General features: G+C 48.9%; 95 protein-coding genes and 4 pseudogenes (2 of these 99 running past the window's edge). 33 read left to right on the top strand and 66 right to left on the bottom strand.

Annotated elements, in window-relative coordinates:
- From EDM55_RS11405 to EDM55_RS11305, 21 genes and pseudogenes are all read left to right on the top strand, one after another.
- Positions 1–804 carry the 3' portion of a Gfo/Idh/MocA family protein gene (locus EDM55_RS11405; RefSeq protein WP_092276615.1) on the top strand. The gene continues 255 nt to the left of window position 1, outside the view, so the window shows 804 of its 1,059 coding nt (coding positions 256–1,059); the start codon falls outside the window, past its left edge; the stop codon is at positions 802–804.
- A gap of 75 nt (positions 805–879) precedes the next feature.
- Positions 880–2,475, top strand: a complete 1,596-nt coding sequence (locus EDM55_RS11400; protein WP_122960391.1) for a glutathione ABC transporter substrate-binding protein — start codon at positions 880–882, stop codon at positions 2,473–2,475.
- A 77-nt stretch (positions 2,476–2,552) separates the two neighbouring features.
- The gene (locus EDM55_RS11395; RefSeq protein WP_122960390.1) at positions 2,553–3,476 is read left to right on the top strand and encodes an ABC transporter permease subunit; all 924 of its coding nucleotides are present in this window, start codon (positions 2,553–2,555) and stop codon (positions 3,474–3,476) included.
- Positions 3,477–3,497: 21 nt separating this feature from the next.
- Positions 3,498–4,391, top strand: coding sequence for an ABC transporter permease subunit (locus EDM55_RS11390; RefSeq protein WP_092276628.1), 894 nt, complete (start codon positions 3,498–3,500; stop codon positions 4,389–4,391).
- Positions 4,392–4,409: 18 nt separating this feature from the next.
- Positions 4,410–5,402 (top strand): ABC transporter ATP-binding protein, encoded by a 993-nt coding sequence (locus EDM55_RS11385; protein WP_122960389.1) that lies wholly within the window; start codon positions 4,410–4,412, stop codon positions 5,400–5,402.
- Positions 5,395–6,357 carry an ABC transporter ATP-binding protein gene (locus EDM55_RS11380; protein ID WP_122960388.1) on the top strand — a complete coding sequence of 321 codons (963 nt, stop codon included), beginning with the start codon at positions 5,395–5,397 and terminating at the stop codon, positions 6,355–6,357. The genes EDM55_RS11385 and EDM55_RS11380 overlap by 8 nt, the downstream gene beginning before the upstream one ends.
- Positions 6,358–6,390: 33 nt before the next feature.
- Positions 6,391–7,593 carry an ROK family transcriptional regulator gene (locus tag EDM55_RS11375; protein ID WP_092276638.1) on the top strand — a complete coding sequence of 401 codons (1,203 nt, stop codon included), beginning with the start codon at positions 6,391–6,393 and terminating at the stop codon, positions 7,591–7,593.
- Between the two features lie 30 nt (positions 7,594–7,623).
- Positions 7,624–8,556 carry a Gfo/Idh/MocA family protein gene (locus EDM55_RS11370; protein ID WP_122960387.1) on the top strand — a complete coding sequence of 311 codons (933 nt, stop codon included), beginning with the start codon at positions 7,624–7,626 and terminating at the stop codon, positions 8,554–8,556.
- The gene (locus EDM55_RS11365) at positions 8,553–9,548 is read left to right on the top strand and encodes a Gfo/Idh/MocA family protein (RefSeq protein ID WP_122960386.1); all 996 of its coding nucleotides are present in this window, start codon (positions 8,553–8,555) and stop codon (positions 9,546–9,548) included. Before EDM55_RS11370 ends, EDM55_RS11365 begins: the two co-directional genes overlap by 4 nt.
- A 106-nt stretch (positions 9,549–9,654) precedes the next feature.
- Positions 9,655–10,527: a sugar phosphate isomerase/epimerase family protein gene (locus tag EDM55_RS11360; protein WP_092276647.1), complete on the top strand. Its 873-nt coding sequence runs from the start codon at positions 9,655–9,657 to the stop codon at positions 10,525–10,527.
- Between the two features lie 101 nt (positions 10,528–10,628).
- A pseudogene (locus tag EDM55_RS11355) lies at positions 10,629–11,666 on the top strand (MFS transporter).
- A gap of 123 nt (positions 11,667–11,789) precedes the next feature.
- A complete protein-coding gene (locus EDM55_RS11350; protein ID WP_122960385.1) occupies positions 11,790–12,974 on the top strand; it encodes an ROK family transcriptional regulator in 1,185 nt (394 codons plus the stop codon).
- A gap of 276 nt (positions 12,975–13,250) precedes the next feature.
- Positions 13,251–14,000, top strand: a complete 750-nt coding sequence (locus EDM55_RS11345; RefSeq protein ID WP_092276653.1) for a DeoR/GlpR family DNA-binding transcription regulator — start codon at positions 13,251–13,253, stop codon at positions 13,998–14,000.
- A gap of 54 nt (positions 14,001–14,054) precedes the next feature.
- The gene (locus EDM55_RS11340) at positions 14,055–15,584 is read left to right on the top strand and encodes an FGGY-family carbohydrate kinase (RefSeq protein ID WP_170184296.1); all 1,530 of its coding nucleotides are present in this window, start codon (positions 14,055–14,057) and stop codon (positions 15,582–15,584) included.
- A gap of 23 nt (positions 15,585–15,607) precedes the next feature.
- Positions 15,608–16,708 carry a M42 family metallopeptidase gene (locus EDM55_RS11335; RefSeq protein ID WP_122960383.1) on the top strand — a complete coding sequence of 367 codons (1,101 nt, stop codon included), beginning with the start codon at positions 15,608–15,610 and terminating at the stop codon, positions 16,706–16,708.
- A 32-nt stretch (positions 16,709–16,740) separates the two neighbouring features.
- Positions 16,741–17,550: a BtpA/SgcQ family protein gene (locus tag EDM55_RS11330; RefSeq protein WP_122960382.1), complete on the top strand. Its 810-nt coding sequence runs from the start codon at positions 16,741–16,743 to the stop codon at positions 17,548–17,550.
- A 60-nt stretch (positions 17,551–17,610) separates the two neighbouring features.
- Positions 17,611–18,657 carry an autoinducer 2 ABC transporter substrate-binding protein gene (locus EDM55_RS11325; RefSeq protein WP_092276664.1) on the top strand — a complete coding sequence of 349 codons (1,047 nt, stop codon included), beginning with the start codon at positions 17,611–17,613 and terminating at the stop codon, positions 18,655–18,657.
- Positions 18,658–18,691: 34 nt separating this feature from the next.
- A complete protein-coding gene (locus tag EDM55_RS11320) occupies positions 18,692–20,179 on the top strand; it encodes a sugar ABC transporter ATP-binding protein (RefSeq protein WP_122960381.1) in 1,488 nt (495 codons plus the stop codon).
- A 22-nt stretch (positions 20,180–20,201) separates the two neighbouring features.
- Positions 20,202–21,200: an ABC transporter permease gene (locus EDM55_RS11315; protein ID WP_092276671.1), complete on the top strand. Its 999-nt coding sequence runs from the start codon at positions 20,202–20,204 to the stop codon at positions 21,198–21,200.
- Between the two features lie 19 nt (positions 21,201–21,219).
- On the top strand, positions 21,220–22,272 hold the full coding sequence (locus EDM55_RS11310; RefSeq protein WP_122960380.1) for an ABC transporter permease: 1,053 nt from the start codon (positions 21,220–21,222) through the stop codon (positions 22,270–22,272).
- A gap of 532 nt (positions 22,273–22,804) precedes the next feature.
- Complete coding sequence (locus tag EDM55_RS11305; protein ID WP_122960379.1) at positions 22,805–24,562, top strand: Rieske (2Fe-2S) protein; 1,758 nt, start codon at positions 22,805–22,807, stop codon at positions 24,560–24,562.
- Between the two features lie 189 nt (positions 24,563–24,751).
- Here EDM55_RS11305 and EDM55_RS11300 read toward each other — a convergent pair whose 3' ends face one another.
- Positions 24,752–25,651 (bottom strand): LysR family transcriptional regulator, encoded by a 900-nt coding sequence (locus tag EDM55_RS11300; protein ID WP_092276694.1) that lies wholly within the window; start codon positions 25,649–25,651, stop codon positions 24,752–24,754.
- Between the two features lie 146 nt (positions 25,652–25,797).
- Here EDM55_RS11300 and EDM55_RS11295 point away from each other — a divergent pair, with 146 nt between their 5' ends.
- Positions 25,798–26,283 (top strand): DinB family protein, encoded by a 486-nt coding sequence (locus EDM55_RS11295; RefSeq protein ID WP_122960378.1) that lies wholly within the window; start codon positions 25,798–25,800, stop codon positions 26,281–26,283.
- A gap of 6 nt (positions 26,284–26,289) precedes the next feature.
- Positions 26,290–27,111 (top strand): alpha/beta fold hydrolase, encoded by an 822-nt coding sequence (locus tag EDM55_RS11290; RefSeq protein ID WP_122960377.1) that lies wholly within the window; start codon positions 26,290–26,292, stop codon positions 27,109–27,111.
- A 463-nt stretch (positions 27,112–27,574) separates the two neighbouring features.
- Here the strand turns inward: EDM55_RS11290 and EDM55_RS11280 are convergent, their stop codons facing one another.
- The 14 genes from EDM55_RS11280 to EDM55_RS11215 all read right to left on the bottom strand — a co-directional run bounded on the left by EDM55_RS11280 (position 27,575) and on the right by EDM55_RS11215 (position 43,789).
- Complete coding sequence (locus tag EDM55_RS11280) at positions 27,575–27,841, bottom strand: hypothetical protein (RefSeq protein WP_141295128.1); 267 nt, start codon at positions 27,839–27,841, stop codon at positions 27,575–27,577.
- 1,604 nt (positions 27,842–29,445) lie between these two features.
- On the bottom strand, positions 29,446–30,627 hold the full coding sequence (locus tag EDM55_RS11275) for a M24 family metallopeptidase (RefSeq protein ID WP_122960374.1): 1,182 nt from the start codon (positions 30,625–30,627) through the stop codon (positions 29,446–29,448).
- Between the two features lie 15 nt (positions 30,628–30,642).
- Positions 30,643–31,620, bottom strand: a complete 978-nt coding sequence (locus EDM55_RS11270) for an ABC transporter ATP-binding protein (protein WP_092276441.1) — start codon at positions 31,618–31,620, stop codon at positions 30,643–30,645.
- A complete protein-coding gene (locus EDM55_RS11265) occupies positions 31,610–32,611 on the bottom strand; it encodes an ABC transporter ATP-binding protein (protein WP_122960373.1) in 1,002 nt (333 codons plus the stop codon). The genes EDM55_RS11270 and EDM55_RS11265 overlap by 11 nt, the downstream gene beginning before the upstream one ends.
- 14 nt (positions 32,612–32,625) lie before the next feature.
- Positions 32,626–33,537 carry an ABC transporter permease gene (locus EDM55_RS11260; protein WP_092276435.1) on the bottom strand — a complete coding sequence of 304 codons (912 nt, stop codon included), beginning with the start codon at positions 33,535–33,537 and terminating at the stop codon, positions 32,626–32,628.
- 12 nt (positions 33,538–33,549) lie between these two features.
- Positions 33,550–34,467, bottom strand: a complete 918-nt coding sequence (locus tag EDM55_RS11255) for an ABC transporter permease (RefSeq protein ID WP_092276432.1) — start codon at positions 34,465–34,467, stop codon at positions 33,550–33,552.
- A 26-nt stretch (positions 34,468–34,493) separates the two neighbouring features.
- Positions 34,494–36,077 carry an ABC transporter substrate-binding protein gene (locus EDM55_RS11250; RefSeq protein WP_122960372.1) on the bottom strand — a complete coding sequence of 528 codons (1,584 nt, stop codon included), beginning with the start codon at positions 36,075–36,077 and terminating at the stop codon, positions 34,494–34,496.
- 214 nt (positions 36,078–36,291) lie between these two features.
- A complete protein-coding gene (locus tag EDM55_RS11245; protein ID WP_092276426.1) occupies positions 36,292–37,674 on the bottom strand; it encodes a M14 family zinc carboxypeptidase in 1,383 nt (460 codons plus the stop codon).
- Between the two features lie 26 nt (positions 37,675–37,700).
- Positions 37,701–39,299 carry an ABC transporter substrate-binding protein gene (locus EDM55_RS11240; RefSeq protein WP_092276423.1) on the bottom strand — a complete coding sequence of 533 codons (1,599 nt, stop codon included), beginning with the start codon at positions 39,297–39,299 and terminating at the stop codon, positions 37,701–37,703.
- Between the two features lie 106 nt (positions 39,300–39,405).
- A complete protein-coding gene (locus tag EDM55_RS11235; protein WP_122960371.1) occupies positions 39,406–40,401 on the bottom strand; it encodes an oligopeptide/dipeptide ABC transporter ATP-binding protein in 996 nt (331 codons plus the stop codon).
- A 5-nt stretch (positions 40,402–40,406) separates the two neighbouring features.
- Positions 40,407–41,366, bottom strand: coding sequence for an ABC transporter ATP-binding protein (locus EDM55_RS11230; RefSeq protein ID WP_122960370.1), 960 nt, complete (start codon positions 41,364–41,366; stop codon positions 40,407–40,409).
- Positions 41,367–41,389: 23 nt separating this feature from the next.
- Positions 41,390–42,253 carry an ABC transporter permease gene (locus EDM55_RS11225; RefSeq protein ID WP_218033677.1) on the bottom strand — a complete coding sequence of 288 codons (864 nt, stop codon included), beginning with the start codon at positions 42,251–42,253 and terminating at the stop codon, positions 41,390–41,392.
- 11 nt (positions 42,254–42,264) lie between these two features.
- Positions 42,265–43,239, bottom strand: coding sequence for an ABC transporter permease (locus EDM55_RS11220; protein ID WP_092276416.1), 975 nt, complete (start codon positions 43,237–43,239; stop codon positions 42,265–42,267).
- Between the two features lie 40 nt (positions 43,240–43,279).
- The gene (locus tag EDM55_RS11215; protein ID WP_139228127.1) at positions 43,280–43,789 is read right to left on the bottom strand and encodes a GbsR/MarR family transcriptional regulator; all 510 of its coding nucleotides are present in this window, start codon (positions 43,787–43,789) and stop codon (positions 43,280–43,282) included.
- Positions 43,790–44,203: 414 nt separating this feature from the next.
- Between EDM55_RS11215 and EDM55_RS11210 the strand changes: the two genes are divergently transcribed.
- The 5 genes from EDM55_RS11210 to EDM55_RS11190 all read left to right on the top strand — a co-directional run bounded on the left by EDM55_RS11210 (position 44,204) and on the right by EDM55_RS11190 (position 48,816).
- On the top strand, positions 44,204–46,078 hold the full coding sequence (locus EDM55_RS11210) for a helix-turn-helix domain-containing protein (protein ID WP_122960369.1): 1,875 nt from the start codon (positions 44,204–44,206) through the stop codon (positions 46,076–46,078).
- A gap of 326 nt (positions 46,079–46,404) precedes the next feature.
- Positions 46,405–46,608, top strand: coding sequence for a hypothetical protein (locus tag EDM55_RS11205; RefSeq protein ID WP_092276407.1), 204 nt, complete (start codon positions 46,405–46,407; stop codon positions 46,606–46,608).
- A gap of 10 nt (positions 46,609–46,618) precedes the next feature.
- Positions 46,619–46,831: a tyrosine-protein phosphatase gene (locus tag EDM55_RS11200; RefSeq protein ID WP_092276404.1), complete on the top strand. Its 213-nt coding sequence runs from the start codon at positions 46,619–46,621 to the stop codon at positions 46,829–46,831.
- Positions 46,832–47,421: 590 nt separating this feature from the next.
- Entirely contained in the window at positions 47,422–48,090 is a 669-nt protein-coding gene (locus EDM55_RS11195; protein WP_122960368.1) for an S-layer homology domain-containing protein, read from the top strand.
- Positions 48,091–48,306: 216 nt separating this feature from the next.
- The gene (locus EDM55_RS11190; protein ID WP_092276397.1) at positions 48,307–48,816 is read left to right on the top strand and encodes a tetratricopeptide repeat protein; all 510 of its coding nucleotides are present in this window, start codon (positions 48,307–48,309) and stop codon (positions 48,814–48,816) included.
- A gap of 308 nt (positions 48,817–49,124) precedes the next feature.
- Here the strand turns inward: EDM55_RS11190 and EDM55_RS11185 are convergent, their stop codons facing one another.
- Genes EDM55_RS11185 through EDM55_RS11175 form a run of 3 tightly spaced genes read right to left on the bottom strand, consistent with a single transcriptional unit; the run spans position 49,125 to position 52,952 of the window.
- A complete protein-coding gene (locus tag EDM55_RS11185; RefSeq protein ID WP_122960367.1) occupies positions 49,125–50,444 on the bottom strand; it encodes an MFS transporter in 1,320 nt (439 codons plus the stop codon).
- Positions 50,431–52,065: a PEP-utilizing enzyme gene (locus EDM55_RS31300; protein WP_122960366.1), complete on the bottom strand. Its 1,635-nt coding sequence runs from the start codon at positions 52,063–52,065 to the stop codon at positions 50,431–50,433. The genes EDM55_RS11185 and EDM55_RS31300 overlap by 14 nt, the downstream gene beginning before the upstream one ends.
- Positions 52,065–52,952, bottom strand: a complete 888-nt coding sequence (locus tag EDM55_RS11175) for a PEP/pyruvate-binding domain-containing protein (RefSeq protein ID WP_170184297.1) — start codon at positions 52,950–52,952, stop codon at positions 52,065–52,067. The genes EDM55_RS31300 and EDM55_RS11175 overlap by 1 nt, the downstream gene beginning before the upstream one ends.
- 546 nt (positions 52,953–53,498) lie before the next feature.
- On the opposite strand from EDM55_RS11175, the gene serC reads away from it, so the two are divergent.
- Entirely contained in the window at positions 53,499–54,596 is a 1,098-nt protein-coding gene (gene serC, locus EDM55_RS11170) for a 3-phosphoserine/phosphohydroxythreonine transaminase (protein ID WP_092276384.1), read from the top strand.
- Between the two features lie 69 nt (positions 54,597–54,665).
- On the opposite strand, the gene EDM55_RS11165 is transcribed toward serC, so the two are convergent.
- On the bottom strand, positions 54,666–54,908 hold the full coding sequence (locus EDM55_RS11165; RefSeq protein ID WP_139228126.1) for a hypothetical protein: 243 nt from the start codon (positions 54,906–54,908) through the stop codon (positions 54,666–54,668).
- Positions 54,895–55,080, bottom strand: a complete 186-nt coding sequence (locus tag EDM55_RS29935) for a hypothetical protein (protein ID WP_139228125.1) — start codon at positions 55,078–55,080, stop codon at positions 54,895–54,897. The genes EDM55_RS11165 and EDM55_RS29935 overlap by 14 nt, the downstream gene beginning before the upstream one ends.
- Before the next feature lie 316 nt (positions 55,081–55,396).
- On the opposite strand from EDM55_RS29935, the gene EDM55_RS11160 reads away from it, so the two are divergent.
- Positions 55,397–57,187, top strand: a complete 1,791-nt coding sequence (locus EDM55_RS11160; protein ID WP_170184298.1) for an LTA synthase family protein — start codon at positions 55,397–55,399, stop codon at positions 57,185–57,187.
- Between the two features lie 70 nt (positions 57,188–57,257).
- On the opposite strand, the pseudogene EDM55_RS31565 reads toward EDM55_RS11160, so the two are convergent.
- The 35 genes and pseudogenes from EDM55_RS31565 to EDM55_RS10990 all read right to left on the bottom strand — a co-directional run.
- A pseudogene (locus tag EDM55_RS31565) lies at positions 57,258–57,422 on the bottom strand (hypothetical protein); the annotation flags it as partial.
- Positions 57,423–57,513: 91 nt separating this feature from the next.
- Positions 57,514–58,599 (bottom strand): L-dopachrome tautomerase-related protein, encoded by a 1,086-nt coding sequence (locus EDM55_RS11155; RefSeq protein ID WP_174769248.1) that lies wholly within the window; start codon positions 58,597–58,599, stop codon positions 57,514–57,516.
- Between the two features lie 444 nt (positions 58,600–59,043).
- Positions 59,044–60,069 carry an LLM class flavin-dependent oxidoreductase gene (locus EDM55_RS11150; protein WP_092276371.1) on the bottom strand — a complete coding sequence of 342 codons (1,026 nt, stop codon included), beginning with the start codon at positions 60,067–60,069 and terminating at the stop codon, positions 59,044–59,046.
- A 47-nt stretch (positions 60,070–60,116) separates the two neighbouring features.
- Positions 60,117–61,235, bottom strand: a complete 1,119-nt coding sequence (locus tag EDM55_RS11145) for an NADH:flavin oxidoreductase (RefSeq protein ID WP_218033678.1) — start codon at positions 61,233–61,235, stop codon at positions 60,117–60,119.
- A 612-nt stretch (positions 61,236–61,847) separates the two neighbouring features.
- Positions 61,848–62,231: an integrase core domain-containing protein gene (locus EDM55_RS11140; RefSeq protein WP_170184299.1), complete on the bottom strand. Its 384-nt coding sequence runs from the start codon at positions 62,229–62,231 to the stop codon at positions 61,848–61,850.
- 92 nt (positions 62,232–62,323) lie between these two features.
- Complete coding sequence (locus EDM55_RS11135) at positions 62,324–62,983, bottom strand: hypothetical protein (RefSeq protein ID WP_122960361.1); 660 nt, start codon at positions 62,981–62,983, stop codon at positions 62,324–62,326.
- Between the two features lie 145 nt (positions 62,984–63,128).
- A complete protein-coding gene (locus tag EDM55_RS11130) occupies positions 63,129–63,593 on the bottom strand; it encodes a RidA family protein (protein ID WP_122960427.1) in 465 nt (154 codons plus the stop codon).
- A gap of 226 nt (positions 63,594–63,819) precedes the next feature.
- Entirely contained in the window at positions 63,820–64,980 is a 1,161-nt protein-coding gene (locus EDM55_RS11125) for a sulfite reductase subunit alpha (protein WP_092276359.1), read from the bottom strand.
- A gap of 447 nt (positions 64,981–65,427) precedes the next feature.
- The gene (locus EDM55_RS11120; RefSeq protein WP_122960360.1) at positions 65,428–67,191 is read right to left on the bottom strand and encodes a M28 family peptidase; all 1,764 of its coding nucleotides are present in this window, start codon (positions 67,189–67,191) and stop codon (positions 65,428–65,430) included.
- On the bottom strand, positions 67,079–67,891 hold the full coding sequence (locus tag EDM55_RS11115; protein ID WP_092276353.1) for an aspartate/glutamate racemase family protein: 813 nt from the start codon (positions 67,889–67,891) through the stop codon (positions 67,079–67,081). The genes EDM55_RS11120 and EDM55_RS11115 overlap by 113 nt, the downstream gene beginning before the upstream one ends.
- Before the next feature lie 37 nt (positions 67,892–67,928).
- Positions 67,929–68,690, bottom strand: a complete 762-nt coding sequence (locus EDM55_RS11110) for an aspartate/glutamate racemase family protein (RefSeq protein WP_092276350.1) — start codon at positions 68,688–68,690, stop codon at positions 67,929–67,931.
- Between the two features lie 20 nt (positions 68,691–68,710).
- Complete coding sequence (locus EDM55_RS11105) at positions 68,711–69,466, bottom strand: aspartate/glutamate racemase family protein (RefSeq protein ID WP_092276347.1); 756 nt, start codon at positions 69,464–69,466, stop codon at positions 68,711–68,713.
- Positions 69,463–70,494 carry an ABC transporter ATP-binding protein gene (locus EDM55_RS11100; protein WP_122960359.1) on the bottom strand — a complete coding sequence of 344 codons (1,032 nt, stop codon included), beginning with the start codon at positions 70,492–70,494 and terminating at the stop codon, positions 69,463–69,465. The genes EDM55_RS11105 and EDM55_RS11100 overlap by 4 nt, the downstream gene beginning before the upstream one ends.
- Positions 70,473–71,495, bottom strand: a complete 1,023-nt coding sequence (locus EDM55_RS11095) for an ABC transporter ATP-binding protein (protein WP_259676080.1) — start codon at positions 71,493–71,495, stop codon at positions 70,473–70,475. The genes EDM55_RS11100 and EDM55_RS11095 overlap by 22 nt, the downstream gene beginning before the upstream one ends.
- A gap of 8 nt (positions 71,496–71,503) precedes the next feature.
- The gene (locus tag EDM55_RS11090; protein WP_246070797.1) at positions 71,504–72,439 is read right to left on the bottom strand and encodes an ABC transporter permease; all 936 of its coding nucleotides are present in this window, start codon (positions 72,437–72,439) and stop codon (positions 71,504–71,506) included.
- Between the two features lie 5 nt (positions 72,440–72,444).
- Entirely contained in the window at positions 72,445–73,434 is a 990-nt protein-coding gene (locus tag EDM55_RS11085; protein ID WP_246070798.1) for an ABC transporter permease, read from the bottom strand.
- Positions 73,435–73,535: 101 nt separating this feature from the next.
- Positions 73,536–75,260, bottom strand: coding sequence for an ABC transporter substrate-binding protein (locus tag EDM55_RS11080; RefSeq protein ID WP_246070799.1), 1,725 nt, complete (start codon positions 75,258–75,260; stop codon positions 73,536–73,538).
- A gap of 24 nt (positions 75,261–75,284) precedes the next feature.
- Positions 75,285–77,039 (bottom strand): M28 family peptidase, encoded by a 1,755-nt coding sequence (locus EDM55_RS11075; protein WP_246070800.1) that lies wholly within the window; start codon positions 77,037–77,039, stop codon positions 75,285–75,287.
- A 375-nt stretch (positions 77,040–77,414) separates the two neighbouring features.
- Complete coding sequence (locus EDM55_RS11070) at positions 77,415–77,693, bottom strand: hypothetical protein (protein WP_092276336.1); 279 nt, start codon at positions 77,691–77,693, stop codon at positions 77,415–77,417.
- A 134-nt stretch (positions 77,694–77,827) separates the two neighbouring features.
- Complete coding sequence (locus tag EDM55_RS11065) at positions 77,828–79,594, bottom strand: M28 family peptidase (RefSeq protein WP_122960357.1); 1,767 nt, start codon at positions 79,592–79,594, stop codon at positions 77,828–77,830.
- Between the two features lie 41 nt (positions 79,595–79,635).
- A complete protein-coding gene (locus EDM55_RS11060) occupies positions 79,636–81,399 on the bottom strand; it encodes a M28 family peptidase (RefSeq protein WP_246070801.1) in 1,764 nt (587 codons plus the stop codon).
- 33 nt (positions 81,400–81,432) lie between these two features.
- The gene (locus EDM55_RS11055) at positions 81,433–82,863 is read right to left on the bottom strand and encodes a M20/M25/M40 family metallo-hydrolase (RefSeq protein ID WP_122960356.1); all 1,431 of its coding nucleotides are present in this window, start codon (positions 82,861–82,863) and stop codon (positions 81,433–81,435) included.
- A gap of 43 nt (positions 82,864–82,906) precedes the next feature.
- A complete protein-coding gene (locus tag EDM55_RS11050; protein WP_092276327.1) occupies positions 82,907–83,734 on the bottom strand; it encodes an alpha/beta fold hydrolase in 828 nt (275 codons plus the stop codon).
- A 10-nt stretch (positions 83,735–83,744) separates the two neighbouring features.
- Positions 83,745–84,905, bottom strand: a complete 1,161-nt coding sequence (locus EDM55_RS11045) for a M24 family metallopeptidase (protein WP_092276324.1) — start codon at positions 84,903–84,905, stop codon at positions 83,745–83,747.
- Positions 84,906–84,925: 20 nt separating this feature from the next.
- The gene (locus tag EDM55_RS11040; RefSeq protein ID WP_092276321.1) at positions 84,926–85,840 is read right to left on the bottom strand and encodes an ABC transporter permease; all 915 of its coding nucleotides are present in this window, start codon (positions 85,838–85,840) and stop codon (positions 84,926–84,928) included.
- Between the two features lie 11 nt (positions 85,841–85,851).
- The gene (locus EDM55_RS11035) at positions 85,852–86,811 is read right to left on the bottom strand and encodes an ABC transporter permease (protein WP_092276318.1); all 960 of its coding nucleotides are present in this window, start codon (positions 86,809–86,811) and stop codon (positions 85,852–85,854) included.
- A 71-nt stretch (positions 86,812–86,882) separates the two neighbouring features.
- Positions 86,883–88,586: an ABC transporter substrate-binding protein gene (locus tag EDM55_RS11030; protein WP_246070812.1), complete on the bottom strand. Its 1,704-nt coding sequence runs from the start codon at positions 88,584–88,586 to the stop codon at positions 86,883–86,885.
- Positions 88,587–88,642: 56 nt separating this feature from the next.
- Positions 88,643–89,614, bottom strand: a complete 972-nt coding sequence (locus EDM55_RS11025) for an ABC transporter ATP-binding protein (RefSeq protein WP_122960355.1) — start codon at positions 89,612–89,614, stop codon at positions 88,643–88,645.
- Positions 89,611–90,606, bottom strand: coding sequence for an ABC transporter ATP-binding protein (locus EDM55_RS11020; RefSeq protein WP_122960354.1), 996 nt, complete (start codon positions 90,604–90,606; stop codon positions 89,611–89,613). The genes EDM55_RS11025 and EDM55_RS11020 overlap by 4 nt, the downstream gene beginning before the upstream one ends.
- Before the next feature lie 267 nt (positions 90,607–90,873).
- Positions 90,874–92,616 carry a M28 family peptidase gene (locus EDM55_RS11015; RefSeq protein ID WP_122960353.1) on the bottom strand — a complete coding sequence of 581 codons (1,743 nt, stop codon included), beginning with the start codon at positions 92,614–92,616 and terminating at the stop codon, positions 90,874–90,876.
- Between the two features lie 49 nt (positions 92,617–92,665).
- Positions 92,666–93,901, bottom strand: coding sequence for a M20 family metallopeptidase (locus EDM55_RS11010; protein ID WP_092276303.1), 1,236 nt, complete (start codon positions 93,899–93,901; stop codon positions 92,666–92,668).
- A 120-nt stretch (positions 93,902–94,021) separates the two neighbouring features.
- Positions 94,022–94,600 carry a nitroreductase family protein gene (locus EDM55_RS11005; RefSeq protein WP_122960352.1) on the bottom strand — a complete coding sequence of 193 codons (579 nt, stop codon included), beginning with the start codon at positions 94,598–94,600 and terminating at the stop codon, positions 94,022–94,024.
- 14 nt (positions 94,601–94,614) lie between these two features.
- Positions 94,615–95,178: a nitroreductase family protein gene (locus EDM55_RS11000; RefSeq protein WP_092276297.1), complete on the bottom strand. Its 564-nt coding sequence runs from the start codon at positions 95,176–95,178 to the stop codon at positions 94,615–94,617.
- Positions 95,179–95,218: 40 nt separating this feature from the next.
- Entirely contained in the window at positions 95,219–97,270 is a 2,052-nt protein-coding gene (locus tag EDM55_RS10995) for a sigma 54-interacting transcriptional regulator (RefSeq protein WP_170184300.1), read from the bottom strand.
- Between the two features lie 217 nt (positions 97,271–97,487).
- Entirely contained in the window at positions 97,488–98,735 is a 1,248-nt protein-coding gene (locus EDM55_RS10990) for a dipeptidase (RefSeq protein ID WP_122960351.1), read from the bottom strand.
- Positions 98,736–99,111: 376 nt separating this feature from the next.
- Here EDM55_RS10990 and EDM55_RS10985 point away from each other — a divergent pair, with 376 nt between their 5' ends.
- Positions 99,112–99,444 (top strand): antibiotic biosynthesis monooxygenase family protein, encoded by a 333-nt coding sequence (locus EDM55_RS10985; protein WP_092276288.1) that lies wholly within the window; start codon positions 99,112–99,114, stop codon positions 99,442–99,444.
- A 99-nt stretch (positions 99,445–99,543) separates the two neighbouring features.
- Here EDM55_RS10985 and EDM55_RS10980 read toward each other — a convergent pair whose 3' ends face one another.
- The 5 genes from EDM55_RS10980 to EDM55_RS10960 form a co-directional block, all read right to left on the bottom strand.
- Positions 99,544–100,728, bottom strand: a complete 1,185-nt coding sequence (locus tag EDM55_RS10980; RefSeq protein WP_092276285.1) for an acyl-CoA dehydrogenase family protein — start codon at positions 100,726–100,728, stop codon at positions 99,544–99,546.
- Between the two features lie 181 nt (positions 100,729–100,909).
- Positions 100,910–102,118, bottom strand: coding sequence for a Ger(x)C family spore germination protein (locus EDM55_RS10975; RefSeq protein ID WP_122960350.1), 1,209 nt, complete (start codon positions 102,116–102,118; stop codon positions 100,910–100,912).
- Complete coding sequence (locus EDM55_RS10970; protein WP_092276278.1) at positions 102,118–103,713, bottom strand: spore germination protein; 1,596 nt, start codon at positions 103,711–103,713, stop codon at positions 102,118–102,120. The genes EDM55_RS10975 and EDM55_RS10970 overlap by 1 nt, the downstream gene beginning before the upstream one ends.
- On the bottom strand, positions 103,676–104,824 hold the full coding sequence (locus EDM55_RS10965) for a GerAB/ArcD/ProY family transporter (protein WP_122960349.1): 1,149 nt from the start codon (positions 104,822–104,824) through the stop codon (positions 103,676–103,678). The genes EDM55_RS10970 and EDM55_RS10965 overlap by 38 nt, the downstream gene beginning before the upstream one ends.
- A gap of 30 nt (positions 104,825–104,854) precedes the next feature.
- Complete coding sequence (locus EDM55_RS10960) at positions 104,855–105,085, bottom strand: hypothetical protein (protein ID WP_092276270.1); 231 nt, start codon at positions 105,083–105,085, stop codon at positions 104,855–104,857.
- A gap of 143 nt (positions 105,086–105,228) precedes the next feature.
- Between EDM55_RS10960 and EDM55_RS10955 the strand changes: the two are divergent.
- Positions 105,229–105,390: pseudogene (locus tag EDM55_RS10955) on the top strand (SRPBCC family protein); the annotation flags it as partial.
- Positions 105,391–105,531: 141 nt separating this feature from the next.
- Here the strand turns inward: EDM55_RS10955 and EDM55_RS10950 are convergent.
- The 3 genes and pseudogenes from EDM55_RS10950 to EDM55_RS10940 form a co-directional block, all read right to left on the bottom strand.
- Positions 105,532–106,734 carry a serine hydrolase domain-containing protein gene (locus tag EDM55_RS10950; protein WP_122960347.1) on the bottom strand — a complete coding sequence of 401 codons (1,203 nt, stop codon included), beginning with the start codon at positions 106,732–106,734 and terminating at the stop codon, positions 105,532–105,534.
- 223 nt (positions 106,735–106,957) lie between these two features.
- Positions 106,958–107,131, bottom strand: a pseudogene (locus EDM55_RS10945) (BlaI/MecI/CopY family transcriptional regulator); the annotation flags it as partial.
- Between the two features lie 45 nt (positions 107,132–107,176).
- Positions 107,177–108,181: a serine hydrolase domain-containing protein gene (locus tag EDM55_RS10940; protein WP_122960346.1), complete on the bottom strand. Its 1,005-nt coding sequence runs from the start codon at positions 108,179–108,181 to the stop codon at positions 107,177–107,179.
- A 336-nt stretch (positions 108,182–108,517) separates the two neighbouring features.
- On the opposite strand from EDM55_RS10940, the gene EDM55_RS10935 reads away from it, so the two are divergent.
- Positions 108,518–108,832 (top strand): catalase-related domain-containing protein, encoded by a 315-nt coding sequence (locus tag EDM55_RS10935; protein ID WP_122960345.1) that lies wholly within the window; start codon positions 108,518–108,520, stop codon positions 108,830–108,832.
- 146 nt (positions 108,833–108,978) lie between these two features.
- On the opposite strand, the gene EDM55_RS10930 is transcribed toward EDM55_RS10935, so the two are convergent.
- From EDM55_RS10930 to EDM55_RS10920, 3 genes are all read right to left on the bottom strand, one after another.
- Positions 108,979–113,682 (bottom strand): helix-turn-helix transcriptional regulator, encoded by a 4,704-nt coding sequence (locus tag EDM55_RS10930; protein WP_122960344.1) that lies wholly within the window; start codon positions 113,680–113,682, stop codon positions 108,979–108,981.
- An 86-nt stretch (positions 113,683–113,768) separates the two neighbouring features.
- On the bottom strand, positions 113,769–114,929 hold the full coding sequence (locus EDM55_RS10925; RefSeq protein ID WP_246070802.1) for a GNAT family N-acetyltransferase: 1,161 nt from the start codon (positions 114,927–114,929) through the stop codon (positions 113,769–113,771).
- On the bottom strand, positions 114,916–115,343 hold the 3' portion of the coding sequence (locus EDM55_RS10920; protein WP_122960343.1) for a F390 synthetase-related protein. The gene runs 904 nt beyond the window's last position; the window shows 428 of its 1,332 coding nt (coding positions 905–1,332); the start codon falls outside the window, past its right edge; the stop codon is at positions 114,916–114,918. The genes EDM55_RS10925 and EDM55_RS10920 overlap by 14 nt, the downstream gene beginning before the upstream one ends.

Genomic DNA, 115,343 nt, shown 5'->3' with positions numbered 1-115,343 from the left:
TTGAACGCAGGCAAGCACGTCCTGCTCGAAAAGCCTTTATCCACATCGGTTGAAAGCGCTCTGGAAATCGAGGAGGCAGTAAAACGCAGCGGAAAGGTCCTGCAGGTTGGGTTTGTCCGAAGATACGATACGAATGCTCAGCTCTTGAAGCAGTTCATTGATGCGGGAGACCTCGGGGATATCTACTACGCCAAAGCATCCTGCCTGCGCCGTTTGGGAAATCCGGGTGGATGGTTTGCTGACAAGGAGAGATCCGGTGGAGGGCCGCTGATCGACTTGGGCGTCCACGTGATCGATCTTTGCTGGTACTTGATGGGTTGTCCGAAAGTGAAGACCGTCAGCGGAAATACATACAACAAGCTTGGTAATCGCGCCAACGTCAAGAACCTTTCCTTTTACAAAGCAGCCGATTACGACCCCGGAAAAAACACGGTAGAGGACTTGGCCAATGCGATCATTCGCTTCGAGAATGGAGCCTCGCTCATGGTGGATGTAAGCTACACGCTCCATGCGAAAAAAGAAGAGCTGTCTGTCAAGTTATATGGCGACAAAGGCGGTGCCGAGGTAGAGCCACAGCTTTCCATCGTAACGGAAAAACACGATACGATCCTGAACGTGAGTCCGCAGATCGATAAATTATCGTTTGACTTTAAGCAAGGCTTTCAAAATGAAATTGATCACTTTATCTCCAGTGTTCTTGGTGAGAAAGAGACTCTCAGCCCTGTACAAGATGGCGTAGAGATGATGAAAATTCTTTGCGGAATCTACGAATCGGCGCAGCAAGGACGCGAAATCGAATATTGAGTCAGGCTATTGGCAGTGTACCTTGGGACATCCAGATTTCATCTATCAGATAAAAATTGTAAGGGGGAAAAGGTTATGAAAAAAGTGTCCTATTTTCGAGCAGCATCTGTCTTCCTTTTTTCAGTAGCTTTACTAATTGGGTGTTCCAGCGGTAACAGTCCTACGAGTTCAGGCAACAGCGCTGCTCCAAGCACTTCCACTGCACAAGAGACGCCATCGACAAAGAAAGATGAACTGGTGGTGGCGGTCAACGAGAACTTCATCACGATGGACCCGCAAAATACAGGTGACGCATTGTCATCAGGTGTGCAGACCTCGATGTACGAAGGGCTGATGATCTATGACAAAGATCTAAAATTGATCCCTGGACTTGCGACTGAATATTCTGCGAATCCAGAGGCTACGGAATACACGTTTAAACTGCGCCAAAACGTGAAGTTCCATGATGGTCCCCCCTTCAACGCAGAAGCGGTCAAAATCAACTTTGACCGTATGAGCAATCAGGAAAACAACCTGCGTGCGTATCGAAATTATAAGTATATCAAGAGCACGGAAGTCGTGGATGAATACACGGTAAAAGTGACACTGAACCAGCCGTTTAGTGCGATGATCAACAAATTTACTACGGGAATCATCAGTCCGCAAGCTTTGGAGAAGTACGGAAAAGACATTGCGAAGAATCCGGTAGGAACCGGGCCATACAAATTTGTAGAGTGGGTGCAGGGCGACCATCTGACGGTCGAGCTGAATCCGGATCACTGGAACAAAGGTGCAGCGAAGGTTGCCAAAATTACGTACAAACCCGTTCCTGAAAATGGCTCTCGCGTAGCGATGCTCAAAACAGGTGAGGCAGACGTCATTTATCCGCTGCCTGAACAGCAAGTAGAGACTTTGAGCGGAGCAGAAGGCGTAAAGGTGGAGCGCACACCATCGACGATTACCCGTTATGTATCGATCAATATGGTGAAAAAGCCATTTGACGACCCGCGCGTCAGACAAGCCATCAACTATGCAGTAGACAAGGATGCGTTCATTAAAGTAGTCAAAGCGGGTTATGGTGCGAAGCTGGAATCCCTCATGTCGCCTACGATCGCTCACTACGCCAAACAGGGTGAGTATGAGTACAACGTGGAAAAAGCGAAGCAGCTGCTCAAGGAAGCTGGCTACGAAAACGGCTTTTCGACAGAAATCTGGGGCAATACCAACTCGGATACGATGAAAGGTATGCAGTTCATCCAGCAGCAGCTGCAAAAGGTCGGCATCACGGTAGATGTGAAATCGATGGAAGAAGCCACCCTGTCTGACGAAATCTACAACATCAAATCTCCAGAAGAAGCAAAAATGCAGATGTGGTATGTAAGCTGGTCTTCTGCAGACCCTGACAACGCGATGCGCTCCCTGTTCAGCAGCGAGAACTTCCCGCCAGCAGGAGCCAACACCGCTTTCTACAAAAACGATCTGGTCGATAAGAGCATCAAGGAAGCTACCCAATCCTCTGACCAAGCGAAGCAAAAAGAACTGTATGGAATTGTACAAGAAAACGTATTTAAGGAAGCGCCATGGATTTTCCTCGCAGTCGATGAAATTTTGTACGGAAAACGCAGTAACGTAGACGGTGTTTACATCACGCCAAGCGGCGGCATCTACGTCAGAGAAGCGGAAATAAAATAAATCGAAAAAGTGGCGTTGGGTCACAAGCCTGTTGCCCAGCGCCGCTTTACTTTTCCCTATTTAGGAGGAACCGATATATGTTCCGTTATATCGTGAAGAGGCTTATCGGGATCATTCCGATCATTTTCATCGTGTCGCTGCTCATTTTCTTCTTCATTCACTTGGTACCAGGTGATCCTGTACGTTTAGCGGCGGGAAAAGAGGCAACGCTGGAGGAAATCACGCGGGTTCGTCAGGAATTGGGATTGGATAAACCATTGGCGGTGCAATACCTGAACTATATGAAAAACTTGTTCACAGGTAATCTGGGTCACTCGTTAAAGACAGGTCTTCCGATTAGCGATATGTTCGAAAATCGGTACGAGATATCGTTGAAATTGACATTTATGAGTCTAGGCTGGGCGCTTGTTCTGGGTTTAGTAATCGGTACGATCTCTGCTGTGTTCCGCAATAAATGGCCCGATTTTTTAGGGATGCTTACGGCGATTTCAGGCATTTCCTTACCCGGATTTTGGCTGGGACTCATTCTCATACAAGTGTTTTCCGTTCAGCTCGGTTGGTTTCCGACAGGTGGGACAGACAGCTGGAAAAGCTATGTTCTTCCTTCTATTACACTGGGAGCCGGAATCATGTCGATGCTAGCGCGCTTCACCAGATCCTCGCTGCTCGAAACCTTAAAGGAAGACTTTATTCGGACCGGTCGGGCAAAAGGCTTGAAGGAATCGGTAGTCGTACGCAAGCATGCGCTGAAAAACTCGATGTTTCCTGTCGTCACCATAGCAGGCCTGCAATTCGGATTTTTGCTGGGCGGCTCGGTTGTGGTGGAAACCGTCTTCAGCATTCCGGGAATGGGGCGGCTTCTGATTGACTCGATTGCCTTCCGCGACTACCCAGTTGTGCAAGCGGTCATTCTGCTGTTCTCGCTGGAATTCATTTTGGTGAATCTCCTGGTGGATATTTTATACAAAGCGCTCAATCCGAAAATCCGCTTTGATAGCTAACCAAAAGGGGTGAGATGTTTTATGGAAGCAGTGAAAGAAGTAAGTCAAATCTCTTTGGTTTCCGAGGAAAAGAAGCGCTCGAGGATGAGTGAGTTTTGGACAAAGTGGAAGAAACAAAAAACGGCATTTTGGGCTGGCTTTTTTATCATCTTCCTGCTCCTCGTCGCCGTATTTGGACCCATTCTTGCGCCGTACGATCCTTATGAGCCCGATTATGATGCGATCCTGCAGACACCATCTCAAGCGCACTGGGCAGGGACGGACGAATATGGCAGGGATATCTTGAGCCGGATCATCGTAGGTGCCGGCATATCACTCAGTGTCAGCTTTACCTCGGTCTTGGTGGGAGCGGTGATCGGGACGATTTTGGGATTGTGCAGCGGTTATTATGGGGGTTGGCTGGATCGCCTCATCATGAGGTCCAGCGACGTGATGTTTGCCTTTCCTGATCTTCTCCTGGCGATTGCGATTGTCGCGATTCTCGGTCCTGGCTTAACGAACGTGGTGGTTGCCGTAGCCGTATTCAGTATCCCTTCCTTTGCTCGTTTGATTCGCGGGAACACGCTTGCTGCGAAGGAAGCGGTTTTTGTAGAGGCGGCGAGATCCATGGGAGCCAGAAGCAGCCGGATCATTTTTCGCCACATCTTTCCGGAGACCGTCTCGAGCATGATCGTATTCTTTTCCTTGCGTATCGGAACATCCATCTTGGCAGCGTCGAGCCTTAGCTTCCTCGGATTGGGAGCAAAGCCTGAGAGTCCTGACTGGGGAGCGATGCTGAGCATGGGGCGCGATTATCTGGACACCGCACCGCACGTCGTGATGATCCCTGGTTTGGTCATCTTCCTGTCCGTGCTGGCGTTCAATCTGGTGGGCGATGGCTTGCGAGATATTATGGACCCGAAAACGAAGAATTAATCGAGGGAGTTGGGGCAGATGAGTGAAAACATCATCGAAGTAAAGCATCTGCAAACGCAATTTACGAGAGATAACAAAAAGACAGTCGTCTTGGACAATGTCAGCTTTCACATAAAAAAAGGCGAAGTGCTCGGCCTTGTCGGTGAATCAGGCTGTGGAAAGAGCGTTACCTCCCTTTCGATCATGCGTCTGTTTAAAGATACGACAGGAGAAATCACGAACGGAGAAATCAAGTATAAGGGAACGAACCTATTGTCCATTTCGGAGAGCAGCATGCGCGGGATTCGCGGGAAAGAAATCTCGATGATTTTCCAGGAGCCGATGACGTCACTCAATCCCGTGATGAAAATCGGTGAGCAGCTTATGGAGTCGATTCGTCTGCACCTAGGCTATTCTGACAAGCAGGCGAAAGAGCACGCGATAAGCATGCTGACCAAGGTAGGGATTCCGAGACCACAAGAGATCATCAGCGAATATCCGCACCAGCTGTCCGGGGGGATGAGGCAGCGCATTATGATTGCGATGGCCATGTCATGCCGACCGAATTTGCTGATTGCAGATGAGCCTACTACCGCGCTGGATGTGACGATCCAAGCGCAAATCCTCGATGTGATGAAGCAGCTCCAAGCCGAAGAGCATATGTCGATGCTTTTGATCACACACGACTTGGGTGTAGTCGCGGAGATGTGCAATCGCGTGGTCGTCATGTACGCAGGACGAGTGGTGGAAGAAGCATCTGTCTACGATTTATTCGATGATCCCAAGCATCCGTATACAAAAGGCTTGATCGGCTCGGTTCCAAAGCTGGGGCAAAAGCGTTCCAGGCTCGATTCCGTTCCAGGCAATGTGCCTAATCCGAATCAAATGCCAAAAGGGTGCAAATTTGCTCCGCGGTGCAAGGAAGTCATGCCCGTATGCTGGGAGGAAGAACCGACGATTACAGCCACAGGCTCAGAACGCTTTTGCCGCTGCTGGCTCTATCGCGAAGAAAGTAGGGATGCGCATGTCTAAGTCGCTGGTGGTAGTAGACGGGATCAAAAAGACATTTCCCATAGACAGTGGATTTTTGGGCAGCAAAAAAAGCGTGAAGGCAGTTAATCTTGTCTCCTTTGAAATCAAGGAAGGAGAGACCTTCAGCTTAGTTGGCGAGAGCGGATGCGGCAAGTCCACGACGGGGCGTCTGGTGACGAGGCTGCTGACTCCCGATGAGGGGAAAATCTGGATCAATCAGGAAGAAATTTCAAAAATGAATGAAAACCGGCTACGGGAAGTGCGAAAGCAAGTACAGATGGTGTTTCAGGACCCGTACGCTTCGCTCAATCCGAGAATGAAAATTCGCGAAGTCGTAGGGGAGCCTCTCGTCATCCATACCAAGCTATCTGCTGCAGAGAGAGAAAAGATCGTAGAAGAAATGCTAGATGTGGTCGGGTTGAACAGCTACCATGCTGATAAATTCGCGCACGAGTTCAGCGGCGGTCAGAGGCAGCGGATTGGCATAGCGCGTGCACTCATATTGAAGCCGAAGTTAATTGTGGCGGATGAGCCGGTTTCTGCACTGGATGTGTCCATTCAATCTCAAATTTTGAATCTGCTGAAGGATTTGCAGGAAGAGTTTCAACTGACGTACTTGTTCATATCCCATGATTTGAGCGTGGTGGAGCATATCAGCGATAAAATCGGCGTGATGTATTTGGGCTCCTTGGTCGAATCGGGACCGAAAGAATCCATTTTCGCAAATCCCCAGCATCCGTATACCAAAGCACTGCTCTCCTCTGTTCCGATTCCCGACCCGCGAGCAAAAAGGGAGCGGATTATCTTGCAGGGGGATGTGCCCAGCCCGGTAAACCCGCCATCCGGCTGTCTTTTCCATACTCGCTGTCCGTACAGCATGGATATGTGCAAATCCACTGTCCCTCGCTTGCGGGAAATAGAGGTGGGCGGTCATTTTGTAGCTTGCCACTTATAAGCAGTTATTCTACGAAGTAAAAGGAAGGGTACCATGCGCAGGACGGGTGATTTAAAGCTAATCCAAGAGTTGAATCGATCCATCGTACTCGACACGATCCGTCATTATGGACCCATTTCCCGAAGCGAAATAGCGAAACGGCACAAGCTGAGCCCTACAACCGTTACGTCGGCAGTCAGTGAACTGATTCGTGACTCGCTCGTCAGTGAAGTTGGAACAGGAACTTCAAATGGAGGACGAAAGCCGATCTTGCTGCAGTTCTCACCCGACAGCCGTTTCTTAATCGGGATCTCGATTAGTGGGTCTAAAATAACGATTGCGGAAATGAATCTGGAAGCAAAGGTCCGCAAAAAAGAAGTATTCACGATCAAGCGCTATCAAGGTGACCAGGTTATCGCGTACTTGCTGCAAATCATGGAGCAGTTCGTTTTGCCCTATGAAAGCTTGGACAACTGCGTTGGCATATCCATCGTGACGCAAGGAATCGTGGACTCGGACAATGGAGTCATCCGCTATAATCCAAAGCTGAAATTAAAAGACATTCCGGTGAAAGAGATCGTAGAAAGTCGCTTTCACAGCAAAACCTGGCTCGACAATGACACCAATGCCTATTTGCTTGCCGAAAAGAGCATCGGTGATTTCAGCCATTATCAAAACATGATCTATGTGACGATCGGGGATGGCTTGGGCTCCAGTATTCTCGTGAACGGCTCCATCTACCGCGGATTTGCTGGCGGAGCCGGGGAGTTTGGACATACCACGATTGACCGCACAGGCGTTCGCTGTGATTGTGGAAATATTGGTTGTTTGGAGAATTATGTAAGCTGGCCAGCGATCTACGCCAAGCTCTTGTCTGCGCTTGCAAAAGGGAAGCAAAGCTGTATTTTTGAGCTCGCTGGGCATGACGTCAACCACATTTCCTCAGCAGTTTTTCGACAGGCGCTATCGCAGAACGACCCGCTCGCGGAGAGCATCTTAGAAGAAACAGCTTCTTATTTGGCGTCAGGTCTGGTGAATCTCGTTCATCTCTTTAACCCGGAGGCCATTATTCTCGGCGGAGAAATTGCGTTTGAAAATGAACTGCTCGTCTCCAAGGTAACGGAATATGTCCATGAATATGCCCATGGCATTTTTACCGAGGGACTTGCGATCCGTCTCAATTCCCTTGGAGAAGATGTGGAAGTCGTAGGGGCAGCTGCAGTCGTGCTGCAGGATACGTTTCAATTTTCGTTGTAGAACTTGATTGATTTGGAGGTGGGATGTCACATGTGGAAAGTAGTCATCGCGGATACAGCAGCAGGGAGCACGCAGCAGCAGTGTGCCTGGTCCGGGGTAAACGAGATAGAGATCATAGGTGTGGCAGACAATCTAGCTGTTTTTGGAGAATGGGTAAAAGATCAAGAGGTCGATGCTGTCGACATCGCCCCGAGTGTGACGGCACCTGAAAAATGGATCGAGCTGGCAGTCGAAGCCAAAAAGCATGTGATCTGTGATGCCAATGTGCAAATCGGCATCGAAGCAATCAGCGAGCTTCAAGCAATCTGCGAGAAACAAGGCATAATGCTGCTGCTGCCAAATGCATGGCGCTTTTCCCCCGTGTATGTACAGGCTCGAGAGCACGTCTTGCAGGGAGCGATCGGCAAGCCAGGTGTGATCCGGATGCGGCGGAGTGCACTGCCGGCGACGAAAGGATGCATTTTCGACGTCTTGGGTGCCGAGGTATTCGATTGGCTGCGGTGGACTTTCGGTGATGTCTTGCGAGTCATGGCCAGGAGTGTCAAGCACATGGACGAAACAGGGCAAGCAGTCGAATATGCGCTGGTTATCGTGAAGCATGCCGATGGAACGATTGCGCATATCGAGCTGTCTTTGGCAGAGCCAGAAGAGCGGTCTTCTTTTGAATTGACAGGTGCATCGGGCATGCTTCAGTACGATAGTAACGACAGTCAGCCGATTGTTTGGGACATGAACAGGAAGCTGGTTCAACCGGATTCTGGTGCCGAGCCTTTTGCTGATAGAGCTGCTGCCGATCGTCGGAGCAGCCGTAGAGCGCATTTTGTTCGCGCTGTGTCCGGCCAAGAACCGCTCCAAATGACTCCTGAAGACGTGAGGATGGCTCGAAAAATCGCCCAGGCTGCACGACAATCGGCTGAGTCGGGGCAACCGGTTCAGCTCATGGACGGGGGTAGTGCCAAATGAAAGTAGGGATCATCAGTTTCGCGCATATGCATGCTCACAGCTATGCTACTTACTTGCAAAAGCACCCAGATGTCCAACTCACCGCTATCTGGGATCACGACGAGGAGCGGGGGAAAACAGCAGCTGCAACCTATCAGGTCGATTACTATGGCGATCTGCGGGAATTTTTGCAGACGGATTTGGAAGCGGTCATTGTCTGCTCGGAAAATGCCAGGCATAAAGAGCATGTAATCGCTGCTGCCAAATCCAAAAAGCAGATTTTATGTGAAAAGCCGATTGCGACTGAAGTGAAGGATGCCGAAGAGATGATCCGCACCTGCAAGGAAGAAGGGGTCATCTTGCAAATTGCCTATCCTGTCCGTTTTGCCTCTGTAATGGAACAGGTCAGGCAGCTGATAGAATCCAAGGCGATCGGAGAAGTTTTGGCTGTCAATGGGACGAATCACGGGCAAATGCCTGGAGGATGGTTCATTGAGAAAGAGCTTTCCGGCGGGGGAGCCGCTACCGACCACATCGTTCATGTAATGGATCTCGTTCGCTGGCTGCTAAAGGATGAAGGGAAAAGTGTGTACGCCGAGCTGGATACCCGTTTTTACGACATCGATGTGGAGGATTGCGGAATCGTTTCACTGGAAATGGAGTCTGGTGTGATCGTGACCATCGACCCGAGCTGGTCCAGACCGAAAACATTTCCGACGTGGGGAGACGTGACCATGCAAATCGTAGGGACCAAAGGCACGCTGTCGGTCGATGTGTTTAAGCAGCATGCTCTCTACTACAATGATCATGCCAACAGGGTGCAGCATCTCCCGTGGGCAAAGGATATGGACGAAGGGCTCATTGCGGATTTCATTCAATGCGTCCAAGAAGGAAGAGCGCCATCAATTTCAGGAGAGGATGGGCTGCGCACACTGGAAATCGTCAAAGCCGCTTATGAATCAAACCGCTGCAAGCAAGCTGTCATCATCGACAAGGTGACTTTTCCCGAGTGATTCTTGCATGGGAAAGGAGGGATGGAGCCAAAACCAAAATGATGTACAGAGCGGACTGGATGACACGTAAACCATTGACAATGATAAAAAAGAAGAGGTGGATCTCATGAAAATTGGATTGAGCACATATAGTTTGCTGACTGCCATCAGAGCTGGAGAAATGGATGTCCTGGATGTTGTGCAATGGATTGCGGACAACGGTGGCGTGCATATGGAAATCGTGCCCTACGGCTTCACCTTGGTCGACAACTATGAGCTGGCCGACGCCGTACGGGACAAAGCCAAGGCTGTAGGGATTGAGCTGTCCAACTATTCGATGCCGACCAACTTCATTCAGGAAACAGAAGAAGCTTTTGAGGCAGAGGTCGCACGTGTAAAAACGCATGTGGATCTCCTAAACCGAATGGGCATCAAGCATATGCGTCACGATGTATCTGCGTTTACGGTTCCTGTAGAGCAAACGACGATCGAATATTTTGAGAATAACCTCGAAATCATGGTGGAAGGCAGCCGGCAAATCGCCGACTACGCAGCCCAATTTGGCATTACAACGACCATTGAAAACCACGGCTGGCTTGTCCAAGCGAGTGATCGCGTCCAGCGTGTCTTGCAAGCGGTCAATCGCCCGAATTTCAAAACAACCCTAGATATTGGCAACTTTATGTGTGTGGATGAGCATTCTCTGGTCGGTGTGAAAAAGAATTTGCCATACGCCTCGCTTGTTCACTTCAAGGACTTTTATTTCCGTCCGTATTACCAGGAGCCAGGCGGCGGAAAGTGGTTCAAGACGGTTCATGGCAATTTCTTGCGCGGAGCCATTGTCGGCCAGGGCGATATCCCGATTCGCGAAGTCGTAAAGCTGGTGAAGGAATCTGGTTACGACGGCTATATTACAGTGGAGTTCGAAGGAATGGAAGATTGCCGGGAAGGCTCAAAAATTGGTATGGACAACTTGCGGCGTTTCTGGGAAGAAGCGTAGGAGGGAAGGGGGAGAAGCATTGCGATCTGAATCGTGATGCTTCCTTCTGTTTTCCGTTAGAAAAATGCAGCTGTTTGCAGGAAAGAAGGTTTAACAAGGCCATGTCGTTCTCCTGGAAAAGAAATCTCGTGGTTCTGTGGATCGGGGTATTTTTTTGTAGTACTGCTTACTCCCTTTCGATCCCCTTTTTGCCGCTCTTTATGTACAACACGCTTGGGGTTCGCGAGCATTTGGAGGCATGGTCGGGGGTCTCCTTCGAATGCTGGAAGGTCTTTTAGCTGGCTTTGTACTCCGCGATTGCGCTGGTCGCGACCAACACTCCCGAAGCACACGCAGGCTACGCTTTGGGAATCATGGCGACAAGTGGAGCGACGGGAGGCATAGTGGGGCCCTTGATTGGGGGCGTTGTCAGTCATTTGTGGGGCAATCGGGAAGCCTTTCTTTTTTCCTCGGGTCTCGTACTTGTGGCAGCGCTGATTGCTACCTTCTTTGTCCGGGAGGTTCACGTCACTTTGAAGCAGCGGTCAAAAGTCCGGGACGATTTGCGTGTGGCGATGCTGAACCCTCGTTTCATGATTGTTCTGGGAATCAGCATGATGGTGACCGTTTCCGTCATGCTTTTGGAGCCGCTGCTGACCGTGTACGTGCTGCAGCTTGGAGCAGCACAGCAGGATGCTTCGCTTAACTCAGGCATCATTTTTTCTTCGATGGGCGTAGCGACAGTCCTGGCAGCCCCGCACTGGGGGAAAATCGGAAGTAAAATCGGCTACACCAAGGTCTTGGTTTTCGGGCTGGTAGGCGGTGGAATCGGAAGTGTGCTGCAATACTTTTTTACCAATCTGTACGGGTTTGGTATCCTGCGATTTTTGTACGGCTTGTTTTTCGCTGCCGTTTATCCGGCGATCAATGCCCTGATTGTCAAAGTGATTGAGCCTGATTTTCGTGGAAGAGCTTTCGGGTTGAACCAGTCTGCCGTCCAATTTGCCAATATGATTGGGCCAATCCTTGGAGGTTTTCTCGGAGGTATCGTGCCGATCCGGGTCATTTTTATCATGAATGGGGCAGCACTTCTGCTGACGGCCCTCTATGTCAAATACAAAGGGCTGGATGAGACGGCCGTTCACCAATCTACTAGATAGCGGCCATCCGGGAGAGTCGGGTGGTTATTTGCTGTGCCGTTGACGAACGATAGGCGGACAGGTAGTGTAAGGATTACATATAGAGGTATAAGGGAATGTCAAAGGTAAGAGGGGGTAGTAGCTATGAAAAAAATCGTAAAACATGACCAGGACGTAACCAAACAACATAACAAGCAAATGATACTCGATATTATAAAAAAACAGCGACCTATTTCCCGAGCCGAAATAACGAAAATCACCAAGATGAGTGCGACGTCGATCGGCAGGTTTGTCAGTGAGCTTTGCGAGGAAGGCTTTATTCGCGAAACGAATCTGACGTCTTCGGGTCTGGGCAGAAAAGCCGTCATGCTGGATATTGAGCCGGGCGCGATTTACTCCATAGGTGTAGACATCGAAAAAAAGCGGATCAGCTTTGGATTAATGGATTTTAGTGAAACCGTGACGGTCTATCGCCGGGTAGACTATCAGGCCCAAAAATCTACGCCTGAGGAGACGGCTGAGCTGATCTGCTGCGAGATACGCGCGATGGTGGAGGAACAAAACCTTCCCTGCGAAAAAGTGATCGGGATCGGGATCGGGGTCCCTGGTGTTATCAATTACGAGCAGGGCATTGTCCAATTCTCCGCAACCTTAGGGTGGAAGAACGTAGCGTTCGCCAAGATGATCGAGGCAGAGCTGCAGATCAAAACGGTGATCGATAACGATCTGAAAGTAAAAATTCTCTCGGAGTATCTGTACGGTTCTGCCAAAGGCTCAAACAAAACGGCCTTGATCGGGATCGGTACTGGCATTGGATCTGCGCTCATCATCAATGGAGAGGTTTTCCGGGGTGGCTCCAATAGCGCCGGAGAGCTTGGACATACGACGCTCGATCCAAACGGCAACCTGTGTGACTGCGGAAAGCGCGGTTGCCTGCAAACCTATGTCGACGAGAATTCACTGATCATGGAAGCGCGGCGTGTAAGTGAAATTACAGATGTTCGCCAAGTATACGCAGCCGCGAGAAACAACGAGCGCTGGGCAAAGGAGATCGTCTGGCGTACCGCACTGTACATTGGCATTACCATTAACAACATCGTTTGCATGTACAATCCAGATACCGTCATTCTGAGCGGAGAGCTGATTGAGAATTATAGAGAGATCGTAGACTTGGTGGAAGAACATAGTGAGCAAGTGATTTGGGAGCCGTTTCGAGGCACATTCAAGGTCATCCCGTCCGAACTGAGGGGAGATGGCATCGTCATGGGAGCAGGTGCTTTGGCCATGCAGCATTTTGCACCGCTCGCGGGTCGCTTGTCAGAGGAGTAAGCGGAGGGAGAGCCTGCCAGTTGGCAAATGGGCAAAGCTCCATTCCTCCTAGTGGCGTAGGTACTGGAAAAGACGGTTGAATGCGTCGAGTGACGATGCATTTCAAGCGTCTTTTTCGTTTCATTATTATTCTGCTGCCGAGTATTGCAATCGCTTTCATGATCACATATGATCGAATTAATATTTTGAACTGATCAATTTCTGATTATTCATGATTTTTAATTGATCGTATATGATCATTCGTGTATCATTTCACTCAAGAGGAGATCGATAAGCATGGCGACAGATCGCGAGAAAGACATTCTGAATTTTCTGAACGAAAAATCCCCGTTGTCGGTGGAAGAACTTGCTGCTTCCCTGTACGTTTCCGAGGTTACCGTCCGCAGAGACTTGGCCGCGATGGAGAAGAAAGGGATGATCGTTCGCAAAAGAGGAGGAGCTTCTTTACCCGAGCTAGGATTTGAGCCGATGTTTAATCAACGGCAAAAGAAAAACAACGAGCTCAAGCAATCAATAGCCAAGTATGTAGCAAACACGATTCAGGAGGGAGAGGTCATCGCACTGGATGTCGGTACTACGACGGCGGAATTGGCGAGAGAGCTGACCAAGCGCTCGGGGATCACGGTATTTACCTCCTGCATCCAGGTCGCTTCGATTCTCGCCAAGAGCAATCTTCAGGTGTATATGATCGGTGGGCTGATTCGTAAAACGGAAATGTCGATGGTCGGCAGCATCGCCCAAGAGACGATTAGGAAATTCACTTTTGATCGCTTTTATCTCGGGGTAGCGGGCATCAATCTGGAAACGGGTCTCACGGATTACAGTATCGAAGAGACGGAAGTGAAACGAGCATTTATCGATCGCTCCAAAAGAGTCATCGCCCTTGTGGATAGGACGAAATTTGGACATTCTTCCTTGATCCAGGTATGTGAAGCCGAGCAGATCGATGAAATGATCACGAACAAAGGCGACTTTGGCGGGGAGCTTCCAGAAGACCATTTCAAAGGAAAAATTACTTACGTCTAGTCATGTCCAGCGCACTAGAGGCGATCTACTTGGGCTGCGAGGGGAGTGAAGAATGTGCCTTATGTGCTAGGGATAGATATCGGGACCTATGAATCAAAGGGAGCGTTGGTAAACGAGGCCGGCAAGCTCCTTTTGAGCGAGTCGGTGGCCCATCAGCTGGAAATCCCGCAACGCGGTTGGGCCGAGCATGATGCGGAGCATACGTGGTGGCACGACTTTGTGCATTTGAGCAAAGCCATCACGCAAAAGGCCGCTGCCAAATACGGGATCCGACCGGACGAGATCAAAGCCGTGGGAGTCAGCTCGATCGCCCCAGCCGTCGTCCCGGTCGATAGCGAGGGAAAGCCCCTACGTAAAGCAATCTTGTACGGAGTCGATACGCGATCGCAAACGCAGGTCCATGAATGTAACGAAAAATTAGGGGTAGAGCGGATTTTCCAAGTTGGGGCACAATCCTTATCAGCTCAATCGGCAGGACCGAAAATACTCTGGATTCGCCAAGAAGAGCCGCATGTGTATGAGCAAACGGCCAAGTTTCTCTGTGGTTCAGGGTATCTCGTCTACAAGCTTACGGATGAGCAGGTCATCGATCGTTACACGGCAGCATCTTACTCACCGCTTTTGGACATCCATCAGTTGAAATGGAGCGAGGAAATGGCGAGTGCAATCTGTGAGTTGGACAAATTGCCCAGACTCACCTGGAGCCACGAAATCGTAGGAGAAGTAACGAAGCGGGCAGCAGCACAGACTGGACTTGCCCCCGGAACGAAAGTGATTGCTGGTACAGCCGACGCGCTTTCCGAGGCGATTAGCGTAGGAGCGGTGAACAAAGGCGATTTGATGCTGATGTACGGCAGCTCTACCTTCTTTATTCTTGCTGCTCCCGATTTACCAAGGACACATACCTTATGGGCCAATTTGCACGCGGTTCCTGGCTACCACACTATTACGGGTGGCACGGCTACAGCAGGCTCACTCACCCGCTGGTTTATCGATCAATGCTTGTCGGCAGCTGGACAAAAGGAAAATGGCATGACGGTCGATGATGCCTACACGTATGCGATGAAGCTGGCAGAGCAGAGTCCACCTGGGGCAAATGGGCTGCTCACCCTTCCCTACTTTAGCGGAGAACGGACGCCTATTCATCACGCTGCGGCAAAGGGTGTGTTTTTTGGACTCACCCTCCATCACACGCAGTCTGACATGTACCGCTCGATTTTAGAGGGCATTTCCTTTTCCATTCGCCACAATATGGACGAAATCCGAAGCATGGATGTTCCGATCCATCGAGCCATTGCGGTAGGAGGTGGTGTTAAAAATCGCCTTTGGCTGCAAAGTGTGAGTGACATTTGCCAACTGACTCAGGTCATCCCGGAAATTACACTGGGTGCCTCTTACGGAAACGCCTTTTTGTGTGCGCTTGGACTCGGCTGGTATCGAGATCTTACGGATATGGCTCAATGGGTAAAAGTCAAGGAAGAGGTTGCACCGCAGAAGACGCATCTGCTTGTCTATGAGCGCTACTACGAACTCTATCACAAACTGTATCAGCGAACACGAGATTTAATGGATGAGCTCACTTAACCAAACAACGGGGGAACGAAAGCATGATTCCAGACTATCAAAAAATGAAAGAGGTTCTGCGTGATTTGACGTCTTGCCTTGCTCTGTCCGGATACGAGGATTCTGTCATCCGTTATGTAAAGGAGAGGCTGGCAGGAGCGGCGGAGCATATTCAGGTCGATGCGCTCGGGAATGTCATTGTGCGAATGAATCGGATCCAGGCGGAAAATTCGTTTCGGGTGATGGTGTTCGCTCACATGGACGAACTCGGATTGGTAGTTACCAAAGTGGAGGAAAGCGGCTTTTTGCGCTTGGAGCGGCTGGGCGGAATTCCGGAGAAGAGCTTGGCAGGTACGACTCTTTTGATCGAAGTGGAGGGAAAGCGGTGGAACGGGATTGTCGGCACGAAATCCCACCATGTCACAAAGCAAGACGAGAAATATAAGGTGCTTCCGGTAAATGAGATCTATGCGGACTTTGGCTTTCGGAGCAAGCAGGAGGCGCTGGATGCAGGAATTTCACCAGGTACACCGGTAGGCTACGCCCGGCAGTTTTTTGACAATGGCTCAATCGTATTTGGCAATACTCTCGATAACCGTGTGGGCTGCCTGACCTTGCTTGAGCTGGCAGACCGTTTGCAGCATACCGAGCTGCCCTGCGAGCTGTACATTGTCTTTTCCGTGCAGGAAGAGTTTAACCTGCGCGGGGTGCTGCCAGCCGTGCGAAAGATAAATCCGCACTTGGCAATCACGCTGGATATTACGATCGCGACAGATACACCTGATCTAAAAGGCAGCGCGGATATTCGTCTCGGTGGCGGCCCGAGCCTTGGCATGTACACCTTCCATGGAAGAGGCACTTTGGGTGGACTCATCCCCAATCCCAAGCTGGTGAAGCATGTACAAAAGATTGCAAGCGAACAGGAAATTCCGCTGCAGCAAGCAGTCTTTATGGGCATTCTGACGGATGCTTCCTTTAGCCAATTGGAAAATGACGGCATTCCAATGATCGATCTCGGCTACCCAGCCCGTTACACACATGCGCCAGTAGAAGCAGTGGATTTACAGGATGTGGAGCAGCTCATTTGCTTGCTGGAAAAGCTTTTGCTCACTTTCGACCAAAATTTGGATCTTAGCCGCGGATAACCTATTATCTATCAGAGGAGTGGAGTCAAATCATGACTTGGTTAAAAGACGTAATCGGAACGGAAAAAGCAATCATTGCCATGTGCCACCTGCTTCCTTTGCCAGGAGACCCTTCCTTTCAGAAAGAAAAAGGGATGGAATACGTCGTGGAAATGGCGCGAAAGGATTTGCGAGCGCTCCAGGACGGTGGCGTGGATGCCGTGATGTTTTCCAACGAGTTTAGTCTGCCGTATTTGACTGAGGTAAAAACGGAGACAGTAGCAGCGATGGCGAGAATCATCGGAGAACTCAAAAGCGATATTCAAATTCCTTTCGGAGTCAACGTGCTCTGGGATGCGAAAAAATCACTGGATCTGGCTGCTGCAACTGGGGCACAGTTTGTCCGTGAAATCTTTACGGGCGTTTACGCGAGCGATTTTGGCATATGGAACACCAATGTTGGCGAGACGGTACGTCATCAGTATCGGATCGGAGCAGAGAATGTAAAGCTGCTCTTCAATATCGTTCCAGAAGCCGCGAAGTACTTGGCAGATCGGGATATTGAGAATGTCGCGAAATCCACCGTATTCAACAATCGGCCGGATGCCTTGTGCGTATCAGGATTGACGGCAGGGACAGAGACCGATTCGCAAATTTTGAAGCGGGTAAAGGATGCTGTTCCCGAAACGGTCGTCCTGGCGAACACCGGAGTCCGCATGCAAAATTTGGAGCAGCAGCTATCCATTGCGGACGGAGCAGTCGTCGGAACAACGTTTAAATTAGACGGAAAATTCGAAAATCATGTAGACCAAGAGCGAGTAAGAGCGTTCATGGAAAAGGTAAAAGCGTTTCGGCAGAGGTAGTGCATGACATGTGACCATGTCATTTTCATTACAAACAGAAGATAAGGGAGGTCGACGATCATGAACAGACAGAGAAGAAGCTTGACGCTCGTGAGCCTGATGCTGGCTGTATTGCTGCTCTTACTGTCAGCATGCAGTGGCGGCGAAAGTACACAGCCACAAGACCAGACAGGACAACAGGCCAGCGGGAAAAAGTACAAGATCGCCACAGTGGTCAAATTGACGGGTGTCGCATGGTTTGATCGAATGAACGAGGGAATCAAGAGGTTCGGTGAGGAAACAGGCAACGAAACGTTTATGCAAGGGCCGCAGAAAGCAGATGCGGCGCTGCAAGTGCAAATTATCGAGGACCTGATCGCGCAAAAAGTAGACGCGATTACTGTCGTCCCGTTTTCTGCCGAAGCGTTGGAGCCCGTGCTGAAAAAGGCACGTGAAAAAGGTATTGTAGTCATTACACACGAGGCAGACGGCTTTGAAAATACAGACTTTAATATCGAAGCGTTCGACAACTTGGACTACGGTGCTTTCTTAATGGACAGTCTGGCGAAATCGATGGGCGAGCAGGGCGAATACATGACAACTGTGGGCAGCTTAACGACGAAATCGCACATGCAGTGGGAAGAAGGCGCGTACAAACGCCAACAGGAGAAGTACCCGAACATGAAAGCAGTCGCCCGCAAGCTGGAAACGAATGACGATCAGAAAACGGCGAGTGAGAAATTCCGGGAAACACTGAAGGCTTTTCCAAATCTGAAAGGCTTCCAGGGCGCGTCGGGGAACGATGCTGCTGGTGCGGCACTGGCAGTAGAAGAAATGGGGCTGCAAGGAAAAGTGAGCGTCGTGGGCACAAGCGTACCGTCCGTGAGCAAGCAATATTTGGAGAGCGGTGCGATGAGCATGATTGGCTTCTGGGATCCCGCTGACGCCGGGTACGTGATGAACAAGCTGGCTGTCATGGTGCTGGATGGTAAGAAAGCAGATATCAAGGAAGGTGCAAATCTCGGGGTGAAGGGCTACGAAAGCATCAAGGTCGTCAATGACAAATACTTGTTCGGCAGCGCTTGGGTCGGGGTCGGAAAAGATAACATGAATGATTACAACTTCTAATTCTACACACGTTTAGAGAGGGTGAACCGCAATCATGTCGCTCATACAATTGTCTGGGATCAGCAAATCATTTGCCGGTGTCCAAGCCCTGAAGGATGTCAGCATCGAACTGGATTATGGAGAAATCCACTGTTTGGCCGGAGAGAATGGTTGCGGGAAATCCACTCTGATCAAAGTCATGTCCGGTGTGCACGCACCGGATCATGGCGAAATGCGGATACATGGTCAGAAACGCAAGCTGCTGACTCCCATCGATGCGATTAATGAAGGGATTCAGGTAATTTATCAAGACTTCTCCATCTTTCCGAACCTGACCGTAGCAGAGAATATCGCTCTCAATACCGAGCTGGCCCAAAACAGAAAGCTGGTTAATTGGCGCAAGATGAAGCAGATGGCCAAGCAGGCACTGGAGAAAGTCAACATCCAGCTGGATCTCGACGCAAAAGTGGAAACGCTGTCGGTAGCCGACAAGCAGCTGATTGCCATTTCACGAGCGCTGATGCACAAAGCCAAGCTGATTATCATGGATGAACCGACGACAGCATTGACGCAAAAAGAAGTGAGCTCACTGTTCTCCATCATTAACGGCCTGAAAAGAGAAGGAATGACGATTCTATTCGTCAGCCACAAGCTGGAAGAAGTCTTTGAGATTTCCGAGAGAATCACCATATTGCGCAATGGCAAGAACGTGGTATCCGAAAGGGTCCAACAGCTCGATCGTGACAAGCTCGTCTTTTACATGACGGGAAGAAAAATTGAAGAAAGCTATTACGAGATAAAAAAAGATGCCAGCATCCCTATCCTGCAAACAGAAGATTTAGGATTGCAGGGGTGCTTTGAACATATTTCGCTGCAGGTCAAAGCAGGGGAAATCGTGGGTTTGACGGGCTTGCTCGGATCAGGTCGAACGGAGCTGGCGGAATCGCTCTTTGGCTTGAGAAGCGCTACGAGCGGCAAAATCTTTATCGAGGGCAAGGAGCAGCAGATCCATTCTGTACAGGATGCGATCGCGCAGCGAATTGCGTACGTGCCAGAGGATCGTCTGACCGAAGGCTTATTTTTGGAGCAATCCATCGAACGCAACATGGTGATCAGCGTGGTCGATCAGCTGTCCAGCCGCTTAAACATGCTGAATCAAACAAAAGTGAAAAGTACGGTTCAGGATTGGATCAAGAGCTTGGGGATTGTCGCACACTCTCCTGCATTGCCGGTCAAGACACTATCCGGTGGCAATCAGCAGCGTGTCGTTCTTGCGAAATGGCTCGCAACCCGGCCGCGGCTGCTCATATTGAATGGGCCGACCGTCGGGGTAGATATCGGCTCGAAGGAAGACATTCATCAAGTGATACGTGCACTGGCACAGGAGGGCATGGGGGTATTGATGATCTCCGATGACTTTCCTGAGCTCAAGCATAACTGCAATCGGATACTGGTCATGAAAAATGGTCGACTAGTGGGAGAAATGGCCGGTAAGGAATGGAGCCAAGAAGAATGGACGCGATTGCAAGAAACCACATCGTAGTGTGGCGGCAGGGGGAGAGCCAATGAAAAAGGTCATGCAAACCAGTGAATTTTACGTAGCCATCGTCGTCCTGGCGCTGTTTCTCGTGATCGGCAGCCAAAGCAGTGCCTTTTTTACCATCACTAATCTGTTCGATCTAATCCGAAGTGGGATCGTCCCCGGAATCTTTGTGATGTGTGCCATGCTGGTCATTATTTCGGGAGGGATTGATGTTTCTTTCCCTGCCATTGCGACCTTCAGCATGTTTTGCTCCACGAAAATTCTTCATTCCATGCACTATGACGGCCCCGTGCTCGTTGCTTTTCTTCTGTCCGGGTTGATTGGTCTGTGCCTGGGTCTGATAAATGCTGTCTTTATTTCTCTGTTCCGTTTGCCCACGCTGATCGTGACCTTGGGTACCTCCTCCATGTTCAGCGGGTTTCTCCTGACTTTTGTAGGGAGCAGCCAGATCAGCGATTTGCCGAAGCCGCTCTTAACCTTTTCCAAAGAGCAGATTTTCAAGTTTACGAATGACAGCGGAATTACTGTAGGGCTACCGGTCGCGGTCCTTGTTTCGCTCGGAGTGATTGTACTCGTAGCATTGCTGCTGCGATATACGATGATGGGCAGAGGTATCTATGCGCTCGGAGGTGATGCCGTATCTGCGCAAAGGATCGGATTTTCTCCCATTCGCATTCAGTTTTTTATTTATGGCTTTGTCGGGCTAATGGCCGGGGTCGCAGGCATGATTCATACGACAATGATGCGAAATTCCAATCCGGTTGACTTGCTGGGAACGGAGCTGCTGATTATAGCAGCGGTCGTGCTCGGGGGGACGCGAATTACTGGCGGACATGGAACGGTGCTGGGCTCCTTGCTGGGATTATTACTCGTTATCACGATCCAAAACAGCTTGATACTGTTGGGTATTCCTTCCTACTGGCAGCGATTTGTCATCGGTGCCTTGATCCTGATCGGAACGGGCGTGGCGGCATATCAAGTGAAGAGATCGATCATGAAGCGAAAATCGATCGTTTCTTAACTATGAAAGGAGGGTAGCTATGACAAACCCAAACGGGAATAGTCCTGAGCCAATTACGCCAATCAGTAGGTCGTCTTTTTCTTTGCAGCGCTATTTGCCACAAGATGCAAGCATAACCCGATTGTTCATCATCATGCTCGTCGTCTTTGTATTGATGGCAGGAATCAGTCCAAACACTTTTTTGTCGCTGGACAGCTTTACCTCGATGTCGTTTCAATTCCCCGTTTTTGGTATTTTTGCGTTTGCCATGATGCTCTCGATGATTTCCGGAGGTATCGATCTATCCATTGTCGGGATCGCCAATCTCACCTCGATCATAGCGGCTTCGGTTATGGTGCGAATGTTGCCTGCGGAAGCATCCGCGAGTGAGAGCCTTTTGTATATCCTGCTTGGCGTGGCTGCTGCACTCATGGTCGGACTCGTATGCGGTCTATTTAACGGCTTTGCGATTACAAAGATTGGGATTCCTCCCATTCTGGTGACCTTGGGCACGATGCAGCTATTTATGGGGATTGCCATTATTGTAACGAAGGGGCAAGCTATTGTCGGGTTACCTGAGCTGTATACCAAAATCGGAAACGGAAGCTTGTGGATCTTTCCTGTACCGCTGCTTATGTTTTGCTTGTGTATTCTGGGGACGTATGTGCTGTTGAACAAGCAATCGTATGGGATGAAGCTGCAAATGCTGGGAGCAAATCCAACAGCTTCCTTCTTTTCGGGCGTAAACAACACGCGTGTACTGCTTACGACCTATGCAATCAGTGGTGTGTTGGCTGCTATAGCTGGTCTGGTCATTGTCGCCCAAACCAATTCGGCAAAGGCGGACTATGGGACGTCGTACATTTTGCAGGCCATATTGGTAGCGGTGATGGGTGGAGTGGATCCAAGGGGGGGCTTTGGAAAGGTAGCGGGGATCGTAATGGCTGTCTTGACGCTGCAATTTTTATCAAGCGGCCTAAATGCCTTGCACGTGGGGAATTTCTTCAAGGATTTTATGTGGGGCATCGTTCTCTTGCTCGTCATGGTCATCAACGAATGGAGCAATCGAAGGAAGGTAAGGAGTATTAGTTAGGGAAGATTGTTTTTCCAAAAGGTGGTAGCTGCGGCTGTCATCTTTTTTGTTGGTACGAAAGAAGATTTAGCTGTCTCCTTTAGGAAAAACAATCAGTTCAAAGCAGCTTTAGGCGACAATTACGAGAAGGTAAAATCCGGAGAGATCACATGAGCGCAAGCAGCGGAACTTCTACAGAAATAGATTTATGACGGCGATCGGCATAAAGAAAGCGCAGAGAAAGATGAAGTGACCCCGAAAAGGTAGACAGGTTATTTACTTAAGCAGCTTGTAAGGTTTGAGTTCGGATTGTTGCCCTAGCACAAATCTATTGTAAGTGGCGGGCATCGGCCTAACCGCTTTCCTCAAACTAAAAGCGACAATGAAAGAAGCTGGAGAAAAACGAATTGTTTTTCCCAGCTTCTTTACTTTTTTTGAGGAGAATTAGAAAGCCAAACCTATTAACATACATTAGAAACGAAAATATTGACAAAGTTCATGAATGATGGTAGCCTTTATTTGAAAATACAGAATATTTATAGGAGGGATCAGCATGCAGCAAACGCCAACCCCGTCTTGGATCCAAGCAGGTACGCTGAAGGCGATTCAAGAGAATGGCCACAAGCTAATCCACGGCGGAATCGCAGTGTTTTATTATGAGGAACAGGTGTATGCGGTGGACAATCGCTGTCCGCACTTGGGATTTCCTTTGCATATGGGCAGCTTGTGCGATGGAATACTTACTTGCCATTGGCATCATGCGCGCTTTGACGTCTGCAGCGGCGGAACGCTGGACCCGTGGGCCGACGATGTTCCATCCTATGAGGTGAAAATTGAAAATGGGATCGTTTGGGTGAATCCGCAGCCAAAGCAGACGAGTAGTGTTGGAAGATACAAGCTACGGCTGCGGGAAGGTCTGGAGCAAAATCTAGGTCTTGTCATTGCCAAAGCTGTCGTCGGCTTGGTGGAAGCAGGGGTTCCAGCAGCGGAAATCACCCAGATCGGCATCGAGTTCGGTACCGTTTATGGGAGAGGCTGGAATTCTGGACTTACTATACTCACCGCGATGGCCAATGTGCTGCCGAAGCTAGATAAAGCGGGAACCATTCTCGCGCTTTATCAAGGGCTGCGTCATGTAGCTCGTAACAGCTCCGGTGCCCCGGCTCGGCATCTGCTTAAACCGCTGCCAGGAGACGGCGTACCGTTTGAGAGACTGACGGAATGGTACCGCAACTGTATCGAGGTCCGCGATACACAAGGCGCGGAAAGAGTCTTGCTTACGGCGATTCGCCAAGGGGCTTCCCTGGAACAGCTTTCGGAGATGATGCTGATAGCGGCGACCGACCACTTTTATTTGGATGGCGGCCATACGTTTGATTTTCACAATAAAGCCCTGGAAGCGATTGACCTTATTGGCAAAGCGGACACCAAGCAGATATTGACCGCACTGGTTCAGCTCCTCGAAAATCCTACCCGGAGCGAGGAACTTCATCAGTGGCAGTCGCCAGTGAATCTAGTTGCTCCGCTAAAGGAAGCCTTCGCGCAGCTGGATAGCTTTCCTCTTGTAGAGTCTTATGCAGATATTTCCGAAGTGGACGAGAAGAAAATTGTGGATCAACTGTTAAGCGACGAACCACTTGAAACGGTGCATCTGGTGACAAAGGTCCTGAAATCGGGAGCAAATCCCGCTCAATTGGCGCAGCTGGTTGCTTTGGCAGCAGCCGAGCGGATCGTCCGCTTCCATACCCAAAATGATTTTAGTGATTGGATTTCCGTACTGCATACCTTTACCTATTCCCATGCCGTGCATAAGCGTTTGCGCGGTTCGACCCATCCTCTGCTACTACGGGGGATCTATCACGGAGTCATCCGGATCTACTTAGATCGTTTTTTGAACATCCCTGCGGCACCCCGCCCAGATGGCTCGATAGTCCCCGCCGTGGACACTGCCAAACCGGAGCTGCTGCTGCAAATGATGGATCTTCGCCAGCAGGTAAACGAAGCGGCCCGCTGGACAGCTGGTTACCTGCACGCAAGCGGTGACCCTGATGCCATTCTAAATACATTGGGACATGCGCTTTTGCGCGAAGATGCCGAATTTCATTCCTTCCAAATGTACGAAGCGGCGGTCTCTGAATATGAGCGATGGGCTACGCGCGATGATGCCTTTGCTGCCCGCGCTGGTGAGACGATGCTTTTGGCAGCAACCCGCTATCTGGCTGCCCATGCGCCAACCCCGCGCGAACAGTCGCACACTGCCCGCATTGCCACTCGGTTGTATCGGGGCGAGCGGCTTTTCGAAGAGGCGTAAGCCGTTAGCGAAGCTTTGTTTCTCATAAACAACTGAGGCTGCCGATAGAACTCGGCAGCCTCGTGCAATGTATGATTGTATGATAGAAATGCAACCATAGTATTTTCCCCAAGAGAAGGAGATTTTCAAAGGAGAGGGAGTATGAAAGAATCCATTAAAAAATCGTATCCGAATTCAATATACAGTGCGCTAAACCCCTGTGAGCTCTTTGGCGGCTTGAATGTAGCGGGTCAGCGTATCCATAAACGCCCTTGCCGCAAAGCCTACATATTTGTCCGAGCGATACACGATACAGATATCCTGGCTGGGAGTGGGATTCACCAGTGAAACGACCGCAATCTCCTTTTTGCCGAGAGATTCCAATAGCAGCCGGGGCAGTACGCATGCGCCAATCCCTTGCTCTACGAGAGAGAGAAGAGAGGACAAGGTCGTCGTTTCGATATGGGGCTGCAAACGAAAGCCTGCCTGCAAGCAATAATGGCCAATCAGCTGCCTGACTTGATGATCAGGTGGAAACATCACCATTTTCATGTCACGAAGCTGCTCGAACGCCACCTTCCCTTTTTCCGCAAGAGGATGATCAGAACGAACAGCCAAGGCGAATTCCTCGTGAAACAGCGGGACAACCGTGAAGCGCTCATCTGGAGAAGGTGTAGTCGTGACACCGATGTCAATGGTGCCAGCAGCGACCTGTTCTATGATTTTCGTCGTTTCGATGACAGAAAGGGACAATTTGGGGTAGGTATGGTGAAATTGCACGAGCAGCGCATTGAAAAGCAGATCGGCGTCTCCTGGGAGGACACCAATCGTAATGGAGCCGCCTTGCATGTCTTTCATTTCGGCAATCGCATCACGTGCATAGGCAATATGGGAAAAAACATGACGACTCTGATCGAGCAAGACCTTTCCGGCATCTGTCAGGGCGATCCGCTTGCCCATTCGGTCAAACAGGGGAACGCCCAGTTCGTTCTCCAAGAGCTTGATCTGCTGGCTGAGATTGGACTGCGTGGTACATAGCTTTTCAGAGGCTCTGGAGAAATGCATTTCTTCGCAAACGGCCATAAAGTATTCAAGCTGTCTTAGCTCCATGGATACACACTCCCGGTGAGACATCATTACTGCTACTAATGATTATAATCGGAATTACGCGATTGTTGGATGCTTTTGTAAGGGATACACTTGGTTTGACGATAAGCGCGCGCAGTCAATCGAGGAAAAAACGGAGGAGATCCCTTATGTCCCAAAGCATGATTCGTACAGCACTTTCTGTTCGCCAACTGGTCCTGCATCAGATCCAATCGATTCCCGAGGATTTATTTGATAAGCAGCCACCACAGTTTGCTAATACAATCAGATGGAATGTCGGGCACATTGCTTTTTGCCTGAATTACTTTCTCACGCTCGGGCTTCCGTTTTCTACTAGCCTGCCAGGTACCTACGCTGCTTTCTTCCAAACCGGGACGAAGCCAGCCGATTGGACTGTGGCACCGCCAAGTAAAGAGGAGCTGGTTCAATGCTTGTCGGCTCAACTGGCCAGCCTATCCGAAATCTCTCCCCACGTCCTTGAAAATAAGTTGGAGTCGCCCATAGAAATGGGGCCGCTGCGCTTTGAAACTGTTGGAGAAGTATTCAATTTTGCCTTCATCCATGAAACCATGCACTTCTCGACCATATCCTGCCTGTTGAAGGTTCTGCAATACGAGCGCGAAGAGGGGAAGTGATCACCCATGCCATTCTTTGAAACGCGTGACGGTACACGACTGTTTTACCAGGATTGGGGAACGGGCAAGCCGGTTGTTCTAGTTTCCGCTGCCTTTATGAACTCCGAAATGTGGGAGCTGCAAATGCCGTTTCTCGTCTCCAACGGGCTCAGATGTATAGCCTACGACAGGCGTGGGCACGGACGTTCCGATTGGCCGGCAGAGGGCTACGACTACGATACGCTCGCCAGTGACCTCGCCGCATTGATCGATTGTCTCGATCTGCAAGACATCACGCTTGTCGGCTACTCGATGGGGAGTGGCGAAGTTGTTCGCTACCTGTCTCGTTACGGCACGGAGCGTATTGCACGGATCGCGATACTGGCGGGTACCGCACCGTTTTTGCAAAAGACCGATGACAACCCTGATGGGATCGACCAGAAAATGTTTGATTCCATGGTCGCGATGCGTTCCCAAGATCGGCCGAAATGGTTCGCGGACAACGCCCCGCCCTTTTTCGGCGTAGGATTGCCGGGGATTTCGGTATCAGCAGAGAGGATACAATGGGGCACGCATATGTGCATGCAGTGTTCAGCGAAAGCTACTATTGATTGCGGCGAGGCTATTTTTCACTCGGATCTCCGAGCACAGATGCGGGACATTCTCGTACCGACTTTGATCATTCACGGTGACTCGGATCAGTCGGCACCTATTCGCCTATGCGGGCGAAAATCCGCGCAGCTTGTCCAAGACAGTCAGTTCATCGTGTATGAGAATGCGGCACACGGTTTATTCATCACCCATGCGGACCGACTCAATATTGATCTGTTGAATTTCATCAACAGCTAAGTGGAAGAGCAGAGAGGACCAATCTTATAGAAGTCGGGTAAGCAAACACCTCATACCTTTCCTTCATTATTGAGAAATGACCGAGGCAAGTGTGAGGGCGAAAAAAGGAACTGATTTCCTTTTGAATACACGTACATTAAAAAAGGTTTTCAATATATATTTCGTATTTTTTGAAGAAAACTCTCTCTTGGTGAGAAAATTTACGGGGGTTATACTTTTGAGTTTGATAAGCTGCTTGCTAAAATCCGAATGATATCGAATTTGAAAAAGAGAGAAGAGCAAAAACTTTTCAAGCGATTGTCAGCTACGTACATCTTGAATCCCATCCTCCGTACCAGAAAGAAATAAAACCAATGTGTCCAGGTGGAATACTGAAAAAACACCCACTTACCAACGGAATTGCAAAAAACGAGGGAGCTCTTGGCTCCCTTTTTCCGTTTTAAGCGGTCGGTGCTTTCGTATGCTATTGTTCCCATATGGTGAGATTGTTTTCTTCCAGGATCCGTTCAAGCCGCTGGAAGTCTTGTTTGGCCTGTCCTTCCAACCTGCGGCCGCTTTCGTGTGCCAACAATTCATTAATTAAAATGAGTGGCACGCATGAGAGCAAGCTGTCGATTTCACCGGCAGAGTTTACCACGCGAGATAGACTGGTCAAAGGGTGCTGATCTTTGTTGCCAGTAGTGATGAGCATCACTGGAATCCCTAGTTTGTGGCAAAGTCCTGGATTCAACCTGATCCATCTGGAGAACAGGTGTTACAAGATGAAAGGGAGGTCCAAGTAAATGGAAAAGATCGGTAAATAATTATCGGAAAAATGTAATGGTGAATAAAAGGAAGAGTAAACGAACATACGAACATTGCTGTAAACAATAACGAATAACATTGATATCGAAAGTAAATCTAATCATCAAAATAATAGTCTTTAAAACACGTTTGATTATCAGTTCATGAAAATGCTATTTCATGAACTGATATTTTTTTATAAAAAATATAGGGCGTACCTTTGTCGACTTGTGAAGCTGGTTGTACAGCTGGTACTTAATCCTATTTATTCTAAATAACATTACATTACATCAAATCAGTCATGTTATTCCATGCAGATGAACTTTGTCACATTGATTATAAAAGATTTGAATGACCTAAACCAGCTACGATAGATTCTTATTTAAAACCACATACAGTGATCTAATCATCCAGGTATGGCGCTTACCAAAGTGCGAAAATTTCTAAAACGATTAAAGCCATAGCTATTTGTACAGGAAATCCATGCAGTTAATATCAAATATCTGGTCATTACACACATCCAGATTTCTTCTCTTTTTATAAGTTTACATAATATATATTATCGGACTCAAAACAAACAGCGGTTTTACAGCAAGGGAGTACACTCTGTTCTTATGAAACATGACGTCATTTGATTGCAAATCATCATGGTTCGCTCACCAGCACATCCGGATCTCCAACAACGTAAATCAGCATGAATAACCATTGCTGGCTATCCTTCAAATCAGTTACGAATTCTAGCAGCGTCCAAAATCTTGATCGAACCTTGGTTGTTTATGTATCGCTAGTTTAATTTCAAACAAACATATCAAATGACACGGCGTGGAGAAAAAATGCTAGCTTCATAGATTCACAGCAATCCTGGATACGCGTTCACGTGTTATTTATATTAGCAGCTGGTACGTTCGTAGGTTTCAAATTGAGCCTTTGAAACGTTCATTATCATGCTGATCAATGTTGTCGTTGGTGACCGATCCATGAGGTTTCACCTTGCAACAGCCAAGCTATAATTTAACCGAGAAAAAACTTTTTAAATAATTTTAACAAATATATTTACATTATTTGTAAATTCATTTATATTATAATTAAGATAACTATAACTAAAAATGACCGGAGGCCCACCATGACAAAAGTAAAAGCGAAACCAAATACAACAACTACTACGCAAAAGAAAAGATCCTACGAAGATACCTTGAACAACCTGGCTCACTACCTCGAAAGAAACAAGAAAAAATAAAACGAAAGGAGTGCCAAAGGGCGGCACTCTGCTTCGTCGTGTTACGGGTCCTCCGTTCTCCCGATACTCTGTATTCTTTATTCCTTTATTCCTTTATTCCGCTCTCTTCATTCCCTCTCGCCTCTCCGCTTATTCCAAGTGTCCTGCACAGCTAACCGCTCCCATAACGCACAGCTTTAGCTCACTTCATAAACTACATGTTAAGGCATTTCAGTTCGGATTGTTTCTTACAGATTGCGAAGCTTGCTGAGCTTCCATGCAAAAAGAGAGCTGTCACCATAAGCGACAACCCTCCTCTGTCCTTCTTTTGCTGCTTATACGCAGATCATCGAGCCCAAATCTCTTGGGTAGTAAGTGAGCATTTCTATCCCATTTTCTGTCACGAGGACCGTATCCGAATGACGGAATCCGCCCAGTCCGCGTACGTAAATCCCCGGCTCCACCGTCATGACCATTCCGGGCTGCATGATGGTGTGATCCCCCAGATCGAAGAAAGGCGCTTCGTGTCCCAGTAGACCGATCGCATGGCCTGTGTGATGGGAGGTCAGATGCGAAATTCCGTTTTCTTTAAAGAAGGCTTGAACCGCCTCTTCTACATAGGACATAGGTTTGCCGGGCTTGATGTGTGCAAAAGCGATATCTTGCGCTTGCACCATGAAGGAAAAGTATTTCTCCTGTTCTTCGTTTGCCTCTTGGACAAACATCGTCCGCTCCAGCTCACTATGGTATCCCCAGACATCTGCCGCGGCTCCCGTCACCAGGGTATCTCCTTTTTTCAGCACGAGGTTTTGGGTAACGGCATGCGGGAAAGCAGACATCGGCCCGACCTGACCGCGGAAAATGGCATAGGCCGTATTTCCGTGTGGCTTATAGTCTGCCCCCAAGGTTTCGATCATGGCCATGGTCGCCTCGGTAGAAGCCTTCGATGTGATTTCAATTTCGCTCAAGCCTGGCTTGGAATACTTTTGCAGCAAGCGATGAGCGAGATTTCCCCAACGGCACGATTCTTTGATCAGCTCAATTTCAGCTGCCGACTTGACGACTCGCATTTCCTCGACCCAGCCATAAATCGAGGTGAAATCTTTTGCCTCTAAAAATTGACGAACCTTTTGTCCACGATACCCCATCGAGGAGCCGTAGCCTTCTGCATCAAAGCCGACTCGTTTTCCAGAGAAATTGGCTTCGACCAATGCATCCTTCAGGTACTCCATCGGATGACGAAGCCCGGGGTACTCCGGATAGGAATGAACATGGTCTACGCTGGCGAATTCTTCTGCATGCTCATGCTCAAGAGCGGGAACAAACAGATGGGTCTTCTGCTGCGGGTCGATGAAAAAGCCGATCGGTCTTTCAGTTGGGTGAAAATGAAAGCCCGTCAGGTAAAAGATATCGACGACACTGAAGAGAATGGCGCAATCCAGCTCGTTTGCCGAGAGTTTCTCCATGAGCTTTTTCTGGCGGCCGATGAGTTCTTCCTTAGAAATGGCAAGTAGCATGTTGATCTCCTCTTTTCATCTGTTTTCAGTTGCATATAAGTGGCAAGCGACGACATGATCTCCCACTTCCACGACTGGCGGCTTTTCTGTCTTGCAAATTTGCATGCAGTCTGGGCAGCGTGGATGGAAATGGCATCCCTCTGGTGGGTTAAGCGGACTGGGAACGTCTCCCTTTAAAACGACTCTCTCTTTTTTCTCATCTGGATGTCGGATCGGTACAGCAGATAGAAGGGCTCTTGTGTAAGGATGCTTGGGGCTTCGGAATAGCTCCTCTGTCTTGGCTTGCTCGACCAGCTTTCCCAGATACATCACACCCACACGGTCAGTCATATGCCTGACTACCCCTAAATCATGGGAGATAAAAATGTAGGTGAGATGAAAATCGCGTTGCAGCTGTAAAAGCAGATTTATCACCTGTGACTGAATGGAAACATCCAGGGCGGAAACTGGCTCGTCGGCGATAATCAGCTCAGGCTGCAGGATGACGGCGCGGGCAATGCCGATACGCTGCCGCTGACCACCAGAAAATTCATGCGGATAGGAATGCAGATGATATTCAGACAGTCCCACGATCTCGAGCATTTCAATGGCCTTTTGCACGCGTTCTTCCGGCGCGTACAGCCCATGGACGCGCAAAGGCTCCGTCAAAATTTGCAGGATGGTCTTTTTCGGGTTCAAGGAAGCGTATGGGTCCTGAAATACCATTTGCATTTTTCGGCGCAGCTGCCTCATTTCTGTATAAGGAAGCCCGGAAATGTCTCTCCCCGCAAACCGAATTTCACCGGATGTGTGCTCCTGCAGTCGGAGAATGGCCCGCCCTGTAGTCGACTTTCCGCACCCGCTCTCTCCTACCAACCCAAACGTCTCGCCTTTATACACGGTGAACGTGACATCGTCGACGGCACGTACCTGCTGCATGGGCTGGAACCAACCTTTCTTGATCTCGTAGTACTTTTTCAGCTGCTTGATCTCGAGTAATGGCTCAGGTAGCATGTGTCACCTCCGAGGGCTTGCTGATGGGATGCCAGCAACGGGTCCATTGGTTCTCGTATGCTTGCAGCACAGGCCGCTCTTGCCTGCATCGGTCGGTAGCGATGGAACAGCGTGGCGCAAATGCACAGCCAGGCGGTATTTCATCTGGGCGCGGAACACTGCCTGGAATAGACGACAGCTCTCCTTTGCGCTCATTGGCGGTAGGCATGGAAGCTAACAGTCCTTGCGTGTAGGGATGCGTCGGCCGGTTGAAAATCGTACGAACGTCGGCGCTTTCCACTACCTGCCCAGCGTACATGACCATGACCCGATCGCACATTTCTGCTACGACACCCAGATCATGTGTGATTAGCATCATCGCCATATTCGTAGTGGCTTTGATCGCTTTCATCAGCTCCAGAATTTGCGCCTGGATCGTCACATCCAAAGCCGTAGTCGGTTCATCGGCAATCAACAGCTTTGGCTGGCAAAGCATGGCAAGCGAGATCATGACCCGCTGCCGCATACCCCCCGAGAGCTGGTGTGGATATTCGTCGATGATCTGCTCAGCTCTCGGGATCCCGACCGATTGCAGCATCGAGATAACGGCATTTCTTATCTCTTTTTTGTTCAGCCGTGTATGCTGCTTCAGTGGTTCGCTGAGCTGTTGGCCAATGGTAAAAACGGGATTCAGCGACGTCATCGGCTCTTGAAAAATCATGGAGATGTCATTTCCGCGCAGCTTGCGCATTTCTTTTTCAGACAGCTGCGTAAGATCTCTGCCCGCAAAGTGAATATGCCCTGACTCGATATAAGCCATCGGTTTGGGCAGCAATCCCATTACGGACAGAGAGGTCATACTCTTGCCGCAGCCTGATTCCCCGACGATCCCCACCGTCTCCCCTTCATAAATGGTGAAATCTACTCCATCTACCGCTTTCACGATTCCGTTTGCCGTCTTGATATGTGTCTTTAGCTGTCTTACTTCCAGAATGGGGGCACGCTCTCGCATGTTTTTCACCTCTTTCAATTGCCCTTCAGCTCTGGATCGAGTACATCTCGTAGCCAGTCCCCAAACAAATTGACCCCTAGCGCCGTGACGACAATCGCGATTCCCGGGAACGTGATCAGCCACCAGGCGCTGAAAATGTAGTCCTTTCCTTCGCTCAGCATATTGCCCCATGCTGGCTGTGGAGGTTGAACCCCGAATCCCAAAAAGCTGATCGATGCTTCCGCGATGATGTAGGTGGCAATCTGCAGAGACGATAGGACAATAATCGGTGTAAACAGATTCGGGACGATGTGCTTGAGGATGATTTCCCAGCGTGGTACTCCTGTAGCTACACACGAGACGATGAATTCCTTTTCCCGCAATGCCAGTACCTCACTGCGTACCACTCGTGCATAAATGACCCAGCCTGCGATTGCCAAGGACAGAATGATGTTTTTCAACCCTGTTCCGATCACCGCGTTGATGACCAGAACGAGCAAGATAAACGGGAAGCTGAGTACGACATCTACCAGCCGCATGATGATGGTATCAACCCATCCTCGAAAGTAACCGGCAATAACGCCCAAGGTCGTCCCGACAGCTCCCGCTACCACCACCGCGCAGCTCCCGATGATGAGAGACACACTTGTTCCGTGTATCAATCTGGATAAGATGTCGCGCCCGAGCTGGTCCGTTCCAAGCAAATGGCCCTCTGACATCGGGGGAAGCAGCTTTTTACTGAGCTCCGCCAGATTGGGATCATAAGGAGCGACCCAAGAGCCAAAGATGCCCAGAAACAGGACGATCAAGATAATCACAAAGCCTGCCATCCCTGACGGACTCTTTTTCAGCTGTCGAAGGTAGAAGCCCGCTTTTCCAGAGCCTGCCTTTCTCTTTTTCAGCAGTTGCGGGTTGACATTGGATTCCGTTACGGTTGTTTGGTTCATCTGGTGGCCCTCCTACTTATACCGAATTTGTGGATTCACGTAGGCATAGAGCACATCCACCACAAAGTTAATCACGGAGTAGATGAAGGCAATCAAAAACACGCCAGCCATGACCACCGGAAAATCGCGATTGAGCAAGGACTGCATGAGTAGACGTCCGAGCCCCGGCCAAGCAAAGACTACTTCCACAATAACCGCACCTCCGAGAAGCACGCCCAAATCGAGTGCGACGAGGGTAATGATCGGAATGAGCGTATTCTTCAAGGCGTAGACAGACAGGATTTTGTACATCGGAATGCCTGATGCTTTTGCCGTCCGGATATAGTCTTTTCTCAGAACATCCAGCATGGTCGAGCGGGTAAACCGTGCAAATCGTGCCACACTGTACGCCGCTAGTGTCAGGGCTGGCAAGATGAGATGAATCATCGAACCTCCTCCGCCCGTCGGCAGCCATTTGAACTGCACGGCAAAGACGTAGATGAGGATCAGCCCTAGCCAAAAACTGGGCAGCGCCTGCCCTAAAACCGTAAAAGCCACTCCCGTCTGGTCAAAGAGGGTGTTGCGCTTGTAAGCCGAGTTGATGCCGATCGGAATGGCAATCAACAAAGAAAGTCCCAGAGCTGTAAAGGCCAGCTGAAAGGTTGCAGGAATGCGGTTGAGCACTGTCTGCAAAGCATCCTCTCTCGTACGCAAGGAGTTTCCGAAGTCTCCTTGCACCGCATTTGTCATAAACTCCGTGTATTGCACGTACAGAGGGCGATCAAATCCGAGTGCTTTGCGGAATTCCTCCAACTGCTCCCGTGGCGCATCCGGTGGCAAAAACAGTGCTGTTGGATCTCCCGATAGGCGGATAATGAAAAAGACTGTCGTCAGAGCCAAGAAGAGAACGACTAGCACTTGCACCGTCCGTTTGATCAGATAGTCTAGCATAGAGTCCTCCTATTTCCTGTCGCTTCCTACTTGGCCCATTTCATTTCGAACACAGCGAATTTTTCATCCGCACGCGGAGTAAACTGCAGATTTTTGTCTACGGCATACAAATCGCCTTGCTGCCAAAGCGGGACCCATGCTGCTTCCTCTACCAGCTTGTTCTGCAGCTCGTCAAATCCTTTTTTGCGCTCTACTGGATCAAACACAGGCAGCGCTTTTTGAATCATGCCCTCTACTTCTTTATCGTAGAATCCGCTGTAAGGCGCTTTTTCGGTAAACAGATTTTCTATCGTACCTTGGGCATCAAAAGCAGGTCCCCATCCGAGGATAAACATGTCTTTCATCTCGTGCTGGCGGATTTTGGCGAGGTGATTTCCCCACTCATTGACTTGAACGTTTACCGTGATCCCGATCTTTTGCAGCTGCGATGCAATCGCTTGGGCTACATGCGTATCCATGGGGTAACGACCATTTGGCGTATCCAGCTGCAGCTTCAAGGTTTTCGGGTCGATATTGGCTTCCTTCAATAGGGCAATCGCCTTGTCCGGGTCATAGCCATAATCTTTCGTTTCCGTGTAGTCGGCGTTTACCTTGGATAATGGACCCGTCATTTTCGTTCCATTGCCGTTCAGTACCGACTTCAACAGCTCATCCACGTCAATGGCGTAGTTAATCGCTTGGCGTACCCGCTGGTCTTTGAGTGGACCATCGTAGAACGTATTTAGGGCAACGTAGTTGATCCTTGACGATCCTACCATCTCGATCTTGCCGTTTTCGCTATTTTTCACTCGGTCTACCGAGTCTACGGGAACATTTTTAAACAGATGAATTTCTCCACTCAGGAACGCAGACAAACGTGCGCTGAACTCAGGAATGATTTTAAACGTCAGCTTTTTAATCGAAGGTGCGCCCTGCCAGTATTCTTCATTGGCTACCAATTGAAGAGACTCGTCTCTTGTCCACTTCTCAAACTTGTAGGCACCAGTCCCAACCGGATCGGTCGCTGCTTTTTCCAAACCAACTTCCTGGGTATGCTTGGGTGCCATGATCAGCAAATCATCAGCAATGCGGAGCAGCAGGGTCGGGAATGGCTGAACGGTTATAATCTGCACCGTATGATCATCGATAACTTTTACTTCTTTGATATCCTTCCATCTCGAGCGATAGAACGAGTTGTTCTTTTCATCCAAAATGTAGTCGATGCTGAATTTGACAGCCTCAGCATTGAAAGGCTCGCCATTGGTAAATTTCACTCCTTCTCGCAGCTTGAACTCCCAGGTGAGCGGATCGATATTCTTCCATTCCGTAGCGAGAACCGGAATAAGCGCGCCATCTTTGTCCCGATCAATGAGTGGGTCATAGATATTGCGGATCTGAATGTCGGTCACGTAGTTCACATCGGTGTTCGCCAGCATCGTGGCTGCATCTGCTTCAAAGCCGATAACCAAATCTTGCTTGGGCGGGGATGAGGGGGCTTCGCTACTGCCTGCTTGCTGGGTAGTGGGCGGTGGGTTACTGGGAGTCGTACCCGCTGTTTCAGGTGTGCAAGCTGTAAGCAGTAATGCAACGAACAAAAACAAGTACAGCAGTGTCTGGTTCTTCCGTAACATTTCAATCCCCCTCTTATCAATTGATAATTAAATTTTCTGAATACATTAAATTTTATCAAAGAGGGCTTTTCTTTCTACGTATGTTTCTATGAATTTCGCTTACAAAACTTGTATGTTTTACACGAAAAGCTAGGTAGACCGTATCCTTCTAAATAAAAAAAGAACCCCAAAAAGCTGGAGTTCTTAAAATCTTGCTTGTACAACAAAAGGATATTTATGCTCGCAGCCTGCGCGCGGCTACGATCAAACCACTCTCGATCTGAATCTGCACCAGCTTTTGAATCGGAACGACCGTGTAGTCGAGGTCTTGCTCGAGCTTGTCGCAGCTTTCCACTAGATAGGCTGCTGCCCGGTTTCTCGCGTCTTCCAGGTCTGCCAAAGCTTGCTCTTCGGCATTTCCTTCCTTTTTCAGCCTTTCCATCTCGTACTCTGCACCGCGAGCGATCAGTCCCGCCGACAAGCTGTTGTAAAACCGTGCAATGACAGTGTTATCCAAGACCTCGGAAACCTTCGCTGGGAGCTCGAATTCCGGTGCCTCCGCCCATTTACGTTTGGCACCCTCTGCCGATTTGGTAAAGGTAATCATCTGTTCTACCAGAATCACAAATGGATTTTCTGGAACGATATACTTGCGAATACCCGATAAGAATTCGTCCATTTTCTTGCAATGCTTCTGGTTCATCTCGATGTTTTTCTCGATCGCTTCCCTCCTCGTGATCGTACTGTCGCTCATATCCTGGATCCGCGCATCAAAGAAATACGGCAGCTCCGTCAATAAAGTCACGCAGTCATTTTTCTCTAGCGCATAATCCGCGCTGGTAGTCCCGCATGTGATGAGCGACTCTGGTGCCACATCTGAATACTTTTCCAGATAATCGTACTCTTCTGTTATTCCCATCATTTTATAGATAGCTTCGGAAAGCTTCGTGCAAGAAGGAGATTCCGGCTCACCTAAATGCAGAGCCACGCCATGCTTAACCGCAGTTGCACGTAGATCCTCGTAAATGTCCTCGTACGCATGGGTAATGTACCAATAAGCGCCACCGAAGCCTGCGTTGTGCAGCGAATAGAGAAACTCTGGCTTGGTCTCATCGATGACTTTCATGATAGCCTGTGTTTCCGGCATCGGAGTGTTAAAGTGCAAGTTTCTGTAGGTAACGGGGAAGGTCCATTCTACCTGCTGGACACTGCCGGGCCGGAAGAAGTTTTTAATATAGTTGTAGATATTGTAAGGACCTTTAAACCATCCTTCGTTTAATTTCGTACCATCGGGATCGACGCACTTGATGATGTACCAGGTATAGCCCGATTCTCTGCGAAAGTCTTCATCTTCTGCCAAAGCTCGCGACATATATTCCAAAGTCATGGCCCCGATTGGCTCATTCGGATGAGGGAGAGCAAAGCAGAGTGCGTTTTTCTCCCCGTCTCCGATTTTCAATCCCAGGATAGGGTGGCCAGCTCTCGATTTCCCCGCTTCAAAAAGCGTCACAATATCTGGATAATCGCTCGCCAGCTGCCGCGTACTCGCATCGAGTTCATCAACCGTCAGAAAGACTTCGTAGTTGGGGACATTCTCGACAATCTTGCTAATATTCATTCGTCAATCCTCCTCCTGTTTATCCGTTATTTGTTGATCCAAACGTACGTAAACTCCGTAAAGCCCGTTTTCTGGATAGCTTCCGGCGAAGTTGGCGCACCCATGATGTACGCTTGATAAGGCACCACCCCTATTTGTTCCGCAATCGGCACCATCGGTTTATCCGCTACGAGAAGCTTTTGCGCTTCTTTATAGAAAGGAGCGCGTTCTTCTTCTTTTACCAGAGCAGCACCTTTCTTCAGATTTTCATCCAGCTTCGGATTGGAATACTTCATGATGTTCATCGTACCCTCAGATGCAAATCTACCATACAGGCCACCTGGGTCCGGCCCTTGGTAGCCGCTGAGGAGCGTAAATTCATAGTTTTTGTTATTCCATACCTTTTCGTCCCAAGCAGCACCTTCCATGACATTGATTTTCACGTCGATTCCGATGTCTTTTAAGTTATCCTTGAGTACCGTCGCGATATCCGGGAACGGCTCGGAATTAAAGACATCGAGTGTCGCAGTTAGGTACATCCCTTTGCTGTCCGCTTTGTAGCCGGCATCTTCCATCAGCTTCTTGGCTTTTTCGACATTGCGATCCGGATAGACATCCGTAGAATTTAACGCCCATTGATACAAAGGCGTCATGGCCGTCTTCGCACTCAGTCCTACTCCTTTTAGCGCCTTTTTGATGACTTCATCCCTGTTGATGCCATAAGCCACAGCCTCTCTCAGCTTAAGGTTGGCAAATGGTCCTTCACTGACGTTAAAAGCGACATGGAAGCGGGACGGCCAATTCTGCTTGCCTGCTTTCAACTGCGGGTCGCTCATAAATCGCTCTGCCTCGGCAAGGGGTGGCTCGATTCCCAGGAAGTCCAGCTGTCCGTTGTATAAAGCCTGCGTCGCTGTATTGGAGTCCGACATGATCGAAAAGACCACCCGATCTAAATACGGCACATCGCCCCAATATTCGTCATTTCTTTCCAACGTGATGCTGACTCCTTTTTGATGCTCGACAAACTTGAACGGCCCTGTCCCAACAGGTTTTTGGTTTGCAGGATTCGTTCCCCAATCTGTTCCTTCATACAAATGCTTGGGCATGATAAAGCATCCATACCAAGACAAGTATCCCAGAAGAGCGGAGTCATTTTGCTTGAGCTTGAAGACTACTGTATTGTCGTCCGGTGTGGTAATTTCCTGAATCGAAGACAACGAGCCGGAAATTTGCCCCTTTTCCTTGATAATCGTGTCGTACGTGAACTTTACATCTGCTGACGAAAACGGCTTTCCATCATGCCATTTCACGTTTTTATGCAAATGGAAGGTCAGTTCCTTTCCATCGGAAGAAAGCGCATAGCTCTCTGCCAGATCGGGCACGATCTCTTGCTTGTTGTTAATTTTGTACAACCGGTTAAAAATGTTTTGATAAATGGCAAATCCGTTGTCATCTCCCTTGAAATCGGGATTGTACGTCGTCGGATCGCCATTTAATCCTACGATGATCGTTCCGCCCTTTTTCGGGCCAGTCTCTGCAGTTCCGCCTGCAGGTGCGGCAGAGCTGTCATTTGGCGCCCCCCCACATCCAGCAAGCAATCCTACTGACAACAGCAGTACGCACACCATGGAAGCCAATTTTTTCATCGTTCTCCCCCCAATAGACAAAATCAGATTCTCAACTACTTTTTGACCAGACGCGTACCAACACTTTCTTTTCACCTAACCCGTTTGTAACGATTTTCAGCTGCGACTACTGTGTAAAATGACACGCTGCCCAGTGGTTGTCCTTGACTTCTACACGCTTGGGGTATTCTTTCAAGCAAATATCCTGCGCCATGTAGCACCTTGGTGCAAAGTAGCAGCCTGGCCCATGATCAATGGGGGTAGGTGGTTCGCCATCGATGGTAATAACCTCTCTTTTTTCCGTCAGATCGATCGACGCTGTGTTGGAAAGCAGTACCTTTGTATAGGGATGCTGCGGATGATGCAGGACATCGTCTGTTGCACCCGACTCGATAATTCTGCCGAGATACATAACGGAGACGTTGTCGGAGATGTAACGAGTCGTACTGATGTCATGACTGATGAAAACCAGCGCTGTGTTGTGATTTTTCACCAAGTCTTTCAGCATTTTAATGATTTCTGCCCGCACGGATACGTCCAGCATCGAAACCGGTTCATCCGCGACAAGAAAGCTCGGCTTCAAAAGCATCGCCCGAAGAATCGAGATCCGCTGGAGCTGACCGCCTGACAGTTCGAAAGGATAGCGATACAAATAGTCATCCGCTGGCTGCAATCCGACATCTTCCAAGGCTTTGGCTGCGATCTCATATCGCTCTTCGTGAGTCTCCCCGATTTTATGCAGCTTCAGTGTATCCGTTAAAATTCTTTCGATGGTTGTACGCGGATCAAACGTGTCAAAAGGGTTTTGAAACACGATCTGGACCGTCCTGCGGAATTGCAGCTGATCTTCCTTCAGCATTTGGTCAGAGGATACCCCGTGTACGGAAATATCTCCGGAGGTAGGGTTCTCCAATCGCACCAGCATTTTGCCCAAAGTGGATTTGCCGCAGCCCGATTCCCCGATGATTCCCATGATCTCTCCCGCTTTTATCTGCAGACTTACGCCATCTACGGCTTTCACAGTCTTGCTTGCGGAACGGAACCGAAATCTTTCTGACTTGACTCGCTGGCTGTACCACTTCACTACATCTGTAGCTGACAAGACGTACTCCTGTGTCTTCATGCACTTCAACTCCCCGCTATGTGGCATGCGACCATGCGTCCGTCCGCCAATGTGCGGCGAATCGGTGTTTCCGTTTCACATGTTGGCTTTCTTGACGGGCATCGATCGGCAAAAATACAGCCTGACGGGCTCTTGCTAAGGTCCGGTAGAGAACCAGCTATGCCTATCAATTCCCCACGCTCCCCCTTTAAAGCTGGGATGGACTGCAGCAAGCCCTTCGTATACGGATGCTCGGGTGCCGCAATAATGTCTTTGACCAGCCCGAACTCCAGCAGATTTCCTGCGTACATCACCGCCACTTTTTTACAGGTGGTCGCAACCACGGACATATCATGGGTGATCATGATCCGCGCGATGTTCAACCGCTCCTCCAGCTGCATGATTTCTTTTAGAATCTGGCCCTGTGTCACGACATCGAGTGCGGTAGTCGCTTCATCCAAAATCAGCAGCTTGGGATTATGCATCAGGCTGAGCGCGATGGATACCCGCTGCATCATTCCTCCTGACAGCTCATGCGGATACATCGTATATACGCGCGCAGGCAGGTTGACCATTTCCAGCAGCTCGAGTATCCGGGCTTTGGCCTGCTCCTTTGTCGCTGTCTTCGCATGAACCTTGTAAATATCCGCCATCTGATATCCAATCTTGTGAACCGGACTCAATGCGCTCATCGACTTTTGAAAGACAACGGCCATCTCTGTCCAGCGCCGTGCTTTTAATCGCTCATCATCGAGTGTCAGCAGATTTTCTCCCGCAAAAAGGACCTCGCCACTCACCTCGGCAATCCGTTCTGGCAGCAGCCTCAGCAAGGCCATTGCCAAGGTAGATTTGCCAGAGCCGGATTCGCCCACAATTCCCACGGAATCCTGCTGCTCCACGTCAAAGGAAATGTTGTTGACAGCGTGGATCTCCTTATTTTTAACGCGATATTTCACCTGCAGATTTTGAATGGATAGCAAGGGCATGTCATTCACCTTCTTCCGGGCTTCTATTTAATGTCTCGCAGCTTTGGACTAAGCACATGGTTGAGACCGTCCCCAATTAAGTAAAATGCCAAAACCGTCACGACAATGGCAAAGCCCGAGAAGGTAGAAATCCACCAGCCGTTTACCAAATAGGACTTACCATGGAACACCATCTGTCCCCAGCTGACGAGATTGGGATCACCTAAGCCCAAGAAGCTCAATCCGGCTTCCGTCAATATGGCCCCAGAAATGTTCATCGTCGTATTGGCAATGATCGGGAAGATCCCGTTTGGAATAATGTGCTTGGTTAAAATTTTGAATTTACTGACACCGATGCTCTGCAAAGATTTTACGTAGGTACGCTCCCGCAGTGACATGGCTTGCGCTCGCATTAACACCGCATTTCCCGTCCAAGTCGTAACCCCGATAACCAGCATCACATTGAGCATGCTGGACCCAAAGAGCGCCACAATCAACAGAATGAGAAAAAAGGTTGGCAGCATCAAAAAGACATTGACGAATTCGGACAGTACGCTATCCAGCTTTCCCCTGTAAAAGCCTGACAGACCTCCGATCAGCGTACCTAGTACTCCGGAAATCGCCGCCGCTACGACACCGATGAAAATGGAAGTCCGCGCGCCATACAGAAGCTCGCTGAATACATCCCTGCCCAACCCATCGGTCCCCAATAAATACTGTGAGCCCGGCGGGGCGAGCAAATCATCGTTGAGCGCAAAAGGATCGTATACGGCTAGAAACGGTGCAAATAAAGCTAAAAGAATAATAACAGCTAGTAAGCACAGCCCGATTTTCAACTGTGTGATACTGTTGATCACTTGAAGGGTGTTTGTGACTCTCGCTCTCATCCGATTTCGTTTTACGTTCACCGCTTTATCCCCTATCCTTTTTCGTTATGTCTAATTCGTGGGTCGATCATCGAATAGATCACATCCACTAGAATCATACAAACCGCAATCGACACGGATAAAATCAGATAGACTCCCATAAGCAAGGGATAATCTCGCTTCATGATGGCATCCATCAGCAGCTTGCCTGTCCCAGGCCAGGAAAATACAATTTCAATAATGGCTACACCCGCTACTACATAAGCCAGGCTGAGTCCAAAGACGGTAACAGTAGGGAGAATCGCGTTTTTAAAGACATACTTTCGGAAAATTCTGCCTTCTTTCATGCCAGTGGCACGCAAGGTGGTAATGAAATCCTCGGCCATGACCTGAATCACCGATGATCTCGCAATTCGGAAAAAGTAAGGGATCTGACTCAGGACGACGGTCAAGAGCGGCAGAATCAGGTGGAGCAAGACATCCAGCACGTAAGCAAAGCCGGTATGACTCGCTCGCAAATCTACCATTCCGGCAGTCGGCAGCCATTTTAACAGCGAAGCGAATACGAGGATCAGCATGAGGCCCAACCAGAAGCCTGGTGTGGAATCAAAGAGGTAGGAAATGCCGTTCATCACAACATCAAAAGGAGAACCTTTGTGCCGCGCCGCGTAGATGCCGAGCGCTGTTCCGATGACGACCGCCAGAATCAGTCCCGTCAGAGCGAGCAGCAACGTAGGTCCCATTTTTTCGGCAATCAGCTTGATGACCGGCTCATTATTGATCAGAGAGTAGCCCAAATCTCCTTTCAAGAGCGTCCCGATGTACTTGAAGAATTGTATGTAGATGGGATCGTTCAAGCCGTACTTTTCCGTCAATGCTGCGACCATCTCCGGGGAAGGATTGTCTTTGCCCGCGATCAGGCTGATCGGATTGCCAGGTGCCAAGTGGACGAGCATAAAATTAATAGATAGCGATACGATGATGACGAGAATGGCAGTAATGATTCGCTTGCGTAAGTAAGTGATCATAGTTTGCTCCCATCCATCCTGATAGAAAGTATCGATTGCTTCATGATTTGAATCGATCTAATTGTCTAGCATTCTTATTCACGGAATTATTCTCACTTTTACTTGCACGCAGCTCTGCTAAGTATCGCTCATACATCTCGATCAGATAATCAGTTCCTTGAATCCAGTCCTTAAATCGTTTGTCAACCGCGTCATCCTCTTTCACTGCATCATGATGCTTTTTGAATATGGCTTGTCTGGTAAATGCGGCTGTGATCATATAGATCAATTCTTGTTCAAGGTAATCCGATGGCAGGACGTAATAGTTCATGCGATCCCCAATAAGTGTCTTTTTTTCAACTAAGCCATCTCGAAGCATCAGGTTTATATTCGTAGAAACAGCACCCAGGCTAATTTGCAGGGTCGACGCGATTTGCTGAGAAGACAATGGACTGCTTGACACCATGAGAAGTCCCATAATGCGCCCCGCGACTCTAGGCAGATTTTGGCGTTCAAAGTCTAGACCGATTTCTTCGATAAATGCGAGAATTTCGGGGGTAATTTTACTCAAAATAAATGCTCCTTCCGAATAGCACGAACCATTCATCATGTAATGTCATTCCTTTTACCAGATAACAACGTGATTGCAGCGATGACTAACTCCTGGACAAACTCCCCCTCCCCCCAAAACAATAGCCATTAGATTTGCAGAGGCTTTTTCATTCTGTGTTATTAATACTAATACGTTTAGAGTTTTTAGTAAATACTGAAATTAAAGAATATAAAAAAATATCTAAAACATGTGTGGGCTCAGTGCCACATTCGTGGAATCTCAAACGTCGTTTCCTTCATAATCCCCCTCTTTTTCTCTCTGCATGTTTTCTACGAAAATCGAGAGAGGATGATCCGAGTTCTTTTATAATAGAGATGGGTGTCCCTACCAGGTAAGCCCGTTTTTCCCATCCTCTCTAGTAAAGGTGGCCACATGAAAAGTGATCTGAGTCACGGACAATTGCAGATGTTGATCCAGGTGTCCAACGCGATTAATTCCACGCTCGACCTGGACGTTGTTTTTAATACCATCATGAAAGAAACGCTCGCTGTTATTGAAGCGGCTGATGAAGGTTTCCTGTTTCTGTACGACCCCACAGATGACTACTTGGTTGCAAAAAGCGTATTTCTCCGAGACAATGACGTGCTCTCTGTCGTTCGTCTTAAGCCTGGCGAATCGATGACAGGCATTACCTTTCTTCGAAAAACGTGCACGCATTTTCCGGATCGCGAGAGTGTGCAGCGAGCGGCAAGTACCATGTCTACGTCCAATCAACAGAGACTGCGTGAGGCTGACCCGATCTTTCCCACCTCAGCAGCGAGCGCTCCCATCATGTCCAACGGTGAGTGTATCGGCGTCATCACTCTGGACTGCTTTCGACCAGATGCTTCTTTTAAACCCGAAGATATGCAGCTGTTGGAAGCCATCTCGCATCAAGCTGCGATCGCCTTGGAAAAAGCGAATTTATACCGGGACAAAGAAAAATCGGTTGAGCTGCTGGAAACGCTGAATACCCAGATGAAGAAGCAAAATCATCTACTAAATCGATCATTGGAGATACATCAAAGCTTGGCAGCCCTTGTTTTGCAAGGAGAAGGCGTGAGCGCTATCCTCGATCATGTGCATCATCTCATGGAGCAGCCGATCATCCTCCTGGATCAAATGGGAGAAATCCTGTCTTCCGCCCCTGCCTTCACAGAAATGGAATACCAGGCAAAAACCAAGCTGGAAACCATTCAGCACTCGATTCCATCCGCCTTGACGCATGGAGCGGCCTATCCTCCTTTTGGCACTAGGAAGACGCCCAATGGCTGCATGGTTTTCCCGATAGGAGCCAAGCCGAATTTTTTAGGCTATCTCGCGCTTCTCAGTGAAAAGCCACTGGACGAAGTGAACATGGCCGCTCTCGAGCACGTATGTACGGTCATCTCTTTTGAATTGGTCAAAGAGCAAGCCGTTTTTGAAACGGAGCAAAATCTGAGGGGGCAATTTATTGAACAGCTTTTTACAGGCCATATCAGCTCCCGCTTAATCGAACAAGCCAAGCATTTGCATATGGACCCTCACCGCTCCTATCAAGTACTTACAATCAACTTTGAAAATGATCGACGTGAATCCACTGACTTTTACGATCGCTTGCTTGCCGCTCGAAGGAATCTCATCCAGATCGCTACAGACTCCTTTCTACAGACGCATCCCCTTGGAATGATCGTAGCCAAGCAGGAGCAATTAGTGGTCTTGCTCTCTTTTGCGAGTCATCAATCCTGGAAGGACATTCGAAGTGCTATTGAAGACCAATGCCAAAGATTCACAGCTGCCATCTACATAAAAAATTGGGGGCTGAAGGCATCGATAGGGATTGGAGGCATCAAAAAGGGGCTTAAAGACGTCTATAAATCTTCGGAGGAGTCTATTCGCTGCGTCACCTTTTTGAAGAATTACAAAATGGAGCAGCCCTATTTGAGTTACCCGGAGCTGGGGAGCAAACGGCTGCTGCTCCAAAATGATACAGAAGATTTATTGGATTACGTCTTAGAGAACCTAGGGCCTCTGCTGCGCTATGAAAAATCAAGGAAAAGAGAGTTTTTACATACGCTCACATCCTTTCTGGATCATAGCCTGAAGATGAAAGAAACAGCAAGTGCACTCAATATCCACCTGAATACGCTGATTTATCGTGTAAAGAGAATGGAAGAGATTTTAGGGATATCCCTGACGAACCAGAAGCAGTTTCTCGATATCAGTATCGCCATTCAAATCTATCAGCTGTTGGAGACAGAGATAGAGGAACGGCTTACGCGAGAGTGACATTCCTTTTCCCCGCTCTTCTCTTCTCCGTTCGCCTTCCCGATTATCAAATCTTTCGCAGTTTTTTATACGGGATTATTTTGAATGCTCAATTATGAGAATCCTCGAGAAAGCGCGAGAGAGAATGCGAAAGAGATGAGAATTTTTACGACAGTCTTCATTTGAAGTAGATGAACGAACTGGATGTTTTGTCCCATTTTTAGTCCGATCTTATACTTTGTTAAGTACGGGTAATCCTTTGTGGCCTTTGTACTCCTTTCCGTGCTGGCATATGATTTGCAACACGATGTCCATGACTTTATTCATCTGAAAGGTGTGGACAAGACATGAGCTTTCCAATGAAGAAAGACCTCGTTTTTATCCTGCTAGCACTTCTGCTGCTGTGTACAGGTAACACAGTCATTGCGACAGAAGTTACGAAACCTGTTGTGCAGCCACAGTTTGCACAGGCAACCGTCGAGCGCCAATTAGATGGCCAATTGACTTTTAGCTGGCAGGGAATCGGTCAACAAATACAACGAGGCGTATAACTCTAAACTCATGAATGCAATCATTTCCACGTTCTCAAACGTTGATCAGGCAGATGCTGTCAGAGCCGTGCTTGTCGTGCGCCCTTCCTATTTGCAAACAGCTTTTGACGAGATCAAAAAGCAATACGGTTCCATCGATCAGTACCTGGACTCGCTGGGGCTTACTGTGAATAAGCGGAAGCATATGCAAGACATGTATTTGAACGAAAACGCTCCTTTCTAGAAAAATAAAAGGGCACCCCTCGGCAACGCAGTCGGGAACACCGTTCAGGTGAATCCACTCCGTTTGTCAGGAGTGCCTCTTTGCTTTCATTTGCAATTTCCATACACTTTTCATTGAAACGTTTATCTATAACCTATCGTCAGAATGTACGCAACATACTTACTTATCTATCAGAGGGGGAATCATATTTTAGCTTCCAATAGCTACTAGCGGTAACGTCTGAAAATCGGTCAGGAGTGTTCCTAGAACCCGGAATAAAAATAAAAAATATATCAGTAAAATTCCATGTAACACTTACGAATTATTACCGTCTAAAGAATAGTAACTAGCAACATGGAAGCTGAGGTGGGGAAACGGGCAGACTAACGAGCATCAAGAAGGTTACGGGTATTGGTAGTACTCAAGATGGCTTCAAACGGTTCAACAAATACAAGAATTTCGTGACGTGTTGCTAGAGCAGCACATCTAAGTTAAGTATTGGTAAAGTAAACGTTTTGAAAAATAAGTAGATTTGAAGTAAATGCAAGTTCATGCTCCTCTTGAAATCGTTCCAACCAATCAACTACTCATAAGAAAAGGTGGTCTCTTCCATGAAAATGAACCGTACTATTCTCGCACTTTCCACTTTCGCTCTTCTGTCTGCAGGTTTCTTGCAGCATGGCGCGTCCGCTGCTACTTTCTTCACGGATCAGAATACTACAGTGGATAAAGATACCATGCACATCATGGTTGAACAGCAAACTCAAGATGAGTTGGCAGCTGACTTTTTCCTGCCGGAAGCTACCATTACGACGGCTGAGGGGATTCAACTGATCGTTAACGCCTTTGATTTAAATTTGGACACGATTCGTTTTGTGAAGCCCCCGCTTGCCAGTGATTACTACAAAAACGCGAACAACAGCGCCTGGTATGCCAATGCGTTAATCATTGCTGCAAACAACGGCTTGGAGTTACCGGCAGATCTTGAGCCGAATAAAATGTGGACAAAAGAAGAGTTCGTCTTCCAGCTGATGCGCGCTATGGAATCCAAGAACGCTCTCCCCATGATTAACGTGGTTCCTGCTAAGCTAGCGGATGAGGCCGAGCTGAATATTGCCTATCAAGGTGCCATTCAGCGAGCACTCGCGCTTGGCTTCACGAAGCTCGATGAAAAAGGAAACTTCAATCCAAAGGGCGAGATTAGCCGTAAAGAGTCTGCCGAGCTGATCCAAAAGGCGCTAGAGTATGTGAAGGCACGTACACTCCCAGCTCAGCCATAAGGGAAACCGATTAGACATTAGACAGCACATAAAAAGGAGCGTTAGCCTACACAGCTAATGCTCCTTTTTATGTGCTCTTTTTATTTTCCAGCTATTGTTCATGGATAATAAAGTCTTAGACTGCCTCATTGAACTATCGAATCTGTTAACGTAATGAGAGTCATTTTTATGTTAAGACAGTCTCATCTAAGATTTCCGACCTTGGGATGTGAAAATATGACAAGAGACGAATTGAGCAAATTAATTGAACGGCGTGAAGAAGGAAGAGCCAAGCAAGATCAAGCAATATTAGGTGAGGTTAGAAATCACTTATTAGAACTACTTTCCTATTACCCCGATGATGCGGAGATCAATTACCAAACCGGAATAGCCCATGACAATTCCGGCCTTGGACGTGAAGCTATTCCATATTATGAGCGAGCTCTTGAATTGGGTCTTTCTGGGCCTGATCTTGAAAGATGCCTAATGGGATTGGGGAGTACATACCGCTACTGGGGACACTACCAAAGAGCCGTTGAGACGTTACGCAGAGGAATGAGTGAATTTCCAGAGAACCGGGCAATTAAAGTGTTTCTCGCTATGGCCCTGTACAATAGCCAAAGTTACAAAGAAAGCGTTGAGCTGCTGATTACAAATTTAATGGAAACTACCTCAGATGAAAAACTTCATTACTTTAAACGGGGAATATTGGCTTACAACGAAGACCTTGATGAAATAGCCGAATAAGTACAAATTAAATGCAACTATCACGGTTGCTTTTTCATTTTATCTGTTTTTAGCCTCCAGTTTCTAGGTATACTATCGATCCCTAGTATTCTGCCCGTTAGCGTAACAAAGCTGCCGGTCATCATCGCGGCAGCTTTGTCGTGGTTTGTTTTTGCGTTATCGATCCCGTTACTTCAACAACTTCTCCGTATTCGTTATACGGTTACGATTACGGTCATACCTGCAGTCAGTAAGGGTACTCGATGTAGGAATCTCAGTGGCACTCTCACGCAGATAGACAAGATACAGAGCAGCAAAGATCTATCACTTCATCCATTGCTCTCTTTTATCGATGGCTCATGCAATCCCCATGCTACGGGAATGCCTGATAATGCGAAGAAAAAAAGGGTATAGAACAGGAGATGGTAATCCATTAGCAAACTTACTAAAACGGAAGCGATCATACCGCCCACATAGCGGAAAGTGGAAAAGATACCAGAGGCAACCCCAGACATCTCCTTTGAAACAGCTTGCAGCGAAGCCGTTTGCATAGATGCTGAACCTATTCCTGCCCCTAGTCCTCCGATGACCAGGCCAATTGCGATCGTTACGAGTGAATGGTTGGAATAGAATCCTACATATACGCCCACTGCTACGGCTGAGAAAAGAAAGGAAAGCAGAACTATCATTTTCTTTCCAACACGATCTGTTAGGTACCCGCCAACCCATGAAAACAGAGACATCGACAGCGAAAATACAAAGAGCAGCACGCCAATCGTTTCCACGGAGAAGTGGAATTCATTTTGCAAAAGTATGGGCATCACCAGGATGGTACTATACATGATGGCATTGCTAAACAGAATAGAAAAATTGGCACTGGTAAACATGCGGTTTTTGAATAATTGAAATTGAATGAGCGGTTCCTCACAATTCTTTTCCTGCCGGATGAACAGAAGAATGAGCATACATAGGAGTCCCAATGTCCAAATCGTCCTATATTCATTATGCGTCACTAACAGAATGAGCGTTATGAGACTGACACCTAGAAGGACCGATCCATAGATATCCAGCGTTGCAGTCTTTTCCTTTTTGATGGCTGGTAAAAGAAAAAACGATGCACATAACGACACCAAAGCAAAGGGGACATTGATCCAGAAGATGGACGTCCAGCCCCATAAGCTGATTAAGATCGAGCCCATTAATGGGCCAAGAGCAGCGCCAATGCCCATGGAGAAACCAAACAATCCAAAGGTCTTGCCCATTTTCTCTCTGGGTGTCACATACCTGATGATGGCGCTGGCATTCGGAGCAGCCAATGCTCCACCGATAGCCTGGACTGCTCGAAAAATGATCAACCACAGCAAATTCATCGTGAACAGACATGCGATGGAGGAAAGTAGAAAAAGCAGCATGCCTAAAAGAAACATCTCCCGATTGCCATAAATATCCCCCAGTTTTCCAGCAATCGGCTGAAGCACGGTCATCACGATCAAATAGACGGTAATGATCCAAGAGGCATGAGTCAGGCTGCTATGCAAGGATTCAACAATGCTAGGCAAACCAACAGCAATCATGGTTGAATTGACAGGGACCAAAAAAGTCCCTGTCAATATGGAGAGCAGCATGAGTCCGTGCCTATTGTTTTCCAAAGTGAACCACTCCGTTGGTACCATCTACTGTGACGATATCTCCATCCCGAAGAACGCTCGTCGCTACTTTTGTACCCACTACAGAAGGCACACGGTACTCTCTGGCAACGGTTCCCGCGTGAGATAAGATCCCGCCCGCATCGGTCACGACGGCTCCCACGACTGAAAACAGAACCGTCCATGGCGGGGTCGTTGTTTTGCAAACCAGTACATCGCCTGTCTGGATTTTGGAAAAATCCTCAGGTCCTCGCACTACCTTTACAACTCCCGTGTACTGCCCCTGTGAAGCCGCATATCCGGAAAAATGTTTCTCCTGCTCATTCACGTCTGGTGTCTTTATTCCAAATACACGCTCCAAAATGGGATCGTCTGGAACTTCTTCTGGTGGTGTTCCATAAACGGGCGGCACGCTTTTCTGTTTGTTCTGCTCATGCTCCTGTTTCCGTCGCTCTATTGTTTGAGATACCAAAGCGGGTTCTGACAATACGTCGAGCAACTCATCATAGTACAGAAAGAAGATATCATTAGGAGCTTCCACTACATTCGCGTCCACAAGCATCTCCCCTACACGTAACAAGAAGAGCCTAGATTTCGCGGGGAGCATCGCATCAATATAGAAGTGGTGGTCCTCATCCAGCCCCCAGGCCTCCAACGCCCATTGATGCAATTGGATAAACGCCTGCTTTCCTTCTCCCTCTGGCATTTTGGCTAACGTTTCAAGTACCTTCTCCTCGCGCTTTTGAACGATTTGCGCATATTCCTTTTCAAAATCATACTCTTTCTGCAAGTAGGCGCTGATCATGTATAGAACCTGATTGGGATTTTCGATCCAGGTTTCATCAAGGAATTCATGGGAGTTTGGGGAACGGTACCCGTATATCTCGAGAAATGCCCGCAGGCCTGTTAAAAAAGCTCTGCCTTCTTCCTGTTGATCGAGCTGTGATACGATTTCTTCCGTGGGAAATCCGGTGAATATCCCTTCCAGTACCGCAGACTGTTTCACCTGCACAGCCAGTTTCCATAGCTCCCGATCTGTTTCCAGCGTCTTGTTCATCACACCTGACAGACATTCATAAACGGCAGTAGCATCCGACTCGTTAGTTAGTCGAGTGTACAGCTCCTCCAACGCCATCGAATGTCCGCCTCTTGGCATCACAATTTCAAAATGAAGCTGCCATGCTTTCTCGTAGAACGCAAATAGTTCCTCAACTCTTTGTTTGGCTTCATCTAATGTAGCCGTTTGGCTTCGATATGCATCCAATTGGCGATAAAAAGGGGAGAAGATATGTTCCACGGAATCCATCAGTCTTTGCTTTTGAATGGGAAACAAGGGACCTACCAGCTCTTGATGCTCTCGAATCCGTGAGGGCATATCTCCCTCATGAGGAAGTGTTGCTTGATAAAGGCGACCATCCGCCAATTTCATCATGAATTGACGGAGTGGCATTTTGAGATTTTCAAAGGCCGTTTTCGTTCCTTTTGTCATCGCCGGAATTTGAAACGACGCAAACAACGGGCTTACGGCATGGGCCAAATGAACATCATCCTGTACCCAAAAATAGTTCTGTTTGTCTTCTTCATTCAGAATGATCTCTCTTTGAAATTCTGTCAGTTGCGTCATCAATCCTGGCCTCCTCTTGTGGTAACAGGTCTCACTTGCAGGATGTAGATGTGGTCAGCCTTGATCGCAAATTCGACATCGACGGGATGCTGGTAGAATGCTTCCATTTTTTTCGTTTCTCTTACCAGTGACAATAGTTGCTCATCTGTGAGACAAAAGCACTCTTGCTCTTCACTAGTTGTCTCTACTTCTTTTACGCCCTTTTGCCCATAAACCAGTTTCATTTCTTTGCCGCCCAGATCTCTGTGAATGTAAGCAAGCTGTTTACTGAAACGAAAGCTATCTGGCGTAACCATGCCGGAAACAATTGCTTCTCCCAGCCCATAGCTCGCGTTAATCACGATCTCTTCCTTGTTTTGGGTTACCGGATTCATACTGAAAACGACACCTGAGACATCCGCTTCGATGCAACGTTGAATCAAGACCGCCATCGGAAAATTTTCAGCCGCAATCTTTTTTTGCTGGGCATATTGCTTCACCCTGTCTGAAAACAAGGAGCTCCAACACATTCTCACGCAATCCATGAGATGAGAGAAATCTTTCACGTTGAGAATGCTTTCATATTGGCCTGCAAAAGAAGCTCCTTGCAAGTCCTCTGCTGCAGAAGAAGAACGAACGGCAACAGAAAGATCCGATTCTTTCGTCTCCACTTTCAGTCGCTCATAGGCGGCTGCAATGTCAAGCTCAATCTCTGACGGTACAGTCGCCTCCCATATTTTTTCCTCTAAATGATTCTCAATCATGAAGCGAGCGAGTGCATTTGAAGTAACGATAAATCCTTGTGGTACTCGGAAGTTTTCTTGAACCAATTGAGCTAAATGAAATGCTTTTGTACCCACCCGAAGGATGTCTTCCTGACCTGCCGATTGTAGGGATACCGTGTACAACCATATGCACTCCTTTACCGTAATGTAACGAAAATTTTACGAATGATTTATAATCCTTAAACAGTATTCAAGAGTGACCCTAATATTCGAAAAAAATATTCTACTGAGTAATGATTCCTTTGTACGGTGAAGCACGCTAAATTTCCTCAACGTGAAAAAGACACGAATTGTTGGCTTCATGCCTTTCGAAGTGTTGCCTGTCGTTTCGCTTAACTCCCCCGTCTTCCCATGTTCATGGGGTATTGAAGTAATGTCACTTTGACTGCTTTCCAGGTATTCCATTTATCGTTCCGTTTTTCAGCAAATCCGAATGTGACTCGAATGTTTTATCCTCTTTCTAAAACTCGCAAAAATGCCACCCATTTTGACTATGGGTGTCAGAGTGGTTTTTTACAGATAATACACTGTTCACGAACTTTATCGGCAAAAATGTGGAAAACGAACGGAATTTTGTGTAATATTTGCTTTGAAGAAACGAAAATGTTTGGAATTGGGCGATGCCTTTGAGCCAAGCCCAGTAATGCATACCCATTAGGAGTGAGTGAAGTGAGTCAAAAAGTAAACCGCGCGTACAATTTTAATGCTGGACCATCTGCTCTCCCATTGCCAGTGCTGGAATTGGCTCAACAAGAGCTGATCGATTTCCGTGCAACAGGCATGTCCGTGATGGAGCTGAGTCATCGTAGCGCAGCATATGAAGATGTTCATAATGAAGCGATCAGTAACCTGCGTGACTTGTTGTCCATTCCTGAAAATTATGAAGTATTGTTCGTCCAAGGCGGAGGAAGTCTGCAATTCTCGATGATTCCGATGAACTTTTTGCAGGCTGGTCAAAAAGCAGGCTACATCATGACTGGGGCATGGGCAGAGAAAGCGTTCGAGGAAAGCAAACTGTTCGGTGACGTGTATGAAGTTGCTAGCACGAAAGCAGGCAACTACCGTTCCGTTCCTTCCATTGATGAATTGAAATACAATGCAACCGATGCATACGTACATTTGACTTCTAACAACACGATTTTTGGTACACAATGGAAGCAGTTCCCGAACACAGGCGACGTTCCTTTGATTGCGGACATGTCGAGTGACATTTTGTCCAAGCCAATCGACGTGAGCAATTTTGCGATGATTTATGCTGGCGCACAAAAAAATCTCGGTCCATCCGGCGTGACGGTTGTCATCATCCGCAAAGACCTGCTTGAGAAAGCGAACAAAAACATCCCTACGATGCTCAAATATGGCATCCATGCGAAAAATAACTCGCTGTACAACACGCCTCCAACATTCGGCATTTATTTGCTTGGCGAGGTTCTTAAATGGGCAAAAGGCTTGGGCGGTATCCATGCATTGGAGAAGCAAAACGAAGCGAAAGCGAAGCTCATCTATGACGCGATCGATCAAAGCAACGGGTTCTATGCTGGTCATGCAGAACCAGCCAGTCGCTCGCTGATGAACATTACGTTCACACTGAAGGATGAAGCTGCAGAAAAACGCTTCCTCGCAGAAGCGAAGCAAGCCGGTTTCGTCGGGCTGAACGGTCACCGCTCGGTTGGCGGATGCCGTGCATCGACGTACAATGCAGTACCGTATGAAACGTGCAAAGCACTGAGCGATTTCATGGTTCAGTTCCAGAAGGTAAACGGATAATTGTTCCTTCTGTTCAGTGATAATAGAGTTTTAGACCGGAACCCCTTATGGTACAGGGGTTCCGGTCTTCTAAATCACCAGGTAATTGAAAATAGTTTTAGACTGACCAACGGAGTGCTCATATTCTTTAAAGTAATAGGTTTTCAAAAATGACAATGTATGTTGAACTAACCAAACTTCCATAGACAGACCTGGGTTCCATCTTAACCTTGTGTAACCATCTCCAAAAGCAAATGCTTCCGTGGGCGTCCAAAACGCTTTGTATATTTCATCGAAGCTGTCAAATTCGTCCCAATCTTCATGTTTCTCCACTACCCCCACCCCCACCCAATAGTATATCTCCTGACTTTCCATCAAAATCGCTTTCATAACTTGCTATGTCTTCATTCAGTTTATTAATAGCGATATTTCTGTGCATATAACCAGCCACTTTTTCAAAACCAAACGGACAATGTATTACTCCTAAACATTGTTGCTGCTTCACTACCTCTGAACCTGTTCCACAATGCCATCCCCAATGCAAACTATTCGTATAATGTTGTTTTTAAATGAACATGCCATTTGTTAAATAATTCCATCAACAACCTCTGCTTTATCTCAAGCACTGTTAGAAACAGTAACTTACCGGGTGGAGATGGTTGACACCCTGTTTTCCAGTCAAAAGCGGATGCAATTTTGCATATTCAATCGCGGCTTCTAATGGCATTTGGGGGGGCATTTAACAATTAGTTGTTGCGCGTCTAAATGGGCATCCGTATGCTAAGAAGATGAGAAAAAAGAGAGAAGGTAGATACGAGAGAATGAACGGTAAGCGTAGTGCCTTCGTCCTGTTTTTTGTGCTAGCTTGGATGAAATGTGTCCTGTTTTACGGATTTCTCCTGGATGAGAGTCATGACACATCCCGATTTTTCTTGAGTTTTGTCATGATCCTTTGGCGATTTCCCTTTTACATCGGATTTTTGGGCTTGTTTCTCTGTCTGCTTTTCCTGTTTCGCGGGCGCGCAAAAGCGTGGATCGGCTGGGGACTTCTTGCGATATTATCGGCCATCGTCGTCAGTGATTTGTGGTATTTTCGTGGGTTTGAAACCTTGCCGTCTTTGCATGTGTTGCAGCAATCAGGGAACCTGCAAGACCTCGGCGGTTCCATTCGTTCCATGGCGCGCCCTTGGGACTTGTTGCTGATCTTCGATGTAATGATCATCCCGATCCACTTGTGGATGTGTCCGACTTGGTTTCAAGAGGAGGTGCGTTCATGGAGGGCGTTTTCCTGCTGGCTGATTGTTTGCCTCTTCTGCACAAGTGCGATCCCTGCGCTGAAGGCCTATACCCCGCTTCGCGATTCTTGGGCGCTGTATTCCACTATCGACTCAGAGGGTACCGCCTACAATCTCAGCCCGATCGGCTATCACATACTAGATGCGATCGAAACGGCGAAAGAAGGAGAAACGCTTGCCCTTGACGCAAGCGAGAAAGAGAAAATCAAGGACTGGTACGCACAAAAAGAAAGTAACTTGGAAGAAGCTTCGCGGGAGCCGTTCGGGCAGTTTCGTGGGTACAATTTGCTTCTTCTACAAGTAGAATCCTTGGAAGCGTTTGTGTGGGGACAGTCGGTAGAAGGACAAGCCATCACCCCCACTTTAAACGAAATGAAACAACATAGCTATTGGTTCTCTCGCTTCTACGAACAAGTGGGAGAAGGAACCACTTCGGATGCGGAATTTACGGCGAATACGGGCGTGTATCCTCTGCGAAAAAGCAGTGTATTTGTTCGCTTTCCGATGCACCGCTATCCATCACTACCGAAATGGTTTGAAGAGAGCGGCTATTCAAGTATTTCCATGCATCCTGACAAAGGAGCGTATTGGAACTGGAAAACAGCCCATCAGTCTCTTGGCTATGACACCCGTATCGATTCGCTTGATATTGGCGAGGCAGAACGGATCGGCATGGGGATTAGTGACCAGGCTTTTTTGCAAGAAGTATCCCAAACACTTGCCAAGCAGCCACAGCCGTTTGTTTCTTTTGCGGTGACCTTGTCTTCGCATGCTCCCTTTGATTTGGATGAGAAGTATCGATCGATGCGCTTGCCCGCGCAGCTAGATCAGCATCGGATGGGCGGGTATTTCCAAAGTATACATTACGTCGATGCCCAAATCGGGAAATTGCTTGCCTCGCTTCGCGAAAACAACCTGCTCGATCGCACTGTCGTCGTCGTTTATGGGGATCACGAAGGCATTCACAAATACTACGATGACGAAGTTGCAACAACTCCGCTTTCAGGGAATTGGTGGAAGGAAAATCACAAACGCGTCCCGTTTCTGATTTATCATCCTTCCCTATCCGAAAAAGAAATTTCGATTCATGGCGGACAAGTTGATATATTGCCGACTCTCGCTCATTTGTTCGGGCTTCCTGCATCACCCCTCTCGCAGGCAACCCTTGGGCGAAATTTATTTACGACCGCTGACGACTTTGCTGTTCTTCGAAAGGGCGATGTCGTTGGAAATCTGCCCAATGAGCGGGCAACTTGGGCGAAACAAGGACCGCTCTATGCCGACAGGCTGATTCGCAGCAATATGCTTCTTCCATAAACAAAGTTCTCTTCTTCGAACAAAAACAGCCAAATCGGCTGTTTTTTTCATGATAGCAATAAACAGAAAATGATTGATTTTCCCATTCTTTTGAGTTTGTTTGTAAGTCGCTCCTTAAAGAACGCAAAAATAAAATGAATTCGTCCTTTGTAGTAACTGAATTAAACTGCCTGTTAGCGCAACAAAGCTGCCGATCATCATCGCAGCAGCTTTGTCGTGGTGTGTTTTTGGTTATCGGTCCCGTTAGCTGAACAGGCTACCAAGCGGCAACCTCCAAATTCTTAATAACCATAAAGTCATAAATTGCATTGTAAAGTGAATTTTTATTAAAAGGTAGGAGCAGGTGGTTCGCCTATTTTCATACGGAGTAAACTATAAGGCTTCTGCCGCAGGTCATTTCCATAATGAAATCTTGCCTGCCGATGTAATTGGTTCACGATGAAATATAAGTATTGATCTGGACCTATAGAAAAAGTATCCGGCCATAAAATTCTCGGATCATGTGCGATGGTTTCCATTATTCCATTCGGCAATATCTTTCGAATACTATTGTTTTCATAGTCTCCAGCGTAAACGTTTCCTTTTGCATCGGTGATCATTCCATCTGAAGCACCTTTTTCTCCCCAATACTTCACGTGATGCTGTAAATTCATATCCGGTATCCTTCGGTCTCTAAGGGCTTCCGTTGAAATCGAGTACAGATGACGACTGGAGAGAGGACAGAAATACAACATCTTGCCGTCCGGGGAAATCGCTATACCATCGGATGCCAATCGGAAGGGTGAAGTAGATCCGTCTTTGTTTCGATTCATCAGGATTTTACCTTCAACTTTCGGTAAGAAAAAGAGATCGGGCGAAGTTGAATTTGCCCCGTTTAACCGTCTCCAAGCATAACCCGTTTCTAAATCAACGACAATAATGGCTCCTGGTCCTCGGGAAGACGAATCCGTTATATAAGCATAACCTACTTTACCAACACGAAAATCAAATCGCACATCATTCAGATAAGTGGTTGGCAGGACAACATCTTCCGTAAATGTATATACACTTCTTATTGTATTTGAATGTAAATCTACAGCGACTAACTTCGCCCCCCCTTTGATAGGTTCTGAGAAATTAGGAGCTCCTGTATCCAGTACCCAAAGTGTTCCATTTCCATCAGCAACGACACTTTGGACACTAATGAAGGACTTTGTGATATTCGATGGGCTTACCACATTAGCGTCTAAACTAGGATAAGGCTGTAATGTATCGTGAACGATTTCAGCTACCGTAAATTTAACGTCGTCTCCCCATTTCGGAAAGCAAATAAAAATACGTCCGGTTTCAGAAACAGTAACGCCTGTAGGCATGGCTCCGTAAAATAAAAAAACCGCCTCAAACTTACCGAAATACTTTTCACTCGGTAACATCACTTGTATAAAATCCTCCTCAATAGTTTCGAACTGCTATCACCTGTATATGACTGAATGTGGTTCAAGTGCCTGGATAATAAAATATTTTTACGGGAACCCCGCAAGTTGTGGAAGCGGCAAAACAAAAGAACGCAGCCACTACGAAAGCTACCGATTTATTGTTGGTCCGACAGACGTAATGCGGTGCACCTTCTGCCGGTTTTCTTGCTTTTTCGGTGGAAGGATATTTGGCATGCGCATCTTTAGTAGATCATCGAGTTTTAATGAATTTAGAGATCATTATTGACAAGATATTAGCTGGTTTTATTTTAACAACTTTTCCGTTCGTTATGATACGGTTCACCTTAACGGTCATAGCGGCGAAAAGTGCAAAGAGACTGCCGCGGCAGTCCCATGTTTTGGTGATTATTGTTGCATTGAAACTTCAGTCTCTCTTGCACCCTACGCTTTGACGATATCTGCAACGATTTCGTAGGAGTGCAGGCGCGCCTTGTGGTCGAACATTTGGGCGATGACCATAACTTCATCAGCCTGGGTATCGTCCAGAAAGAATTGCAGCTTTTGCTTCACAGTATCCGGACTGCCGAATATGGATGAACCGAGCTGCTGCTCCAAGGCTCGCTTTTCGTATTCGCTCCAAAGACCATCCATGGTATCCACCGGCGGCTGCAGAGGCACTTCATTGCCCCGGATCAGGTTTAAAAATTGCTGCTGCAAAGTTGTTCCCAGACGTTTCGCTTCGTCATCCGTATCCGCTGCAATGACGTTGACACCGACCATCGCATAAGGTTTCTCCAGTACTTTCGATGGCTGGAAGGAACGCCGATATAATTGTATCGCCGGCACGGTGTTGGCAGGCGAAAAGTGGCTGGCATAGGCGAATGGCAGACCTAGCTGACCAGCTAGCTGCGCGCTGAACCCGCTCGAGCCAAGCAGCCATATAGGAATAGGCAAGCCCTCTCCAGGAATAGCCCTCACATGATTAGGGACTGATGATAACGACGGGTCGAAGTAGGCCCGCAGCTCATCCAACTGATCCGGGAAATCTTCTCCGTCATTCCTACTGTCGCGGCGCAGTGCACGTGCGGTTCGCTGATCCGTACCGGGTGCTCGTCCGAGACCGAGATCAATGCGTCCCGGGAACAAGGATTCCAGCGTTCCGAACTGCTCCGCGATCACCAGGGGCGAATGATTGGGAAGCATGATACCGCCTGAACCCACTCGGATTCTTGACGTGCCGGCTGCCACATGGGAGATCACTACCGAAGTAGCGGAGCTCGCAATAAAGGGCATATTGTGGTGCTCCGCCAGCCAGTACCGGTTGTAGCTCCACTTCTCTGCATGCTGGGCAAGATCAAGCGTGTTGCGCAAAGACTCGGCTGGACTGCCGCCCGCGACAATCGGGGACAGATCGAGAACAGAGAATGGGACGTCGCTCAGACGCTTGTTTGTTTTATTTTCAGACATGTCATCTTCCTCATTTCAGTGACGATATTGAAGATTCGACTCCCGACCTAGCCGTTTATGATCAATTCTTGATCCTTTATGTTGGCTTTAGGCCCCAAAATTTCCGGGTTAAATTCCCGCAGAGGCTGCCCTGCCGCGATTCGCTTGGGCCAGTCATGATTAGCAAGCGCTCCTTTACCCAAGGTGATAAGATCAGCCTCACCGCGTATCAAGAGCTGCTCCGCTTTCTCAGGATCTTCGAGATGGCCATTCGCAATTACCGGAACTTTACTGAATTTTTTGGCCAATGCCGCCAGCGTATGGTCGGTTCCTTCAAATGCCGGTTGTGTCGCATCATATTCGGTTACATGGATATAATCCAATCCTACTCTGCTCAAGCTTGAAAAAATGATTTCAGCATCCTTTTCGGCTCCGGCCCATTTATGATGGTAATCACTGACCTTCCCTTGCGAGATACGGATTCCTACGACAAAATCGGTCCCAACCGCTTCACGCACAGCGTTAGCAACCTCGATAAGAATACGGACCCGGTTCTCTGTTGAGCCTCCGTATTCATCCGTTCTTTGATTCATATAATCCGTCAGGTACTCGTCAAGCAAGTAGCCGTTTGCACCGTGGATTTCTACTCCATCGAACCCTGCTGCTTTTGCTCGCTTGGCAGCTTCTGCAAAACTGCGAACGACCTCTTGGATGTCCGCTTTCGTCATTGGTTTTGGGTTTTTATAAGGCCCTTCCCCGACATAGAACGGAAGCTGTTCACCTTTTGCTCGTACGTGAGAGGGCGCGATGATCTCACTCTTGTAACGATTTCCTTGTGATTGGGCTCCTGCGTGCATCAATTGGACGATGATTTTGGATCCGGATTGATGTACCGCCTCAGTTATCTTTCTCCATGCAGCGATATGCTTCTCATTTGCTATTCCTGACTGATTCAAATACCCTTGGCTATACGTTTCATCGGGATAGGCACCTTCCGTGATCAAGAATCCAAAACCACCCTGTGCATAGCTTTTATAATAGTCAATCATGATTTGGGTTGCTTGGCCATCTTCAGTAGCACTTACTCTGGTCATCGGAGCTAAGCCGATACGATTTTTTAATGTCAAATGACCAATCCGAATGTCAGTGAAAAGACGCGAAAACTTTTGTTGGGTACTTGTTGTCAAGTTGATTTCTCCTTTTAACTTCTGCTGGTATTGCTATAGTTCCATGCGGGTGTATAGGCAAGCGGCAACGTTGTTTTCGGCAAGTAGAGGAACGTCTTCTTATCCTGTTCGAACAGGGCGGCGATGTGGGCAAAGAAAAGAACAGATTGCGTCTCATGATGCCGACCTTGTTCTCGACATTTCCTTTCTCGTGGACTATATACTTGCTCACTGTCTTTCATGAGATGTTCAGACGTTCAGCTATAGCCACCTGCCCCAGCCCTTGCGCCTGTAAATCTTTTATCGTTTCCACCTGACTCATCTTCAGCATCTCCAGTCTCCGTCCCCTTCACGATTGTCCTATGAAGAGGTATCGGAATATCTGGAATCGAACGTGTTACCCTAGCGATCTGTAATTTTGCACATGTATCGATTATTCCCCATGTACTCCCTCGTCATGCGGCATTATTTCAATGTACAGTGACAGTTATAATAAAACGTTGTATACTTTCCGGCAAGTACACACTTTTTTGTAAGATAGTTTCTTTATTGATACTAATGAGGGGGATAACGGATTAACCCCCTGATTTTGGACACATACTCCCTTAATCTTTGTTTTCTTCCGAATTGTACTCATAGACGAACAGCTTTTATCGAGATAAGCTGTTTTTTGTTTTTTTCGTAAAACGCATATGGAGAAAGGTCACGAATGCTAGAATGGATTCGTCGCTCATTGTAATACCGAACGTACTCTGTAACTGCCTGGTAGGCTTCTCCATACGTCTGAAACTCATATCGTGACAAACACTCATCCTGGGGAAGCCGATGAAATGACTCGATGTGAACGTTCATATTTGGCGTTTTTGGTGGAATTCGTTCATGTTCCACACCAAAGCTTTCACATGCTTGTTGAAAGGCATGGGAAACAAACTGCGGTCCATTATCAAAACGAATCACAGGCTTTTCAAGAGCTTCAAATAACTGGCGCTTCGTCAATGCACTTTGAAGCGTACGCACAACATCCTTTGCTTCGCAGCTCAGGCTGCCGGTATTAACACCAGCAGCCTCTTTTCGTGTTTACGCCACTATCGAAACCGAGAAAACACTACTTATTTAAGCGAATTTTCATAGTAATAATAAAAATCCATTCCGTTATCTACAGAAGTTCCAATGGTATCCGCATGAGAATGTCTAAAATTATACTCCTCATCATCTTCGATATCTTTAAACCTATCGGCTTGATACGCCAAGTATAACAGTATATCTCTGTTTCCTGAAACGGCCAGATACTTAGAAAAGGCTTTAGTATTAAGTAGCCTTTTCAATCTCCAATGATTCCAAGTGTCTATATAATCATTAAGCAAAGTGGATTTGGGCATTAGATTAATCTCTTTCCCCGGAAGATATGTTAGGGAGTTTATAACCCTTTTAATTTCCTTTGGCCTAATTTGTAGTATGTGATAATTAAAAAGAACGAGGTCTAAATCATATTTCCCAATGTTGTACCAGGATCTTATCTCTTTTGTTGCAAGCACAGGCGTATGATTATTTTTGTATGGTCTAGGAACAAAAAACATCACATTAGGGATTTGGTTTTCAACAGCTATCAAAAAAAGTTCAGAAAGAAAGGCAAATCCATTAGCGTCACCTAAGATAGCTCTTGAAGTTATTAATGGTTCAGCAAACCATAAATTATCTGGAACATTTTGAGGAGTTAATACGGAAATCACCTTTTTCCCAAGAGGTACTCTTTTAATGACAAATTGCACATAATCACCTTTATTTTCATCATTTAGTTTAAGAACTCGTCTTTTAAATAGGATTGTTGAGGGAATTTTCTATACACGTATTCAAGTATGCAGCCCGTTACCTTAGCTCATCTGCCAGTCTACTACTTTATTATTCAGCCTAAGACTATTCATCACCACTGAAAAGAACTCGCTTGACCAGATCTGTCGCATAATGGGCGGGTTCTTGGTGCGCTATGGCAGCCACCGCTTCAATCTCTACTAATTGGTTCGTATATCCAAGTACAGTTACTCCAGACAAGGTGCTTGGAACATCATGATCGCCAAATTGCGTACGGATTGCGCGCCAAGCTGTTACTAAATCCTCCTGGTTCTGTGACGCGACAAGCACTCTCGTGTAGACAACATCCGTCAGGGTGGCACCGCTTGCCTGCAGGGCTTCTTTCAGATTGTCCATACAAAGCTCCGATTGCTTGGCGTAATCTGTGGGGTAAGGGACGTTCCCGTCTTGATCGAGCGGGCAGGCACCAGCCAAAAAGATGACATCCATTCCCGCAGGCACAACACTCGCGTATGCATAATCGACAGCGGCCAGCTTCGCTGAACGAATCAAGGATATGTTTCTGTTCATGTGATTTCCCCATTCTTTTACTTTTGTGAATCGGCAAAAAAGACTCAAAGTGATTTTACCACAGATCTGTCCTGTTATTGGAAAAATCATCCTATTCCTCGAATCCTCGACTCCTCCCTGCAAATCTATTTCCGCTGAGAAATGAAAAAATCCCGCCAAATCGTAGAGGCGGGATTCCGGTTTCCATTCATTTGTAGGAAGATCTATTTCAGGAAGTCTGTTCTTATTAATAAACGTCCCGCTGGTAACGGCCTTGCTCTTGCATGGCGCTCAGATACGCTTCTGCGTTTTCGCGAGTCATTTTTCCTTCTTTTTCAATGACATCGATCAGCGCACTATGCACGTCTTTCGCCATATTTTGCTTGTCTCCGCAGACATAGAAATATGCGCCGTTTTCCAGCCACGCAAACAGCTCTTTACTGTTTTCAAGCATTTTATGTTGAACGTATACTTTTTGCTCAGAATCCCGAGAGAATGCCGTATCCAGACGGGTTAGTCCCCCCTCTTTCAGATAGGCTTCGAATTCGTCCTGATAAAGGAAATCAGTCGCAGAGTGCTGGTCTCCAAAGAACAGCCACGATTTGCCTGTGGCTTCCGTCACACTGCGTTCTTGGATAAAGGAACGAAATGGTGCGATACCTGTTCCTGGACCCACCATGATAATATCTTTCTCTGGAGAGTCGGGCAGATTAAAGTGCTTATTTACTTGGATAAAGACAGGGAGTGTTTCTCCTTCTGGCAAGCGTTCCGCGCATTGCACAGAGCAAACCCCTTTTCGTTCACGCCCGTGCGCCGTATAACGAACAGCGCCGATGGTCAAATGTACTTCCTCTGGGTAGGCAGTCAGGCTGCTTGCAATGGAATAGAGACGTGGTGGCATTTTTCTTAATAAAGAAACGATCTCTTGCACAGAAGCCTTCCACGGTCCAAAATCACGAAGCATGTCAAGCAAATCGCGGCCATTGATGTACTCTTTCAGTTCATTTATGTGATCTTCGGATGATAGTTGTTTCAGCTCTTCGTTGTCTGTGAATTCAGCAGCTTGCTGGATCATTTTTTTGGTCAGAAGTGTAATTTCAAAGTGAGTGGTGAGGGCGTCCCGCAATGGAAGGGTCTCTCCCTGCTTGCTGATGGTTACAGCCGTCTCTGGATCCCACTTCATCTCTTCAAGCAAGGAAGCGACCAGCTCTGGATCATTTTGAGGATAGATTCCTAGGCAATCGCCTGGGACATAGGAAAGGTCAGATCCCTTCAAGGATAACTCAATATGTCTCGTTTCTTTTTTGGAGCCTGCACCGTTTAAATTTTGATTTTTAAGTACTTTCGCTGGAAATGGATTCGTTCTAGAGAATGTAGTCGGTACCTTATTGGCTATCGTATTTTGCATAAAAATCACCTCAAGAAGTAGTATAGAGTGGCTACAAACTATTACTTGGTGTAAATGCAATATAAGTGAAACCGAAATCTCGTCTCCCATTCATCATCTTACTGTCTTATGATTGATCAGCGACTCGTTGGCGATCAAAGACCGCACTTGCAGGATATCCCAATTTTGCCAGTTTCAAACCCGGTTCATTGGGGCAGCTGCTCCCCTTTTTTACTTTATGACCCTCCTCAGTGCTTTGCCAGCCCTTGATATTTCAAAAATGTCGTTCCTGTTTGCTGTCGTACTTCGTTTTCATCATATTCTGAATCTATTACATTTGTAAATACTAATACCCCTAGAAGTATGAACTCTTCTTGAAATTCCAAGGCAAGACTGGCATGCAAAAAAACAGAGGCCCGATCAAGTTGCTCTCGGACCTCTGCTCGTTTTTCTCCATGGTTTCAGGTCTTAGCTGCGAATAATTCGTTTCGCTTCTCTCAATGCCCACGCCACGCGATTTTGGCCGCGTCGCAAATGATTGATCGTCACATTGTACAGATGGGTATCTGGTGTAAGATTTTTTAATGTCGTAGCAGGCGCTATATCCGGCAGCTTGGGAACGTCGAGAGCCGGGTCATGGCGGAACTTGCCGCGGCGCGAGAAGTTGATGGTGATCAAGTTGCGTCCGAGCTCCTGGAGCTGCTCATTCACTTTTTTGACCTGCCGGTCTGTCACTTCGCCATCCTGCAAGCCTTCGATCGCCTGATAATACGCCTCCAATTCTTCACGCAGTTGCCGGGCTTCTGTCAGTGCCGTTTCAAAGCTGAAGTGGGCTCCTGCTGCTTCTTGATACGCTTGAATCGTCTGGGCTAATTCATCCACCGTATTCCGGAAGTTGTACGGCAGCACAGACGCATTGACGACGCGCAGGATCGACGCTGTGTAGATTTTGATGTCCTTTATTAAAATGTCCAGATCCGCTACGTGCAGCAGGTCATCTTCGGTATGCCACTCGATGTTGGCTCCGCAGCCGCCCACGGGGTAATACCCTTTTTCCTTCAGCAATTCCTCTGGCATACTGGAGGACAGCATGTAGAATGAGGTAATTCCGATATTGTTAAACGAGTAGTCTCCGGCACGGGATGGTCTGCTGCCCTTTGAGCCTTGCTGGACCGTGTCCAAAATAGCTCCCTTGCACAGCTCATCTACTTCACTCATCCACTCACTGTAGTCGTAAGAAGTGGCCCAGCGGCAGCCTGGAGAGTCGCAGTTTACTTGCGCCACGCAATTGGCATCCAGATCCAGACCATACGTGTCGGCAAACCAGGTAGAGCCAGCGTAGCGTCCGGTGGAGTGACCTGGCCAAATGGCGATCCTCAGGCTGCGCTTCAGCTTGTCGCGATGCTTGTAAAACACGCGTGCCATCTCCAGCATAGCGGCGTCCCCTGTAGTATTGTCTCCGATCCCCACATGCCACGAATCCAAATGGCCATGGAGCAGGACGTATTTCTCCGGTTCCTCTGTCCCTTCGATGAAAATGTCAATCAGCGGGCAGGCAAACCAGCCTTTTTTGTGGACGGTCTGGAACTCGACCTGTACTTTCCCTTGCTTGCACAGCTCGATCAGATCGTCTCCATCCGTACGGTTGACCGCAAGTGCAGGGATTTTCGGTTCATTGTCGATCGTGTCCAGATCCGGAGCTCCCCAAATTGTCGTGCAAATCCCATCGTGGATGTTTTTCCCCGGGTTTACGAAGATCGCTCCCAGCACCCCCAGCTTGTCAAAGGAGGCTACTTTTCCTGGCATCGCGAGACCTTCGGTGATGACCACCTTTCCTTTCAGGTCGCTCGAATCCACACTGACCTGCGAATGGAAAACCTCCTGCATGTCGGCTGCATGCCCGGATGGGACGTAAACAAGCTCGCCGCTAACCCATTGATCTCCTGTAGAAACGGCGAACGCTGGCGTTTTTGCCCGAATTTCCTTCACTGCTGGGCTTGTCACTTTGACGCCAGCGTGGACAGGCACACTCAAGTACAGCTCTGGATAGTGCACCTTGTGCGGCACGCCCCATTCCTCCAAAAAGTGAGTCAGGTGACCAAATGCTATGCGCTCATCTTCACTGGAGGATTCGCGAACCAGCGTGCTGAACTTTTCCAGGATAACCTTTGAAGCATCCAAATTGATTTCGTCCAGCAGCGTTTTTTCCGTGTTTTTGTAAATGGTATTCATTTGAACACTCTCCCATCATGATTTTTGACTGCTTCAACCCGCAGCTGACCAAGGATTCTGCCAGCTTTAATGCCGCTTTTGCCGGATTGATCACGGGGATGCCGAGCTGCTTCTGCATATCTTCTGCGACTTGCAGGAAGGCCATGGACATGCAGCCTAGCACCAGAACATCTGCGCGATCCTTCTCGATGGCGTCCCTGCCTATTCGAACGAGCTTTTCCAATGTCTGCGTGCGGTTATGGGAGAGCTCCAGAACAGGGATATTGACGGCAAGGACAGATGCAACGCTACTTGCGAGTCCTGATTTTTGAATCAGCTCGTAGCTGCTCGCGATCATGCTGTCTGCTACCGTCAGCAGGGTAAACTTTCGCCCAAGCAGGGCAGCTGCGTGAAAGCCACTCATTCCTGGTCCCACGACAAGCATGTTTGTACATAGCTCCCGATAGGCGTCTATCCCCGGGTCACCTGCACAACCAACGATCGCTGCAGCAAAGCCTTCCCTTTCCAAACGAACCATGTTTTTCGCGTACTGTGGGATTGCTATGTACTCTTCATACATGGACTCGATCGAAGCAGGACCTTCTGTTGCATACGCCATTTCAATGGTTGTGCCAGAAGCGGCCCATTGCTGCAAAAGACGCCCCCGTCTTTCCACTTCTTCAGCCGATTTTGGCGCAGCTCCGACATAGGCTATCTTCATCTGCCTATCCCTCCCCTCCCAGTCGAGTACTAGACGATTACGGCGAAGTCCTTTTGTGGAGCAGGTCATCCAGCGATTTTGCTTTCCCCGAAGATAGCTTCGGCGGGTAAGCATAGCCTTTCTTGGAATGATGCAGCCCGCACATAACCAGCGCTTCCGCCGTCTTGAGTGCAGTTCTAACCGGATTCATGACTGGTATCCCCAGCCGTACCGTCATCTCCTCTGCGACGTTCAAAAAGCCCATCGACATGCAGCCGAGAACCAGGCAATCTGCGTGGTGGTGCTCGACTTCTTCTTGACCGATCTGCACCAGCTTTTCTAAAGCCGCCGATCGATTTTGTGCCAGTTCGAGGACGGGGATATTCAAGGCACGCACATGAACGAGCTTTGAGCGTAGTCCTGCAATCAGCGCAAGTTCGTGGCCTCTGGGGATTCTGCTGTCCGTAACTGTAAGCACACTAAACCGATGCCCGAGCATGGCGGCCATGTTCATGCCTGCCTCTCTGGGACCTATGACCAGCACATTTTGGGTGATTTCGCGCAGCGCATCCAACCCAGGATCACCTGCACACCCGAGTACAACCGCAGCGTAGTCTTCCTGATCCAGCCGATATATGACCTTGGCTGCCTCGGGAATGCCCAAGTATTCTTCGTACATGGATTCAACCGAAGCTGGTCCTGCTGCGACGTCTATGATCTCCACAGTGACACCGGGACTCGCCCACTTCTGCAGCAAAAGCTGTCTTCTGCTGATCTCCTCCCGTTTCATAGGTCCTGGGACAACGTATGCGATTTTCATAGCCTTTTCCATCACTGAAATTAGGAACGGCTTACTAGCAGCTCGTCGAGTGATTTCACTTTTCCACTGGCAAGCTTGGGTGGTAGGGAATAAGCCTTCTTGGAATGGACGAGCTCGATCGACACGAGGGCTTCCGTCATTTTCAAAGCAATTTTCGCCGGGTTGACGACTGGAATACCAAGTGCATCCTGCATCTCTTCCGCTACATTCAAAAAGCCCATGGACATGCAGCCGAGAACCAGTACGTCCGCGCGATCTATCTCGATGGCTTCGCGTCCGATGCGAACGAGCTTTTCCAGCGTTTCCTCCCGATTTGTCGCCAGCTCCAGGACAGGTATGTTGACAGCTCTTACCGAAGCTAGCTTGTCAGTCAGTCCAGACTTTGCGACCAGCTCATGGCTCGAACCGATCATGCTGTCTGCCACGGTGAGCAAGGTAAATTGATGGCCAAGCATGGCTGCTGCATGAAAACTGCTTGCAGCGGGACCGACGACTAGCATGCTGGTGGTAATTTCTCGAAAGGCGTCCAAGCCTGGGTCACCCGCACAACCGAGTATTGCCGCATCATAGCCTTCCTGTTCCAGCTGATACATGATCTTCGCTACAGGCGGAATCGACAGGTATTCTTCATACATCGATTCGATGGAAGCTGGACCTTCTTGCACCGTGACGATTTCCACGTTTGTCCCAGATGCTGCCCACAGCTTCAGCAGGTCACCTCTGCGGGCGGCTTCTGCCTGATCCATGGGGCCTGGCACGACATACATGATTTTCATATCACATGCTCCTCTCTTTCTGCCTTTCGATCAAAAAAGGGCGTAACCATGTGGCAAGCAACGATCTGACCGGTTTCAGCTTGCCGCAGCTCAGGCGTTTTTTCTCGGCAGATGGCCTCGGTGTAAGGACATCTGTCTTGGAAGTGGCAGCCATTGGGCATATTGATCGGGCTTGGCACATGATTTTTTATGAGAACCTCTTCCGGCTCCTCGTCGGGATCGGGAGAGGGTACTGCCGCAAGCAAGGCCTGGGTATACGGATGCTTCGGTTTCTGCAAGACGCTCATGGTATCCCCGATCTCCACGACTTTTCCCAGGTACATGATCGCCGTCTGCTCACACATGTAGGAGATGAGCGATAGATCGTGGGAGATGTAGACCGTGGTCAGCTGCAGTCGCTCCGTCAAGGTTTTCATCAGGTTGAGAACGCCCGCGCGTACCGATACATCCAGCATGGACACCGGTTCATCCGCCACCAGGAAGATCGGGTCTACGATCAATGCCCGTGCCAGTACGACCCGCTGGAGCTGCCCCCCGCTCATCTGGTGGGGATACTTTTCAAAGAAGTTTTCAGCCGGAATCAAATTCACTTGTTCAAGGGCCTGCTTGATAAAGGCGGCTCTCTCTTCCTTTGTACCGATATCGTGGACAATGAGCGGCTCCAAAAGTGAACGAAAAATGGTGAACCGAGGGTTCAGTGCCTCAAACGGATTTTGAAACATGAGCTGGGCTTGCTTGCGAAACTGTTTGAGCTCTTCTTTTGCTCTCAAATGTGTGATGTCTTTGCCGTTGAACAAAAAGGAACCAGAGGTAGGTTCATACAGCTTCAGCAGCATTTTGGCGGTCGTCGTCTTTCCGCAGCCGCTCTCGCCAGCAATTCCGAGAGAGTGACCTTTCGGAATGCGAAAGCTCACGTCGTCAACGGCTTTCAGGACGCCAGCTCCCGTGCTGCTTTTCCGGAACAAATGCTGTCTGGCCTCGAAGTGCTTGGAGAGACCGCGCACCTCTATGATGGGATTTTCCGCCATGTGTCCACCTCCTTCGCCTTTGCCTGGAGAACAGCGATTTCGTCCAAGCGATGGCATGCCGCGAAATGACGATCACCTACAGAAACGAGTGATGGCTCTTCATGCGCGCACGCCTCGATTTGAAACGGACAACGGGCAGCAAATCGACAGCCTTTGGGTGGGTCTACCAAGTCTGGCGGAGAGCCTTCGATCGAGATCAGAGTGCTCTCCGTTTTCTTCAAATTGGGGAATGCGTTTGCAAGTCCCATCGTGTATGGGTGCATGGAGTGCTTCAGCACACGCGAGACAGGCCCGAGCTCGATGATTTTCCCTGCGTACATCACCGCTACATCGTCACATGTCTCTGCCACGACAGAAATATCGTGCGTGATCATCACCAGCGTGAGACCCAATTCCTTTTTCAAATTTTTCAGAACGCGCAGGACCTGATTTTGCACAATCACATCCAGGGCGGTAACAGGTTCATCAGCAATGACGAGCTTGGGACTTAAAGCCAGAGCTAGGGCAATCATTGCCCGCTGCTTCATCCCGCCAGAAAATTCATGGGGATAGTATCGCAGCCGTTTCGTATCCAGCCCAACCATGGTAAACAGCTCTTGTGCTCTTTGGATTGCGTCTGCTCGCGAAAGCTTGCCTTTGAGCATCAAAATCTCCAAAAAGGAATCAATCACCGGATAGACCGGATTGAGAGAGTCCATGGCCGCCTGTGGGATGAGCGACAAATCCTTCCAGCGAACCTGGCGAATGTGGGATTCTGCCATTTTCGTCAAGTCATTCCCGTCAAAGTTGACTGATCCCCCTGCGATGACGCCGTTTCCTGCGAGAACGCGAATGATGCCTTTCACCAAGGTGCTTTTCCCACAGCCGCTTTCTCCCACAAGTCCGAGGCTTCTTCCTTGGTCGACCGCAAATGACACCCCATCGACTGCTTTGCTGATCCCCCGCGACGTTTTGTAGTAGATTTTCAGGTCGTTTACTTCCAATAGCGACAATGACTTCACCCCCTTGGCTATTGATTTTTCAAACGAGGATACAGGATTTCTTCCGAGCCTCTTCCGATGTAGAAGCCGGCCATGACCGTCAGCATGATAAAAATGCCCGGCGGAATAATCCACCAGTACGCCTCGCGACTCAATGCCTGGGAAGCGTAGGCGTCATTTAGCATGAAGCCCCAGCTCATCATGGCCGGATCTCCAAAGCCGAGAAAGCTGACCGCCGCCTCCGTCAAGATCGCCCAGCCCATGGCAAGCGAGCCATACAGAAACGACAAAGGAAGAATATTCGGTGCCACCTGCACGAATAGAATGCGTAAATCGGATGCTCCTGATATCTTCGCGGCTTCCACAAAGCTGCGCTCGCGGACCGTGAGTACCTGGGAGCGAATGACGCGGGCCGTATCCCGCCAGAGAAGAAGCCCCATCGCGAGGACGATATTCCAGACGCTCGGACCTAAAAAGGCAACGAGAACGATGACGAACGGCTCAAAAGGAATGCCGAATGCGATATCGGTAACGCGCATAAGCACACCGTCCACACGGCCTTTGTAGTAGCCGGCGAACAAACCAACCAACGTCCCTACGACTACAACGAAGAATGCGGCTGTCAAACCGACCATCATCGCGGGCTTAGCTCCATACACAAGCTGGGAGAAAATATCCCTGCCCATGTTTGTAGTCCCTAGCCAGTGCTCAGCAGAAGGCGGCTGGTTAAATGCCAGCTTTCCGTTGTGCTTGATCATTTCATGCGGATCATAGGGGGCGAGGAGTGGCGCAAACAGCGCGATCAAGATAAAAAACAGGTAAATCACTGCTCCTGTCATGCTGAACGGGTCGTTTTTCAAAAAACGAAAGGCTCCTGCTAGATTCTTTCCCAAGACTGCTAGAAATCCAGCTTTTCGATAGGCGACTTGTACAGGCCTCTGTTCCATTCTTACGTCCGTGTTCATTCCACTCACCTCCCTTTGCCAAATGTGACCCGCGGATCCAAAAAGCTGTACAGGATATCTGCCACAAAGTTCATGATGACCATGACAGCGGCACTCAAAATAAAGGCTCCTTGAGCCAGTGCATAGTCGCTTGCCGACACAGCATTGACAAGCAAACGTCCCAAGCCCGGCCAGCTGAAGACCATCTCAATGACCACATTGCCGCCAAGCGCATACCCGATCCCCACTGCCATCGCGGTGACTACTGGCAGCGCTGCATTTCTCGCTGCGTACTTGAGCATGATCCTTTGCTCGCTAAGTCCTCTCATTCTCGCAACTTCCACGTAGGATTCCCCCATCACGTCCAGCATGTTGGATCGCATCAGGAGCAGAGGAAGCCCCATCAAATAGATGGCTGCGGTTAAAGAGGGCAAAAACAGGTGCTTCAGAAAGGAGAGAGAAGTAAGCTTCTCCCACTCAGACGCATAGACGACTCCTGTCGCCGAAGCCCCCCCTGAGGGAAACCAGTTCAAATGAAAGGAAAAGATCACGAGGACGATCATTCCTACCCACATCTGCGGCGCTGATCTCGTAAACAGAGTGGCAATAATCCCGATGGTCTCGAACCTGGTTTTCCGTTTCCATGCGAGCAATACACCGCCCAATATCCCTACGAGGTAGGCGATGACAAAGGAAAAGAGCATGAGATACAGCGTGTTGGGCAGGACGCCCCAGATGACTTCCATGACGGGAGCCCGGAATTTAAAGGAATCTCCCAGCTCACCCTGCACCAGATTTGCCAGGTAGATCAAATATTGCATCCACAGTGGTTTATCCAGGCCAAACTGCGCCATTAAAATGTCTTGTTGCTCTTTGGTAAAGGTAGGGTCGATATAGGCAACTAGCGGATTGCCAGGCATCAGCCGAAAGATGAAAAACAGGATCGTCGCGATGATCCAAAGCGTCAGAACCATCTGAGCCAGTCGACTCCATATGAACTTGGATCGGTTCCCCAATGCGGTCGCTCCTTTCTCTGAGGAATTCCAAGGCGTGGAACGCTGGTCATTTGCCGCTCCCAGCATTCCGCGCACCTAGAGATTGAAGAGGGAGTCAGCTTTTATTTGCCGAGCTCTTCTTTTTTGCCAGCCGGATAGAGCAGCTTGCCTGCTGCATCCCACTCATAGCCGGCTTCCTGCAAAATCTTCTTCGCTTCCTCTACTCCACCCGATGGATACGGCAGGCTCGGGTTTTTCCAGATCGGCAATGCTGGCGAGATGACCGAATCACCTGGTTCGGCAAAGCCTTTGTACACGACTTGTGCCATCATATCGCGGTCAACGGCGGCTGCCAAAGCGCGGCGGAAAGCCACATCGTTGAACGGTGGACGGCGATGATTCATGGCGAAGAATTGGAAGCCCAGGTCAGTCGTTGTAACCATAGTGAGGTTGGGGCTTGCTTCTACTTTCTGCTGCAGCAGCTGTCCATCACCCGGAAATACGGCGAGGAAGTTGATTTCGCCATTTTCAATCATGCCGAGAGAAGCTTCGGTATTGGGAATCTCTCTCATGATCCACTTCTCGATTTTCGGAGGAGAAAAATGCTCTGTATTCGCACTCAAAACAACTTCTTCTTTGAATTTCCAGTTCTCGTATTTGAAGGGTCCAGAACCGATTGGGGTCTTCTCCTGGTAGCTCTCCGCATTCTCGGGCTTGTTCTTCAGATCCTCAATGATCGGTCCCCAAATATGTTTGGGAACAAGATTCAGTTTGGATAAGCTGGCCGTTTCAAACGCTGCCCACGGACGTTTCAGTGTAAACTCCAGCGTAAGCGGGTCTTTGATATCGATCTTATCGATGATTTCCACAAACGGCTTATACATCGGCACTTCTCCTGTCAGAGGGGCCTCGTAGGAGAATTTCACGTCTTCCGCAGTTACGGGCTTGCCGTCGTGCCATTTCATGTTTGCGCGCAGCTTGATTTCAATCTGGGTATCCGTTTTCCAGGTGACGGATTCGGCAGCCCAAGGCTTGGGCAGACCGTCTTTGTCGATCCGCATCAATCGGTCCCAAATCAGCTCTGTTACCCACGAATCAAAGGAGCCGCTGATATAAAAAGGATTGAGCGCCTGGACAGAGTCGTTGCTATTCAAGACCATGTTTTTTTGCTGACCGATTGGTGCGGCATTCAAGTACGTCCAAATGTTGCGGATACCCATACCCGCCATCTCTACGACGGAATTAGGGTCAAACACTTGATGGTTGTAAACGTATTTTAATTTGGGGTGGACGTTGAATAGGTAGGCGACATCGCTTGCGATCAGCTCCTGTGCCTTGAAGATCAGGTTTTTTCTCTCTTCGCGGTCTACCGTGATCCGTTGCTGCTCCGCAATCTTGTCGTATTCCGGATTGTTGTAGCCGATGAAGTTGTAACCGTCTTTCGCTGTGCTGGAATGGAACAGGTTATACACAAATTCATCCGGATCCAGCCTTTCCGGACGTGCTGCCATTTGCCAGCCCGTCATATCCCACTCGTCGCGTTTGTACCAGACAATGTCTGATTGCTGCTCGTACGGCATCGCCTTGATCTCTGCGTTGATACCCAGCTCTTTCATTGCCCCTGCAATCAGATTGGCTCGTTCGTATTCGTCAGGTGCGGACGCTTGCGGCCTGCTCAGGATCTGCAGGGTACGAATCTCTCTGCTTTTCGCGTCAGCTGGCTCCGTTTTTGGCGTATCCGTGGACTTGGGCTGTGTTTGTGTCTCGCTCGTGCAAGCAGACAGGACAGTTCCCAAGAGAACGGTTGTGGCCATCAGACCGTACTTCCACTTGGCTGCTTTTTTCACTCGGTTTCCCCCCTAAAAAATTGATTACGGCAGAACGCTGCGCTTGGCTTGGTGCAATGTCCAGACAAGACGGTTCTGTCCTCGCATCAAATGTGTCAATGTTACTCTGTACAGATGCGACCCCACTTCAAGCTTGGGCAAGGTGGTGGCTGGTGCGATATCAGGCAATGGCGGAATATCAATGGCAGGATCATGCCAAAACTTGCCGCGAAGGGTAAAGTTGATGGGCACTAGCGTTCGACTCAAGCCTCGCAGAATCTGGTTGGCATGCTTGACCTCTGGATCGTTGATATCACGCTGTTGAAGTTTCTCGCTTTGATTATAAAAATCGACGAGTGCGGCCCGAAGCTCTCTCGCCTCACCGAGGGCAAGCTCGAAGGAAAAATGCTCGCCAGCTGCATCCTGGTAGCTTTGAATCGTGCGGATAAATTCATCTACGGTGTTCACAAATTGGAAGGGATGCAGGGTAGCATTCACGATGCGGTACAGAGATGCCATATAGACCTGCACATCTCGCTGGAGGATTTCGTAATCAATGATGTGGATGAGGTCTTCTTCGGTATGCCACTCAATATTCGAGCCACAGCCGCCAACTGGGTAATAGCCTTTTTGCTGCAGCACTTCGTCCGGAATACTGGAAGAAAGCATATAAAAAGCAGTCAATCCGATGTTCTGAAAGGAATAATCACCCGCACGCGGCGGCCGTTGACCGATCGATTCCTCGCCGATTGCTTCCTTGATGGACGTTTTACAAAAGGAATCGACTTCGCTCATCCAGCTCATCTCGTGGTAGGAAGTAGCCCAGCGACATCCCGGAGAGTCACAATTCACCTGGGCGATGCAATTTTCATCCAGGTCCAAGCCAAAGGTGTCTGCGAACCAGGTCGAACCAGCATAGCGTCCCGTGGAATGTCCTGGCCAAATGGCAATGCGCAAGCTGCGTTTCAACAGATGCCGATTTTGATAGAAGACTCTTGCCATCTCGATCATAGCTGCATTGCCGGTAGCGTTATCTCCCAAGCCTTGATGCCAGGAATCCATGTGCCCATGAAGCAGCACGTACTTATCGGGTTCCTCTGTGCCCTCGATGAAGATGTCGAGTAACGGACAAGGGAACCAGCCTTGATCCAAATGCGTTTGGAACTGCACCTCCACCTTGCCTTGGGCGATTCGCTCGATCAGCCCCTGTCCATCCGGACGATTAATCATCAACACAGGCAGTTTCGGGACATTTTCATGCGTATCCAGATCAGGTGCTCCCCAGATGGGAGTGCAGATGCTCTCGTGTATGTTCTTACCGGGGTGGATAAAGATGGCGCCGATAATTCCCTGCTCGTTCAGCTCCCTGATTCTCGCCGGCCTCGGAAACCCTTCCGTCAGTACGATTTTCCCATTCAGACTGCCAGACGCCGGATCAAAGGATGTATCTTTTTGGTTGTCCCACTTCTTCTTGAAGCCAGTGGGCACATAGACTACTTCTCCGCCTCTCCATTCATCGCCGGTGATCACAGAGAAGGCCGGATTTTTTGCCCGAATTTCTTTTTCCTCCGGTACAACCAGCTTCAGCTTCGCAGCTCTAGGCACACTTAAGAATAGATTGGGGCGATGTACTTGATACGGTACCCCCCACTGATCCAACAAACTGGACAAAAACTGTGCGGCGATTCTTTCATCTTCACTGCCCGATTCTCTAACAAGGCTGCCAAAGCGCTCCAAGATTGCCTTTGGCGTCTCCATGCTGATCTCATCCAGCAGCCTTTTCATGGCTCCCACCAACACTCATCTACCCCCTTTTGTCATTCGCTTGCCTCGGTTGGTGAAATACGCAAGTCCCGTGCCAAACGAAAAAGCCGCAAACAATGCCCATCTGCCTGCTGTTTTGCGGGAATGATCTGTTTCAATTGCAAATTTAGGGTAGGAAAGCCATACCTGATGTACCCCAAAATCACCTAAGATTCTGATAACTCACCAATGCAAAAAAGCAGGACAGCCATTTACTCTACTCGAGAGCCATGACCGTCGCTGCCTTTATTCATCGTTTCCTTCACCGTATAGGAATCGAATTGAGGTGGATGAGGAAAAATTATAGCGAAATGTGCCAGTCAAGTAAAGCAGCCATTCATTCAATGTATGCACACATACCCATAGGCCTGTCTACCTTAGCGAGAATAGCTTGCCTTCTGGATACCGCCCCAAAAAGATCAGTACTGTGCTTGTAAACACGATGAGCTCACCCAGGACACAAATCAGCTCACTGTTGAGAGGCCATTGGGGATGCAGATACCATAAGCGATGATGATACGTGATGTAGTAGTAAAGGACGTTGAGCAGCAAAAGATATAAAATCGTAGGTTGGTACTTTTTCCAGTGCCTCCAGTCGCCCCATCGCGTACCGGCCAAGGTCCATCTATTCCCATTTTGTTCCATAGCCATTCGTCCCTCCAAAGCCCTCACGCACCGAAAGAAAAAACGGATGCAGAAGCACCCGTTTGGTTTGGCGGAGCTGGTGAACAGCAGCTGACCCTCCATTTCATCCAGATAGGAAGCGGTCGCAATAGATGATGCTGTTACGCTTTGCCAATTATTTTTTGCGCTTCTTTCATTGCCCATATGACGCGATTTTGGCCACGGAGCAGATGGGTTTGTGTGACACGGTAGCGATGAGACCCTGGCTCTAATGCGGCTAGCTGCAAAGCGGGGGCGATATCAGGCAAAGCAGGAATTTGAACCGCAGGATCGTGATGGAATTTTCCACGGCGAGTGAAGTTGATCGGAATCAGCGTTCTCCCTAGCTGCAGAAGCCTTTCATTTGCAGCCTTCACTGCTGGCGAGGCGAGATTCTCCGTTTTCAGGAATTGTATCTCCAGATAAAAATCCTCTAACGACTGACGAAGCTCTTTTGCTGCAACCACCGCTTGATCAAACCGGAAGTGTTCGCCGCAAGCCTCTTGATATTGTTGGATCGTTTCCATGAACTCGTCAGCAGTCTTGCGGAAATCATAGGGTAGGATCGTTGCCTGCAGGACCCGATAGATCGATGTCATATACACCTTCAAATCTCTATGAAGAATATCAAAGTCAGCCACATGCATTAAATCATCCTCAGTATGCCACTCGATATTAGAACCGCAGCCTCCAACGGGATAGTACCCTTTTTCCTTCAGCTGCTCCTGCGGAATACTGGACGATAGCTTGTAAAAGGAGGTAATCCCGATGTTGTGGAAGGAATAGTCGCCCGCGCGATTCGGACGCTTTCCCTTTGCTTCTTCTTTGACTGCGTCGAGGATCGCTTGTTTGCAATGCTCCCCTACCTCAATCGTCCAGTCCATTTTTTCATAGGAGGTCGCCCACCGGCAGCCAGGAGAGTCGCAGTTTACTTGCGCGATGCAATTGGCGTCGAGATCCAGCGCGAACTGGTCCGCGAACCAAGTGGACCCTGCGTAACGCCCCGTCGAATGTCCGGGCCAGATGGCGATGCGAAGGCTGCGTTTCAGCTTGTCACGGTGCTTGTAGAAGATTCGTGCCATTTCCATCAAAGCCGCATCGCCTGTCGTATTATCCCCGATCCCGATATGCCAGGAATCCAGATGGCCGTGCAAAAGGATGTACTTCTCCGGCTCCTCGGTGCCTTCGATAAACAAGTCGATCAGCGGGCATTCATGCCAGCCTTTTTCCAGACTCGTCGTAATCTCGATCACGGTTGTATCTGTCTGACACATCGCTTTTAGCGCTTCTCCGTCGGATTTGTTGACAGCCACTACGGGGATCTTGGGCTCATTGCCGATGGTGTCCAAGTCTGGGGAACCCCAGATCGTGGTGCAGATCCCATCGTGAATGTTCGTACCCGGATTGATGAAGATGGCACCCAGCACGCCTTTGTCGTGGAAGGTGGCGACTTTTTCGGGCATCGCCAGGCCTTCGCTGATGACGATTTTTCCCGCCAGGTCATTCACTTCTTCTTTTACTTTGGCATCGAAAATATCGTAGCGGTCTGTAGCCTGAGCGGATGGAACGTATACGAGCTCGCCCGTTACAGGCACTCCGTTGGTTGATACGGAAAAGGAAGGCGTTTTCGCCCGAAACGATTTGGCAGCTGGAGCAAGTGCTGTTACCGAAGCTGTTTTCGGAACACTCAAGTAAATGGAAGGATAGTGGACCGTATGTGGCACGCCCCATTCCTTCAAAAGCGACGCGAGAAAGTGGGCTGCTGTACGCTCATCCTCACTCCCAGATTCTCGAATCAAGCCGCTGAATACATCTAGTATTCGTTTGGGTGTCTCCATACTGATTTCATCGAGCAAAAGCTTTTCATGCTCTTTCACGATACTTGTCATGGGTACCTCCCTTGAATTTATGCCTGTTTTCCCGTGTCCCTTTACCCGTTTTTCAGCAGCTTGCGTACGCGCTGAAAGGTCCACGCCACACGATTTTGACCTCGGGTAAGGTGTGTGAGGGCCACTCGATACGGATGTGACCCAGGCTCCAATCTGGACAAATGGTGCACGGCTGCCAAGTCCGGTAACCGAGGCATGTCAACGGCTAGGTCGTGACGGAACTTTCCTGTTCGCGAGAAGTTGATCGTGACGAGCTCACGTCCGATTTGGCGGATAATTTCATTCACTCGTATCACACTTGGATCACTGACAGAGGCAAAGGAGAGGAAGGGCAGCTGCCGATAAAATTCTTGCATTTCTCGAAGCAGAGCTGTGGCCTCTCCTTTCGCGGCGGCAAACGAAAAGTGATCGCCTGCTGCTGCTTGGTATTCCTCGATGGTCTCTATCAGCTCTTCTACTGTTTTTGTAAAAGCGAATGGATGAATAGGTGATTGGACCACACGTAGTATGGTCGTCATATATACCCGAATATCCCGTATGAGAATATCCAAATCAGCGACATGCATGAGGTCATCTTCGCTGTGCCACTCGATATTGGATCCGCAGCCCCCGACCCCGTAATAGCCCTTTTCTTTCAATTCTTCTGCCGGGATGCTAGACGAAAGCATATAAAAGGACGAAATTCCGATGTTGTGAAAAGAATAATCGCCTGCTCGGTGCGGACGAGTGCCTTTGGAATGCTCGCCGACGGCATCCTTAATAGAGGACTTGCACAGCTCTTCCGCTTCATTCATCCAGGTCATGTCCTCATACGAAGTCGCCCAGCGGCAGCCGGGAGAGTCGCAGTTGACCTGAGCGATACAATTTTCGTCGAGATCTAGACCAAACTGATCGGCAAACCAGGTAGAGCCTGCATATCTGCCTGTCGAATGCCCAGGCCATATCGCAATCCTTATGCTGCGCTTCAGCTTTTGGCGGTGCTTGTGAAAGAGGCGTGCCATTTCCAATACAGCGGCATTCCCCGTCCCATTGTCACCGATTCCTTGGTGCCAGGAATCCAAATGACCGTGCAATAAGACGTATTTATCCGGCTCCTCGGTGCCTTCGATCCATATATCGATCAGCGGACACGTAAACCAGCCGTTGTCCAGATGCGTCTGGAATTGTAAGCTCACCTTTCCTGCTTGGCATGCGCGGATTACATCCTGCCCATCCTGCTTCCCGATCATCAAAGCGGGTATCTGGGGCTCTTCGTTCATGGTGTCCAAATCCGGCGAGCCCCAGACGACGCCAATTGTGCCCTCATGTATGTAGCGGCCTGGACTGATGAAAATAACGCCAAGCGCGCCTTCCATGCCCAATTCCTTCGTTTTTCCAGAAACTGGATATCCGTCCGTCAAGACGATTTTTCCACGGACATCTCCATACTTGTTGGTTGCAAGCGGGTCAAAGGCATCGCTCAGATCGTCTTCATCCGCTGGAATATACATGATCTCACCGCTGATCCAGCGATCACCCGTTGCAATGGAGCAGGAAGGTGTCTTGGCTCGGATTTCTTTCGTTTCCGGGTGGGTGACGATGATGGCAGCCTTTTTCGGGACGCTTAAATAAATCCGCGGGTGATGAATCCGATACGGTATGTTCCAATTCTCCAAATATTGGGTCAAAAAATGAGCGGCAATCCGTTCATCTTCACTCCCGGACTCACGGGTAAGCGTGACAAATCGCTCCAGAATGGCTTTCGGCACCTCGGTAGAGATGTCGTTTAACACCGTCCTTTCGAGTTGGTCAATCTCGAAAGTCATGGGCAACCCCTCCCTCTCGAACCTGGTTGATGGTTACTTGGAGATCGCATCTTGTGGATTCTGCTTACCCGACACTCTCTGGCAATAGTGGTCAAAGAAGATTGCCATTGACTTCTCGAAGTCGAGAACGCCTTGTACCGTGCAGTACTCGTCGCTGGAGTGTTGTCTGGCCCCGTGCCCCATTCCACCTGTCACATAAGGAATCTGCAAGTAGCGCTCGAATACATAGTAGGGAGCACTTCCTGGATTCAGAGGCTGGATTTGCGGCTCTTTGCCCATCGTCCGGTACGTATCGATCATGGCTTGCACGACATTCTCCTCTACCGATACTTTTGACCAGTAGTATTTGTTGGCGACGTTCATTTCGATGTCGGCAAATCCGTGTTTATCCAGATGCTCGCGAATAGCGCGAACCACTTCATCCGGCTCCATATGAGGTACCATGCGAACGTCGACTTTGGCTGTTGCAATATGAGGCAGCAGCGTTTTCGTCCCTGGACCCGTGTAGCCGGAGTAGATTCCGTCGATGTTCAGCTGAGGCCGGCTGTACAGCTTTTCCCATACGTCCATCCCGGTTCCATCGTATTTCAGGCGTTTGACATCATAGCTTTCGAGGAACACGTTTTCGTCATAGATGCCTTCCTCGATTTGCTGTTTCAGAATATCCCTTTCTTTTGCAGGAATCTCTGACACATCATCCAAGAGGCCTTCTATCAAAATATTTTCATCGACGTCCACCATGGTAGAGAGAGCTTGCACGAGGCGCCACGCAGGGTTTTTCACCCATGCGTTAAAGGAGCCATGAATGCCGCGGGAGGTAGGACCTCCCCAATCTCCGCCCTGACAAACCAGCTCAAAGTAAAGCAGTCCTTTTGTGCCAAGCACCAGACCGGGTGTACCGACTTCATCCTGCTCGAAGAAAGGGAATAGGACAGCTTCTGCTTTGGACAATTTCTCTTTGTACTGCTCGAGGAAGGCCGGAAAGTTGCGGCTGCCCATTTCCTCTTCCCCTTCAACAGCAAAGATCAAATTGACCGGAAGCCTGCCATTCACTTCCCGGATCGCGCGGATCGTATTGAAGAAAGCGCCCAGCGGTCCTTTTGTATTCACTGCCCCACGGTTGACGATGCACGGCCCAAACTTGGGCAGATCCTTGATTTCTGCGCCCCACGGATCAACGGTCCAGCCCTCTTCATCCGTCGGCATTACGTCGTACATCCCGTAGACCAAAAGAGTATGGTCCTGTCCTTCGTCAAACTCTCCAAATACGATGGGATGCCCTTTGGTCGGCACCACTTCCGCAGTTCCTCCCAGCTCCTCGATGATCTCTTTTAATTTGTTTGCCGTCTCTTCGATTCCTTCGCCTGTGTAGCTGATGCTAGGCATGCGGAGAAATTCACGGACACGTTCCAGATCTTCCTCGAAGTTTTTTTCCAAATGGGTGAGAACCTCTTGCAGATTCATTCCAGTACCCTCCTCGGTTTTCTTTTTACTAGGATTGCGAATGTTATTTTGCGAGAAATTGACGAACACGGCTCAAGTACCTTTCATTTTCTTCGATGTGCGGCGAGTGTCCGCTATTTTCGTAGATAACCAGCTCGGATCGCGGGATGAGGCTCGCGATTTCCTCTGACGCATCCACCGGAGTAATCCAATCGTGTCGCCCTACCGATACGAGAACGGGCACGTCAATCGCTGGCAGCTTGTCGCGGAGGTTGAAGGTCGGCTGGTTCACGCTGAAGGCAAAATTATGCGTCTCATAGTGATAGTAGATGCTATCGATTTTCTCCTTTGCGACCACGGGATCGTATTCCACCGTATACAAGGGCTGGAGGGCAAAAAAGACTGATTTCAGCTCTTCGTTGGAGCGCATTTCGCCGGCGAACATCCGGACCAGCTCATCCTCGGTCAGCCCTGGCAGATCGGCTTCCAGTGCGCGTTTTGTCGCTACATCCTGGCGATCGGAGCCTGGCTTCGTATCACGCAGCATGACATGAGAGACATGCTGCGGATACCGGGTAACGTATTCCAAAGCCATATAGCCGCCATAGGAGCCGCCATGGATCACGATTTTGTCCACATTCAGTTGTTTGCGCAATTCATCGATGTCGGCAGCCCATTGCTCATGCGTATAAGGGGGCTTCTCTTCCGACCGACCTGAACCGCGCATATCCAAAAACACGAGCTTATGGGTCTCCTCCAATGGTGCAAACGCTTTGCGATCCGCTCGACAATCTCCCAAGCCAGGAGCACCGTGGATGAAAAAGATCATCTCGCCATCGTCTTTTCCGTGAACCTCATAGTAAATGCGGCAGTCGTTTATCGTCGTGTACATGCTCATCCTCCTATACGTTGATAATCAATTGATCCAAGGACTTCGGAAATTGCGTGACGACAAGCGGTTCGTCGTCCGTGACGATGATCGTATCGGAATGGCGGAATCCGGAGAAGCCTTCGATGTAAATGCCAGGCTCGCTGGACAAGACCATTCCTGGTCGCAGCACGGTATGGTCGCCCACCTCGATCCAAGGAGCTTCGTGCTCCTCTAGGCCCTTTCCATGCCCTGTCCGGTGCAGCAGGTACTGACCGTAGCCGGCTTTTCGAATGTAATCCAGTGCGATCGCGTCGATATCCGAGCACTTATTTCCCGGACGCATGGCCTCGATCGCCATCTGCTGTGCGGTCGCCATCACCTCCAGCACTTTTGCCTGCTCATCACTCACGTCTCCGATGAAGCACGTGCGTTCACATTCCGCCCGATAGCCTCCTACATTTGCACCGCAGCTGAGGATTAGCGTCTCGCCTTTTTCCATGCGCTTCGCACTCGGCAGTGCATGAGGCATCGCCGTACGAAGTCCACTTGGAACCAGTCCGCCTGCAGGTCCACCGGGGACGTACACAACATCGCCCAAATCTTCAATCATTTTGTTCAGAGTATCTCCCGAAATGGTTTGCAGCATCTCCAGCTCAGACATGCCAGGTGCAGCTACCTCTGTTCCCCGCTTGACGATGTAGTCGGAGTACTGCCCGGCAGCACGGAGCAATTCGACCTCATGCGCATCCTTTGTCAGCCGCAATTCGTGGATAAGCGGATTGACGGACAAAGAGGTAGGCGCAAACAATTCACGCACGCGATGAAAGAGCTCACGGCTGCCACCATCGATGCTCACTTGTGACAGCTTTGGATAGGTTTGCTTGATGCTGCCCACCATCCAGTCAATCGGGTGAACGACTCCCGGGTATTCGAAATAGTCGCGAATGTCCTGGAAGATCGTCTGATGCTTCGCCTCTTGCAGCTCCATCACCGGAACAAACAAAATCGATTCGCCAGCTGCCGGGACAAACAAGGCAACGGGCCGTTCGTTTGGAAAATGAAACAGCCCTGTCGTGTAAAAGATGTTGTACGTGTTGGTCACGAGCAGGCCGCTGATCGCCTTCTGGCGCAAATGCTCCTGTATGCGGGCAATCCTCTCGGCATAAACTTCTTTCGGAATCCTGGTCAGCATTTTACGTCCCTCCTGGAAAATTATCTTTTTCTCAAGCGCGGATTCAGTGCTTCATTGATGCCGATACCGAGGAAGTTGAAGGACAGCACCAGAACGACGATAGCGATGCTCGGAAACAACGCCAGCCACCACGCATGGATAATGACACCGGTAGAATGCGCATTTTGCAAAATAGTCCCCCAGCTCCAGCTCATAGGGTCGCCCAGACCGAGAAAGCTCAAGCCTGCCTCGGATAACACGGACGTTCCCATGATGATCGTCATGTTGACGAGGATCGGAGGAAAGGCATTTAACAGAACGTGGCGGAAGATGATTTTGGACTCTTTTGTTCCAATCGCTCTCGCAGCTTCGATGTATTGCTTTTCACGAATCGCCAGCGTTTCCGCACGGGTCACCCGCGCAATCTGCGGCCAGCTGAATAGGCCGATGATAATTGCAATATTGCTGATCCCCGTCCCTAAAACGGCCGCCATAATGATCATGAGCGGAAGCACAGGCAGCGTCAGAAAAATGTCCGTAATCGCCATGCCGATGTGCGACACTCTCCCCCCGTAGTAGCCGGATAACAGGCCGATCGGTACTCCGATCAGGATCGAGATCACAGCAGAGGTCAGACCGACGTACAAGGAAACCCGCGTCCCCCAGATGACCTGATCGAAAATGCTCAAGCCAACCGAATCCGTACCAAACCAATACTGGGCGTTTGGCGGCTGCAGCATGTTGGTGACGTCCCCGTACCCGGTAGGACGATCACTAATGGCGGGTGCGAAAACCGCCAGAAGCAGCAGCGCCAAAATGCCGAATAATCCAATGACCCCGAGTCGATTCCTCCGAAAGTGCTTGATGAACTCCCGCAGAGGGGACGTTCTGGGCTGCTGGATCGAAAGGGGCAGCGAGCCAGGGACATTTTCTTTGACCAAAGTGGTATTTTCCATTCCCCTTCCCCCTAGCTGTTCGTAATTTTCGGATCCAAGTACGAATAGACAATGTCTGTCAAAATGTTCACCACGACGACGGTTACGGCAAGTATCAAGAAGGTCCCCTGTAAAATCGGATAATCATGCTCTTTAACTGCTTCATAGATCAGCCTGCCAAGACCTGGATAGGCAAACACGGTCTCCGTCAGGATGGCACCGCCGACAATGGCTCCCAGCTGCAAGCCCATCATGGTAACCGTGGAGAGCAAGGAATTGCGTACTGCATGGCGCCACAGCACGACCCTCTCCTTCAACCCTTTGGCGCGGGCTGTGCGAATGTATTCCTCATTTAAAACGTCAATCGTGCTTGCCCGCATATAGAGCACGTAGCTGGCCAGATGCACGATCGTCAAGGACACGACTGGCAATACCAAATGCTTTGTGGCATCCCAGATGTAATCCCAGCCCTCCAAGCCGACGGTTACAGCGCCGCCTATGGGGAACCAAGGAATTTTCAGTCCCAGGAAATACAGGAGTATGATCCCCAACCAGGGAATGAACAAAGCAATACCCAGGATCGACAAAGCATTGATTGCCTGGTCCAGAAAGGAGCCCTTGCGATAAGCTGCAATGACGCCCAAGGGTATGCCAATCAAAGCGGTAATCAGCATAGATACAGACATCAATACCAATGTCCAGGGAAGTCTCGACAAGATCACATCCATGACAGGAACCCTTTGCACGAAGGACGTACCCAAATCGAAACCAAGAAATAGCTGCTTGAGAAAGATGAGATATTGCGTAAACAAATCTTTGTCCAATCCAAAATCCTTTAAGAGCTGCTGTCTGATTTCCTCAGGAACGCGATTGTCCAGCATCATGGTCGTCGGGTCGCCGGGCATTACACGCAGGATTAAAAAGGTAGCAGTCACGGCTACCAGCACGGTGATCACGCCGCGCAGCAGCCGGGCAATGAGAAAATGCGTCATGAGCGGCACTCCCTTACGTGGATCATACTACCCGAGCAGCCAATGATGAGCCTCTCGGGTAGATGTCCGTTTTACTTTTTGTAGACGCCAACGAGTGAGTTTGGATCCACCAAGCCTTGCAGGTCACCTGGGAACAACGTGAAGCCCCCGAACTTATCCGCGTTATAGGCGAGGTTGAACTTTTGTACGTAGATCGGCACTACCGGGAACTCTTTGACGAACAGCGCTTGGGCTGCTTTTACATCGTCACGCGCAATCTGCTCGCTCTTCGCGTATTTCGCTCCATCTGCCAAGCGATCCATCTCGGTATTCGTATAAGTGGCCATGTTGTTTTTTGCTTTGGAATGATACAGATTGGAGAAGGTTTCGCTCGGCTCATCCAGAACGCCCCATTTTCCGATATGCATTTGAAAATCGCGTTCGTTAAACACTTTCGCTACCAGCGTGTTGTACTCGACCGGCTTCAAAACCAGCTTCACGCCGATATCAGCCGCGTTTTTCTCCAGAATTTTCGCAACCTTTTGGTGGAAGACGTTCGCCCCGTCGTAGATGACTTCCGGTTCTACGTTTTTGCCGCCAAAGCTGCCTGGAGCATTCAGAATGCCATCTCCGTCGGTATCGCTGTATCCGGCACTCGTGAGGATCTCTTTTGCCTTGGCCGTATCGTAAGCAGGTGCTTTCGCGTCGGGGTTGATCCAGTCGGCAAACAGCGGGGAAATCGGCGTGTCGATCTGCATGCCTGCTCCCTCCAGCGCTACGTTCAGGATGGTGCTGCGGTCTGTCGCTGTCGCCATCGCTTGGCGGAAGTTGACGTCTTGCGTCGGAGATACGCCTTTGGATCCATCTGTATTAAAGCTGTAGTAAGCGAAGCCAAGGCTCGCTGTTTGCTCCACCTTGATAGACGGGTTGGTCGCCAAAAGCTTGGCTGCTGATGTCGGCAAATCGGAAGAGGTAACGTCTACTTCCCCTTTTTGCAGCGCAAGTGTCATCGTATTGGCGTCCGGGTAAATCTTGAAGATCACTTTATCCAGATAAGGGCGTCCGCCTGGTGCAGAAAACCATTTGTCGATCGCAGCCAGCTCGATGTACTGACCTTTTTCATACTTGACGAGCTTGAATGGACCCGCCCCAACCGGCTCTGCGTTTTCAAAGGCTTTCGGATCGTCGACTTTTTCCCAAATATGCTTCGGAACGATCCGTACCCAGTAACCGATGGCCCCAGAGAAGGCAGGATAAGGACCTTTTAAGGTGTATACGACGGTCAATTTGTCCGGTGTTTCGACCTTGGCTACCTGATCAAAAATCTCTGCCGTCCATTGAAGCTTTTTGTCGTGCAAGAGCTGGCCCGTGAATGCGACGTCCTCCGAGGTGATCGGCTGCCCATCCTGCCACGTCACGCCATCGCGAAGCTTGATCGTGATGGTAAGCCCGTCTTCTGAAGTCGTGACGGATTCAGCCAGGTAAGGTACCTTTTTGCCGCTCGGATCCATCTGCATCAAATGCGGATACAGATTGTTGACGACCCAGCTGCCCGGTGTCGTGTTGGAAACGAGTGGGTTTAGGGTATCGGGTCCAGACAGCGTTCCCACTACCAGTGTTCCGCCGACAGCAGGCTGCCCGCTTGCTGGTGCAGGCTGAGAAGTGGTCGCGGCCGGAGTACTCGTGCCGGATGGACTGGCCGCGCTTTGATTTCCATTGCTCGTCGGCTGCGATGAGCAAGCTGCCAGCATGCTTGCAGACAGCAGGAGTGAGAGCATGACATTCTTTCTGTTCATTGGCTTCACATTCGTTTCCCCCTGATCTTGTTTGGTTTGAAGTGATTGACGAGATGCTATTCGCTGTATAAATGGCAGGCAACAGCCTCCCCGTCCGCAGTATGTCGCAAGGCTGGACGTACCTGCTTGCAGATGTCCATACAAGCCGGACAGCGCGGGTGAAATGCACAGCCCGAAGGTGGATTGGATGGACTGGGAACGTCGCCGGTCAGGATGATTCTGTCCTTCTTGCGCTTCGGATCAGGACTGGGAACCGCCGATAGAAGCGCCTGCGAGTAAGGATGAAGCGGTCTTTCAAACAAACTCTTTTTTGAGCTGATTTCAACCACCCGGCCCAGATACATCACCAAGATGCGATCACAAAAATGATTCACCACACTTAAATCATGAGAAATAAAAATAAAGGTCAGGGCATATCGCTGCTGCAAATCCTTCAGCAGGTTCAATACCTGCGATTGAATGGAGACATCCAGGGCCGATACGGGCTCGTCTGCGATGATCAGCTCGGGTCCGAGCATCAGTGCTCTTGCTATGCCGATCCGCTGTCGCTGTCCTCCACTAAACTCATGGGGATAGCGATGAATCGCTTGCTCACCCAGTCCCACGACTTGAAGCAGCTCCAGAATCTTTTCTCGCCACTCATTTTTGGGGGAAAGCTGGTAGTTTGCCAGTGGTTCTTCGAGAATCTGCCCGACAGTCAGCCGGGGATTCAGCGAAGAGTACGGATCCTGAAAAACCATTTGCAATTCCTTGCGAAGCTCGCGCATTTCTTCCTTTTGGGTGTGCAGGATGTTTCTTCCCTTGTAAATGACTTCGCCTTCCGTCGCTTCCAAGAGGCGAATTAACAGCCTGCCCGTCGTCGATTTTCCACAGCCGGACTCACCGACGATTCCCAGCGTTTCGCCTTTGAGGACGTGAAATGACAAATCATCTACTGCTTTTACCTGGGAAACCGTGCGGCGCAAAAACCCTTTCTTCATGGGAAAATACTTTTTCAAGCCTTTTGCTTCTAACAAAATCTCACTCATACAGACACCCCACTCGTTTTCGGATATAACCAGCAGCGGCATCTGACTTGCTCAGATAGCTCTACCAGCGGCGGGGATTCTCGGATACAGCGCTCCGTCACTTCCGAACAGCGTGTGGCAAAGCGGCAGCCTTTGGGCATTTCAGAAAGCTGAGGTACGGTTCCCTCGATCGTATGTAAGCGCTCCTTTCCTTCCCCGATTTTGGGAGTCGAAGCAATCAGTCCTTTTGTATAGGGATGGTTGGGGGATTCAAACAGTGTGAGAACCGGTGCTTCCTCGACAATCTGTCCAGCGTACATGACGATGACTCGGTCGCAAACCTCTGCGACGACACCAAGGTCATGCGTAATGAGCAAGATCGCCATGTCAAACTGTTCCTGCAGTCTTTTCATCAGCTCGAGGATCTGGGCCTGTATCGTAACATCGAGAGCCGTCGTTGGTTCATCCGCAATTAAGATATCGGGATTGCAGGCGAGCCCCATGGCAATCATCACCCGCTGCCTCATTCCACCGGAGAGCTGATGCGGGTATTCGTCGATGACCTCATGCGGTCTGGGAATCCCGACGGTCTGGAGCATTTCGATGGCTTTCTTTTTCGCCTTTGCCTTGCTCATCGTGGTGTGCTCTCGTAACAGCTCGATTAGTTGAAAGCCGATGGTATACACCGGATTCAAAGAAGACATCGGCTCCTGGAAAATCATCGACATCTCTTTTCCCCGTTTTTTCCGATAGGCGTCCTTGCTGATCGTAAGCAAATTGGTGCCCTGCAAGCGAATCTCTCCCTCGCTTACACTGGCGTTTTCTGGCAAGAGCCCCATGATGGACAAGGCCGTCATGCTTTTTCCACAGCCTGATTCCCCGACGATCCCTACCGTCTCTTTGCTATCCACGTGGAAATCAATTTCCTCGATGATGGCGTACTCCTTGCTCTCCATCTTGATCCGCGTTTTCACATGTTTGACTTCCAGTACTTTTGGCTTGTCTCGAGACATGACTTCCCCCCCTGTGAAACGACATCTTCTATCGTTACCTTGGTTTAATAGCAAGGACTATGCCAGATGGTTTCATCGTGGGAAATCGTGCTACTACCCTCCTTTTTGCGTCCGGGATAATTGAAGACGGCCCATTAGGTTCAGGCATGGTTGGATGGCAGACCCCAAATGACCCTAAGAACAGTTGTGTTCGAATCTCGGAAAAAGAGAAAAAAGCTGTCCCCAGCAGCGGAACGAATCTGCCGGGAACAGCTTTTTTTGCTCGTTTCATTTTCGCAAGCACCGGAGTGTTTCCTGCACCAGCCGATTTGCTTGCTTCAGCGCATAATTGACTTCATTTCGCTTCCTTTGCAGGGATGTCAGCAGAAAGTAATACTCTGGCTGATCCGGTGTGGTTTGCACCAGCAGCTCGAGATCAGAGAACTTCGGAACGGCTGGCTGCTTCAGAGCCAAGTCATGCTCGTAGATACTGCCCTTTACGTAGTTGAGTGGAACCAGATAACTGGAAAGCTCCAGCAGGCAGTGATTGATGAGTGTTACCTTCTCTTCCTTTACAGCTATCTTCATTTCGTCCTTTAGCTCCAGCAGGCTTGCTTTCACACTCTCAATCCGTGCAAGCGTGGACGACAAATCAAAGCGATTCCCTGCTTTCACCTGCCATTTCTGGACGCTTCCCTCAATGTCAGCAATCGCTTCCAGCTGGTCGATTGGATAGAGTGGACTCGTCAAAGAACGCCAGACAATGGACAAGTAGATTTTGCAATCCCTCTCCAAAAGCTCAGGATCAATTTTATCCATCGTGTCTTCCGTCGTATGCCACCACCAGCCAAACCCTCCTGATTTCCCCGATCCAAAAAGCTGACTGAAGGCTTTTGCGGCGGGATCCTCGGAAGGTTCTTGTTCAGAGAGGCCCATGAAAAGGGAAGGTGTTCCCGTCCCCCAGAACGACTGATCCCCAGAGCGCCCAAAGCGCGAGCCCGTAAATTCCTGATCGGCGACCAGGCTTATGACATCGTTTGCAAGCTTTCGCGTTTCTCGCATCGTATTGGCTTCGGTCAGAACGGTTGCATCCATCGCCCCGACGGAATCGATATTCAGATGCAGGAGGCAATTCTCCCGCAAATCCTCCCAGTTCGTGTCGCAATACCAGGCAGAGCCTGCATAACGACCGTGAGAATGACCGGACCAAAAGGCGAGACGCAGTGTCCGTTTCAGTTGGGAGCGCTGGGTGGAGAGAATACGCGCCACCTCCAGCATAGCAGCGTTGGCCGTCCCGTTATCCATCGCCCCGTAGTGCCAGGAGTCGATGTGCCCGCTAAAGAGCACGAATTTATCCGGCTCGGCTTGCCCTTTGATGTCCGCGATGAGGGTAGGAATGGTGCGAATACCCGTTTCTACCACAGTCGAAATCGTACATATGCTTTTCCCTTCTGCCAGGTAGTTCTTGATTACTGCGCCCGTTTCGATCGTGACCGACACCACTGGGATGCTTGGGAGCAGTCCCTTGTTCTCGAGGGTCGGAGTTCCCCAGACGGTAGAGACGATCATCTCGTGGGTATAGGTCGCATTGATAAAGACAGCCCCAATCGCTCCCTGCTCCTCTGCTGTTTTCACGGCAATGGGTGTAGCTAAACCATCCAGTAGCACGATTTTGCCTACAACCTCCAGCCTTTGATAATCCTGTGAAGTGCCAGAGGCCGCATAAACGAGCTCAGCCTCCAAATGATTGACGGATTGCCCCATCGAATGGGTGATGGAGGGAATCGGTTGATCGGCCACGGTGAGGTGGGACTTGACGGGCAAGCTGATATACGCCTGGTGAAAATGCAGCTGTGTTTCTACACCCATCTCTTCTAATGTTTCTTTGACATAGTGGAAAGCACGCAGCTCTTCTTCGGAGCCGGACAGACGCACTTCTTTGGAAATGGTCTGCGTAAACTCCATCAGCTTGCTTTTGTTAACCTGCAGAAGCAGGTGTTCCTCTGGAATGAGCGTCTGCCATTGGTTCATATACGGTCCTCTTTCCTTTTCGATTTTAAAAGCATTCGGATAGGAGCAATCAGCCGACGATGTTTTTCGTGAGGACGGTAAGGATCTTCGTCGTCTGAATCAAGTCTTCGATTTCCATACATTCATTAAAGCCATGGATGCTGTTCTCGCTGGTGCCGGGCCCGAAATTGATGCCGGGTATGCCATTCTGGATGAACCAGCGCGTATCTGCTTGTGCCAAAATTCCAACTACAGGCAAGGTACGTCCCGTTACTTCTTGGACGGCCTGCTGGAGCTCGGAAATGAGCGGCGAATTTTCATCAGTGATGGTTGGCTCTGTCTGAAAGTCAGTAATGCGCGTGAGCTTGGCTTTAAAGGTGGGGTCTTCAAGCTCTAATGACTGAAGGATCGCCTCTACACGACCATAGAGTGAATCGAGGCTATGCTCGGGAATGACACGGAAATCTACTTCGATCTCACATGATGCGGGGACAACATTGACCTTTGTTCCTCCCTGGATCGTACCGATATTGACAGTTGTATACTTCATCCCGGGAATAGAGGAAGGCTCTCCCTCGAGCTCCTCCTGTAATTTTTCCAGCCCCTGTACGACCTTTGCCATCTTTTCTACAGCGTTTAACCCTTTCCATTTATAGCCGGCATGAGCCGGGATGCCCTCCGTGACGATTTTTAGCTGCAAAACGCCTGCCATCGCCCGCACAATGTGATTGCTGTAGCCTTCTACGATCACCATGTCTCCGTGTACATGCCCGTTCTGATTGATATAGCCTGCACCCAAGATACCGCCTGTTTCCTCGTCGCAGGTCGCCGCTATGATGACGTCCCCTTTTCGCGCAATATCGGTTTTTGCCAATGCGACAGCAGCCATGATGTACGCGCTCAATCTTCCCTTGGAATCGGTCGCACCTCTCCCGTAGATACGCCCATTCGCAATCGCTCCGGAAAAGGGAGGATAATCCCACTGCGCAGGATCTCCAGCTGGAACGGTATCGAGATGGGAGTTAAAAATCAGGTTCCTTCCCCCACCCGAGCCGCGCAGGATGGCCACGACATTCTTGCGCGGAGTACTCAAGCCTGCCGCCTGGGTCAAACCATCTGGCACAGAGATGACTTGCACTTCAAACCCTAACTCCGTCAGCCCTTTCTCTAAGAAATCACATATTTCCACGTAGTTTCCCGGTGGATTTTCACTTGGGATTTGGACCAGGCTTTGAAGAAATGTAATGATCTGCGGTCTCATCTCTTCGACCACCTGGAATAGCTCCTGCGTTTTCGTTTCATTCATGCGTTACCCCTCCTCGAGGATGAATAATTGCAAAGTCTATGCCAATCAAAACATGCTGAAAAGCGCCTGAATTTCGTTTTTTGGAGGGGGATTGTGGTGTCTTAGGGTGTGAGCGGGAACCTAATCGTAAAAAGGAACGTCATAGGTGTTATGGTGAGTCACCCACTTGAGCGGCAGACGGCTTTTGGGAGCAGCTTCTTCCACGGAATAACCAATGGGCAAAAGTCCGATGATCCGGACGTACTCGGGGATCTGAAGGCTTGCTTTGATCGCCTGCTCGTTGATCCCTCCTACCCAGCAGCCGGACAAACCCAAAGCGGTAGCGGTTAACAGAAGATTTTGGACAGCCGCCGCCGTATCGATCATCGCCCACTCCGCTCCTGCAGGGCCGTAACGGGCAGCCGTCCGCTTTACGTTCGTGCAAGCGACAATCACCACTGCAGCGTCGGCGATCCAGTATTGATAGTTTTTCCCTTTGGAAAAGTAGCCGCTGTAGGTGGAGCGCACAATTTCCTGCTTTTTGTCGGGTTCATCTATCACGATGAACTCCCAAGGCTGCATGTTGCCACTGGAAGGTGCCCGTGTGGCTGCCAGCAAAAGCTGCTCGAGCATTTCGGGTGCAATAGGTTGTTGGGTGAACTTTCGTTTGCTTACACGCTCAAAAATCGCAGGAATGGGGTAACACGATTCTGATTTCATCCTGTCCACGTCCTTTACGTGAAGATCTCGGCAACGGTCAGTCGCGGCGGAATTTCCTTTTCTTCCTCGCTGTAGCCGATAGTAAGAATCGCAATTGGCTCTATGTACCAGGGCAGTTCCAAGTTTTTGTGCAGGATTTGCGGGTCAAATTCCCGAATGACCGACGTACTGAGGCCATGAACAGCAGCAGACAAGCGCGCGTTCTGGATGGCGCTAAACGTATCTTGAATCGCAAAGATTTCGCCTCGCTCCCCTAGCCGTACCAAAGCCCTTCTCTTTTCAAGCATCACCACTACGATGACAGGTGCGCTCTTCAACCACGCTTGCCCTCCGTAGCTATCTGGCGACAGAAAGGGATCCAGTGTGGCGGCTATCAGCTTCTCCCTCTCTTCGGATGTCGTGACCAGCAGCAGCTCCCAAGGCTGTGTATTCGCCAAGGACGGCCCTAATGTAAAGGCATGGAATACTTCATTCAAAGCCTGCTCTGGTACGGGTGCTTCCAGGTAGCTTCGCACATTTATGATCATGTTCATGACGTTGTGCCACTCCGCATTCTCGGTATGAACCAAAGCAATCATTCCTTTCTCTCATAAATCTTTTGAATATTCGGAACCGTATTTACGCACGCAGCTCCATCGATTGCTTCATCATAGAGAGCATATGCAAACCTTTGTCCGTGATACGGCTGCCTTGCCCCCTTCGCCCTGAAAAAATGTAGCCGAGATCTTTTAAGCTATCCATCCGATGGCGCACTTGCTGATCCGTTATCGGCACGCCTTTTCGCGAGGCGAATTCTACGATTTTTCCTCTCCCTACACATTCCAATCTACTTTTTGCCTGCTCCAGACATTCCAGTATGACAAAGAAGCTTAACAGCTCTCCTTTGGCCTCCAGCTCCTCCATGTCCCCGCGTTTGGTTTCCCTCACCAGCTGCTCCGTTTCCCGGAACTGTTCGGGAAGATCATTCTCCGTGATGGTGCTTCCAGTCATTACACTCGTCATATATTGCACCACGCTGTTGAGCTCCCGTACATTCCCGGGCCAATCGTAGGTGAGAAGACGATGCATGACAGCGGGCTCCATCTGTACTTTCACGACGGTATTTTCTCGGATAAAATGGTCGACGAGAAGCGGAATGTCTTCTCTTCTTTCTCGCAGTGAGGGTACTCTCAGCGGCAGAACAAATAATCGGTAGTACAAGTCCTGGCGAAATTTCCCTTCCTCTACGAGGTCCTTCAGACTGCGGTTGGTCGCAGCGATGATTCGAACGTCGATGGGGATGATTTGCTGCCCCCCTATTCGCATCACCTGCTTTTCCTGCAAGACACGGAGCAAGAGTGCTTGCAGTGAGGGAGAAGCATCCCCGATCTCATCCAGAAATAACGTCCCATTGTGCGCTAGCTCGAACAACCCAGGCTTCCCGTTCTTCTTTGCTCCCGTAAAAGATCCACCCTCGTAGCCAAACAGCTCGCTTTCCGCCAGCGATTCGGGCAATCCTGCAAAATTCACCGGCAAAAAGGGACCGTTTCGACGTTTCGATAGGCTGTGAATAGAGTGAGCAAATAATTCCTTACCAGTGCCGTTCTCTCCCAGAATCAGGACGGTTTTGTCCGTAGCTGATATTTTTTGGAGCACGTCCAATGTTGAGGTAAGACGTTCACTTTTCCCGATGATGTCTTTGATCGTGTATTTTGAGGATAAGCCTTTTCCCTGCAATTCCTTCCGCACTTCCTGCTCGACCTTCTGGATGTTGGTCACGTCTTGAAACGCAGTCACAACCCCTATCTTTTCATCCTCCAAAGTGATCGGGGTGTTGTTCACGACCAGATTCAGATGCTGAACGGCTTGCACCTTGTTGATCTCGATCTGCTCTTTGCCTTCCGGAAGGGAAAGCCATGGCAGTACCTCATCGACGGGTTTGCCTACCAGATCTTTGTTTAAGTCTGAGATTCCGAGGATGTTCTTCGCTGCTTGGTTGATTTGAATGATGGTTTTATTGGGATCGGTCGTGATGATGCCTTCGTGGACGGTATTGAGGATGGTATCCAAATGCTTGTTCAATTCTTTCATTTGATTCAACGTTCGGTAAAAACGTCTGCTGTGCTCAATGATTTCCCGGATGTACCTGGCCGCATATAGATTTGCTCGGTCCACATTGGTGTTCAGGCGAACGGCTAGCTCAATAATGGTAGAAACATCGAGTGGACGAATTCCGATATTGACGACCTTCTGCATGCCCCGCGGCAGCAGCTCTGCTCCTTCCGCGTAAATCGCCGTATGAATACCGTCGATCGGCTGTTTGCATCCTGGATAGTACGGCACCATATCGAACTGAAAGCCAAGATTTCGGAGCAGCTCAATCGTTTCATAGGAGGTCTCGAGCATATTGTTGACGACAAGACAACGCACATCCGAGGGGAGGGTCACAAGCTCTTCCATTTTGGCGATGTTAATGGCTCGTCTAGCAATAATGAGCTTCTCACTTGGTATGTTCCAGCCCTCCATCACTTTCGGTGACGATACGAGAACCAAGTCAACCTCATCAGTATTGGAGATTTTCGACTCATGGAGAATGGTAATGCGATTTTGGAAAAAATCATTGATTTGATTCGCAAAAACAGAATGGGTGCGATGATCTTTTGCCACAACCAGAACGGTTCGCTTATCCACAGTATCCCCTCCCAAGATAGTCATACGGATATTCTCTACCATCATAGTATGGGAACTCCTCTGGTTAATAGGGTCAAAAAAAATTTGATGTGACTGGATTTTTCTGGAAGTTGCTAGATAAAGAAAGATAGCTCTCTTATTAGCGAAGAAATGCTAAGCGAGAACTATCCGGATGAATCGTTTCGAATTAGGACTGACCTAGCAAAGAGAAGATGGATCAGGCGCGAGCTTTTTCATCCTTCTTGCCTATACTCATCGATTTCGGATCATACCAGACCTCTTCCAGTACGCGCATGATATTTCCGCCGATCACTTTGGCGATATCTTCATCGGAATATCCACGAGTGATCAACCAGCGCACAATATTCGGGAAGGCTTCTGTCGGATTTTCGATCCCTGCTACATAATCGACTTCCTCGAAATTTTTCTTTCCGTGTGCAGCTGAGATGGACAGGGCACTGGCAAATACGCGGTGGATGCCCACGTGGTCTCCGAACAGCACATCTGGACCGAATGCGACATGATCAATGCCCACGAGGTTCGCGCAATACTCGAAATGCTCCATGAAAGAGTCCAGATTGTGCCTTGGCTGATTTTTCGTCATCGTCGTATGAGGAGCTGCCTCAATTCCGATGACGCCCCCACGCTCTGCGCATGCCTGAATAATGTGATCCGGCTTCAAGCGGTTGGATTCCCACAGAGAACGCGCCCCTGCATGGGTAATGAAGATCGGTTTGTCGCTCGTCTCAATCGTATCCAACGAGGTTTTGTCTCCAGAGTGAGAGATATCGATAGCGATGCCCAGCTTGTTCATGCGGCGCACCGCCTGTCTGCCGAACTCCGTCAGTCCCCCATCGTTCTTCTCCTTCAATCCGTACCCTAACGAATTTCCTTCACTATAGGCGATCCCCATGCAGCGAACACCGAAGCCGTACAGAATATCCAGACGATCCAGCTCGTTCTCGATCATCGTGGAAGCCTCCAGCGATGGCACAAAAGCGATTTTTCCATTTTTCTTCGCCTGGCGGATGTCCTCTGTGGTGAGTCCGAGCACTACCATGTCCTGATGCGCGATATCACATAGGCGCATGCCTAAATCAAACAGGATGTCATCCCATTTCCACCCGGCACGAGAAGTAATCATGGCTGTTCCATTCATGAGATTGTCAAACACGCAATCGAGCCCTGACTGACTCAGTCCTTCATAGCCCATGCTGTCTCTGCCCCACCGACGAAACTCGAAGAACTCATTCAGATTCTCAGGCGCGACAAACATGTGGTCATGCAGAGAAATCACGACGTTTTCCTCGAAAAGCCGCCTCGCCCGCTCTTCTTGTGCGGTCGTCAATGGAATCGTATACGCAGGGAATAAGCCTGTTTCTTTGGATAGCTTGAATTCTTTGAAATCAACTCCTGGCTCCAAATACTGATAAGCGCGATACCCTTTGTAATCCTTTTTTTGCATAGAAATCACACCTTTCTGTTCTTCATACGATGGATAGGAGGCTCTCTGTCATCGCACGAGCCATTGGCTATTCATAGTGAACAAGATGCATTTTCGATGCCAAGTGGGAGCATAAGGAAAAAGGCAAGACTTATCAGCGTTTTTCCTGGGCTGTCTTCGCTGCTATACAGAAAAGCTAACGATGTTTGAAACCAACTTCACCCTAATAGAGCAACCTAAGAGAACTCATTTTGAGTAAGCCTAAGTCCAAGCCTTTCTTTTCTTTGCCTTAGCGATCTAAAGAAAGGAATGCGCAAAGCCCACGTCGAAAAGATAGCTCTTGCCAGCATCTGTGACAATGCCTTACACCGAGGCAGAAAGATTGGGAGGGATATCGATGAGCGGAATTGCAAAAACACCACAGCCACCGTACTATGCCGTCATTTTCACTTCGGAACGTACGGATGGAGACAATGGATATGGGGACATGGCGGATGAAATGGTAGAGCTAGCATCCTGTCAACCTGGTTTTCTGGGTGTGGAAAGTGCCCGAGAAGGTCTCGGGATCACCGTGTCTTATTGGGAATCACTTGAAGCCATTCAAAATTGGAAGCAGAACGAAAGACATCTCGTCGCTCAAAGGAAAGGAAGGTCGGAGTGGTATCAGCACTATAAAACAAGAGTCTGCAAGGTCGAGAGAGATTACGAATTTGAAGCGAGAAATACATAGGAAAACACCCATACAATACCCCCGATAACAACCAGCATTATCGGGGGGTTTTGTATGGGGATAGATTGTTTATTTTCCTGCAAGCCAGTCAGGCCCTGTCTAGTCCATCTCCGCTAGCGCCCGCATCGCCAAGTTGCGTATCACGTTTTCGTCCATGGGTGGATTGTGCAGCCCTGCCCGAACGTCACGATACATCCGCTCCAAAGGCAAGGAACGGGACAAGCTCGCCCCACCCACAACCCGCATCGCCTTATCTACGATGGAAATAGCATGATTCGTTGCGACGTATTTCACCAGCCCCAGCTCTGGAATCAGCTGAAGCCTGCCCGATGGGTCTTTGTCCCAACGATCCGCGATTGCATACATGAGGTGACGTGCGACTAGCAGCTCCGACTCCAAAAGCCCAATTTGCTGTTGGACAGTAGGCAAGTCAGCGATCGGCGTGGGCAGGCTCGCAGGATGATAGCTTTTGGCAAAAGAAACAGCAAAATCCCGCGCAGCGTGGGCAATGCCTAAATAGCACGCAGGAATATGCAATAGCCACGCGCTGGCATCACTCGGTGCCTGTGGCTTCTGCCCAACCGGATAGGAGCTGATGAGCGCCTCATCCGGGACAAATGCCTGATCCAATACCACGTCATGACTTCCTGTAGAGCGCATCCCCAGCGTATCCCACGTCTCATCGATGTGAATCCGGTCGGAGGAGCGTACCAAGAAGCTCCCTATTTCATTTCGTTCCACTATGCTGGCCGAGACCAAAAATGTATCCAGCACAGGACTTAGTGTGCTAAAGGTTTTTCTCCCGGAGAGTAACCAGCCTCCCTCTGTCTTCACGGCTGTCGTCTGCGGTGTTCCGCCTCTGCTGGGGCTGCCAGACGATCGCTCTGTCGAAAAATGGTTCAGGAGCGTGCCTTTTTCTACCACTTCTCGGCAAAACGATCGGAACAGCTCCTCTGGCCAGGAACGAGTCGTCCGGTAGTGGAGCATCAAACCCATGTGCCAGCCGATCGAAAGCGCTGTAGAGCCATCCCCCCGCCCAAGTTGTTCTTGCATCAAGAGCATTTCATAGAGCGAAATTTCTTCTCCTCCATACTCGCGAGGAACGGTTAATTTCACATAGCCCGAGTCCTTTAGATCCTGGATATTTTCAAAAGGAAAGCTTCCTTCGCGATCATGCAGAGGCGCCCTTGCGGCAAAACGCTCGGCCAACTCCGCAGCTGTCTTCACCAAGTGCGCTTCCTTTTCATTGCGGATAAATGGATCGTTTCTTTTCTGTGTAGTCACACGACCGCACCTCCTATCCTACCTGTTATCATATTCGCTTTTCTTGGATCCTTCAATCATTGCGCTGTTTTCCACGCATTTGCTGCCTCGTGAAAGGTAGTTCCGTCCCAAACCAAAACACCCCCAGACAAGCAGTTTGCTCGTGTGGGGGTGCTCGAAAAGGAATGTCGTCTGCGCGTAATTACCGAGGGGGGAGCTGCTGCAGAAAACTCTTCGTGTCCAATCCCGATCTCCTGATCCTGGCATCTACCTTGACCTCGATGTTTGCTTTTTTGAACGCCTCCTGCCATCTGTCCGAAACTTTGTGGAAGTAAGCCGGATCCTGAAGATGCATGTGATCTCCAAAACCAAAAATGTCAGTACCAAAATCCTTTTGCACTTTCTTGATCGTTGCGAGCACCTCCGCTCGGATAAAATCTGCCGCCTTCCTCTCATAATCCACATAAGAAGAATGCTTGGACAAGTCTGCACCACATTGAGTACCATCCAGGATCGTCTCCACTTTGATGTTCAGTTGAATATGCGGAACGTCATTTTTGCCGCGGGCTTTTACATTTGTAGATGAATTGTAGACGAAGACATTGATGTATTTATCCTTGGAGCAGGGAACCGACAACGAAGTATGCCGCAATTTGTTTTGCGTCCAGAGATAAACACGCACACCTTCAAGCGGCAGATAACCCACCAATTTTTCTTTATCAAAGACAGCCATACCGGGTACAGTGATCAAGGAAGGTGGGATCGGATGCTTCATGATATCTGTCGAATTTTGAATGTGCTTGGTACCGGAAACAGTCAATGCCACCGCTACAGGGCTCCTCCCTTTCGATACCAATGCCTGAATAAAATCCTTGAGACGCACATCGGGATCGCCGCCCCACTCATCCTGCAGAGTGTTTAGCTGGACCTTGAGCTTAAGCGTGGAGATTTTTTGGAACGGATAGAGAACCGTTAGTATTTCTTCTGCTTTCACCCCCTTGGCTACTACCAGGTTAAAATCGTTGCGTACCTCCCGATAGCGATCCATATAATCAAGAAATTCCATTAAGCTCGATTTGGCAATCTCCTCCGAAATGACCACTACGCTCATATGCGATAGGATCAGTTTTCTCGAGAGGCCTGTATTCATCTTTTGCACAAGCTCGGAAATGGTATCCCCTTCCTGCGTGTACACGACGGACGGCGTCTCTCCGCCCTTTGTCTTGGGGGACAGCTCCGTGATATTGACCGTTTCCGCACTCAGCTTGTACTTCTTATTCTCACCCTTGTCTATGGCAATTCCGGAGATCAAGGAAATCTCGTTTAACTCTTTGCGGTCCCAGCAACCCGTCGTCATGAATGTGAATACACAGCACAAAAGAAGCAATTTTATGACTCGTGTATACCCCATTATGTCCCTTCTTTCTGCGGAGGTGTGGGCGAATGGGCATTCGGCTGCTTGATGACATCAGCAGGCTGGTTCGAGGTGGGTCTTTTTTTCATCGAGAATACCGGAAGACGCAGGATGACATCTTTTTGATCCTCCAAAATAAACGGTGCCATCGGCGAAAGATACGGGATGCCGAAAGAACGCAAGCTGTTTAAGTGTCCGACCATGAAAAACAACCCCAACATGACACCATAGAGTCCCAGCGAAGCCGCCAAAATGACCAACCCAAACCGAAGCAGCCGCGCCGCCATGGAAAAGCTGTAAACGGGACTTACAAAGCTGGCAATGGCCGTAAGCGCGACGATGATAACCATAATACTGGAAATAATCCCCGCTTCTACAGCTGCTTGTCCGATTACTAACCCACCTACGACCGATACAGTCATCCCGACGGCGCGAGGCATGCGAATCCCTGCTTCACGAAGGATTTCAAAAGTGAACTCCATGATCAGAACTTCGACGACGGCTGGGAACGGAATGCTTTCCCTTTGAGCCATAATACTGATCATGAGAGGCGTCGGTAATAATTCGTGGTGATACGTAATGATGGCTACATAAGCAGCCGGCATGATCAGTGCGATGAGAAAGGCAATATAGCGAATGAAACGGATAAAGGTCGCCATCATAAATGGCTGATAGTAATCCTCCGAGATTTGAAAGAAATCGTTTAAGGTCGCTGGCATAGATAGTACGAACGGAGAGCCGTCTACAATGATCATCGCTTTTCCGGAGATGAGATTGGCTGCGGTAGTATCTGGACGCTCTGTATTAAAAACCAATGGAAAAGGAGTCATTGTTTTATCCGTAATAAACTCCTCAATCATTCCCGAATCAAAGACTGCGTTCGTATGAATAGATTGAATGCGTTTGCGAACTTCCTGAAGGATCGCTGGATTGATAATGCCTTCTATGTAAGCCAGATAAATCGAAGTATGGGTTTCCGTCCCCAACTGAAATGGTTCAAAACGCAGCTTTGGATTTTTAATCCGTTTGCGGATCAACGTGATGGATTGCTCCGCTGATTCCGTAAATCCTTCCTTCGGTCCTTTAATTACCGTTTGGGTAGTAGGTTCTTCTATGGCTCTTTGGCTTTTTTGGGGACAATACAAGGCAACTGCCCTCGTCATGCCATCCAAGCAAACAACGACATAACCAGACAGGATCAACCACGTGAGCTGATTTAACGTACTCGCCATCACGTACTTTTTGCCAGAGAAAGAAGTTTGCATGTAACGTTCCAGCTCTTCGTCATTATCGATTTCAGATTCTGTTCCATCGAGATCCGACAGCGGTTCCATAAATATCTGATTGACCATCTGCAGATCGATGGTGGATGACAAATAGCTGAGCATACCCTCGCGCCCCTGTACTCTGATTCCGATGGTATGTAAATCCGCCGTATTTCCAAATATGCTGCGAATCTCTTGCTTGTTTATTTCCACTTCTGAATGGATGTGCTTGTCCCCTTCGGTAGAAGAATGATAGCTGTAAATCCGTTCCTCTCTGATCTGCTTTTGCCTAATTTTCGCTTTGAACCACGTTGTCAAGTCCCTCATGCTTTTTTTCCCCTTTTCTTCTTCTCACCTTTATGAGGAGTATCACCGTTGTTACTAAAGGGATGCCGATCTGAAATGGGATATGAAGATAAAGCGGGACTGCAACTAATCCCTCCTCAATGTGCTCGGCAAAGTTGGCCGCAATAAACACAGATATGGAAGAAACGAGCAACCCAATCGGGAAGACAAAGTTCCGATAAGGAATCAGGGTTATAGATTCCATCCCTTTTAAAGCTGCGAACAAAAAGACGCACACCTTGAGCCAGATTCCCAGCATCATCACGAACACGACCAGGGCATCCAGCCTTTCGATAAATTTCGCAATGGAAATGTCGCGGATGGTACTTAAGAGTGGAAACTCAACTCGATCGATCATATCCACCCCCAAAACACTCACATTAATCATCGTGAAAATCATCAGGATCGTTCCCGCAGCTGCTACGGCTGATATACCTACCTTTGTTAAGTAATCTTGTCTAGTGACCGCAACCATAACCGTGGTCAAAGCGACGATTTCTCCAAAAGGAAACCCGAGCATCGACGGAAAAACGGCTTGAAAAACGGGCCCCCAACCAAACTCCAGCACAGGCCGAAGATTTTCGCTATGAAAAGAACGATTAATAAAGAGGAAGATCACCAATAGAATTAAAAATGCAGCAGAATACGGAAACAAGATCTCTGTTGACCTGCCGATAACCTCTATCCCTTGATATAGAAAATAACAGCACATAAGAGCAAGAGAAAGTGAAATAATCTCAATCGGCGTTTTGGGATAGATCGCAGTCGTAAGGAGCTCGCAAAAATCTCGAGTGACCCTAGCAGCGATGTAAAGAAAATAAAGCACATAAAAATAAGAAAGAATCCGTGACAGCAGGCTTCCATAGGCTATCTTCAACAATTCATAAAAGCCTTTGCCCGGAAGAAGGGAAAGCATGAAGCAGTAGGCAAAGATCAAGAGCACTCCATAAATCGTCGCGATGCCAACAGAAATCCATGCATCCTGCTTGGCTGACTGTCCGAGCCCAATGACGATGGCTGTTCCTAATTGAAAGATAACAATCATTAAGAAAAACTGGCTGAGCGATATTTTTTCAACAAAGTCTGTACGCATATACCCTTCTCCAAACCACAAGATGGTAGATCACGAGCTCTGCTCTGAGCGCTGCTCCTTCCTACGAGACAAATCCGTACGAACGGTGAACACGAAGCTGACGAGATAACCAAAGATCACGTAATACTCTTTGGTGCCAAAGTCTATATCGAAAATATAAACGAGCGTGTCCCATACGGATCTACCGTACAAACAGATATCGATCATCGTAATCATGAAAATCATCGACACGCTAATAACGAGCACGGAAATCGTAATCATGATGCACCACCAGCCCGTGGAAATTTGTTCCTACTCATTATGTTTCAATTGGTGAGTGAACATACACTTCATCCGGCTTTTATTCGCAATTCCTACTATTCTCCTATATACTTAATGGTATTCTTTGACAGAGGTGAATGCGGATGAAGAACCAGACGAAAATCAAAATAGCGCGGTCGGCCCACGACGTGTTTGAAGCATTTGTCGACCCTTCAAAAATCGGGAATTTCTGGTTTTCTTCCAGTTCAAAGCGATGGGAGCCAGGCAAAACCATCACACTGCGCTACGAGGAGTACCAGGCGGAAGGCGAAGGGTTACTTGGAGCATGGTATTACGACATTGCGCGCAGCACTTGTGCATGAGTAAACAGTCAAATTGACCACAAAAACACCCCTGAAAGCACAACGGGAAATCCGCTGCCAGCTTTCAGGGGTGCTTCTCAAGAACTACTCTTTCACGATTTCTTCGTACAGAGTATCAATCAGTGCTTCCTCCACGTTGTTGAAAGAACCGCGCGTGCCAGCCGATGCATGGGAGCCATTTGTCACGAAAATAATGCCAAAGTCTTCCTCGCGGCTAAAGTACAGGCCTGAGTACAGCCCGTATGCACTGCCGCCGTGACCAAACATCCGTTTCGCTGGAATAAATTCATCCGTAATATGGAATTGCAATCCGATGGCTTGGAAGCCCTGATCCACTCCCGCTTGCGCCCATTGTGTGGAGAGCATCAGCTCCACCGTTTCTGGCTGTAGGATGCGTGCGCCGTTGAGGCTGCCCCCTCGCATAATAGCCATCATAAATTTGCTAAGCTCTCGCGCATTCGTGCGAAGACCCCCTTGAGGTCCAAAGAGAGAGCCGTTCGTTCCTGGTGCAACATTGGACCAGTCAATCGACTCCGGCTTCACCCCTTTGCAATCATCGACGCCTGCGATAAACTGTCCCTCTTCCAAGCTGTAGATGACACCGAGCTTATTGATATCGGCTAAAGCCTGCACATGAAAGTCAGAGGCAGTCATCCCAAGTGGCCGAAGAATATGATCCCGGCAGTACTGATCGAAACGCTCTCCAGACATTCTCTCAACCAATGCCGCATTGATCATCGAAGCGAGGTTGGAATACGCGAAGCATTGTGGATCACCAGGCTGAAACGAGCTCCACAAGCTGTCTACATACAAGGAGCCGCCTGGAACGAGCAGATCTTCCATGGTCGGTGGGTCTGATTGGCGAGATGCTTTCGAGAACACCACATAGAGCTCGCCCCCAGTCTCATCCTCGTTTAAGCTCGTTGTATGTGTCAACAGCTGGCGAAACGTTATGGGAACATCCGGATAGTGTGGATTGCGGAACGAAAAGCCCAAGTAATCACTGATATCGTCATCCAGTTGAAACTTGCCCTGTTCATACTGCTGCATCAAGGAAGTGGCGACAAACAGCTTGGATATCGATGCAATACGGAAAACAGTGTCCTCCGTAACAGCAATCTCCCTATCCAGATCGGACCAGCCATATTCATTGGCCCAAACGACCTGGTTTTCTTTCACGACAGCAGCCGAGACTCCGACGATCTGATACGTCTCCATAAATGCGACTATTTTCTTGTCCACTTCTGCAATCAGTTCTTTTGCAGGCGGTTGCTTCCACAGACTCATCTCGTAAAACTCCCTTTCAGCATCTTTTCCCTAGATTCGGAATGGCTTTTTTCACTTCCTTACCTGTTTCATTTCAGCAGAAGCAGCCTGTTTTCCTTTCTAAAGATCACGATTGCCAGAAGTTTCTTACAAATCGCTGCTTTCCCCTCGCCTCATTCGCACAAGTTTGTGTCCATAAAAAAAGAGGGAGCTGTAAATGTCCCTCTTTCCCTTTTACGAGCTGCTATGATTTTTTATCTAAAATGGAACGCAGCTCCTTCATGTCCTCTTCCGACAAGGAATCGTCCTGAATGAATTGCACAAGCATGGATTTCATCGTTCCCCCGTAAATTCGTCTCAAAAACGACTGCGCTTCGGCTTGTTGGCACTCTGCTTGCGTATAGCGGGGGTAAAACGAAGGATGAATTCTGAGCAAAAAAGCAGCTGACTAAGATGGAATCTCTTAGTCAGCTGCTGCTTTCGTGACGACAGCGGGCAATACATACTCACGGAAAAGAGATAGAGGAAGCAAAGATTGATCGTAGAGCTCGCTGGTAAAAACAACGACCATTTCGAGAGAAGGAACCACGAGGATATATTGCCCACCAAAGCCAAGAGCGAAATAGAACCAGTTATCGTCTGTCCAGTCCTTCTCCGGATCGATTCTTGCACTCCACCAGTGACATCCGTATGAGCCTATCCGTTCATAGGTCAGAAATCGCGATTTTATAAATTCCTGGATCCAGTTACTGCTTACCACTTGTTTTTCTTTCAGCTGCCCTTTCTGCAAATACAGCAGCCCGAGCTTTGCCATATCCATCGTGGTGATCCGCAACCCGTCCCCGCCATTGGGAATTCCTTGCCCGTCTGTATACCAATAGGAATTGTGTATCTTCAGTGGCTCCAACAAATGTTTTTTTGCGAAGTCGTACGTGCTTACCCCACTCGCTTTTTGCAAGACGGCAGAAAGCAGATGAGAGCATCCGGAGTTGTAGTTCATTTTTTCTCCCGGCTCGTGAATTAACGGGCGTTCTAAAACAAAACGAACCCAATCCGAACTGTAAAACATGTGAGGAAACGATTTCCACTCGCCGAACTCAGGCCAATCAAACCCAGCAGTCATCGTCAATAAATGATAGAGCGTGATCGACCGCTTGATAGGATCAACAGACTTGTGATGGAGTGCGGGAAAGTATTCGGAAATGGGGGTATCGAGATCGGAAATCACTCCTTGATCCAGTGCCACTCCCATAAGCGTCGCAACAAAGCTTTTTGTGCAAGAATTCGTCTTCTGGAGCTTGGCAGCCAGCTTCTTATTCTTGTAATATTCCAGGAAAAGAGACCCGTTCTTGATTACCAGACAGCTTAGCACTTTCTCTTTTCGCAGCCTTTTTTCAAATGCAAGTAGGAGTTCACGATCAACCTGCCGATCGTCCGATCCAGCTGTTGGGAAAAAGGGAGTAGTCATTTATGCACCTCCTTTACCAAACCTTAACGACATTCTTTTTCACCATTCCCTGACTCTCCTCCTTCTGTTGACATTACCACAGATATTGTTTTTCTGGATACTTGTATACCCCTTCATAACGCACCAAATGACATAAACCAGCTATTTAGTCATATTCACACTGCTGCTTCGCATAAACAGTATTGTATTTGGAGCAGGTGAAAGGAACGGTGGGTATAGGAGGTGGGATAGTGAAGGAAAACAATCGATCGCAGCATCCAGATGACCCTGCGCAATGGGCTGAGGATGCCCCTGCTACTTTCCATTCGCAGACAGTAGGTGCAAGAGGTCCCGGTGATGGTGAGGTTTTCACTGGCAAGTATTCCAGTGAATCACCAGGAGGACTGGACCCCTGCTTCTCTGGTAACGAGCGGAAGTAGCGAATATGTGGAAGGGCACCTTGTCCGATCGGCTCTTCCCAAACCAGATGACTTCTCGCAGGCCGGACAGTTTTACCGTAGTTTGAATTCGACGCAGCAAGAGCACTTGGTAGGTAATCTTGCAGCTGATCTAGCGGGTATTTCCCAAGAGCTGCTGGGTATCGTGCTAAGCTACCTGCACAACGCTTCTCCAGAGCTGGAGGAACGGGTATCTCAGCGTTTAAAGCGCTAGACTCTACATAGAGGCCATAAAAATACGGCAGCCCTGGAATGATCGTAGATCGATCACCCTGAGCTACCGTACCTTTTTCCATCAAAAGATCTCCACCACTGCGTATATGGCAGTTAGTTTTTTCGTGAAAGCATGAGACTCGATGGCTATTCCTTCAACAAACCCAGCTCTTTTGCTCTTGAAACAGCTTGAACCCGGCGATTCACCTGCAGTTTTCCGTACAGGTTCACGATGTAGGATTTGACTGTTCCAACAGTGAGAATCAACCTTTCCGCGATCTCCTGATTGGACAGCCCCTCTGCGATCAAAAGCAAGATCTCTTGTTCCCGGTCAGTGAGCGGCTCTATCAAGGAAGCGGTTTTTTCAGGTTCTTTTTTCTCGCTTACGCTCGCGTCGGAGAATCGCAGCAGCTTGGCGCTAGCCATTTGGGCAGATAGCATCTGGGAAAACTCCAGACGATCGGTATGGAATGCATCCGGAGTCAGGCTATTCTCTAAATAAAGCACCCCCACCAGTACGCCTGTGTAAAGGATCGGCACGCAGAGAATGGAACGCGGGCGATATCGCACCACGTAGGGGTCTTTGCTGAGCCATGAGGAACATTCGGCTTCGCTCAGTACGACAGCTTGTCTTGTTCTCGCCACATAATGAACGATAGAGGCGGGAATGTATGCAAAGCTGTCTACCGATTCTCCCAGATTTGCCGAATCAAGCAAAGCATCTGCTATTTTCCCGGCCTCGACCCGTAGGTCACCATCTTTCTCTAGAAGGACAAAACCCGTTTCGGCACCAGCATTTTTCATGGCCGTTTCCAGATAAGAGACGAGCAGCTTCGGCAAATCCGTCTCCTTTGAGAAATCCAGGAGCGCTTGCTGGAAGGTTTCTAGATCCAATTGGAAAGAAGAGCCTGAATGCGTAGTCGTACTGCTAAAAAACAGACCGTGGTGATCTCCCATGTGCAATGGCTCCTGCTCGTCCTCGCCGCCCCATTGCGTTACTTGGTCTTCGCACAGCTCTGGGTATCTCTCTCGAAGCTGCCTGACCTTTTCAGTTGCCCCCCACTGCCCAAAGGCTTCGATCGCTTCTGTGATGTACGCTCTAGCAAACCTATCCTTTTTCTTCTTTCCATAAAAGCTTGCCGCAAGCTCACAGGCGATCGCTTGGTTGCGGACATATTGCTGTTCCTTCGCTGACTGGATGGCTTGGTCGTATAGGTCGGTAGCATCTTGATCCCTACCATCCAAGCGTGCTTTTTCAGCTTCCATCAGCCGGTATTTATGCACAAAATTGTCTGGGCAATCTGCTGCCCATTTTTTCATTTTCTTGATATTTCTTTTCACGAGCCTTCCGTATTTTTGGCGGCTCGCATCCGAGAGCTCGTCAAATCCGGCAGTTATCGCCAGCGTCTGGTAGAATACTAATTCCGGTACATGCAGCAGATGCGTCGAGTATTTCAAATGAACAGCAGCTTTCTCGGCATAGCTGAGAGCCCCTTGATAATCGCCAAATAAATAGCAGATTTGCGTTTTGTATGTGTAGTATTGGAAGAACGTCGTTACCTGCGTATCTTCTTGTTGAATTTCCTGCACAAACGCTTCTTCGCTAAACTGATCGTCGCTAAGTGTAAAGCGATGGTCCGTTTTGCCTTGCAGGTTGCGAATCAGCTGTAAATACACGTAAAAATTTTTCCGGACAAACTCGTCCTTCAACTGTTGCAAGACGTTCAAATAACGAGTGACAAGCTCCTCCAATCCTTGCAAAGAGCCCCATACATAATACGCATTGACGTGTGTCCCCATGGCGTAGCTGGCGTAAATGAAATCGCCTCGCTCCAAACCCAGCTGAAGCGCCTTTGCGATGTCTGCATGAACGTGCTTGGGATGACGTACCCACGGGCTGATCGTACCTCTTGCTACCACCAAGGTTTGGCAGGAAAAAGGATTTTGAGGAAACTGTTCCATCCATTTCATAGCAATTTCTCCCAGCTGATCCCCTTCCTTGTAGCGCCTCATGATCAGGCTGAGAACCAGACCGAAGCTTGCGTACGCCATCGCGGAAGCATCCGTGTTGCCATATTTCAGAGCAAGCTGGATATATCTGCACGTCAAGACAACAAACACTTCTTTGTTTGCAAAAAACGTTGGTGCGACCAGTGTCATAATCAATTTCATCGTCGCTTTGATCGTCGGATCACTTACGTTCGGAAGTTGAAGGAGCTGTTCCCTCTTTTTGATAACCTTTCCTCTCGTCATAAGCGATTCGAATAGAATGGTGTGCGGACTGGGCCTAACCGATATCGACGTCCCCAGCTCTTCCAATCCTTGCAAGCCGAGCTGAATCGCCTCTACATACTTGCCGAGATTGGTATAAAGCGCAATCCGTATCCGGTACACCTCCGCACGGTCGATACGATCCCGGGCACGATTCAGCAATTTCCCAAATTCTTCTTCTGCTTTTTCATAATGCGTGCACAAATATTCGCATTCCGCTAGGCGCAGATGCATTTGAAAGATGAGCGCATAGCGTTCGTCCCAATCTGTTTCCGAGAGCAGCTCCATCCCAGTGCGAAAATGCGCCAAAGCCGAGAAGTACGCCGTCGTGGCTTTTGCTTTCATCCCAGCCTGAAAATTCAGCTCTGCCAGCCTTTTTCGCTCGTCCGCGCTCTTGATCTCCTCTTTCCCGATGTTGAGGTGGTGAACGATTTGATAGATTCTCTCTTCCAAATTTTCCGGTCCGACTAGCTCTAGCATTGCTCTGCCAATTCTGGCATGGATGGACTTTCTCTGATCCTCTGAAATCAATAAGTAAGCCGTTTGCAGAACACGGTCATGCAAAAATTCGAAAGACGTGTTCCTATCAATGGAGGAATCCTCCTCTTTGACTAAGACCAATCCTTCCGAGATGACTGGTTCAAGCAGGCGCAGGGTATCTTGCAGGCCAAACCCGGAGGCGCGTGACAGTGTGTACAGATCAAAGCGGTTACCGATGCTTCCCGCGAACATGAGTATCTCTCTGGCTTCATCGGGGAGCTGCTCCATTTTTGCAAGCATCCATTCCATGACGTCCCCGAAGCTCTGCTGTTTATCCATCTCTTCCAGATCCCATTCCCATTTCGCGCTCTCGAAGTTAAAAAGCAGGAGGTGATCCTTGTACATGGCCTGAAAGAGCTGCTTGAAATAAAAAGGATTGCCTGCTGTCTTTCGATACATCACTTCAGCAAGCGGACGAATATGCTCTTTTTCAGTAGAAAGCGTCTGGGCAATCAAATGATGAACATGCTCCAGCGTGAGTGGGCCTAGCTGCACCCGGGTCAGCGCGATCCCCTTTTCCTCCAGGTCGGTAATCGTTTCGAGCAACGGATGAGAATCCGAGACTTCATTCTCCCGATATGCCCCTACCACAAGCAGATGACGGCTTCCCTGTTCGGTGAAAAGCAGTCGGATAAAATGAAGCGTGGCTTGGTCGGCCCATTGCAAATCGTCAAGAAATAAAATAAGCGGATGATTGCGATTGGAAAATACCTGAACGAATTTGCGGAAGACGAGCTGAAAGCGATTTTGCGCCTCAGCTGATGGCAACACTTCTACCGACGGCTGCTCCCCAATGAGCAATTTGATTTCCGGAATGACCTCGGTCACGACGGCACCTGTGCGTCCCAAAGCACGCTGGAGCTTCCTTTTCCACTCGGCGATCCGCTCTGATGACTCCGTGAGAATTTGTCGAACAAGATCCTGAAAAGCTTGAATCAGCGGCGCGAAAGGGATCTCCTGTTGCAGTTGCTCCCATTTTCCTGAAATAAAATAGGCTTTTTCTGAGGCAGCTAAACGATAGCTTTCTTTGATTAGCTCTGTTTTTCCTATACCAGAAAAGCCGCGGACAAGCACTAGCTCCGCCCCCCCTGCCTTGACCCGTTTGTACGCGTCACGCAGTTGAGCGATCTCGTTTTCCCGACCGTACAATGTCGGGGGCAGCTGAAATACACTCGAGGCATCTTTTTGCCCGATGACAAAGGGGCGGATCTCTCTGTCTTCCTCCCACATCCTGTGGCAAAGCACTAGATCCTCCATCAGTCCATAGGCAGTCTGGTAGCGTTCGGCTGCCGTTTTGGCGAGCAGCTTCATCGTCATGTCGGATAGGACTATAGGGAGCTCGGGGATCCATTTATGTGGAGGGATTGGCTTTTTCGCCATATGAGCATGAATCCAATCCAGCTTCGTCTCTGCGTGAAAGGGAGACTGAGCGGTCAACATTTCATAAAAAATGATGCCCAGCGAATAAAGGTCGCTGCGGGAATCGACTGCCCTGTTCATTCGTCCCGTCTGTTCCGGTGACATGTAAGGCAAGCTTCCTTCCAGCGACTGTACCAGATAGCTTTTTCGATTTTCCTTCAACCAGATCGCATGGCTAAAATCAATGATAGATACTTGCTCGCTCTGCTCGTTGATGATGATATTGTCCGGCTTCAAATCCTTGTGAACCACGCCATGCCGATGCATGTCCATCAGGATCTGGCTCAGCTGAATAGCAATCCGGAAAAAAGCTGGCAGGGTCAGCCTTCCCTTTTGCAAGTAGGCTTTCAGCGATATGCCGCCTGTATCTTCCATAATTAGAGCTACGGTTCCCCCTGTTTGCTCCTGGGTCAACGGCTTTACGATTCCTTTGATGGGCAGATGCTTCGCGACATCGTATTCATGCAGCAATCTTGCCGTATCACTGGTTGTCATCGTCTCTGCGTTCAACGCTTTGATAATGACTGACTTCCCATCCGCAGATCGCAAAGCGCGGTAAATCCTCTTTTTTTCGCTTTGGTATATCACTTCCTGCAAAGCGTAGCCAGGTAAAGCTGCCATTTTCAAAACTCCCCATGATTTCCATTTCTTTCGATATTATATAGCGCTCGCAGGCTCTCATCTAGCAAAATTCTGCCATCATTCGACTACAGTTGGTACTTTTGAATCAAGGGAACGCCGAACCGCAAGAGGATCCATGACAACACACGCCAAACAATCCGACGGGACAAGGGAAGATGTCTGACGTACACGGCGGTATATTCTACTTCTCCCACTGCGCCTCGATCCGCCTTGAAGGCCCCAACTCCTGCGCTTTGATGCAGCAGCAGTTCCTTTTTCCTGGCTTCTTGTACCAGTAAGCTGGACAGCATCCGGTACAAACCCGCTTCTTTCGGCAGCGTGGTGTCATATCCGAATAGCGGTGTCGTCATGACCCCATTCCGCTCAAAGTACCCGAGGATGCCATCCAGCTGTCCATCCTTCTCGAGCCCTATTAATGTCAATGTCCTCTTTTTCAGAGCAAGCCTAATAAAGTCATGGGTAAACTGAGGATTTTGATGGGAGTATTTATCCAAATAGAGAGCGTTATACAAGTCGATGATCCGCCCGACCAAAGCTTCGTGCAGTTCTTCATGTGGAACGACGCGATAACCGGAGTTTTGCAGCATTCGCTGATCGCGCTTCAGCGTATTGCGTACTCGCCACCCACCAAGAGCAGGCCAATCAGGATGAAAGAGATAGATGCAACGGCTCGGCACCATGAGATACCCCGCTTTTCGCATCCCTTCGTACATAGCAGGGTGCAATTTCGCACTCACAGAGCGAAAGGCGATCACATGCTGAAGAAATTCATGGGTACAAAATTGTGTGAGTGCAGATATCTGTTCCGGGGACAAGTCATGATAGAGATTGGTAGAGAGGAGCCAGTTGTTGAGGATGGCGATCTGATTGACCCTGCTTATCTTGAGCAGCCAACCGAGTCCCTTTAATACTCGCTCCAAAATCCATTCGAGCATCGGCATCCGCAGCATCCGCAGCTCTTCCCGGGCATAGGTAATGTAGTGAGTATACGGCGAACACACGTAGGAGTTTTCGTATTCCGTTTCATTGATGGTCACAGGCAACACGATGTCATCAACGGCTAGTGCCTCCATTTTTGTCCGTACGTTTTTCACATAGCGTCCTGCTCCATCTATCAGGCAGGCAGATAGGTAGGCTTTCACATAAGCTCCGTCTTTCATTTGTTCCCAGGGAACTTCCTGCAAAGCGCCTTGATCGTAGCGGCGTACATTTCTACTCGATTTCACTTTGAGTAAACATCCTCTCCACTCTTCGCATTTTCTTCCCGCCTGACACTCGCTCGTATGAGGTAAACTGTATCATCGGAATCTGAGCGCCATGCTGGCTTATGGCCTCCTTCAATCGACTTCTGACCTGCTCATACAAAAGCTCTTCTTTGCCTTCTGCTTTTATCGATACCTCGAGCAGCTGCGGATTCATCTGCTTGACTTTGTACTCCTGGATATCTTCAGACGTGCTCAGCAGCGCTCGCCGTATAAAATCAGGAAACACTGAAACCCAGCGATTTTGCGGTTGATTTTCGTGCCTGAACAGGAACACATCATCTGCTCGTCCCTCAATCTTCTCCAAGGCTGTAAAAAGAGAACCGCATGGACAAGCGGTTTTCTTCTCTGTCAAAATATCGTTTAGCCGATAACGTA

Source organism: Brevibacillus centrosporus, assembly GCF_003710815.1.
Classification (GTDB): Bacteria; Bacillota; Bacilli; order Brevibacillales; family Brevibacillaceae; genus Brevibacillus; species Brevibacillus centrosporus.
The sequence above is the reverse complement of the archived record's forward strand: the minus strand, read 5'-3'. Positions and strand labels throughout refer to the sequence as shown.

Coding starts and splice junctions, on each gene's coding strand:
- EDM55_RS11400 (WP_122960391.1), top strand. CDS start 880: ATGAAAAAAGTGTCCTATTTTCGAGCAGCATCTGTCTTCCTTTTTTCA.
- EDM55_RS11395 (WP_122960390.1), top strand. CDS start 2,553: ATGTTCCGTTATATCGTGAAGAGGCTTATCGGGATCATTCCGATCATT.
- EDM55_RS11390 (WP_092276628.1), top strand. CDS start 3,498: ATGGAAGCAGTGAAAGAAGTAAGTCAAATCTCTTTGGTTTCCGAGGAA.
- EDM55_RS11385 (WP_122960389.1), top strand. CDS start 4,410: ATGAGTGAAAACATCATCGAAGTAAAGCATCTGCAAACGCAATTTACG.
- EDM55_RS11380 (WP_122960388.1), top strand. CDS start 5,395: ATGTCTAAGTCGCTGGTGGTAGTAGACGGGATCAAAAAGACATTTCCC.
- EDM55_RS11375 (WP_092276638.1), top strand. CDS start 6,391: ATGCGCAGGACGGGTGATTTAAAGCTAATCCAAGAGTTGAATCGATCC.
- EDM55_RS11370 (WP_122960387.1), top strand. CDS start 7,624: ATGTGGAAAGTAGTCATCGCGGATACAGCAGCAGGGAGCACGCAGCAG.
- EDM55_RS11365 (WP_122960386.1), top strand. CDS start 8,553: ATGAAAGTAGGGATCATCAGTTTCGCGCATATGCATGCTCACAGCTAT.
- EDM55_RS11360 (WP_092276647.1), top strand. CDS start 9,655: ATGAAAATTGGATTGAGCACATATAGTTTGCTGACTGCCATCAGAGCT.
- EDM55_RS11350 (WP_122960385.1), top strand. CDS start 11,790: ATGAAAAAAATCGTAAAACATGACCAGGACGTAACCAAACAACATAAC.
- EDM55_RS11345 (WP_092276653.1), top strand. CDS start 13,251: ATGGCGACAGATCGCGAGAAAGACATTCTGAATTTTCTGAACGAAAAA.
- EDM55_RS11335 (WP_122960383.1), top strand. CDS start 15,608: ATGATTCCAGACTATCAAAAAATGAAAGAGGTTCTGCGTGATTTGACG.
- EDM55_RS11330 (WP_122960382.1), top strand. CDS start 16,741: ATGACTTGGTTAAAAGACGTAATCGGAACGGAAAAAGCAATCATTGCC.
- EDM55_RS11325 (WP_092276664.1), top strand. CDS start 17,611: ATGAACAGACAGAGAAGAAGCTTGACGCTCGTGAGCCTGATGCTGGCT.
- EDM55_RS11320 (WP_122960381.1), top strand. CDS start 18,692: ATGTCGCTCATACAATTGTCTGGGATCAGCAAATCATTTGCCGGTGTC.
- EDM55_RS11315 (WP_092276671.1), top strand. CDS start 20,202: ATGAAAAAGGTCATGCAAACCAGTGAATTTTACGTAGCCATCGTCGTC.
- EDM55_RS11310 (WP_122960380.1), top strand. CDS start 21,220: ATGACAAACCCAAACGGGAATAGTCCTGAGCCAATTACGCCAATCAGT.
- EDM55_RS11305 (WP_122960379.1), top strand. CDS start 22,805: ATGCAGCAAACGCCAACCCCGTCTTGGATCCAAGCAGGTACGCTGAAG.
- EDM55_RS11300 (WP_092276694.1), bottom strand. CDS start 25,651: ATGGAGCTAAGACAGCTTGAATACTTTATGGCCGTTTGCGAAGAAATG.
- EDM55_RS11295 (WP_122960378.1), top strand. CDS start 25,798: ATGTCCCAAAGCATGATTCGTACAGCACTTTCTGTTCGCCAACTGGTC.
- EDM55_RS11290 (WP_122960377.1), top strand. CDS start 26,290: ATGCCATTCTTTGAAACGCGTGACGGTACACGACTGTTTTACCAGGAT.
- EDM55_RS11275 (WP_122960374.1), bottom strand. CDS start 30,627: ATGCTACTTGCCATTTCTAAGGAAGAACTCATCGGCCGCCAGAAAAAG.
- EDM55_RS11270 (WP_092276441.1), bottom strand. CDS start 31,620: ATGCTACCTGAGCCATTACTCGAGATCAAGCAGCTGAAAAAGTACTAC.
- EDM55_RS11265 (WP_122960373.1), bottom strand. CDS start 32,611: ATGCGAGAGCGTGCCCCCATTCTGGAAGTAAGACAGCTAAAGACACAT.
- EDM55_RS11260 (WP_092276435.1), bottom strand. CDS start 33,537: ATGAACCAAACAACCGTAACGGAATCCAATGTCAACCCGCAACTGCTG.
- EDM55_RS11255 (WP_092276432.1), bottom strand. CDS start 34,467: ATGCTAGACTATCTGATCAAACGGACGGTGCAAGTGCTAGTCGTTCTC.
- EDM55_RS11250 (WP_122960372.1), bottom strand. CDS start 36,077: ATGTTACGGAAGAACCAGACACTGCTGTACTTGTTTTTGTTCGTTGCA.
- EDM55_RS11245 (WP_092276426.1), bottom strand. CDS start 37,674: ATGAATATTAGCAAGATTGTCGAGAATGTCCCCAACTACGAAGTCTTT.
- EDM55_RS11240 (WP_092276423.1), bottom strand. CDS start 39,299: ATGAAAAAATTGGCTTCCATGGTGTGCGTACTGCTGTTGTCAGTAGGA.
- EDM55_RS11235 (WP_122960371.1), bottom strand. CDS start 40,401: ATGAAGACACAGGAGTACGTCTTGTCAGCTACAGATGTAGTGAAGTGG.
- EDM55_RS11230 (WP_122960370.1), bottom strand. CDS start 41,366: ATGCCCTTGCTATCCATTCAAAATCTGCAGGTGAAATATCGCGTTAAA.
- EDM55_RS11220 (WP_092276416.1), bottom strand. CDS start 43,239: ATGATCACTTACTTACGCAAGCGAATCATTACTGCCATTCTCGTCATC.
- EDM55_RS11210 (WP_122960369.1), top strand. CDS start 44,204: ATGAAAAGTGATCTGAGTCACGGACAATTGCAGATGTTGATCCAGGTG.
- EDM55_RS11205 (WP_092276407.1), top strand. CDS start 46,405: ATGAGCTTTCCAATGAAGAAAGACCTCGTTTTTATCCTGCTAGCACTT.
- EDM55_RS11200 (WP_092276404.1), top strand. CDS start 46,619: ATGAATGCAATCATTTCCACGTTCTCAAACGTTGATCAGGCAGATGCT.
- EDM55_RS11195 (WP_122960368.1), top strand. CDS start 47,422: ATGAAAATGAACCGTACTATTCTCGCACTTTCCACTTTCGCTCTTCTG.
- EDM55_RS11190 (WP_092276397.1), top strand. CDS start 48,307: ATGACAAGAGACGAATTGAGCAAATTAATTGAACGGCGTGAAGAAGGA.
- EDM55_RS31300 (WP_122960366.1), bottom strand. CDS start 52,065: ATGACGCAACTGACAGAATTTCAAAGAGAGATCATTCTGAATGAAGAA.
- EDM55_RS11160 (WP_170184298.1), top strand. CDS start 55,397: ATGAACGGTAAGCGTAGTGCCTTCGTCCTGTTTTTTGTGCTAGCTTGG.
- EDM55_RS11155 (WP_174769248.1), bottom strand. CDS start 58,599: ATGTTACCGAGTGAAAAGTATTTCGGTAAGTTTGAGGCGGTTTTTTTA.
- EDM55_RS11150 (WP_092276371.1), bottom strand. CDS start 60,069: ATGTCTGAAAATAAAACAAACAAGCGTCTGAGCGACGTCCCATTCTCT.
- EDM55_RS11130 (WP_122960427.1), bottom strand. CDS start 63,593: ATGAACAGAAACATATCCTTGATTCGTTCAGCGAAGCTGGCCGCTGTC.
- EDM55_RS11125 (WP_092276359.1), bottom strand. CDS start 64,980: ATGCAAAATACGATAGCCAATAAGGTACCGACTACATTCTCTAGAACG.
- EDM55_RS11120 (WP_122960360.1), bottom strand. CDS start 67,191: ATGAATACCATTTACAAAAACACGGAAAAAACGCTGCTGGACGAAATC.
- EDM55_RS11115 (WP_092276353.1), bottom strand. CDS start 67,891: ATGAAGATAGCCTATGTCGGAGCTGCGCCAAAATCGGCTGAAGAAGTG.
- EDM55_RS11110 (WP_092276350.1), bottom strand. CDS start 68,690: ATGAAAATCGCATACGTTGTCCCAGGACCTATGAAACGGGAGGAGATC.
- EDM55_RS11105 (WP_092276347.1), bottom strand. CDS start 69,466: ATGAAAATCATGTATGTCGTGCCAGGCCCCATGGATCAGGCAGAAGCC.
- EDM55_RS11100 (WP_122960359.1), bottom strand. CDS start 70,494: ATGGCGGAAAATCCCATCATAGAGGTGCGCGGTCTCTCCAAGCACTTC.
- EDM55_RS11090 (WP_246070797.1), bottom strand. CDS start 72,439: ATGAACACGGACGTAAGAATGGAACAGAGGCCTGTACAAGTCGCCTAT.
- EDM55_RS11070 (WP_092276336.1), bottom strand. CDS start 77,693: ATGGCTATGGAACAAAATGGGAATAGATGGACCTTGGCCGGTACGCGA.
- EDM55_RS11065 (WP_122960357.1), bottom strand. CDS start 79,594: ATGACAAGTATCGTGAAAGAGCATGAAAAGCTTTTGCTCGATGAAATC.
- EDM55_RS11060 (WP_246070801.1), bottom strand. CDS start 81,399: ATGACTTTCGAGATTGACCAACTCGAAAGGACGGTGTTAAACGACATC.
- EDM55_RS11055 (WP_122960356.1), bottom strand. CDS start 82,863: ATGAATCTGCAAGAGGTTCTCACCCATTTGGAAAAAAACTTCGAGGAA.
- EDM55_RS11050 (WP_092276327.1), bottom strand. CDS start 83,734: ATGTACACGACGATAAACGACTGCCGCATTTACTATGAGGTTCACGGA.
- EDM55_RS11045 (WP_092276324.1), bottom strand. CDS start 84,905: ATGCTGACCAGGATTCCGAAAGAAGTTTATGCCGAGAGGATTGCCCGC.
- EDM55_RS11040 (WP_092276321.1), bottom strand. CDS start 85,840: ATGGAAAATACCACTTTGGTCAAAGAAAATGTCCCTGGCTCGCTGCCC.
- EDM55_RS11035 (WP_092276318.1), bottom strand. CDS start 86,811: ATGACGCATTTTCTCATTGCCCGGCTGCTGCGCGGCGTGATCACCGTG.
- EDM55_RS11030 (WP_246070812.1), bottom strand. CDS start 88,586: ATGAACAGAAAGAATGTCATGCTCTCACTCCTGCTGTCTGCAAGCATG.
- EDM55_RS11025 (WP_122960355.1), bottom strand. CDS start 89,614: ATGAGTGAGATTTTGTTAGAAGCAAAAGGCTTGAAAAAGTATTTTCCC.
- EDM55_RS11020 (WP_122960354.1), bottom strand. CDS start 90,606: ATGTCTCGAGACAAGCCAAAAGTACTGGAAGTCAAACATGTGAAAACG.
- EDM55_RS11015 (WP_122960353.1), bottom strand. CDS start 92,616: ATGAACCAATGGCAGACGCTCATTCCAGAGGAACACCTGCTTCTGCAG.
- EDM55_RS11010 (WP_092276303.1), bottom strand. CDS start 93,901: ATGAATGAAACGAAAACGCAGGAGCTATTCCAGGTGGTCGAAGAGATG.
- EDM55_RS11005 (WP_122960352.1), bottom strand. CDS start 94,600: ATGAAATCAGAATCGTGTTACCCCATTCCTGCGATTTTTGAGCGTGTA.
- EDM55_RS11000 (WP_092276297.1), bottom strand. CDS start 95,178: ATGATTGCTTTGGTTCATACCGAGAATGCGGAGTGGCACAACGTCATG.
- EDM55_RS10990 (WP_122960351.1), bottom strand. CDS start 98,735: ATGCAAAAAAAGGATTACAAAGGGTATCGCGCTTATCAGTATTTGGAG.
- EDM55_RS10985 (WP_092276288.1), top strand. CDS start 99,112: ATGAGCGGAATTGCAAAAACACCACAGCCACCGTACTATGCCGTCATT.
- EDM55_RS10975 (WP_122960350.1), bottom strand. CDS start 102,118: ATGGGGTATACACGAGTCATAAAATTGCTTCTTTTGTGCTGTGTATTC.
- EDM55_RS10970 (WP_092276278.1), bottom strand. CDS start 103,713: ATGAGGGACTTGACAACGTGGTTCAAAGCGAAAATTAGGCAAAAGCAG.
- EDM55_RS10965 (WP_122960349.1), bottom strand. CDS start 104,824: ATGCGTACAGACTTTGTTGAAAAAATATCGCTCAGCCAGTTTTTCTTA.
- EDM55_RS10960 (WP_092276270.1), bottom strand. CDS start 105,085: ATGATTACGATTTCCGTGCTCGTTATTAGCGTGTCGATGATTTTCATG.
- EDM55_RS10950 (WP_122960347.1), bottom strand. CDS start 106,734: ATGAGTCTGTGGAAGCAACCGCCTGCAAAAGAACTGATTGCAGAAGTG.
- EDM55_RS10940 (WP_122960346.1), bottom strand. CDS start 108,181: ATGACTACTCCCTTTTTCCCAACAGCTGGATCGGACGATCGGCAGGTT.
- EDM55_RS10935 (WP_122960345.1), top strand. CDS start 108,518: ATGGTGAGGTTTTCACTGGCAAGTATTCCAGTGAATCACCAGGAGGAC.
- EDM55_RS10930 (WP_122960344.1), bottom strand. CDS start 113,682: ATGGCAGCTTTACCTGGCTACGCTTTGCAGGAAGTGATATACCAAAGC.